The organism is Corynebacterium sp. NML140438, assembly GCF_001875725.1.
In the GTDB taxonomy this organism is placed as follows: Bacteria; Actinomycetota; Actinomycetes; order Mycobacteriales; family Mycobacteriaceae; genus Corynebacterium.
On sequence record NZ_MLCQ01000018.1, the window covers coordinates 1 to 115,343 of the forward strand.

Consider the following 115,343-nt stretch of genomic DNA (forward strand, 5'->3'; position numbering starts at 1 on the left):
AACAGGACGCCCAGCCCTCTACGACAACGCTATCGACACCGACTACACCCACTCAATCGGCATTCAAAAAGGCCAAATCTAACCCCCGCGACACGCCGAGCCAGACACACATTTTGACCCTTAACCCGGCGAAAAGGCCAACCTCCACTGGCCTAAACACAAAACCGGTGCCTCGGAAAAATAAAAACCAAGGCACCGGTTTGTCCACCATGTCGCGACTGAGTTGTCAACTATGTCGCGACTGAGGACATTGTGTCCCCGACAGGATTCGAACCTGCGACCTTCGGTACCGGAAACCGATGCTCTCATCCGCTGAGCTACGGAGACGCATTGCCTGTGAGCAAGCAATGAGGCAATCTTAGCACCAGATATGCCTGGCACATAACTGGCCTAAGGCTGCGGAAAGTAGCTGCTACTGGGCTTCCCAGTAGCCTGGTGCATCAGTGCGATCGGCCTTGCCGGTGCGCAGGTAGTTGATGACGGTGGCGTCGACAACTTTATTGCCGGTGCCGAAGTGTGCGTGGCCAGGGCCGTGAATCGTGACCACCTGGGTTCCCATTCTGCGGGCGAGTTGCCCGTGGCCTGGGTACGGCGTTTGAGGATCGCGGGTGGCGGACAGCTGCAATGGGCGGGTCTTTAATGCCGCCCCGTTGAGTGGCGCTATTCCGGTGACTGCGCCGGCGCCGTTGCAGTACCACCCTGAGCCGCGTGAAGCGTTGAAGAAAGTAAACGGGTCTCCCGTGATCTGTGACCACGCAAACGAGGGGAGTAGCGTCGGGTCGCCGGGTACGACGTTCTCATTGCACCACTGAGCAGCCTGCAGCTGCTCGACCGCCATCATCTGATCCACCGCCTGCTGGATCTCTTCTTTGGACGGCTGCTTCGATTCCTCGGCGGTGAGGGTGCCATTTGTGGACCTTGCCAGGTAGTCCCACATCTTTGGGGTCGGCAGCATTGCGCGGGTCTCCTGCAGGAGCGGGGACTTGGCTTGCACAGCACCCGGGTTCAACATGCGACTGATGACGCCTTCACCTTCGACGCGGGCTTTCCCGACTGCCGTCATGGCGTCCGCGCCAGCCTGTCCGGCGAACTCGAGGCCCGCTGGCAGATCGCCAACGCGTGCCGGTGGAGGAGTGACGGTGGGATTGGTGCCAGCTTGTGCACTGACCTTGCGCGACCAGTATTGGTATGCCTTCAGCGGAGTGTTGCCCATGTGATACTTGGCGTCGCTGAGGGCTACCCAGGCGAAGTATTCGTTGAGCGCTTTCTCGTATGCTGCCTGTTGGTCGGCGGCGATGCCGTTCCAGGAGCGGGTGGGGTCCATGGCGGAGTCAAGCACGACCTTGTCGGTGTGCTGTGGGAACAGTGTTGCGTACACGGAGCCAAGGTAGGTGCCGTAGGAGACACCGAGGATTGAAACCTGCTGGTAGCCCAGGGCGCGGCGAACCTCGTCCCAATCGCGTGCGGTGTTCTCCGTGGTGATGGTTTCGGGGTAGCCGGGCTTACCACCCTGGCAAGCCGAGCGGTTGAAACCACCCGCGTTAAAGAGGCTATCGGCGGTGAGTTTGGCTATCTGGCCAGGATCGTTCACATCGGGAATTGCGCACTCGAGTGCCGTGGAGCCAGGCAGACCGCGGGGTTGCACACCGATGATGTCCCACTCGTTGTTGAGCTCTTTCGGAAACTCGAGGATATTGCCGGCAGCGTAGGCGTAGGCGTCGCCACCTGGGCCACCGGGGTTGGTAAACAGTGCACCACGACGAGCTTGGGTTTTCGCAGGCACGCGTACGAACCCGACTTGGATCTTCGCGCCATTCGGCTGGTTGTAGCGCATTGGGACGTCGACTTGCCCACACTGCGCTGTCGGATCTTTCACTTCTTTCGGGCACTTGGTCCACTGTACAACCGGTGCTGGCTGCGCGGCGGCAGGCGTTGCGACGGCCATGCCAAGCAAACTGAGCGCTGCAATTACTGAAGCTGAGATGCGCACTGCATTCCTTCCGTTCATTGGCGAAAATGACAAACCCTACCGATGCGCTGACCGGTAGGGCAAAGTCGACGGTGTGCTGTTACTTCACAACCATCACGATCAGGTCGCGGGGTCCGTGGACGCCTTCGACACGAACAAGCTCGATATCGGAGGTCGCGGAACCACCAGAAATCATGGTAGCGGGTTTCTCCGGATCGATGCGGGCGATCATTTCGGGCACGCCGTAGACCACCGACTCTGGGCGGACGATCACCACGTGGCGATCGGGGACGAGCGACAGCGCACGGCGTCCGCATAGTTCGCCAGCTTCAAGCACGATCGAGCCGGTCTGAGCTGACGTGACGTGCGAGTCGGTCACCGCGGCACCGATGGGGCCGAGTTCCCGCGGGTCACTTGACGGATCGTCAGGGCGGGCACTCCCGTCGAACTTCTCGAACAGCGCGGCGTCAAGACCTGGGGCGTAGACAATGTCGGTTGCCTCGCGCTTTGCAAGAATGTCGGCGATGTCTGTGGCAAGGGTCTCCTCGGTTGTCTCTACAACCGTCGCCTTGTAATCCAGGAGGCGGTCGATGAGAATCTCACGCAGTTGCTCAGGGGTGTGATCGCTGGTCGTGCGGTACTCGCGCACGGGCTCGACGTGCTCAGGGGTATGCGAAAGCTTTTGTGCAGTGCGGATGCGGTCAAGAATCTCGCGCTTCGCGGTTTCATTTCGGGTGCTTGACATTGTTAGCCATCCTTCCTGACATTCGCGGGGATCCCTTCGCGGCGGGCCTCAGCGAGGAGATCCTTCGCTTCGTCCGTGTTCCACCACTGACGGAACGACTTCTTCGGCGGCACTGCTACGTCGCGGTAGTCGGTCCAGCCAGCAACGAAGCCTGGCATTGAGGAAATCTCACCCTTGAAACCGCCGAGCACGCGACCTAGTGAAACAACATGCATCGCAGCATTCCACAGTGCAGGCTTGCCCCACAGTAGAGAAATAGCGCCGAAGGCAGTGGATTCCAGGAATGGCTTGTGCTCTTTTACCTTCTGGTGACGCAGCTCAAGCAGGATGTCGGTGATCGGGATCTTTACTGGGCAGACTTCATTACAGCGACCGCACAGTGACGAGGCGAATGGGAGCGACGCGTTCGGGTCCTCGGCGGACTCCATGCCGGTCAACTGCGGTGTGATGATGGCGCCGATTGGGCCAGGGTAGGTCGAGCCGTAGGAGTGACCACCAGCGCGCTCGTAGACCGGGCACACATTCAAGCAAGCAGAGCAGCGGATGCACTTCAGTGCTTCGCGGCCAATCTCGTTCGACATCGCGTGGGTACGACCGTTGTCCAGGAGCACGATGTGGAAATTCTGTGGGCCGTCGCCCTCCGTCACGCCTGACCACAGTGAGGTGTACGGGTTCATGCGCTCACCGGTGGAGGAGCGCGGGAGCAGCTGCAAGAACGCACCCAAGTCCTCGAACTTCGGCAGCAGCTTCTCGATGCCCATCACAGAGATCAACGTGTCCGGCAGGGTCAGGCACATGCGGCCGTTGCCTTCGGACTCGACGATGGAGACCGTGCCGGTCTCAGCGATACCGAAGTTGACACCAGAGATAGCCACCTTGGCCTTCATGAACTGCTCGCGGAGGAAAATGCGAGAGGCTTCGGCCAACTCTGCTGGATTGTTCGTCAGCGAGTCGTCGGTGTTGGGCATCTTGTCCACGAAGATGTTTCGGATCTCTTCGCGGTTACGGTGGATCGCTGGTACCAGGATGTGTGACGGGAAGTCTTCGCCGAGCTGCACGATGAGCTCCGCAAGGTCGGTTTCTTGCGCGTGGATGCCGCGCTTTTCCAGCTCCTCGTTGAGCGCGATTTCCTGCGTTGCCATCGACTTAATCTTGACGACTTCGGTCTCGCCAGTCTCCTCGATGAGTGAGGCGATAATGTCGTTGGCTTCCTTGGCATCGCGTGCCCAGTGAACGTGGCCACCGCGAGCAGTGACGTTGCGCTCGAACTCCTCGAGCAGCTCGGGCATGCGGGCCGCCACATCTTGCTTGATGGTGGAGCCAGCGGTTCGAAGTTCTTGCCAGTCGTCGAGCTCGTCGACAACGTTTTGACGCTTTATGCGAATAGCCGTAGTCGCGTAGTTGAGGTTTCGACGCTTCGTAACGTTATCGAGCTCATGGTGCGCAGCCTGTCCGAAGCGCTCCGAGCCACGCAGGTGGTTCGGACCGTGTGCCACTGGGGGCATCGTTGGTTTGCCGAGTGCAACTTTCACAGCATTTTCTCCTTCGAGTACGCGGCGGTCGTAGGCGTCCACGGGTGTTCCTTCGTGGATGCGAGGATCTCTGCAATGTGCAGGGCGCGGATGCCGTTGTGCTGGCGGCTCATGGCACCAGCGATGTTCATCAAGCACGACGAGTCGCCGGCGGTGACAAACTCTGCCTTCGATTCCTTAATGTGGCGCACCTTGTCGGAGACCATCGCAGCGGAAACCTCGGGCAACTTTACTGAGAAAGTACCGCCGAATCCGCAGCACTCTTCGACGTTCGGCAGGTCCACAAGCTCGATGCCTTCGACGGCCTCAAGCAACTTGTATGGGCGGTCGCCGACCTTCAGGAAGCGGCGAGAGTGGCAAGACTCGTGGTAGGTCACCCTGTGTGGGAAGAACGCGCCAAGGTTGGTTACACCAGCGACGTCGACGATGAATTCGGTGAGCTCGTAGGTTTTATTCGCTGCTTGCGTAGCGCCGTCGACAAGTGCTTTGTTGCCGTATCGTTCGGCGAGGCGCACGTGCTGTTCGCGAACTGCGCCGGCGCACGAGCCGGAAGGGGCTACAACATAGTCGATGGAAGGGTCGGCAAACGCATCGGCGTATGTCTGAATGATTGGCACAGCTTGTTCCTGGTAGCCCGTGTTGACGTGCATCTGGCCACAGCAGGTTTGGCCCTCGGGGAAGACTACTTCGTAGCCCAGACGAGAGAGGACAAGTGCTGAAGCCTTGTGCGCGTCAGGGAACAGGGCGTCACCGATACAAGTAGAAAACAGTGCTACTCGCAATGTGGACTCCTTTGATGGTCGTGAACAATACAGATAATGGTAATACGTCTACGGTACAACAGTTGGCGCTAGAAAACTCAGTATGTTGGTTTGCAGGAACACAATCAGGCACACGGCCACCAAAAACGCCACCGAGAAGCCTGCAACTTTCTTAAAGAGTTCGGACTCTTTGCCTTCCATATTCACAGCTGTTGCGGCAATAGCGAGGGACTGCGGCGAAATCATCTTGCCGACGACACCACCGGTCGTATTCGCTGCCAGCATCAGGTCTGGGTTCAGGCCCAACTTATTTGCCGCAGTCACTTGCAGGTTGGCGAAGAGTGCGTTCGCGGAAGTATCGGAGCCAGTAACAGCGACGCCGATCCAGCCAAGGATTGGTGCTGCGAAGGCAAAGACGCCACCCATGTTTGCAAAGAACTCACCGATAGAGACCGTTTGCCCCGAGTAGTTCATCACGTACGCCAATGCGAGTACCAGCATGATTGTGGTTGCGGACCAGCGCATGCGCCAGCAGGTATCGACGAACTCTCGTCCGACCTGGGCCCAGTTGAGCTGGTAGAGACCGTTCCCGTCAAAGATCATGTACGTGATAGCGACGATGAGGCCGGAAATGACAAGGAGCGTGCCTGGGTTATTGATGTAGGCGAAGGTGTAGTCAGTGTTGATCGGCTCGCCGAGCTGGTTGAGGAGCAGGCCACGCTCAATGACGGGCCATGTCAGGCTGATCTTGAAGGAGCTGAGCCACTGCGGGACGGTTGTGCCCAAGTTTGCAATGCCGAAGACGATGACGACGACTGCGTACGGCATCAGTGCCATCCACACACGGGTGCCAGGCAGGTCGGTGGTGTCCTCGTATTCGGGCAGGCCGAGGCGGTCGCGCAGCGCAGCTGTGGTCTTTGGTTTCCAGAAGTGAAGTGCTACGAACGCTGCACCGAGCGCGACGATGCAAGCAACAACATCCGTGAGCTGGAACGCGAAGTGGTTCGACGTCCACCACTGGGCGATACCAAAGCTCAGCCCGATCGTCACTGAAATGGGCGCGGTCTCTTTGATGCCTCGCCAGCCGTCGATAATTGCTGCGATGATGAATGGGACAAAGAATGCGAGTAGCGGAGTCTGGTGCCCAACAATCGCCGCGATGTTCTGCGTCTGTTCAAGAGTGCGGCCACCGACCTCACCCGCTGTGGTGATGGGGATTGCGACGGCGCCGAACGCTACCGGAGCTGTGTTCGCGATCAATACAACTGTCGCTGCTTTGAGCGGCGGGATGCCGAGCGCAAGAATCATCGTTGCAGTAATTGCAACCGGTGCTCCGAATCCCGCGAGCGCTTCGAGTAGGCCACCGAAGCAGAACGCGATGAGCATCGCCTGGACGCGGACGTCACCACTGCCCATCTTGTCGAACACCAGGCGGAGATCCTCAAAGCGCCGGGATGCGACCGTAATTTGGTAGAACCAAATCGCCGTCAAGATGACCCACACGATTGGGAAGAGGCCGAACAGTCCGCCACGCAGCGCAGTGGCGAGCGCCATCTCCGTCGGCATGTTGAAGCCGAAAATGGCGACTGCAATAGCGGCGATCAGGGCTACCGCGCCGGACGTGTGCGCGCGGGCCTTGACTGCGAGCAGCATGAAGAAAAAGGTGATGAGGGGGAGCGCGGAGACCAATGCCGAAAGCCCGAGGCTACCCCCGACAGCATCGGTAACGATTTGAAACTTGTCCACTGAGACACTCCTTGGAGTCAGAGGGCTGCACAAAAATACCTCCCCAACGTACTTGAGTGATTTCTGCAATTTAAAAAACTGAAAGTACGCTAGGTCACACAAATGGTTGAGTGCGGTGGAAGCGCGAGCTAGTCGCATTGTTTCGGAAGCTGGCGGGGGTAGCCGACCGAGGGCAGTCGGGCAATCGTGGGGGAATGGACAGAATGTCTGGCGAGTGAATTAGACTGTTTGCCCATGACTCCAGCTGATCTCGCTACAACAATTCATGAAGCAACCGTCAAGGTGCTTTCCGACCACAATCTGGACGCTTCCGTCGTGCCCGACGTGGTGACCGTCGAACGCCCGCGCAACCCAGAGCACGGCGATTATGCCACGAACATTGCACTGCAGGTGGCGAAAAAGGCCGGTACGAACCCGCGCGAGCTCGCGCAGTGGCTTGCCGACGCCCTGCTGGAAAACCCCGCGATTGCAGACGCAGACGTCGCCGGCCCCGGCTTTTTGAACCTGCGCCTCGCCACGGACGCACAGGGGCAGCTGGTGGCAGATATTCTCGCAGCCGGAAACACCTTCGGAAACTCCACGCTTCTTGACGACCAGCGCATCAACCTCGAGTTCGTCTCCGCAAACCCAACTGGCCCGATTCACCTCGGCGGCACTCGCTGGGCAGCTGTGGGCGACTCGCTCGGCCGCGTGCTTGAGGCGAGCGGCGCCGAGGTCACGCGGGAGTACTACTTCAACGACCACGGTGGCCAGATCGACCGATTTGCGCGCTCCCTCGTTGCAGCGGCAAAGGGCGAGCCAACCCCGGAGGACGGTTACGGCGGTTCCTACATCAACGACATCGCCAACGACATCGTGGCGCAGCAGCCGAACGCACTCGAAGGCACCCCTGAAGAAGTCCAAGAGACCTTCCGTGCAGCTGGTGTGGAAATGATGTTCGCCCAGATCAAGGAGTCCCTGCACGAATTCGGCGTCGACTTCGACGTATTCTTCCACGAAAACTCGCTGTTTGAGAGCGGGGCCGTCGATAAGGCGATTGCAACGCTGAAAGACAACGGGAACCTGTACGAAAACGAGGGCGCCTGGTGGCTGCGTTCCTCCCAGTTCGGCGACGACAAGGACCGCGTAGTTCTCAAGTCCGATGGCGACGCCGCCTACATCGCCGGCGACATCGCCTACGTAGCCGACAAGTTCGACCGCGGCCACACGCTGGCCATCTACATGCTCGGTGCAGACCACCACGGCTACATCGCGCGTCTTCGCGCCGCGGCGCAGGCCCTCGGCTACGATCCTGAGGCCGTCGAGGTCCTCATTGGGCAGATGGTGAACCTGGTTCGCGACGGTCAGCCAGTCAAGATGTCGAAGCGCGCCGGGACGATCATCACCCTCAACGACCTCGTGGACGCTATTGGCGTCGACGGTGCTCGCTACTCGCTCGTGCGATCTTCGGTGGACTCCACGCTGGATATTGATCTTGATCTGTGGACCAAGCAGTCCTCAGACAACCCGGTGTACTACGTGCAGTACGGCCACGCACGCCTGTGCTCCATCGCGCGCAAGGCGAAGGAAGCGGGTGTGACTGTCGATGGTGCTGACGTTGCACTTCTTGAGCACGAAAAAGAAGGCGACCTTATTCGCACCTTGGGTGAGTTCCCCGAGGTTGTGAGCACCGCTGCGCAACTGCGTGAGCCGCACCGAATCGCGCGCTATGCAGAAGAACTTGCGAGCTCGTTCCACAAGTTTTACGACGCCTGCCAGATCCTTCCGAAGCCTGGCGAGGAGATTGCACCGCTGCACACCGCGCGTTTTGCGTTGGCGATGGCAGCCCGCCAGGTGCTGGCGAATGCACTCGGCATGATCGGCGTGAGCGCGCCGGAACGGATGTAGGAGGAAACCATGAGCGCAGCGTTCGACGCACTTCCCGCACACGTATGGCCGCGTAATGCCAAGCGAGAAGAAGACGGAGTGGTGACGATCGCGGGGGTGCCGCTTCCGGAGATCGCGGAAGAGTTTGGCACGCCTATCATGGTGGTCGACGAGGACGACTTCCGCTCGCGATGCCGCGATATGGCGCGGGCCTTCGGAGACCCTACGCACGTCCATTACGCTTCCAAGGCGTTCTTGACCACGCACATTGCCCGGTGGGTTGACGAGGAAGGCCTGGCGCTCGACGTTGCGAGTGAAAACGAGCTTCGCATCGCCCTTGCTGCCGAGTTCCCTCCGGAGCGGATCACAGTGCACGGCAACAACAAGTCGCGCAGCTTCCTGCAACTGTGCATTGAGTCCGGGGTTGCGCACGTCGTCCTCGATTCGCACCAGGAGCTACGAGAACTCAATGACATTGCAGGCGAGTTGGGTACGACCCAAGAGGTTTTCATCCGCGTGAAACCCGGCGTGGATGCCCACACGCATGAGTTCATCGCGACGAGCCACGAGGACCAGAAGTTCGGCATTTCGTTGGCGTCCGGTTCCGCCTACCAAGCTGCGTGCGCCGCGATCGACGCGGAGCATCTCCACCTGACTGGTCTGCACTGCCACGTCGGCTCCCAGGTCTTTGATGCGGAAGGGTTCAAACTTGCCGCGGAGCGCGTGTTGGCGCTGTACGCACAAATCTGGAGTGAGCGCGGCGTTGCGCTTGAGTTCCTGGACCTTGGTGGCGGGTACGGCATCGCGCAGCTGGAGGAAGAGGCTCCGCTCGATGTTGCTGCTGTGGCGCAAGATCTGTTGGCGGCGGTTGACGACGTTGCCAATGAACTCGGGATTTCGTCGCCGACAGTAGTCGTCGAGCCTGGGCGCGCGATTGCCGGGCCGTCTGCAATTACGTTGTACCGCGCGGGTGTGGTGAAGGATGTAGAGATTTCGTTCACCAAGACGCGTCGTTACATCTCCGTCGATGGCGGCATGAGCGACAACATCCGTCCCGCGCTGTACGACGCCGTCTACGAGGGAAAGTTGGTCAACAGGTTTGCGGAAGGGCAGCCGGTGGAAACGCGCCTCGTGGGGTCGCATTGCGAGTCCGGTGACATCCTCATTGAGGATGCGCAGTGGCCGAACGACATCGTCAGTGGGGACCTTATTGCGCTGCCAGCGACAGGGGCGTATTGCTACCCAATGAGTTCGAACTACAACTCGTTTGGACGTCCGGCAGTGGTCGCCGTCCGTGCTGGAAAAGTCAAGCCGATGGTGCGTAGAGAAACTGTTGAAGACATTCTCTCACGTGAATATTAATAAGACTGTATTCTGTGCAAAACAGACAAAGCGGTACACTGCGCCGTAGGTGAACGTACCCGTATCGAAGCCAGTATCGAAGTAGGAGAGAATCTAGAGATGTCGGTCGAATCCGTAGAGAGTCGTAACGGTAACTACCCTGGTCTTGGGATTGGCCAGCCGGTTGGCGTGGCCATTTTGGGTAAAGGCACCGTGGGCAGCGAGGTGCTGCGCCTCATTCAGGAGTTTTCTGACAATCTTGAGCAGCGTATTGGTGGTCCCCTCGAAGTGCGTGGCGTTGCGGTCTCCAACGTGGAGAAGCACAAGAACGCACCTGAGGTGCAGGGCATCGAACTGACTGATGACGCGCGCTCCCTGATTACGCGCGACGACGTTGACGTTGTCGTGGAGGTCATCGGCGGTATCGACTACCCGCGTGAGCTGGTGCTGACTGCGTTGAAGGCTGGCAAGTCAGTTGTCACTGCGAATAAGGCACTGGTTGCCGCACACGGGTCCGAGCTTGCCGACGCCGCGAACGAAGCAGGCGTCGACCTGTACTACGAGGCCGCGGTCGCGGCAGCGATCCCCGTAGTTGGTATGCTGCGTCGCTCGCTTGCCGGTGACCAGGTCCAGCGCATCTCCGGCATTGTCAACGGTACGACGAACTTTATCCTTGACGCGATGGCGTCGACTGGCGCGACCTATGAGGAGGCACTGGCCGAGGCGACCCGCTTGGGCTACGCCGAAGCTGACCCGACCGCCGATGTTGAGGGTCACGATGCTGCATCCAAGGCCGCGATCCTCGCGTCGATGGGCTTCCACACTCGTGTGACCTTCGACGATGTGTCCTGTGAGGGCATCACGAAGATTACCGCTGAGGACATCGACGCGGCGAAGCAGTCGAACCAGACGATCAAACTGCTGGCTATCTGCGAGCGACTCTACGATGAGGATGGCAAGACCAAGGCTGTCAACGCTCGTGTGCACCCGACACTGATCCCGAACGATCACCCGCTGGCCAGCGTTGATAAGTCGTACAACGCTATTTTCGTTGAGGCTGAGGCCGCTGGTCGCCTGATGTTCTACGGCAACGGCGCCGGTGGCGCACCGACTGCTTCCGCAGTGCTGGGCGACCTGGTCGGTGCGGCCCGCAACAAGGTTCACGGCGGTCGCGCACCAGCCGAAAACCCGTACGCAAACTACCCAGTGGTCGGTTTTGATGAGGTGGCGACACGCTACCACGTGAACATGACAGTCAACGATCGCGTCGGCGTGCTCGCGGAGCTCACCCGCAAGTTCGCAGAGGCCAACGTGTCGCTGTCTGCCGTGCGCCAGGAGGAGTCCGGAGACGAGGCACACCTGATCGTGGTGACGCACAAGGCCCTGGAAAAGGATCTGCGGGACATCGTAGATCGTCTGTCCCAGCACCCGGACGTGCAGCAAGTCAACTCCGTAATCCGCCTGGATGCCTAAGACACACGACCTACAGACAAGGAGCACATCATGGCGACAGACATCGAAGTAGGACTGAAGGCGACTGTGACGGTTCCAGGGTCGTCGGCGAACCTCGGCCCGGGCTTCGACACGTTGGGCCTCGCTCTCTCTATCTACGACACCGTCGAGGTTGAGGTCATCGAATCCGGTCTTGAGGTGGAAATTTTCGGCGAGGGCGCCGATGATTTGCCACGCGATGGTTCTCACCTGGTGGTCAAGGCGATTCGCTCAGGCCTGAAGGCCGCTGACGTTTCTGTGCCGGGCCTTCGCGTGGTGTGCACGAACAACATTCCGCAGTCTCGCGGGCTTGGTTCGTCGGCGTCTGCCGCGGTTGCGGGCGTCGTGGCGGCGAATACGCTTGCGGGCAACCCGCTGTCCACCGATGAAGTTGTTCAGCTTTCATCGGCGTTCGAGGGACACCCCGACAACGCTGCTGCTTCGGTGCTTGGTGGGGCAGTCGTATCCTGGACCGAGATCCCGGTGGATGGGGTGTCGCACCCGGTCTATCGCGCCGTCGCGGTCCCGGTTGATCCTTCGATTCGTGCGGTAGCACTTGTGCCGAATTTCCACGCCTCGACGAATGCGGTACGCCAGGTGTTGCCGAGCCACGTTACACATACGGATGCGCGCTTCAACGTGTCGCGTACTGCGGTGATGACTGTGGCAATCCAGTCTCACCCCGAGCTGCTGTGGGAAGGCACGCGTGACCGCCTTCACCAGCCGTACCGTGCTGACGTGCTGCCGGTGACCGCTGAGTGGGTGAACCGCCTGCGCAACCGCGGGTATGCCGCTTTCGTGTCTGGCGCGGGCCCGACGGCGTTGGTCCTTACCACGACCGATGTCGATGAAGCTTTGCTTGACGACGCCCGCGAGGCCGGACTACGCGTGATCGAACTCGAGGTTGCAGGGCCGGTGCGTGGCGAGCTGACCCGCGCTTAACTGAGGGGGCGGAACTGTTCGACGCCCCCGCGCAGGCTTGCCGTGCCGGTCACGCCGCGCGCATCGAGCGCCGCAACCGCTTGCGCCGAACGCGCACCACGGGCGCAGACCACGATGGTCCCTGGTGCGGCCTCGGGTGGGGTGTAGCCATCGATAATGGTGCCGAGGGGCACGTTGAGAGCGCCGTCGAGGTGGAAGTCTGCGAACTCTTCGGGTTCGCGGACGTCGAGAATCGTGGCGCCTTCAGGAATGGTGGTGACCTCCGCGGGCCCCTGTGGGGGCGCGCTCGTGCGCACTCGTTCGGTGACTTCGGGGTCGGCGACTAGTGGCACGTACTCCCACATACCTGAAAGAGAGTCGTAGTAGCCGAGCTGTCCAATCAGCGGCGAGCCGAGCCCAGTGATGAGCTTGATGGTCTCCATCGCCATCGCTGACCCTACGACGCCTACGAGCGGGCCAACCACTCCTGCCTGGGAGCACGACGGCACGCTGCCGGGCGCTGGCGGGGCGGGGAAGAGATCTTCGTAGATGGGCCCATGGCCTGCCCAAAATACTGTGAGCTGTGCTTCGAATTCCAGGATGGAAGCCCACACGTGCGGCACACCCAGGCGGGCGGCGGCGTGCGATGCGATGTGGCGTGTCTGGAAGTTGTCGGTTCCGTCGACGATGACGTCGGCCTCGCTGAGCAGCTCTAGAGCGTTGTCCCACGTAAGACGTTCCGTTACGGTGCGCACGGTGACGGTTGGGTTGAGCGCCAGCATCTGTGTTTTCGCCGAATCCGTCTTCGCGGTGCCGATGGCGTCGGTAGTGTGGATGACCTGGCGGTGCAAGTTGGACAGGTCCACTCGGTCGTCGTCGATGATGGTGATCGTGCCAACGCCGGCCCCGGCTAGGTACAACAAGGTGGGCGAGCCTAAGCCGCCTGCGCCGAGGACGACGACGTGGGCGTCGAGAAGTTTGTGTTGCTTCTTATCGCCGATGAGTGTTGTTTGTCGCAGGTAGCGCTCATCGAGCGTCATCGATACCCACCCACTGCGTCGCACCATCCGACATCGACTGTTCTTTCCAGATTGGGACCTGAGACTTCACCCTGTCGGTGACCTCCTCACAGGCAGCGAAAGCCTCGGAGCGGTGCGCCCCGGCGACGAGGACCAGAAACGCCATTTCGCCGATTGGGACGGGGCCTACCCGGTGCGCAGCCCAGATCCTCACCGGATGATGCTTCGCGATGTCCTCAACGATGGCGCGGAGCTCATCTTGGGCGCTGGGGTGGGACTCGTACGTCAGTGAGCGCACAGCCTGGCCGCCGTCGTGGTCGCGGACAACGCCCTCGAAGCGGACGAGTGCGCCCATCGAGCGCGTCATCGTGGCAGTGGAAGCGTCCGCCGCGAAGTGCTCGAGGGGAGTCTCAGTGATGAGGGCGTCGATAACTGTGTTGACCTGCTCCGCCACGAACTGAGGGTCCGGAGTCGGTGTTGGTTGCGAATTAGTGCTCATGTGATCCTTCTATGAGTGCGGTGATGTGGCCCAGCAGGGGGGCGAGTACGGCGCACCCGTCTTTCACCCCGCCGCGTGAACCCGGAAGCGTCATGACAAACGTGCGTCCCGCCACGCCGGCAACAGCCCGCGATAACACGGCTGTGGCGACCTGTTGCTGGCCGTGCGTCCAGAATGCGTGCACGATGCCCGGCAGCTGCCGATCTAACAGAGGCTTCACGATATCAACCGTTTGGTCATCCGGCGTAATACCGGTGCCTCCTGAGGTCAGCAAGACCGATGGGGACGCTGCGAGCGCCTCGTGCACGGCGTCTGCAAGATCTGCGTCGGCGACGACGGTCGCGTCGGGGGTATCAAAGCCTGCCTCTCGTAGGAACGAGACGGCGATCGGCCCGGACTTGTCCTCGTAGACACCGGCGGCTGCACGCGTAGAAGCCACGATGACCCGCGCGCTGCGATGATTCGTATCCATAGTCACTCAACCTACATCGGATACACAGTGACCGGTGTTCCTGCAGGTATGGTTGCTGACGCGGGAACACGGATCAGGCATGTTGCTGTCGCCCCTTGTGTCAGTAAATGGGAGCTCGTTCCGCGGAACGGATGAGCACGGCCATTGCGTATCTCTCCGCGCAGGTACTGATCCTTGCCGGGGATACCAGTAACCTCCGTGTCGACGGCTATCCGCAGCGGCGGCTCCGAGCGGCCCAACACCGGTGCGACATACAGGACGAAAGAAACGATGGTGGAAATCGGGTTGCCTGGCAGGCTCAGCACCGGGACACCTTGGAACGTCGAAATCCCCTGCGGCCCGCCGGGCTGTTGAGCCACGTGGCCGTACCAGCCATCGGTAAACACCTGCCGGATGACCTCAAACTTGCCGTGGCTGATCCCACCCGAAGTCACAATCGCATCGGGCTGGTGCGCCTCGATCGCCGCTGCAACCTCCTGCTCGAGCCGTTTCGGGTCATCATTGGTCAATAGACGTGCTGCCACGTCGATGCCGTGGCGAGCCGCGAGCACCTCAAGCATCGGCCCGTTTGAATCCGGGATCGTGGCGGGGCCTGCGCCCTGGTCATGTGGGGTCACCTCTGCGCCACCAGTTATTACCAGGATACGGGCAGTGCGTTCTACCTCAACGGTATCGATTCCCTGGCCGATCGCAGCGCCAACGAGCGCAGGCGTCACGATGTCGCCCCGGCGCGCAATACAAGCCCCGGGCTGCACATCGCTGCCTGCCAGACGCATGAACTGACCACGCTCGGTTGCGGGTACTCGCACCATCTCGCCTGTGGCACCAAACGTCGGCGGGGTACAGCGCTCCACTGGGACAACCGCTGCTGTGCCACGTGGCAGCTTAGCGCCGGTCATGATCGGCGCCACGACATCTTGAAGTCCCTTCGGATACAGCTCGTCGGGATCTGCGCCGGCGGCGATCGTGGGCCCGATCAGCGCCGTATGCGCCTCAGTTTTGGGCAGGGCGTAGCCGTCCATCTGCGAATTATCAAAGGACGGCTGCTCGCGGACAGCAACAACGTCCGCGCCGAGCACGCGCTGCTGTTTGCCAGCCTCAACGATGTTGATGCGCTCCGACGGACGATGCCCAATCGTTCGCTGTACCTCGCGAAGGTGTTCCTCAGTACTTCGTGTCATGCCGCTTACTCTACGCGCCACGCGCAGTTCGCTAGCATGGGCAACATGCAAATTCACTACTTTGCCGCAGCACGAGCGGCCACAGGCGTCGCACAGGAAGAAGTTGGGAACTTTGCCACGCTCCAGGAACTTCTTGACGACGCCGCTTCGCGCCACCACGGCACCACCGACGCCGGTCAAACCCTCGCAGACATCCTGACGCGCTGCAGCTTCCTGATCGACGGAAAACGCGCCCAGCAGACTGACTCACTCGAGTCCGCTGAGCGCGTCGATGTGCTGCCACCATTCGCCGGGGGCTAGTCCGTCGGTTTCGGGTGGATCGCGATGTCTTGCGTTTTGACGTAGCACGTCACAGACGCTCCGGGCTCAATGCCTGCATCGAGCGCCTCTTGTCTCTCGACTGGAAGTGCAACTACCGCACCGTGGACATCAAGCTCCACGGTCAGTCCGCCTGCGGTACTGACATCGACCGTGGCCACGGTGGCACGCAGCGCGTTGTATTCCTCGGGTACAGCTGCTGGAGGCACGTGCAGTGAGACGGCTTGTGGTGCAAAGACCACAACGGCGTCGTCGCGCTGCTCGCACTGCTCTGAGGCTATGCCCGTGAGCTCACCAATGGTTGTCTCCACGAGCGCAGCGGAACCTTGGTGAGCGGCGCCCACCATATGCGCAGGGATCCAGTTCACGCTCGCGGGTAGCCAGTTCACGCCGGCGAGGCGGGCAGAGAACTGCGTAGCCGGGACCTTGAGCTCTTCAGCCGTCGAACGCAGGCTGATCACGTTGCCGCGGTCCATTACTGCGACGTATTCCGCGAGGTTGGCGACATCCAACGGGTTGTGCGTAATCACGATTGTGGTGCGGTCGTGCGCGGTGGCCCGCAGCACCTGTCGCCAGTGATGTGCCGAATTCACGTCGATGGCGGCGAGTGGCTCGTCAAGGATCAGCACGCGAGGGCGCGGGGCGAGCGCGCGCACAAGTGAGACTTGTGAGGCCTGGCCGCCGGATAAGGCGCGTACGGGGACGTCTGCAAGGTCGCGTAGTCCAGCTGATGTCAGCAGTTCAAGCGCACGCTGTTTGCTGCCCGTGACCATCGCAACAGCTTTCAGCGGCGTTGATGTTGGGGGCAGACCGGGGTTCTGGGTCAACAGGACAACGCCGCGCTTATGTGCAGGTACGAGTTTGCCCGACGCCGTACCCGCGTCAACCACCTGTTCACCGATGGTGGTTCGCAGTCCTCCGAGGCGCCCGGCGATCCTACCAGCCAGTGTGGTCTTGCCTGATCCGTTCATCCCGATGAGCGCCGTGGTGGCGTTGGCAGGAAACGTTGTATCCCCGATAGTGACTGGTACACCGCCGTCTTCCGGGCTAGTGAGCGTCCGGAGACGCTGTGTATCTACGTCGTGTGTAGCGCGCGAGATTTCGCGGGAGCGTGAGCGGGACAGGAAGACGGTTGGCAGCGTTGATGCAGCGAGTGTCAGGACAGCCAGCGCAATCAAAAGGGCCGAAAGACCGTACGCCACATCTTGGTCTACCTCGCGGGCGATGTAGATGCCCAACGGCATTGTGCGTGTTGTACCCGGCATCGAACCTGCAAAGGTGAGCGTCGTTCCGAACTCGCCGAGCGAGCGCGCAAATGCTAACCCGGCAGCAGAGGTCAGTGAGTGCGCGATTGCCGGCAAGATGATCTTGCGAGTAATTGCGGACGGGCTCAAGCCCACGCCTGCGGCGGAGTATGTAATCTCCGGATCGAGTTGCCGCAGAGCTGCGTCAAGTGTGATGACAACGAACGGCAGCGCAATGAAGACATGTGCAGCGACCACTCCAGGAAACGCGAACGCGAACTGGATATGCAAGGCGTCCAGAATTGGTGCTGCCAGGCCTCGCCTGCCGAGGAACGCGCTGAGCGCAAGGCCGCCGACGACTGGGGGCATCGCCAGCGGCAGCAGCACAAGGACGCGTGCAAACCTGGCACCACGCCTCAAGTGTTGCATCCAAAGCGCAAGTGGGGTGCCCAGCAGCAGCGTTATGACACAGGCGAGGACGGCTGAGTGTAACGTGACTCGAAGCAGCTGCTGTGTCGAGGCCGAAGCAAGGATCTCACCGAGCTTGTCCCACGGCACGCGTACACCTAGCGCCAGGATCGGCAACACAATGATGGCGAGTGCAAAAAGCGCCAGGACCCACACCAACATTGGTGTCTGGCGTGGGGCCTGACGAAGCGTTGACTGCTGCATGAGTACGGACTCTACCCGGTGGTTACTACTGGGAGGCAGGGGTGAAACCGTACTTCTCCCACACGACGGCCATCTCTGGGCTTGCAAGCAGCTCAAAGAGCTTTTGCGCTGCAGCTTCGTCGGTGGTGTTGGTAGTAACGGCAGCGACGAGGGAGTTCGGTTTCTCTTCAGCGTGTGGGACGTTCAGGACCTCGACACTGTCGCCGGCTGCCGCAGCATCAGTGCGGTAAACGAAGCCAGCGTCGGCCTCTCCGGAGACCACCTTGCCCAGGGTGTCGGAGACGCTGTGCTCAAGAGATACAGGAGTGATGGTGAGATTGTTCGCTGCGATAAGCTCGTTGGTCACGGAGCCACATGGGACCTGTGCATCACAAACAACCAGGTTCACGCCCGCTTCTTGGATATCCTCGACGCTCTTGATGCCTGCTGGGTTGCCTTTCGGCACCACGAGCACCATCGAGTTCGTCGCTACGACTTTCGGATCCTTTGCGACGCCCGCTTCGACAGCCTTGTCCATATTCTTCTGGTCAGCCGTGATCAGCACATCACCGGGTGCGCCCTCCTTTAGTTGCTGCACCAGGTCAGAGGATCCGGCGTTGACGAACTCGAGGTTGCTCTCCGACATTTCCGAAAGGTCGTCGTTGAGCACGCGTGTGGAGGCTGCGCCCATAACGATGAGGTCGCTGGTTGCCTCGGCGACCGGGGCCTTTGCAGTCGCGCTCTCGGTATCTGTAGCACCGCCGCAGGCGGTCAGACCGGTCGTAGCCAGAGCAACAACGAACAATGAGGCAAGGCGAGACGAACGCATGAAAAATCCTTCGAATAGTGGATTGAATATGAATATAAATTATCTTAAAAAAGGGGTAGATACGAAGAATGCCCCCGGAAGAAGAGCTCCGGGGGCAGCACTGGCGAGCGGGTGGAAGCGCTAGTGCTTCAACTGACGCCCGTTCGAGCGGATCGGTTCCCACTGCGCTTCCGAGCGGCGGCCCTGGACCTCTTGGCCACGCGAGCGGTAGACCACGTACGGCCTGGTGGAGTAGCCCACCGGGGCCGAGAACGCGTGGACAAGGCGTGTGAAAGGCCAGCAGGCGATCAACGTGAAGCCAGCCAGTACGTGGACCTTAAACTGCCACGGTGCCTGGACCATTAAGTCGGGCATCGGGTTAAAGATCAACAGTTGGCGTAGCCACGGCGAGATCGTTTCACGGTAGTCATAGCCGCCGGGCACCCCGAACACCTGCGTCGAGACAGTCGCGATAAAGCCAGAGCAGATTGCGATTGTGAGGAACACATACATGAACTTGTCGGAGGTGGCCGTCGATAAGAACACCGAACGGTTGACCACACGACGGTAGAGCAAGCCAAGCAGCCCCAACACCACGGCGATGCCAGCGATGGTACCTGGAATCGTTGCGATGAGATGGTAGGCGTGATCGCTGATGCCCATGCCGCGGGTCCACGACTTCGGAATCGCCAGGCCCATCAAGTGGCCAATGACCACGAAGACCATGCCCCAGTGGAACAGTGGCGAGGAGAGTCGCAACAACTTCGACTCGTAGATTTGTGACGAGTGGGTAGTCCAGCCCATTTGGTCATAGCGCCAGCGCCAAATAATGCCGATGACAAACGCGGCGATGGCCAACCAGGGAAAGGCCACCCACAGGAATTCTTCAATACCAGTCATAGTGAGTTCAGTCCTTTAATTGTGGTTGGGAGAAGCCGTTGGAAACGGCAGGGGAGTAGTTTCAATACCGACCATCTCCGCAGGAGGGCCCTGGCGAATCAGGTTGATGTAGCGAGCAATTGTTTCCTCGCTGATGGTTGGGAGCAGCATGCACACAGCTGTGAGCAAGTGAGCGTACGGGCTACCCAGTCCGACCAGAGCATGACGCAGCACCTCAAGTCCGTCGCGGTGCGAGGCAATCATCTCCAACGCGTGCTGCTGAGAGTCCGCGTCAGCGAGCGCAAGCGCCTCCAGGACCACGCAAAGGTGGTCGGGGAGTTCCTCGGAGATCTCCTCCATTCCCAGGCCAGCCAACTGTTGGCGAAATGCCAAGATGGCGGCACCGCGCTGGCGGGTATCGCCCACTGAGTAGTAGGAGAGGTGCAGCGCGCAGCGACGACGCTGATCAAAGGTTTCAACGTAATGCTCCTGGAGCGGCAACAAGCCGAGGCCCCGTGCCCTGCCAATGAACTCCGCGATTTCCGCAGCAACAGGGGCTGGAAGCAGCCCGAGCTGATCTTCGACGGTCTCCGCCGTGGAGAAGAACTCCTCCTCCGGGTAACGCAACATGAGGCTGAGCGCCATCGCTGCGATCTGGCGCTGCTGTGTATCGCACGCCACCGGTGTCACGAGCTCCTCGGGCACAACCCCGATTTGGGTCCGGGTGCTCATTACTGCTCACCCTCGCGTCGCGCGATGTTGCCGTCAGCACTCGGGCCTTCCTCAACCGGGTTCGGCGCCGGAGTGGAGGCCTCTGGTGCAGCAGGGCGGTAGTTCTCGCTTGCGGTCTTCGGCTCGCGAGTCTTCAACGCGGTGGGGAACATCGCGTCAGGACGGTCGCCGGTCCACGACATCAGGGACACCTTGCCAGGCTGAGCGTTGTCGGCCTCTTCGTGGCAGGCACTCGGCGCGCCCATACCGAGGTTGGCCATGAGATCGCCACTGGCTGGATCGACGCCACCAAACGGATCCAGCGAGGACACACCACGCGGGGTCTCCGGTGAGGTGGTCGGAATGACGTAGCGGTCGTCATACTTGGCAATCGCCAGCAGACGGTACATCGCCTCCAGGTCCTTGCCTGTCATGCCGACGGCACCTGGAATCGCCTCGTTCGTAGGCTGGCCCAGGTTGATGTCGCGCATGTAGGAACGCATCGCGGCGAGGCGGCGGAGTGAAAGCTCCACGGGGACGGTATCGCCAGCGGTGAACAGACCAGCCTGGTACTCCAGCGGGATACGCATATTTGAAATTGCGCTGAGCAACACCTTGTGGTCCTCGCCGTCGGCGCCAGTCTTCGTCACCTGATCAACGATCGGCGACAGCGACGGGATGTACCACACCATCGGCAGCGTGCGGAACTCCGGGTGCAGTGGCAGCGCCACACCGTAGGTGAAGATCAGGTCATAGATCGGTGAGTTCTGCGCAGCCTCGATCCAGGAGTGAGGAATACCCTCTTCGGTTGCCGCGCGGACGACCTCAGGGTCATGGGGATCGAGGAAGAGCGACTTCTGCGCCTCAAAGAGGTCTTTCTCATCGGGTGTCGACGCCGCCTCTGCAACACGGTCCGCGTCGTAGAGCAGGACGCCAAGGTAACGCAGACGCCCCACACATGTCTCCGAGCACACGGTTGGCTGGCCGACCTCAATGCGCGGGTAGCACAGCGTACATTTTTCGGCCTTGCCCGTCTTGTGGTTGAAGTACACCTTCTTGTACGGGCAGCCAGAGACGCACATGCGCCAGCCGCGGCAGCTGTCCTGGTCAACAAGGACGATCCCGTCCTCAGTGCGCTTGTACATCGCGCCTGACGGGCAGGAAGACACACACGTTGGGTTCAGGCAGTGTTCACAGATGCGCGGGAGGTAGAACATGAAGGACTCTTCAATTTCCTTCTTGACCTGCAGGTTCATCTTCTCCAGGACTTGGTCGTCGTCCATGGTTGCCGTCGAACCACCAAGGTTGTCATCCCAGTTCGAAGACCAGGAGATCGTGTCGATCGGCTTGCCAGTGATCTGCGACTTCGGACGCGCAGTTGGCTGCGTCTTCTGCCCAGCCGGGGCGCTAATGAGCTTCTCGTACTCATAGGTCCACGGCTCGTAGTAGTCCTCGATCGTCGGCATGTTCGGGTTGTGGAAAATAGTGGCCAGACGCTTGATACGCCCACCCTGGCGTGGCTTGAGCTTGCCGCTGCCGTCAAGCTTCCAGCCGCCCTTCCACTTGTCCTGGTCCTCCCACGAGCGCGGGTAGCCCACGCCGGGACGGGTTTCAACGTTGTTGAACCAGATGTACTCCGTGCCTTCACGGTTGGTCCATGCCTGCTTACAGGTCACCGAACACGTATGGCATCCGATGCACTTATCCAGGTTCATGACCATGGCAATTTGCGCCATTACTCGCATTAGTACTGCACCTCCTGGGAGCGACGACGGATGCGGGTAACTTCGTCGCGGTTGTTGCCGGTTGGGCCAATGTAGTTGAATCCGTAAGTCAAGTGACCGTAGCCACCAGCCACATGCAGTGGCTTAATGGTGATGCGGGTCAGCGAGTTGTGCGTGCCGCCACGTCGGCCGGAGCGCTCATTCAGCGGCGTGCCCACTGTGCGTTCCTGCGCGTGGTTCATGATGACCGTCCCCTCCGGAATACGGTGGGTGACCACAGCACGCGCCGAGACAACGCCGTTGCGGTTGTAGAGCTCAACCCACTCATTGTCCTTGACACCGATCTTCTGTGCATCCGTGTCAGACATCCACACAACCTGCCCACCGCGGGAGATGGAGAGGACGTGGAGGTTGTCGAAGTACTGGGAGTGGATCGACCACTTGTTGTGTGGGGTGAGGTAGCGCACCGTGATCTCCGGGTTGCCGTCCTCACCCTTGAGGACCTCGCCTGGGCGAGTCTCGCCGTTGAGACGCATGCGGTCAAGCGGTGGCTTGAACACAGGAAGCTGCTCGCCGTAGTCGATGAACCAGTCGTGGTCGATGAAGTAGTGCATACGACCGGAGAGCGTGTTCCAAGGCTTATCCATCGCCAGGTTCAGGGAGAACGCGGTGTAGCGGCGTCCATCACGCTTGTCGCCGGACCACTCAGGAGAGGTAATGACCTCTTGTGGGCGTTCCTTAACTTTGTCCCAGACGATCTGGGCGTCCTCGGTGCCTTCCCAGAACTCGCTTGTGTCCGAGCCGAGCATCTTGCCCAGATTCTCGAAGCCGTTGCGCGCAACCTCACCGTTGGACACACCCGAAAGGTGAAGGATCGCCTGTGCTGCCTTCACGGCGGAGTTCAGTGCAGGCCGGTCACCCGCAGAGGCAGTTTCAGCGACGCCGTTCATGCCGAAGAGCTCACCAACCTGCTTTTCGACGTTAAACGGCGTGCCGTGTACATTCGTGCCAGCCTTCTCGGTCAGTGGGCCGAAAGACATCCACTTCTCGAAGATCTTGGTGTAATCACGCTCAACTGGAACCAACTTTGCCATCGTTTGGCCCGGAACCATGCCGACTTCCTTGACATCGGGCACCACGCCGTTTGCCATGTTCGGGTTGATCTCATCCGGAGCGTCGTGAGAGATAGGCGCAGTGACGACGTCCGTCTGCACTCCCAGCCACTTGCCGGCCATGCGGGAAACAGCGTCGGACATATCGCGGAAGATCTCCCAGTCGCTTCGAGCCTCCCACGGCGGGTTGATCGCAGCGTTAAAGGTGTGGATGAACGGGTGCATGTCCGTCGTGGACAAGTCGTTCTTCTCGTACCAGGTAGCCGCAGGGAAGACGATGTCTGACACCAGGGTGGTTGAGGTGTTACGGAAGTCCGTAGTCATCATCAGATCGAGCTTGCCCATCGGTGCCTCTTCGCGCCAGCGAATCGACTTCGGGCGCTCACCCTCGGCCAGCTCCTCCGCGGAGACATCCGAATCAACGCCCAACATGTGGCGCAGGAAGTACTCGGTGCCCTTCGCCGACGATCCCATCAGGTTCGTGCGCCAGTTCAGCAGGATGCGAGGCCAGTTCTCCGGGGCATCCGGATCCTCAGCAGCGAACTCCATCTGACCCGACTCGAGCTGGTCGACGATGTAGTCCTTCACATCCATGCCCGCCTCCTTGGCTTGCTCAGCGAGCAGCAGTGGGTTGCGGTTGAACTGCGGGTACGACGGCATCCAACCACGCTTCATGGCCTCGACCAGCGTCTCCGACAAGAACTTATCTTCCGACGCACCCTTACGCGCCAGAGGCGAGGCCATCCTTGAGGCCTTCGAGTTGTCGTAGCGCCACTGGGAGGTAGTCAGGTAGTAGAACCCGGTGGTGATCATGTGACGCGGTGGACGGTTCCAGTCATTTGCGAACGCGTACTGACTCCAGCCCGACTGCGGACGCAGCTTCTCTTGGCCCACGTAGTGCGCCCAACCACCACCGTTGACACCCTGGGTGCCACACATAGAAGTCAGTGCGAGGAAGGTGCGATAGATGGAATCCGCGTGGACGTAGTGGTTCACGCCTGCGCCCATGATGATTTGGGAGCGGCCCTTCGAGTCCAGTGCGTTCTGCGCAAACTCGGTGGCGATGCGTTCGATCTGCGCAACTGGAACATTGGATAGCTCCTCGGCCCAAGCAGGGGTGCCGACCTCGGAGGCGTCGTTAAAGTCAGCCGGCCAGGAGCCTGGCAGCTGCAGCGTCGGGCGGTTCACGCCGTAGTGCGCAAGCATGATGTCGTACACGGTGGTGACGGTGCGGCCAGCAATCTCACGGACTGGGACACCGCGACGGTATACGCCAGCGCCGATAGGACCATCCGAGTCCAATGCCTCACGCGAAGCATCCATGTCGAAGCGTGGGAAGCACACCTCGGCGGTGCCGTAGGAGTTGGTATCCGCCATGGACATCACCGGGTTGGCGTTGTCATGGCGCAGGTTCCACTTGCCGGGTTCGGTCTTGTAGTGGTCCGCGATGGTGCCACCTGGGTCGACAACAGTGCCGTCTGCTTCAATGTTGAGCAGGCGGTACTGGGCGTTATCGCTGTTGGCCAGGGCGGCGTCATCAAGCTTGTCTGCGGTGAGGAACTTTCCTGGAGCGAACGTGCCGTCCTCGAGCTGATCAAGCTCCACCAGGAACGGTGCATCCGTGTACTTGAGCATGTAGTCCATGAAGTACTGCGGCTGCTGCGTAACGTGGAACTTGCTCAAAATGACGTGGCCCATCGCGAAGGCGAGGGCGCCATCGGTGCCCGGCGACATGCGCATCCATTCGTCGGCGAACTTCGTTGCATCGTTGTAGTCAGGGGAGACCACGACAATCTTGGTGCCCTTGTAGCGCACCTCAGTCATGAAGTGGGAGTCCGGGGTACGGGTCACCGGGATGTTGGAGCCCCACATCATCAGGTAAGAGGAGTTGAACCAGTCGCCGGATTCCGGCACATCCGTCTGGTCGCCGAACGTCTGCGGGGAGGCAGGCGGGAGGTCCGCATACCAGTCGTAGAAGGACAGCATCGCACCGCCGATGAGCCCCAAGAAACGGGTACCGGCAGAGTAGGAGACCTGGCTCATCGCAGGAATCACTGTGAAGCCAGCGATGCGGTCTGGGCCCCACTGCTTGATGGTGTACACGTGCGCTGCTGCCGCGATTTCGACGGCCTCTTCGTAGGCCACGCGCACCAAACCGCCCTTGCCACGGGCGCCGACGTATGCGCGGCGCTTGACCGGGTCTTCCTGGATCGCACGCCAGGCAAGTACTGGATCGCCGTCGTGCTGCTTCTTTTCGTGGCGGTACATCTCCAGTAGCGCGCTGCGCACATACGGGTAGCGGATACGCGTCGGTGAGTAGGTGTACCAGGAAAATGAAGCGCCACGCGGGCATCCGCGAGGTTCGTACTCTGGGAAGTCAGGGCCAGTGGTGGGGTAGTCGACAGCCTGGGACTCCCAGGTGATGACGCCATCTTTGACGTAGACCTTCCAGGAACAGGAACCTGTGCAGTTCACACCGTGCGTGGAGCGCACCATCTTGTCGAAAGACCAACGGTTGCGGTAAAACACGTCAGCTTGGCGGCCGCCCTCGAGGAAAATCTGCTGGCCGGAAGGCGTGACGTCGCCTTTGCGAACGAACCCACCAAGTTTAAACAGCGGGTTGGACTGTGTCGCATCAGTCATGGTTCACAATCTCCTTGAATGAAAGTGAGAAAACGGGGTCGTGAATGAAATGGCTGTTAGCCAGGGAACGGTGCGTTCGGGCGGGCGTAGTAGATCCATGCGAGTGTCGTAGCGAAGGTGAAGAAAACTACGCAGCCCCAGAAGAACGTGGGCGCACTCATCAGCGTGAGCAGCACACCAACGATGAACGGCCCGAATGCTCCGATCGCGCCGGTAAACCCGATAACACCGCCTGCCTGGCGCTTCGGCAGAATCATTGGCATCTGCTTGAAAGTGCCAGCGTTGCCGATGCCAGCGAAGACAGACATGGCCAGCATGGTGTAGAAGAACGGTGCCGCGGCGTCACCACCACGGGCAAGGAAAATTGCGGCAATTGCAGTGGTGACCGTCATGCCAACACCAGCAACGAACGTCCAGATTGCACCGCCGTACTTGTCGCACAGTGGGCCCCACAGAGCGCGAACCAGGGCCCCGAGCAGGGCGTACATGAATGCCCAACCGAGCAGCTTCGTCGCGTTGTCGCCGAAGGAGTTCTTCATCAACAGTGCGAGCTGAGCGCCGAATCCGGCGATGGCGCCGAACGTCATCACGTAAATGATGGTGAGGATCCAAGTGTTCTTGTTTCCGAAAATATCGATCTGCTGGCGGAAGTTTGCCTTCACCGGAACGTCCTTCAGCATCAGCCAGGACACGATGACCATGATGATGACCCAAGGGACGAAGAAGGCCGGAACGTTATGCACGTTGATCGCGGTACCTGAACCATCCGAAGCCTCGATCGTGCCGATCATCGTGGTGCCGATGAGCCAAGGTGTCAGCAACAGCACGAACGACATGCCGAGGTTGCCCAGGCCTGCCTGGAGGCCGAGCGCCGTACCGGACTTTGCCTTCGGGAAGAAGTACCCCGTCGACGGCATAAAGCCTGAGAAGATACCGCTGCCGATACCTGTCATAAAGGACAGGATCATGAGCGTCGCGAATGAAGTCTCAGGACTCTGGACCGCAAAATACCAGCCGACCAGTGGGATGAGGAAGAGTGCTGTCGAAAGCGTAATGAGCTTTCGGGTACCAAGAACTGGTGGCAAGAACATCCAAATCAGGCGGAAGATACCAGCCGCCAGTCCTGGGACTGCAGTAAGCCAGTAAAGCTGTGCAGCAGTGAGGTCGAACCCGATCTCATTGAGGCGCGGCGCGACCGCCGCAACGATGTACCAGGTGACGAACCCGAAGAACATCGAAATTGTGGTGATCCAAAGTGTGCGCCATGCGATTCCGGCGTCCCACTTTTCTGGATCTTCAGTGTCCCAACCGGTGAGTACCCGTTGGGAGGTGTCGAGCTTGGACATGTGGTGAAATCCTCTTCAAAAAATGCGATAAAGGTCTATGTGCTCCGGGTGAATAAAAATGTCAGAAAAACCCGCAACTACTTTTAAGAATAGTTGCAGTGAACTGCTACTATCAACTTATCCACGAGAAAAGTCGTGCATAATTACGCAACACGCATGTGTCCTAATTCAAGGATTTGTACATATGCCGGTGTTTGCCCAGGGAAGGAACACTTCATGGAAAAAACAACGGACCCTACAGCGGTAATAATCGTCGTTTCGGACCGAGTTTTCGGCGGCGAGCGAAAGGATAAAGCTTCCCCCGCCGCTATCCAGCTGCTCACCGAAGCTGGATTTCAGGTCGCACCTCCCGTAGTCATTCCAGAGGGTGACAAAGCGCTCAGGGGCGCAATGGCACAGGCGGTGAAGGGCGGGAACTCGCTCATCCTCACCTGTGGTGGTACCGGACTGGGGCCCCGAAACCTCACCCCTGAAGTAAGCGAAGAGTTCATCTCCACACGGCTCCACGGCATCGAAACCCAAGTACTGATCGACGGGCTGGAGCATTCACCGCGCGCCGGACTTTGCCGAGGCCTCATTGGTCTCACTTCCCGGGAGCCTGGTGCAAGCCTCATCGTCAACGCCCCGAGTTCGCACGGTGGCGTGCGAGACACCCTCGGTGTCATCCTTGCGCTGTGGCCGAGTCTGACAGAGTGGGTTCGCTAACCAGACGCTACTCGGTAGCGGGAAACTCGACGTCCCCAAGCTCGTCGAGTTCCAACCGCGTATCGTAGTCGCGCTCAGCGCCAGTGCCCTGGACTCGTACTATGTGCTCAACCGCGTCGAAGAGGCGCTTCGCGGGAATGTCGCGTGAGCCCGCAGCGTCGAGTGCTGCTACCAAGGAGGCTCGGTTCCACACCGCGCACAGTGGTTGCAGATAGCCGTCAACCGCTTCAATGACCGCGACGTCCGCGCCGTCACGGACGGGCTGCGCGAGGACCGGGACCAGTTCAGGGGAGCGCGGTGCGTCGACGGAGACGACGGCGACGAAGGGTGCGTCGATACGCGAGAGCCCCGCAGCAATCCCCGCGACGGGACCCCCAAACGGCGGATCCTCACTTATGGTGGCCACTCCGAGCGGCTGTGGGCTCACCACGATGCGCGGTACCTCATCGGGGATGAGCGAGCACACCGCATCAACGAGGCGGGTGCCGTTCACTTTCACCTGGGCTTTATCGGCGCCCATTCGTGTCGAGCGCCCCCCAGCGAGCACAACGACGCCGACATCCTCCCACTCGTCTCGCACGCTATGCCTCGGGGAGTTCGCGCGACCAGTCTCCGGAGCGGCCACCGGACTTCGCGACGATCCCGATCCGGCGTACAAATGCGGAACGGTCAACACCCTTGACCATGTCCACGATGGCAAGCGCCGCGACGCTGACAGCAGTGAGTGCTTCCATTTCGACGCCCGTCCGGTCCGCGGTGCGCACCGTGGCCTCGATAAATACGTGGTCATCGCGCAGCTCGACGTCGACAACGCAGCCGTGCACTCCAATCGTGTGCGCAAGTGGGAGGAGGTCTGGCACGCGCTTCGCAGCTGAAATACCTGCGACTCGGGCCACCGCCAACACGTCGCCCTTCGGCACAGTGCCTTCGCGCAACGCCTGCATCACCTCAGGCGAGCAAGCGACCTCGCCTTGCGCAGTCGCGTTTCGGACGGTTGGCTTCTTTTCCGTGACGTCGACCATGTAAGCCTGGCCAGCAGCGTCGAGATGAGTGAATTCCATGTTGAGTCTTTCTATTCCTAAAACAGCATCACTGGGACACGCGCAGGGGCGTCGGTTCCGGGGGCAAGGACAGCGATTCCATCGACCGCAGGCAAGGAAGCGACGAATCCAGAGCCTCCATGCCCTCCGGCGAACGCTTCAGCGCGGACCGCTCCGCGTTCGGCGCGAAGGCACACAGGCACAAAGACATGCCGCTCAGCACGCGGGGCAGGGAAGTGCGTATCGACGTCCGCCATCACCGTAGCGCGTTCGTCCACGGTGCAGCGTGTGTTGTCTCCAGCGCTCGCGCGCAGCAGCGGGATCGCGTACAACGCGCACGAGACAAACGCGGCAACAGGGTTGCCTGGTAGGCAGATGAACGCAGCGCCAGACCAACGGCCCACGCCTTGCGGGCTTCCGGGGCGCTGGGCCACGTGCCCGAACCACATGTCTGGATCGGATTCCGTGATGGCGCGGACCACGTCGTACGCGCCCGCGCTGACGCCGCCTGTGGTGACCACGATGTCCGCTTGCTCCGCGGCCCGCTGTAGCAGGGCTTCGGTCGAGTCCGTGTCGTCGTCAGCGTGCATCGTGATCACATTGGCGTAGCCGCTTTCGCGCAGCAGTGTTGCCACCATTGGCAGGTTTGAATCTGGAATCTGCGCACCGTGAATGTCGCCCGGCCAAGCGACGAGCTCGTCGCCGGTAGAGACCACAGTGACAGTCGGGCGCTCGAACACATCCACTGTGCGCACTCCTGTTGCGACGAGTGCGGCGAGCGTACCTGCATCAATCCGGGTCCCTTTGCGAGCAACCACGTCACCGATACCAACATTCTCACCCGCGTGACGAATGTGGGATCGCCCAAGGTCTGCGGTATGAATTTGCACTTCGTTGGGCAGCGGATGAGGACCTCGGGGGATGTTTGTCTGCTCGACCGGAACGATATGGAGGCCTTCTTGCGGAGGCACCGGTGCGCCGGTCATGATGCGGACCGCGTGGCCGGGTGGGCAGTTGATCGCCTCATGTCCGGCGGGAATTTCACCAGCTACAGGCAGCACCCAAGGCCCCTCGCCGCAAAGGTCCGTCTCGTGAGCTACGAAGCCGTCGACCGCCGAGTTTGAAAAAGGCGGAACCGGAAACCTCGCGACTACATCTGCTGCAAGTACCTGGCCTGCGCAGTCGCTTAATGGCACGTCGCGTTGGATGCGGGGGCGCGCCATCGCTAAGACGCGCGTCAGATGATCATCGATAGAAGGAAGAGTACCCATTAGTTGCTAACCACCAATTTCGCTCATGAGGCGCTCCGGTTGCAGGAAGCCCTCGTCATCAATGCCGTGTCCGGGTTTCTTCAGCCACATCGCCTTGGACCAGAGGTCTGCCAACTCCGCATCGGAAGCGCCAGCTCGCATGACATCTCGAAGTGAGACCTCGTCAGCCGCCTTTGAAAACAGGCACGACCGGATGGAGCCGTCGGTTGTCAGACGGGTTCGGTCACACGCCCCGCAGAAGGGGTGCGTCACCGATGCAATAATCCCAAGCTTGCCTTTGTGGGTGCCGTCGGAGATATCCCACAATGCAGCAGGGGCGGAACCCCGTGGCTCCACAGCAGGCGAAAGGGTGAAATCTTCGCGGAGCCGCTCAACCAAATCATGGGCGGTGACCATGTCGGCTCGCTTCCACTGCTCGCGAGGGCCAAGTGGCATTTGCTCAATGAAGCGCAACTGCAGTCCGCGCTCTAGCGCGAAGCGCACAAGATCCGTGACACCGTCTTTGTTCACGCCAGGCATGACCACGGCGTTTACCTTTACCGGGTGGAGGCCAACCTCCACCGCGGCGTCGATGCCTGCGAAGACATCGTCAATCCGATCACGCCGTGTGAGTTGCGCGTAGAGCTCCCGATCCGTCGTATCAAGAGAAACGTTGACGCGGTCGAGGCCGGCGTCGACAAGCGATTGCGCGCGATGGGCAAGGCCTAGCGCATTCGTGGTTACTGCCGTTGAAGGAGCAACTCCTTCATCGGTCCGCATTGCCTTTGTCTCGCTGATGATGTGCTCAAGCGAGCGGCGTAAGAGAGGCTCACCCCCTGTGAAACGGACCTGCCGAATGCCCAGCCGCTCTACCGCGAGCCGGATCAGGCGGATCGTCTCTTCATCCGTCAGCGCCTCTTCCGTCGGCATCCACTCGAGGCCCTCCGCCGGCATGCAGTATGTACAGCGCAGGTTGCAGCGGTCGGTGAGACTGACCCTGAGGTCTCGCGCCGTGCGCCCAAAACGATCGTCGAGCGTGCGCGGCGCAGGCTGCTCGCCAGGGTCCAGGCTGGCGTTTGGCGCGAGAGGTCCGTCGGAGTCAGCGCGGGGCGCTAACGGCGACGCAAGCGGAAGATGAATGGGCATAGTGCTGTCAATAATAAGTAGGAAACGTGCAAGGTCAAGAATTAGTAGCGGAAAACCCGTATTTATTGTTCGGGCTCTTGCCTCTTTCTTCCACGGTTGCCCGGTCCGGGTAAGGCAATGATTTCGTAGTCGCCATTGGCCAGGTGCTTCCGCAGGTCCTTCTTGTCGAACTTGCCCACCGATGTTTTGTCAATGACATCGACGAACGTCCAATACTCAGGGGCCATCCACGTTGGCAACACATCGGCCAGACTCTTGCGCAGCTGCGCAGCTGTCTCAGCGGTGCGGGGAATATCGTCCAGCAGCACGGTAATCGCCAGCGGACGCTCGCCCCACTGCCGGTCGGGGAATCCAATCACCGCGCACTCGATGACATCCTCTGCTTCCATGATGAGGTTTTCTACCTGCGCGGAGTAAATCCATTCGCCGCCAGAGCGGATGACGTCGCGGGCACGGTCGTACAAGGTCATATACCCATCGGCGGTGACGGTGCCCACATCTCCCGTGCGCAGCCAACCATCTGTAGTGAAGTGGTGGCGGGCATCGTTAATCTCCTTGCCACGGAACGTCGAGGCGAGCTCACCCTTTTCCTGGGTCGGCGAGTGGTAGTAGCCGCTTGCAACCAAGTTGCCGCGCACTTGAATCTCGCCCTGTGAAAGATCTGTCGACGCCATCACCTCGCCATCGTTGACCACCCGGTACTCAAGCCACGGCACAAAACGTCCCTGCGACACCCGGTACGCCTGGCGCGCTTCGCCCGATGCGCCGGACGGTGGGCGCGCCACCGTGCCCACCGTCGACGTTTCCGTCATGCCCCAAACGTGGATGACGTCGACGCCGTAGCGCTCTTCCCACACCTTGATCAACGCTGGCGGAGCAGGGGAGCCGCCGACAAAAATCTCCTGCAAACTCATACGCTCTGGCGGCGTATGCAGGTAATGCACCATCAGCTGGATCCACAGGGTAGGCACTCCATGCGCCACGCGCGGATGCGTTGAGGCAATGATTGTTGCAAGCGTCGGAGCGGAAACATCAGCGCCGGGCAGCACCAACGGAGCACCAGTTAAAAACGCTGCGAATGGCACGCCCCAGCTCAACACGTGATAAATGGGGATGCAACACAGAAACGATTCGCCGTGCGTAATCGCCAGGGAGTCGGTAGAACGAAGCGTCATCGCCTCTAACCAGAGGGAGCGATGCGAGTAGGCCACGCCCTTCGGGGCCCCTGTTGTCGCAGTGGAATACACGAGCGCGGCGGCGGTATTCTCAGGCTGCTCCGGCCACAGGTAGCGGGTAGATTGGCCGTCGAGAAGTTGCTCGTAGCTGTGCACTTGAGCTGTGCCCATTGACAGCCCTAGTATGTCCTCGCCGAGCAACGCACCCGTAAAAACGACGTGCTCTACCAACGGGCAGAGCTCCATGACCCGAGAAAGCTTCTCTGCCAGACGAGGATCCGCCACGATCACCTTCGCCTCCGAGTGGTTTACCACATACGCGATTTGATCTGGCATCAGCTGTATATTCAGTGGGGTAAAGACGGCGCCTTTTGCGGCGGTACCGAACATCACCTCAATATGCTCGGAGCAGTTGAACATGAATGTTGCCACGCGCTGGTCGGCGTCAATACCAAGCAGGATCTCGGCTGCGTTGGCAAAAGCGCTGGCTCGCGCGCCAATGTCCGCGAACGTGCATTCTTCAGCACCCGTGAGGCCCCACGTCGTACACTTCGTCGAAGCGTGGGCGGTACGCCCATACTCCAAAATGCGACCGACGGAAAACGGCACTTCCTGCATGGTTGAAAGCATGGCACCACTTTAGCGTGAATCGCACACCTACAGCCCAAACATGGGTTACAATACTGGGCGGATCACGCGCGTCGCACAAGGTTGGTCGCGCACCCAGTCTCACCGATCCGCTTCCTCCTTTTTGCAATCTACGTGCAGTGGCGTAGTTTTATTACATGGTTTTCACTGACCATGGGGGAGCGCGCAGGCAGTTCAGTTACTGCTAATGAACTTGCAGCGCACAGTGAACGTAACGACACAATGCACACGAAAGCTTCGAATCAGTGTTCACTCTCTTTGCTGGCGAAGTGACGAAAGGACATCCGTGACAGATACGGGAAACGCAGCAGGAACCGACCTTCAGGCACTGAAGATTCCTGAACTGCGCAAACTTGCCGCCGAAAAAGGACTTAAAGGTGTCTCCGGTCTACGAAAGGGCGAGCTCATCCAGGCCATTACGACCGGTACGGTCCCTGGTAAGACCCCTGCGAAGGCTGCAGAAGAGGAATCGCACAGCGACAACCGCCGTCGCGCAACTCGCAAGGCTGCTGACCCCGCTGAAAACAGTGAGGCAAAGGGTGATAAGTCGGGCGACGAAGAAAAGGCGAACGAGCAGCAGTCCGGGCAGCACGAGGGGCGCTACGAGTCCAGGTCTGCAGCACGCCGCGCTCGTCGGAACCGCGCAAAACACAACCACGAGGCCCACGAGCCCCATGAGTCTGACGCGGAGCAGAAGCGTTCGAATGAAGAGAAGAACGACAAGCACGATAACGACTCGTCCGTTGAGAAGTCTGACAACAACAATGACAGCAATGGCAACGGTGGCCGTGGCCGTAACCAGCGCAACGACCGTGGAGGTCGCAACAACCGTGACCACGACGAAGACGGAGGGGGGCGTCGTGGCCGCCGCGGTCGTCGTGGACGCCGCGGTAGGGACAACAACCGTGACCAGCAGGACAACCAGAACATTCCACCAGAGGAGCTGCAGGAAGTAGCAGGTATTGTCGATGTCATCGACAACAACGCTGCGTTCATCCGCACCACTGGTTATCGCCAGAGCAGCGCAGACGTGTATGTGAACAATCGCCTCGTTCGGGCGAACGGTTTGCGTTCTGGTGACGCGGTGATCGGCCAGGTTCGCGCGAATGGGCAGGGGCACCAGCATGGCTCTGGCCGTAACCGCCAGCGCTACAACCAGCTGGTTCGTGTTGATTCCGTCAACGGTATGACGCCGGAGGACGCGAAGCAGCGCAAGCAGTTCCACAAGTTGACTCCGCTGTACCCAAACAAGCGCCTGCGCCTGGAGACGGAGCCAAATATCCTGACCACTCGTGTCATCGACCTGGTCATGCCGATCGGTAAGGGACAGCGCGCGTTGATCGTCTCGCCTCCAAAGGCTGGTAAGACGACGATCTTGCAGAACATTGCGAACGCCATCGCGAAGAACAACCCAGAGTGCTACCTGATGGTCGTCCTCGTTGACGAGCGTCCCGAGGAAGTCACGGACATGCAGCGCAGCGTGAAGGGAGAAGTTATCGCCTCGACCTTCGACCGTCCGCCATCAGAGCACACCGCTGTTGCGGAGCTCGCCATTGAACGGGCAAAGCGCCTCGTGGAGATGGGACAGGACGTCGTCGTTCTCCTCGACTCCATTACGCGTTTAGGCCGTGCGTATAACAACTCCTCACCAGCGTCTGGTCGCATCCTGTCCGGTGGTGTTGACTCCAACGCGCTGTACCCGCCGAAGCGCTTCCTAGGCGCCGCCCGCAATATCGAAGAGGGCGGCTCGCTCACAATCATCGCCACGGCGATGGTGGAGACCGGTTCCGCTGGTGACACCGTGATCTTCGAGGAATTCAAGGGCACTGGTAACGCCGAGCTGAAACTTGACCGCAAGATCGCGGAGCGCAGAGTCTTCCCAGCTGTCGACGTCAACCCATCCGGCACCCGCAAGGATGAACTGCTAATGGGGCCGGACGAGGCACGTGTCATGCACAAGCTTCGCCGCATCCTGTCGGCGCTTGACCCGCAGCAATCCATTGACATGCTGATCAAGCAGCTGAAGAAGACGAAGAGCAACGGCGAGTTCCTGATGGGCGTCGCCAACTCGGCACCAATGGTGGCTGACCAAGACGCAGAGGAGTACATCTAATGGCTGGCGAAGTTTCGCTTGTCGACGACTACGTCGCCGAATACGAGGGCATCCAGGCTCAGATGGGTGACCCGGACATCGCGGGTGACCAAGAGAGGTTCCGGAAACTCTCGAAGCGCTACGCTGAACTACAGCCAATTATCAAGGTCAATGACGCGCTGAACCAGGCGCGTGAGGACCATGAGGCTGCAGCGGAGATGGCGTACGAAGACAAAGAGTTCGCCGAAGAAGCTGAGCGTCTTGCGAAGGAAATCGTCGCGCTTGAGGAAGAGCTCGCGGACTTGCTCGCGCCACGCGACGAGCACGACGGTGATGACATCATTATGGAGCTCAAAGCTGGCGCTGGCGGAGAAGAGGCGGCACTGTTCGCTGGGGACCTCGCCCGCATGTACCAAAAGTACTGCGAGAAACACGGCTTGACCTGGGAAGTGCTTGACCTTTCCGAGTCCGATCTTGGCGGTGTGAAAGACATGACTGTCGCAGTGAAGGCGAAGACACCGTCTCGCGATGGTGCGTGGTCCAAGTTGAAGTTCGAGGGCGGCGTGCACCGCGTGCAGCGTGTGCCGGTCACCGAGTCACAGGGCCGCATTCAGACATCTGCTGCGGGTGTCTATGTGTTCCCGGAGCCGGACGAAGTGGCGTCGGTAAACATCGATGAGAAAGACATCCGCGTCGATGTCTACCGGTCCTCCGGTAAGGGAGGCCAGGGCGTGAACACCACTGACTCCGCAGTGCGCATTACGCACCTGCCGACGAACATCGTGGTGACCTGCCAGAACGAGCGCTCGCAGATTCAGAACCGCGCCCGCGCAATGCAGGTGTTGCAAGCCCGCCTCGACCAGCTCGAGCGCGAGAAGGCCGAAGCAGAAGCCGCCGAGGGGCGCGCGTCGCAGGTGCGCACCATGGACCGCTCCGAGCGTATTCGGACCTACAACTGGCCCGAGAATCGTATCTCGGATCACCGCATCAACTACAAGGCGAACAACCTTGACACGGTGCTTGATGGCAACATGGACGATCTGATTACAGCGCTTCAGACGCACGAGCGGCAGGAACGACTTGAAGCCGAGTAAACACCCCGCTCAACAGGTCATCGCCCGTGGCGCGCAGAAGCTTGCGGCCGCGGGCGTTGCCACGCCAACAGTCGACGCGAGACTCATCGCAGCCTGGCTACTCGACGAAACCCCGATGAACGTGCTGTTCCTTGACGTCGACCAGGAATTTGAAGCGGCGTTTGAGGCAGCGATTCAGCGACGTGCATCGCGCGAACCCCTCCAACACATCGTTGGGTCCGCACCGTTTGGTCCTCTCACGCTGCGTGTCGGCCCGGGCGTGTTTATCCCGCGTCCAGAGACCGAAGTTCTCGCCGACTGGGCTGTACAAACGTTGCGAACGTCCCACTTTGCGCAGCCCCCTACGGTCGTGGACTTGGGGACTGGCTCGGGCGCACTTGCGCTGTATATCGCTCACGCTCTACCGCAGGCGCGAGTGATCGCAGTAGAACGGTCCGAGACCGCGCGTGAATACGCGCAGTGCAACAACGAAGCGGTGGGGGCGAACGTTCAGATCATCGCCGGTGACATGACAGACCCGAACCTGCTCCCGGAATTGCGTGGCCGCGTGGATATGGTCGTGAGTAATCCGCCCTACGTGCCGAATACCGACGGGTTGGACCCGGAAGTCTACGTCGACCCTGCTGAGGCTGTCTTCTCTGGAGATGACGGTATGGATGCGATCCGTGGGCTCGTGCCGGTAGCTGCCACCCTTCTTAAGCCCGGGGGAGTGTTTGCGGTCGAGCACGACGACGCAACCTCTGATCTGACCGTCGACGTCGTAGCAGCAAGTGGCGTATTTGCAAGCATTGAACGGCTACCGGACCTCACCGGAAAACACCGCTTTGTCTGCGCGCGGAAACAGAGCGAGTAAGCTAGTCCGGTACTGAACAAAGAAGACGAGGAGCATTATGGCGAGCAGGGTTTTCCAGTGCCTCGAGCCAGAAGAACGCGAACAAGGACTGCAAGCGGCCGAAGCAGCGGTAAAAGAGGGGCGTTGTATCGTTCTTCCTACTGACACCGTCTACGGCATCGGGGCGGACGCATTCAACAACCAAGCGGTGGCTACACTATTGGCAACGAAACGCCGTGGCCCGGATATGCCAGTGCCAGTCTTGGTTGGTTCCTGGACGACTATCCAGGGGCTTGTGCGAGAGTTCACCGATACGGCGAAGACGCTCGTCGAAGCATTTTGGCCCGGTGGCCTATCAATCGTCGTCCCTGAGGCGCCGAGCCTGCCATGGAACCTTGGGGATACCCGTGGCACTGTGTTGCTTCGGATGCCAAATCAACCCTTGGCACTTGAGCTGTTGCAGCGCACCGGGCCGATGGCGGTTTCGTCGGCGAACCTCACCGGCAACCCGCCCGCCCTGAACGCGGCTGCAGCGCGCCAACAGTTTGGTGACGCCGTGGGCGTGTACCTCGAGGGCGGCCCTGCGGAAGTAGGCACCCCGTCAACGATTATCGATGTCTCCGGCCCCAGCCCCGTCATCTTGCGTGAGGGAGCGATCAGTGCCGAGCGCATTGCTCAAGTCCTTAAGCTTGACCCAGAGCAATTGCGGAGGAAATAGATGGGCGGTGCCGGAGTCCCACTGCGTGAACTGGGCTTGGTGCTGCTTGTCGCTGCAGCGATTACCTACCTACTGACTGGTGCAGTTCGCACCGCACTCATTCGCACAGGCAGGGTAGCGGAGATCCGCAAACGCGACGTGCATACCCAGCCGACACCGTCCGTCGGTGGCCTGGCTATGTTCACAGGACTTGTCTGCGCCCTCTTTCTCGCCCAACAGCTTCCGGCCCTCACACGTGGCTTTGCCCCAGTCACACCGGAAATGACGGCGGTGTTCGCTGGTGCGAGTGGCATTGTCATCCTCGGAATTGTCGACGACCTCTACGAACTCGGGGCCGTCGTTAAGCTCTGTGGGCAACTCGTAGTCGCCGGTCTCATGAGTTTTCTCGGGCTCGTATTTACGGTCTTCTATGTGCCGTTCGGGGAGGGGACCACGCTGATCCTCGACCAGGTGCAGGGCATGTTGCTTTCCGCTTTCTTCACTGTGTTAATCATCAATGCTGTGAACTTCGTTGATGGCATCGACGGGCTCGCCGCTGGCCTTGGCATGATCGCTGGGGGAGCGATTCTCCTCTTCTCCCTGACTGTGCTTCACGACCAAGGGGGTGCCGTTTCGGCTTACCCACCGGCAATTATCTGTTCTGTGCTGGTTGGCATATGCGCGGGGTTCTTGCCGCATAACTTCGAACCAGCCCGGATTTTTATGGGAGACTCCGGCTCGATGCTCATTGGACTGCTGCTGGCCGCGGCGTCGACGTCAGCGTCGGGAAAGATCAACATGTCGCTCTACGGCGCAGCGGACATGGTGGCATTAGTCAGCCCAATTATTGTTGTGCTGGCGGCCATTGCACTGCCTTTGCTTGATTTCATGTGGGCCGTGATTCGGCGAGTCATTCGTGGCCAGCGCCCGTGGGAGGCAGATGCTGGACACATCCACCACCGGCTGCTTCGGCTCGGCCATACACACCGGCGCACTGTTTTGGTCCTCTATATGTGGATTTCCGCAGTAGCGCTCGGCGCGGTGAGCTTTTCGATCGTCCCCACCCGATTTGCCGTCGCATTCACTGTCCTGTCGCTGGCGATCGCTTTTGTCGCGACGCTCATCCCGTGGTTGAAGGGCAAGATTGGCCCTGCAACTGTGTAGGATGTCCAAACGTGGATACTCCAAAGAACCCGGCGACAGCGAACCTCGAAGTCTCAGATACTGCACAGTACCAAGATCAGCGACGACCATTACTGCGCGCGTTGCGTTTCGGAACTATCGCGCTAGTGGCTCTGCTTATCGTCTCGCTCATGGGATGGGGTGCAGTAAGCGGTGCGCCAGGGCTGTGGGCCGCACTCATGGGGGTCGGTATTGGTGGAGGCTTCGTGCTTTTGACCGCAATCAGCGTGCTGGTGACGTCGAATTCCACTCCGACTGCGACCATGGCCGTGGTACTCGGCGGCTGGCTTATCAAGATGGTCGTCATTGTCCTTATTTTGCTCGCGCTTCGGGATGCGACGTTTTATGATTCGACGGCGTTTGGCGTTACAACGATTGCAGCGTTGGTTGTAGCGCTCGGAGCGGAAGCGATGGGAGTCCTGAGCGTTCGTACGGCGTATATTCAGCAGTCGTAAATATGCGGACATTTTCGTCGCTACCCCTGGCCTTGGGGTGGCGACGTTTCTTTATGCCGAAATGCGGGGGTGGTATTCCCGAATTAGCGGATGTGTACCCCTTTTTGGAACGGGTGTGGGGGAAGTAACAAACGCGACGAAAACGCCAGTACCAGCCACATTTACTAGCGTGAATGTCCAAAATCTTCAGAAGAAGCTTTGCAGGACCCCCTAAAGAGTAAAAATACGCTGTGACCTGTTAAAGTATCGAGCGGGTTAGTTAAGGTCTGCTGCTTCCTCATTTTTCGCTGGAAGAAGCACGAAAAGACATCCCCTGTCCCGTGGTAGAAGATGTGCGACGGAGTCCGCCGCGGAGACAGCTTGTTGGAGACGTCCATCGCACCGCACATCCTGTGCGGCCCGAGAACGGGAGAGAACGCTGAGCGTTACAACTTTGGCCATGAAGGGTACATTCCACGCACCCCAATTGGGTCCAGAATTTTTCCCGGGGCACACGTTCGACCAGTTCATTGGTGAAGACTTTGCCAATGGCTGGTTTGCGTTGGACCGTATCATGCTCGTCCGCCTGTTCATGGCGGCAGTATTGGTGGTCCTCTTTGTTATTGCTTTTAGGAAGCCCAAGCTGGTTCCTAAGGGTCTGCAGAACATTGGCGAGTTGGGTGTGGACTTCGTCCGTATCCACATCGCCGAAGACACGTTGGGGAAGAAGGAAGGTCGGCGCTTCCTGCCGGTCATCGCGACAATCTTCTTCACGATCCTGTTCATGAATGTCGCCACGATCATCCCTGGCCTCAACATCTCGCCAAACGCACGTATCGGTATGCCGATTGTGCTGGCTGTTGTCGCCTACATTGCGATGATCTACGCGGGCGTGCAGCGCTACGGCGTTGCCTTCTTCAAGCACTCGACCGTGATTCCTGGGTTGCCGTTCTTCTTGCACTTCCTTGTTGTGCCGATCGAGTTCTTCTCGACGTTTATTCTGCGTCCGGTCACGCTGGCGCTTCGTCTTATGGCGAACTTCCTGGCTGGCCACATCATTCTCGTACTGCTGTACTCTGCTACGAACTTCTTCTTCTGGCAGATCTCGGCCTGGACGAGCGTGTCAGGGCTGACCCTGATCGCGGCGTTGCTGTTCACCCTGTATGAGTTGATCATTATCTTCCTGCAGGCGTACATCTTCGCTCTGTTGACTGCGGTGTACATCGAACTGTCGCTGCATGCAGACGCGCACTAACAAAGCGCAACCTACTGGTCAAACTGAATAAACCCCATATAATTTGTCACTCGTTTGCCTGCGTGAGGTATTGCAGGCAAACACCAAGAAAGGGAACGACTTTCACATGAACGACATCATTCTTGCTCAGGCAGCGGCCGCTACCGAATACACCGGTCTCGGCACCATCGGCTATGGCCTCGCAACCATCGGCCCTGGCATCGGCATTGGCATGCTGGTCGGTAAGACCGTTGAAGGCATGGCACGTCAGCCAGAGATGGCTGGCCAGCTGCGTACCACCATGTTCCTGGGTATCGCCTTCGTTGAGGCACTTGCCCTGATTGGCCTCGTTGCAGGCTTCCTGTTCTAAAAAGAACTCACGAATTCCACGTACACTTTTTAGATCAGGAGCAACCAATGACTAACGTCAACGATATTTTCGTGTTGGCAGAGGGAGAGACGTTTCCGCTTGAGACGGAGCCGTCGATTCTCTTGCCTGCCATGTACGACGTGGTTTGGTCGGCTGTTGTCTTCGTCATCGTATTCTTGCTCTTCTGGAAGTATGTTATTCCGAAGTTCCAGGAAGTGCTGGCGGAGCGCGAAGACCGAATCAAGGGTGGCATTGAGCGTGCTCAGGTTGCCCAGGCCGAAGCTAAGGCTGCTCTAGAAAAGAACAACGCTGAACTCGCTGAGGCACGCGCCGAAGCCGCTGAGATTCGTGAAGCTGCCCGAGCAAAGGGCAAGGAAATCCAGGCTGAGCTTCGTGAGCGCGCTGAAGAGGAGTCTCGTCGAATTGTTGAAGCCGGCGAAAAGCAGCTTCTGGCTTCCCGCGAGCAGGTCGTCGCTGAACTGCGTAACGAGATGGGCCAGAACTCCATCAATCTTGCAGAGCGCCTGCTGGGCACCGAGCTGTCGGATGACACCCGCCGCTCGAACACAATTGATGCTTTCCTCGCCGAACTCGACAACGTTTCTACGAGGAAGTAGGCGAAATGAAGGCAGCTAGTCGCGAAGCACAAACAAAAGTTTCTGAGCAGCTTGATCAGCTGATTCAAGGGGCAGGGGACACCGTCGCTGTTGCATTGCAACTTGGCACGGAACTATTCCTGACTGTGGATCAGCTTGATGCCGAGCGCGCACTGCGCATCGCTGTCGCTGATAACTCGCTTGATGCCTCGCAGCGTCGCGGGATCATCAACGATGTTTTCGGTGCCAAGGTCGCAGAACCCACGGCACAGATCCTTGCTGCAGCAGCTTCCGAGGAGTGGTCAAATCCGCGTGAATTCCGCGCGGGGTTGATCAACTTGGGTCGCCGCGCACTGATGAAGGGCGCTGAGGCCCAGGGACAGTTGGACCAGGTCGAAAACGAGCTGTACCAACTCTCCACCTTGCTTGAGAAGGAGCGAAAGCTGACTCAGCTTCTCTCCGACCGCACCGCTACAGCCGTACAGAAGCGCGGCCTGCTGGCGAACGTCATTTATGGCAAGGTCACCACTGTTACTGAAGCGCTAGCTTTGCAGGTCATTGGCCGTCCAGAACACCATCCGGTAGACGATCTTGCAGCTCTTGCAGCTGACGTCGCCGCGTTGCGTGGGAAGGCCGTGGCACGTGTGGTCACCGCACAAGCGCTCTCTGATGCGCAGCGCGATGCACTGGCACAGAAACTTGAGAATATTTACGGTCGTGAGATGGCAATCCATTCTGAGGTTGACCCCAGCCTCCTCGGTGGACTGACCATCCGAGTCGGCGATGAACTGATCGACGGGTCTACGCGCGGCAAGCTGAACCGCATGCGCACCGACCTCCTCGCCAACGCGACCCTTTAGTAAGAGATAATGCTGGAACAAACTACCGAGAGCAGGAAGAACATGGCGGAGCTGACGATCTCCTCCGATGAGATCCGTAGCGCGATAGCGAACTACACCTCGAGCTACTCCGCGGAGGCCTCCCGTGAGGAGGTCGGCGTGGTGACTTCGGCTGCAGATGGTATTGCCCAGGTTTCCGGGCTGCCAGGATGCATGACGAATGAGCTGCTCGAGTTTCCGAACGGCGTCATCGGCGTCGCACAGAACCTTGAGACCGATTCGATCGGTGTCGTGGTTCTGGGTAATTTCGAGACCCTCACCGAGGGCGACCAAGTAAAGCGGACAGGCGAAGTTCTGTCCATCCCGGTTGGGGAGGAATTCCTCGGCCGCGTTATTAACCCACTGGGTCAGCCAATCGACGGCCTTGGCCCAATTGAATCCAACGAAGAGCGCGCACTTGAGCTTCAGGCTGCAGGCGTCCTCGACCGCCAGCCGGTTGAGGAGCCAATGCAGACCGGTATCAAGGCTATCGACGCAATGACCCCAATCGGTCGTGGTCAGCGTCAGCTTGTCATTGGTGACCGTAAGACTGGTAAGACCGCAGTCTGCATCGACACGATCCTGAACCAGAAGCACTTCTGGGAGACCGGCGATCCGTCGAAGCAGGTTCGTTGCATCTATGTCGCTGTGGGCCAGAAGGGCTCCACGATTGCCGGTGTCCGTGCAACCCTCGAGCAGCACGGTGCGCTTGAGTACACCACCATCGTGGCTGCACCTGCATCCGACTCCGCAGGTTTCAAGTGGCTCGCACCGTTCTCCGGTGCGGCGCTAGGCCAGCACTGGATGTACCAGGGCAAGCACGTGCTGGTGATTTACGATGACCTGACCAAGCAGGCAGAGGCATACCGTGCGATCTCGCTGCTGCTGCGTCGTCCACCAGGCCGCGAGGCATACCCAGGTGACGTGTTCTACCTGCACTCCCGCCTGTTGGAGCGCGCTGCGAAGCTGAACGACGAGCTGGGTGCTGGTTCCTTGACCGCACTGCCGATCATTGAGACCAAGGCGAACGACGTGGGTGCGTTCATTCCTACCAACGTTATTTCGATTACTGACGGCCAGGTCTTCCTCCAGTCCGACCTCTTCAACCAGGGTGTTCGTCCAGCTATTGACGTGGGTATCTCCGTGTCCCGTGTCGGTGGCGCAGCGCAGACCAAGGGCATGAAGAAGGTTGCGGGTAACCTGCGTCTCGACCTTGCTGCATATCGTGACCTGGAGGCGTTCGCAGCGTTCGCTTCCGATCTGGATGCAGCTTCGAAGCACCAGCTCGAGCGCGGTCAGCGTCTGGTTGAGCTCCTCAAGCAGTCGGAGAATGCTCCGCAGCCTGTCGAGTTCCAGATCGTGTCTATCTGGCTTGCAAACGAAGGCGCCTTTGACGTCGTTCCCGTCGAAGATGTACGCCGCTACGAGTTCGAGCTGCAGGAGCACATTCGCTCCGTCGCTCCGGAGGTCTACGAACAGATCGCTGGTGGCGCTGCGCTCGACGATACGAGCAAGCAGACGCTGCTGCGCGTCAATGATGACTTCGCTCGCTCGTTCCAGTCCTCCACTGGTGAGCACATTGTGCGCGAACCAGAGGCAGACGCACTGGACAAGCGCGAGGTCAAGAAAAATACCCTTAACGTCGGCCGTTCCAAGAAGTAATTCTTGAAACAAGACGTAAACGTCTACATATAGGAAGGGAGGAGAGTAACCCATGGCAACACTTCGCGAACTACGCGACCGAATTAGGTCCGTAAACTCCACGAAGAAGATCACCAAAGCCCAGGAACTGATCGCAACATCGCAGATCACCAAGGCACAGCAGCGCGTCGAGGCGGCGAAGCCGTACGCAGACGAGCTGAAAGACGTCATGGAACGCCTCGCAGCTGCGAGCTCCCTCGACCACCCCATGCTCCGTGAGCGTGAGAATGGTCGGGTCGCAGCAGTCCTCGTGGTCACATCAGACCGCGGTATGGCCGGCGGGTATAACCACAACGTATTGAAGAAGGCAGCTGAACTTGAGCGCATGCTCGAGGAAGCTGGCTACGAAGTCGTTCGTTACATCACGGGCGGTAAGGGTGTAACCCACTACCGTTTCCGCGACATGGACGTTGAAGGTTCCTGGACCGGTTGGTCCCAGAAGCCTTCTTGGGAAGCGACCCACGACGTTCGTCGTCACCTGATTGACGGCTTCATGGCGAGCTCCGAAGGTACCGCAAAGTGGCGCGAGGGCCTGCATGGCCCAGAGGGCCAGGCGGTTCGTGGCTTTGACCAGGTACACGTGGTGTACACAGAATTTGTGTCGATGCTGACACAAGAAGCCAGGGTGCACCAGTTGCTACCAATCGAGCCGGTGCTTGAAGATTACGAGTATGAGCAGGAAGACATGCTCACCTCAAGTGGGGATGTCCAGCCGGACATGGAGTTTGAACCAGACGCGGACACGCTGATGGACGAGCTGCTTCCGGCTTACGTTTCCCGCTCGTTGTACTCGATTTTCTTGGAGGCATCCGCAGCGGAGTCCGCTTCACGCCGTACAGCGATGAAGAACGCTACGGACAACGCCACCGAATTGGCGAACAACTTGTCCCGTGAGGCTAACCAAGCCCGTCAGGCAAAAATTACCCAGGAAATCACCGAGATTATCGGCGGCGCTGGCGCGCTGTCTGGTAGTGGAGAAAGTGACTAAATCATGACTACTGCTCACTCTTACGACGAGCTCGGCGAGGAGCCAACGGGTCAGGCTCAGAATGAGTCCGATTTCGCTCAGAACCCAGCAGGGTCTGAGAATGGCCGCGTCGTGCGCGTCATCGGCGCAGTCGTCGACGTGGAGTTCCCGCGTGGCGAGCTGCCCGCTCTGTACAACGCACTTGAGGTCGACATCGACCTCGGTGAGATGTCTCGCACCATCGTGCTCGAGGTTGCCCAGTTCCTTGGCGACAGCCTCGTCCGCACAATCGCTATGGCACCGACCGACGGTTTGGTTCGTGGCGCACAGGTACGTGACTCCGGCAACCCAATTTCCGTTCCGGTTGGCGACCAGGTCAAGGGCCACGTGTTCAACGCACTCGGCCAGTGCCTGGACGACCCATCGGTCGGCGTTGGTGGCGAGCGCTGGGGGATCCACCGCGAGCCACCAGCGTTCAAAGACTTGGAAGGTAAGACCGAGATCCTTGAAACCGGCATTAAGGTCATTGACCTGCTCACCCCATACGTGAAGGGTGGCAAGATTGGCCTCTTCGGCGGTGCTGGTGTTGGTAAGACCGTTCTCATCCAGGAGATGATTACTCGTATCGCACGCGAGTTCTCTGGTACCTCCGTGTTCGCCGGCGTCGGCGAGCGCACCCGTGAGGGTACCGACCTCTTCCTCGAGATGGAGGACATGGGTGTTCTGCCAGATACAGCCCTAGTCTTCGGCCAGATGGATGAGCCACCAGGGGTTCGTATGCGTGTCGCGCTGTCCGGCCTGACTATGGCGGAGTACTTCCGCGATGTTCAGAACCAGGACGTGCTGCTGTTCATCGATAACATCTTCCGTTTCACCCAGGCTGGTTCTGAGGTATCGACCCTGCTGGGCCGTATGCCTTCCGCCGTGGGTTACCAGCCAACGCTGGCAGATGAGATGGGTGTCCTTCAGGAGCGCATTACCTCGACCAAGGGCCGTTCGATTACGTCGCTGCAGGCCGTGTACGTGCCAGCCGACGACTACACCGACCCGGCTCCAGCGACGACCTTCGCTCACCTGGATGCGACGACTGAGCTTTCGCGTTCCATTGCTTCCAAGGGTATTTACCCAGCAGTGGACCCGCTGACCTCCACGTCGCGTATCCTTGAGCCAGGCATCGTTGGTGAGCGTCACTACGAGGTTGCTCAGCGAGTGATCGGTATTCTGCAGAAGAACAAGGAACTGCAGGACATCATCGCAATTCTCGGTATGGACGAGCTTTCTGAAGAGGATAAGGTCACGGTTATGCGTGCTCGTAAGATCGAGCGCTTCCTGGGCCAGAACTTCTTCGTTGCAAAGAAGTTCACCGGCGAAGAGGGCTCCTACGTTCCGCTCGAGGAGACCATCGACGCATTCGAGAAGCTGTGTGACGGCGAATTCGATGCATACCCAGAGCAGGCATTCAACGGCCTGGGTGGCTTGGATGACGTAGAGGCTGCCTACAAGAAGCTGCAAGGCTAGGAGGCAATAATGGCTGAACTTACCGCTCAATTGGTCTCAGTAGACCGTATGCTCTGGAAAGGTCCAGCGAGCATCGTGACCGCTCAGACCACCGAAGGTGAGATCGGCATTCTGCCTGGCCACGAGCCGCTCCTTGGCCAGCTCAAGGACAACGGTGTCGTGACCATCCGCCCTATCGACGGCGAGCGAATTGTCGCAGCCGTCCAGGGTGGGTTCCTTTCCGTGCAAGGTGACAAGGTGACCATTCTTGCGGATTACGCCATCTTCGCTCACGAAGTGAATCGTGACGCGGCACAGGCTGAGCTTCAAAACATCGATGACGCGCTTGTGAAGTCTCGCGCAGAGGCTGAGCTTGCTGCTGTCCGTCGCAGTGAATCTCGCTAACGCGGTCACCGCGTAGGAGGAAGGTAGAGCGCCACGCTCAACCGTGTGAAACCCCGCTGCTTATGCAGTGGGGTTTTCCTTTTATCTTCTGCTTGCGCTGCACGTGTTGGAGGCTAGAATGAAGCGCATATCCTAGTACTGTCTTTCAAGCGAAGCAGAGGTGCAACGTGATCGTTTTACTGTACGTGGCCTTATGCTTCGTGATTTTTGTCATCACCGTCTGCGTATGGCGCTTCTTGATGTTCCGTAATTCGGGAGCGATTGGGCTGTTTCGCCTGCTTCCCGCAACTGGGGTCCACGGCTGGCGTCATGGGGTGCTGATCTATCACGGGGAAGAGCTTCGCTTTTACAAACTGCGGTCGTTGTCATTCCAGTACGACATGTGCATCGAGCGGACACAGACGAGTTTCGAGGGAATGCGAGCGCTCACGCAAGAAGAACAATCGTTTATGCCGGGAATTAAGGAAGCGGTGCTGCTTCATGGTCATGAGGGGGACATCGAATTTGCGGGCCAGAAGCATGCACAGATGGCGTTGATTTCTTGGATTGAATCTGCTCCCGATGAGCGACAGGAGAAAGTCGACTACGAGGCGTTGCGTCGCCGTGTGCTGCGTGACCGTGGCCGCGATCCTCGTCTTTAGCGGGAGGATTCTGCACAGTTCTGATCGAGCTGTAGCCTTGTATCCATGCGTCTTGTCATTGCTCGCTGTTCAGTAGATTATGTTGGTCGCCTCGATGCGCATTTGCCGTCTGCGCTTCGCCTCATTTTGATGAAGGCTGATGGATCTGTTTCCATCCATGCAGACGACCGTGCGTACAAGCCTTTGAATTGGATGACGCCTCCGTGCACGATCCGTGAGCAGTCCGTCGTGGATATCGATGGGGAAGACACGGGTGACGAGTTGTGGATCGTTGAGAACCCCAAGGGCGAGCAGCTTCGTATCACGGTTGAGGAGATCGTCGCTGACACTAGCGTGGAGCTGGGGGAAGATCCTGGCTTGGTGAAGGACGGTGTGGAGTCGCATCTGCAGGAGCTGTTGGCTGAGCACATTTCCACGCTGGGGGAAGGCTACACGTTGGTGCGTCGTGAATACCCGACTGCGATTGGTCCGGTCGACCTGTTGGCGAAAGATGCAGATGGCAAGACTGTAGCTGTTGAGGTAAAACGCCGTGGTGGAATTGATGGTGTCGAACAGCTTACCCGGTATGTGGAACTGCTGAACCGTGATAGCGTCCTTCGTCCAGTACAGGGTGTGTTCGCTGCGCAGGAGATTAAGCCACAGGCCCGCACACTCGCGGAAGATCGTGGTTTTCGCTGCATCGTGCTGGACTATGACGACCTGCGCGGAATCGAATCTGACGAGCTTCGTTTGTTTTAGGGAGCGATGCAATAGTGCCGCGAAGAAACCGGCGTCACAACATCCAGCCGAGCTATATACTCCCGCGCGATGGGTCCACCTTTATTGGCACCCAGGAAATGGAAGGCCCGCAGTGGGCGCATGGTGAGATTTACAAAGTGCGACAGATCGGCTCTTCCGCAGCTCGGAAGTTCTACGTGTGCCCGGGGTGTAATCAGAACATCCCTCCGGGAGTAGCGCATGTCGTTGCGTGGCCGAAGGAAGTGGGACGCGGCGCGGATGATCGCCGACACTGGCATAAACATTGTTGGTCGAAGCGGTAGGGTATGAGGCATGATTGCAGCATTTTCAGTAGCACCAGCCGTCACTGATACACCGAACGCGGAGATGTCGCAGGCCGTGGCCCGCGCCGTGAAAGTAGTTCGCGAATCGGGACTACCAAACGAGACGACAGCCATGTTCACCACCATTGAGGGTGAATGGGACGAAGTGATGGACGTAATTAAGCGTGCGACGCAGGCAGTGGAGGAAGTATCTCCGCGTGTTTCGCTGGTGATTAAGGCGGATATCCGTCGTGGGTTCACAGATATGCTCCACCAGAAGATGGAGTCCTTGAACAAGCATCTCGAGGAGAACTAAGACGTGACAGGACCACAATTTACGGCAGGGGCCGTTGATTTAGCTCAGGTAGCGAAGCAGGCGGAGGCTCGCGCGGAAATGCAGCGTGACGGGTTTGTGCCTGTGTTTACAGTCACCGAGGCTGACCTGGAAGCGAAGGTACTGCAGCGTTCGATGCAGGTGCCGGTCGTTGTTCATGTCGGTAGCGCACGCTCGGCCGATTCGGAGTCGTTGCGCGCGACGCTGACCGAGCTCGCTACAGGGCAGCGGGGTTTCGCGTACGCATATGTTGATGCGGATGCTACTCCGCAGATTGCGCAGGCGTTCGGCGTACGAATGGTTCCAACCACGCTTGCGCTTGCAGCTGGGCGTCCGTTGACGAGTTTCGAGGGGGATCAGTCGGAGGAAGAGCTCAAGCCCTGGCTCGAGGCGCTCGTGAGCAGTGTTGGTAAGCAGCTGCAAGGATTAGATGATGAACCAGTGGAGGACGCAGCACCAGCAGAGGATCCACGCCTGGAAGAGGCAGCTCGAGCGATGCAAGCTGGCGACTTCGATCAGGCCACGGCGATCTACGATGCGATGTTGAGCGAGGATCCAGGCAATAAGGAGGTTGCGCAGGCGAAGGCGACGGTGGCCGTCGTGAAGCGGCTTGACCCTGCGAACCTGGCGGTTGATCCGATTGCTGATGCTGCGGAGCACCCTGATGATGTAGCGAAGCAGTTGGTAGCTGCTGATGCTGAGCTCGTATCTGGTGCGCCGGAGAAGGCGTTTGATCGACTGTTGTGCTTAGTCAAGCAGTCACCGGAGGCGAAAGAGCGACTGCTCGAGCTCTTCGGGCTTTTCGACGCCAGCGATCCGCGAGTATTGTCCGCTCGTACGAAGCTTGCGAGTGCACTGTTCTAACGAAACATGCAAAAGCCCGGACTTGCAGGAACTTCTGAGGCCCGGGCTTTGTTGATTTAGCGGCGAACCTTGTACAGCTGTGCGCTCATCGCTGGGACGTGCAGCTCGATCGAGTGCGGGAATCGATCCCACTCGACGTCGTCGCTATGCACGGTGTGTGGCAGGTCGTTGTTAGCGCCACCGTAGACACCTGCGTCCGTGTTGATGAGTAGTTCCCACTCACCGTCGACTGGTAGGCCGATCCGGTAGTGCGGCTGCGAAGAACCGGACATGTTGATGACGGCCAACACAGGGTTGCCCTCGGTGTCCCAACGCAGGTAGGCGAGAATGTTGTGTTGTGAGTCGTCGCCCTTGACCCACTGGAATCCGCCCGGAACATTGTCCTGCGCGTACAGCGCTGGAGTGTTGACGTAGACCCGGTTCAGGTCGCGAACCAGCTGCTGGATGCCTCGGTGGTACTCGTGGCCCCAGCCGTCGGAAATGTTGTCCCAGTTGATCGAGTTTGCCTCGTCCCACTCGGTCGTCTGACCCCAGTCGCAGCCCATGAAGAGCAGCTGCTTGCCGGGGTGGGAGAACATGTAGCCGAAGAGGGTGCGAAGGCCTGCGGCCTTGTTCCAGTCATCGCCAGGCATGCGCTGCCAGAGCGAGCCTTTGCCGTGGACTACTTCGTCGTGGCTAAACGGCAGGACATACTGCTCGGAAAACGCGTACACCAGGGAGAACGTGATCTCGTTGTGGTGATACGAGCGGTGAATCGGATCGAGGGAGAAGTACTCCAACGTGTCGTTCATCCAGCCCATGTTCCACTTCAGTGAGAAGCCGAGGCCATCGTGTTCCGTCAGCGCGGTCACGCCCGGCCAGGCAGTGGATTCCTCCGCGATGGTGACGATACCTGGGTGGTTGCGGTGAACCGTCGCGTTCATTTCTTGCAGGAATTGGACGGCGTCCCAGTTTTCGCGTCCGCCGAACTGGTTGGGGAGCCACTCGCCAGGCTGGCGGGAGTAGTCCAGGTAGAGCATCGATGCGACGGCGTCGACGCGGAGGCCGTCGATGTGGAACTCTTCACACCAGTACAGGGCGTTCGCGACGAGGAAGTTGCGAACTTCGTTGCGTCCGAAGTCGAAAACGTAGGTGCCCCAGTCTTTTTGTTCGCCGCGGCGCCAATCTGGGTGCTCGTAGAGTGCGGTGCCGTCGAAGCGGGCGAGCGCCCAGTCATCCTTCGGGAAGTGGGCTGGCACCCAGTCGACGATGACCCCGATGCCCGCTGCGTGTAGGTCGTTGACGAGGGCGCGGAAGTCATCCGGGGTTCCCCAGCGGGCGGTTGGGGCATAATAGCCGGTGACCTGGTAGCCCCAGGAACCACCAAACGGGTGCTCAGCGACGGGGAGGAACTCGACGTGGGTGAAGCCGTTTTCCACGAGGTAGGGGACGAGCTCGTCGCGCATCGTCTGGAAGGTGGCGTCCTTCTTCCAGGAGCCCACGTGGCATTCGTACACGCTCATCGGCGAGTTTGTCGGGTCGCCTTCTCGACGCTGTTGCTCCCACTCCTCGTCGGTCCACACGAACTTGGATGGGGCCGCAACCACGGAGACTGTTTCCGGCGGGGTAAGCGTTTGCTTCGCCAGTGGGTCGGCTTTGTCGATACGGCGGCCGTCGGACGTTTGTACCGCAAACTTGTACGTGGTTCCGGCTTCGATGCCGGGGATGAAGATTTCCCACACACCGGTCGAACCAAGGACGCGCATCGGGTACTGGTTTGGATTCCACGCACAGAAGTCGCCTACGACGGCGACACCTTGTGCGTTTGGAGCCCATACAGCGAAGGAGGTACCAGTGACGGTACCGAGTGTCGTCTCGTAGGTACGGACGTTGGCGCCGAGTACCTCCCAGAGACGCTCGTGGCGCCCCTCACTGATCAGGTGGAGGTCGAGCGTTCCGAGCGTAGGAAGGAAGTGGTACGCATCGGCCACAGTGACCGGATCACCTTCGGGATAGTGCACCCTGAATCGGTAGTCAGGCGCGGTTGCGTCCGTCAATCCAATGACCCAGATGTCGTCACCGATGGGCTGCATCGGACGGATTTCATCGTGGATGAGCAGCTCGACATTTGTCGCACCGAGGAAGCGGGCACGAATCACCGAACCTTCGGGCGCTGCGTGCCATCCGTAGAAATCGTGCGGAGCATGGTGTTTGCACTCGAGGAGGCGGTGCCGGTCGTGTGCCGGGATCAGCAGTGCTGAGTTGACTGTGTTTGCAGACATAATGTTCTTTCTAGCGTCTGTTACGTCGCGGTTGTTATGGGCGGTAGTCGTGGTCTGAAATTTGTCGGAATGCGAGTGCCTCTCGCTTGTGAGGTGCAACATCAGGCAGCTTGAGAATGTGAGCAACGTTGACTTCAGGAGCGAGGCGCACGTAGTTTTCTGGGCCCCAGTCGTAGTATGCGTCCGTCACCAGATCATGGACCGCAAACTGCGCACCGTAGTCGAGGCCAACTGCCGGCGCGTCGAGATACAGGGTTCCTTCCTGTGCGTTCCACGGGTCCAGGTTGACGACGACGAGCACCGCGTTTCCAGAGATGGCATCGACCTTCGAATACGCGATGATCTGGTCATTATCTACGTGGTGGAAGCGAATTTGGCGGAGCTGCTGCAAGGCAGGTTGGGCCTTGCGGAAGCGGTTGAGGGAAGTGATGTAAGGCTCAAGGGACTGGCCGTTATCAAGGGCAGCCTGGAAGTCGCGTGGGCGAAGCTCGTACTTTTCGGAGTGGTTGTACTCTTCGCTGCCTTCGGCGACAGCTTCGCCCTCGAAGAGTTCGAAGCCGGAATAGACGCCCCACAGCGGGCTCATGGTGGCCGCGAGCGTGGCACGGATCGCGAACGCAGCGGGTCCGCCGTACTGCAGTGATGCGTGCAATATGTCAGGCGTATTGACGAAGAGGTTCGGGCGGGAGACATCTGCGACGCCGACCATGTGCTCGGCGAAATCGATGAGATCACCCTTGGAGACCTTCCAGGTGAAGTGGGTGTAGGACTGGGAGAACCCTGCCTTGGACAGTCCGTACATCACCGGCGGGCGGGTAAATGCTTCGGCGAGGAAGATCACGTCTGGGTTCGTTTCATGGACACGGTTGATGAGCCAGTGCCAGAAGTTCACGGGCTTCGTGTGGGGGTTGTCCACACGGAATGTGCGGATACCGAGACCTACCCAGTACATGACAACCCGGTAGATCTCCTCGTAGACCTTCTCAGGGTTGTTATCAAAGTTGATCGGGTAGATGTCCTGGTACTTCTTCGGAGGGTTTTCGGCGTACGCAATGGTGCCGTCTTCCAAAATAGTGAAGAAGTCTGGGTGCTCGGTTGCCCACGGGTGATCAGGCGCAGCTTGCAGCGCAAGATCAAGTGCAACTTCCAGGCCGAGTTTGTCCGCGTGCTCGAGCATCGCACAGAATTCTTTTTCCCCACCGAGTTGTGGGTGGAAGGCGTCGTGGCCGCCATCGCGGGAGCCGATTGCCCACGGAGAACCGACATCGCCGTCTTCAGCGACAAGCGTGTTGTCCTTTCCCTTGCGGTTGATTTCGCCGATTGGGTGGATAGGCGGGAAGTAGACGGTGTCAAAGCCCATCGCGGCGACACGATCGAGCGCCTTCGCGGTCGTAGCCCAGGTACCATGCACCGGGTTGCCTTCTTCATCCCAGCCGCCGGTCGAGCGAGGGAAGAGTTCGTACCACGAGTTCACGAGCGCATCGCGCCGCTCTACGTAAATGTCGCAAATAGGACCGTGGGTGACGAGCTCACGAAGTGGAAACGCGTTGAGCACCTCCAGCACTTCATCCGACAAACCGGCAAGAATGCGTTCTCTCAAGGGAAGCGCAGGGTTGCCGAGGGCAGTAGCAGCGCGCTCCAGGACCTCCCGGTCTGGTGCAGGAGTTTGGGCGATGGCTGCTTCGAAAAGGTGAATACCGTGGGCAATGTCATTGGCCATCTCCTCGGTCGTCTGGCCAGCTTCGAGCTTCTTCGACACAGCATTACGCCACGTCGCCATGACGTCGCTCCATGCATCAACGCGGTATCGCCACAGCCCCTGGGAATCAGGGACAAACACCGCGTGGGTGTAATCCGGGCGGTACGGTTCCTGCTGCATATGAATGGAGTATTGTTCTCCGTTTGGATCCGTAATTACGAGGCTTGCGGCAATAGCGTCGTGGCCTTCCCTCCACACCACGGCAGAGACCGGTACCACTTCACCTACCACCGCCTTCGCCGGAAGAGTTCGCCCTGAAATTTGAGGGCGAACGTCGTCGATACCAAAGCGTGCAACCATGTCGTTTTATCCTCACATGTAGCCGATGGAAGTCGGACACACCTATAGGTGTGCTCTTTCTTCTCTCAGACTAGCTAACTCTTATGGGAAATACCGACATAAGGGTTCGCTTTCATCCGTGGCGATTCTCATACAACGATATGGTTACATAGAGAGCTCAGCCGCTCGTATTGCTCACCACGTAGACGCCGAAGTAGAAAGAAGCCAGAATGGTAGCCGTGAACGAACCAACCACTGACCCAGATCTGCTCATCGACTTCCGAGGAGTCGAGTTTATTCGTGGAGGTAACACGCTTGTTGGCCCCGTCGACTGGCAAGTAGAACTCGACGAGCGCTGGGTCATCGTCGGGCCAAATGGCGCCGGCAAGACCACCCTGATTCGCATGGCTGCAGCCCAAGAGTTTCCATCGCGCGGTGTCGCGTTCGTCCTGGGGGAGCGCATCGGTAAGACCGATATGCGTGACCTGCGCGCTGCAATCGGGCTGACGTCTTCTGCGATTGCGTCCATGATCCCGGCAAGTGAAAAAGTCGGCGACATCGTCGTCTCCGCGGGCTACGCCGTCGTTGGTCGTTGGCGGGAGAAATATGAGGACGTCGACTATGAGCAAGCACTCGATGTTCTCGAACAGGTCGGGGCGATGCACCTCATCGACCGTACGTGGGGCACCCTGTCTGACGGTGAGAAGAAGCGCGTCCTCATCGCCCGAGCAGTCATGATTGACCCAGAGCTCCTCATCATGGACGAACCTGCGGCAGGCATGGACCTTGGCGGACGCGAAGACCTCATCGCGTACCTCGGCGACCTCGCGCTCGACCCTGACGCGCCAGCGATGGTGATGATCACGCACCACCTGGAGGAGATTCCGTATGGGTTTACGCACGCCATGCTGCTCGACGAAGGGACCGTGATCGCCCAAGGGCTTATTGAAGACGTACTTACCAGCGAAAATGTCTCTCAAGCGTATCATCAGCCCATTGAAGTGCAGCACGACGACGGTCGGTTCTATGCTCGTCGTGCACGAAGCGCACGAAGTGGTGCGCATCGCGCATAACACCACGCGAGGAGGTGGAGCACCGTGTACCGTAAAACCGGCGCATTTTCCGTCAACGCAACAGACGCCGTCGACGCCACAGAAACCAGTGGGTTCAACGGAGCACGCCTTTCTGCCACCGTCATCCTCGTCCGAGACACCTCCGATGGCATCAAAATATGGATGCAAGAACGCGTCATGAGCATGAAGAACTACCCAGGCATGACGGTGTTTCCCGGAGGCGGCGTCGATAGCCGAGACTTCCCACCTCGTGCCTGGAACGACGGCGACCTGTGGATCGGTAAGTCCGCGGTCTCCGTCGCACGCACACTTGGCGTGACGAAATACAAAGCACACGCCCTACTCTTCGCCGCCGTTCGGGAACTCTTCGAGGAAACCGGAACGCTCCTGGCAGTCGACGACGAAGGCACCCTCCTCAGCGACGCACGGCCCTTCCACGACCAGCGACTCAAACTCGTCTCACACGAAATATCCCTCACCGATATGCTGCAGGAAAACGATCTCAACGTCTGCAGCGACCTCCTCATCCCATTCGCACGATGGGTGGGCTGCTCACACCGGGGAAACTGGTTCGACACCTTTAGCTTCCTCGCTCAAGCGCCCACCGGCCAAGAACCAGACGCAGAAACCGGCGAAGCGGACGACGCCAACTGGTTCTCTCCTGAACTGCTTATGGAAGGATGGCGTGCCGGGCTTGTCCGGTTCGTGCCTTCAACCTGGGGTCAACTCCAAATGCTGTGCTCCTGTGACACGTTCGAAGACGCAGTCAAACTCGCGCGCGACGCTGACCTACGGCCAATTATCGGCGACCCTGCAGAAGACCCCCGCTACTACGAGTTCTTCCACGAGCACCCAGTCGAGAGGATCGGGACACCAAAATGAGCTTCACCCTGGACGAGGTTACGTTTCTGCGGGACAACCTCCAAAGAATTTTGGCACTTGGCCCGGACCTTGAACTCACGCCAAACACCTTGATGCGTGACAGGAAAGTACTGGAGAAAGAATTCGGCGGCCACGCTCGGGGCGTCACAGAATTGCTCACCGCGCAGCGCAACGCGCACGGGAAAATGCCAAACCACTGGCTCACCGACAGCGATGCCGCGCAACAAGCGACACCGCAACTCGTCGCCGAATACAGGGCACAGCTCATCGCCGACATAGGGGCGACAACGGTCCACGACGTGACCTGCTCGGTTGGAAGCGAAGGGGCGTCGATAAGAAAGAAAGAACTTGCCTGGATCGGCTCTGACCTTGACCGCGTACGGCTCGCGATGGCACAAGCAAACCTTTCCGACGCACACGTGCTCCTCTGCCAGGCCGACGCCCTTCGGCCAGTCAGTCGCGCCGACGTCATCGTCGCTGATCCGGCACGACGCGCTAACGGTCGGCGCATCACCGACCCGGCAAAACTCCTACCGCCACTGCCAGACCTCGTGGAGGCCCACCGCGGTCGAGAGCTCGCAGTAAAGTGCGCACCCGGCATCGACTACAGCGAATGGGGCGGGCTTGTCAGCGTCGCCTCCGTTGACGGCGGAGTCAAAGAAACCTGCCTCTACACAGACGGCTTCGGCACGAGCATCAGAGAAGCCGTAGTACTGCGTACGGACGGAACACACGAGCGGGTGCGCTCGGACGAGCCCGACGACATCAGCGTCGCAGAACCCGGCACCTGGATGATCGAGCCGGATGGAGCAATCATTCGCGCCGGGCTTGTTCGCCATTGGGCACATAGGCACAAGCTGTGGATGGTGGATCCACACATTGCATTTCTCACTGGTGAGGAACTCCCTCCCGGCTCAAGCGGCTTTCGGCTTGTAGAGGCAGTTCCGTTCAAACGGCTCAAGGCAGCGCTGAATAAATATCAAGCAGGGGCGCTTGAGATCCTCGTACGGGGTGTTGATGTCAACCCAGACCAGCTACGAAAGAAGCTGAAGCTCAAAGGTCGCCACCAGATGGCCGTGCTCATCGCTCGTACTGGCACCAGCCCGACTGCATACATTTGTGAAGCAAGGGAGCATCACCGCGTAGGGTAGTGCGCATGAAGTATCTCGATCACGCGGCAACTACTCCCATGCGCCAGGTGGCTATCGATGCCTGGGTGAAACACGCAGGTGCTCTGAACCCCGGCGCACAGCATGCGGCGGGGCGCCAAGCCCACGCGGTGCTCGCCGATGCGAGGGAACAGGTCGCGGAGCTACTTGGGGCGGACCCAGTCGAGGTAATTTTTACCGGCTCCGGTACGGAGGCCGATAATATCGCGGTCCGAGGGCTCTACGATGCCATGCGTGGCAAGCAAGGGGACAGGGTGGTGTGCTCGCCAGTTGAGCACTCGGCGGTACTCGAGACAGTCAAATCGCTTGGAGCGGAGCACGTGGATTGGCTTCCAGTAGGTGACGACGGCCACCTCGCGGACCTCGGAGCGCTCGACTCCCCGGCGGCTGTCGCAGCCGTGATGTGGGCGAACAATGAGACCGGTGCGCTCCAGCCTGTTGAGGAAGTCGTGCGCAGAGCTGCGCTTCAGAACACGCCCGTCCACGTCGATGCTGTGCAGGCCGTCGGCAAAGTCCCCGTTCATTTCCATGAGCTTGGCGCAACAACGTTGGCGGCAAGCGCACATAAGTTTGGTGGTCCACGCGGGACCGGACTTTTGCTGGCGAAACGCTCGCCGGCGCCAACGGCATCAATACACGGTGGTGGCCAAGAACGTGGGTTGCGGCCGGGGACGGTCGATGTCGCTTCCGCTGCGGCGACTGCTGCGGCGTTGGCGGAAGCCTGTGCTGAGATGGAACGCGAGCGCGCACACGTCAAGCAGCTTCGCGACGCGCTCATCGTTGGCGTACGGCGGGAGGTTCCGGATGTTGTCGTCACCACCCAGGAACCAGCAGTGGAAGGGCATGCTCACTTCATGTTCCGCGGTGCGCACGGGGACGCAATGCTCATGCTGCTCGACACGCTTGGCATTGCTGTTTCGACTGGATCGACGTGTGCTAGCGGTGTGACACGGATGAGCCACGTCCTCGAAGCGATGGGCGTAGAAGAAGAACTTGGCTTGGGCGCGCTGCGGATCTCGCTGGGCCGAACAAACACGCAAGAGGATATCGATTACTTTGTCCAACAGATCGCAGACGTTGTTGCGAAGGCCCGCGCAGCAGGGAACATGTAAGTTTTTCGCTGCGTGTTGGCGTTGAGTGTCGGGCCCGGACCAGTACAAGCATCATGCTGGTTCGGGTCTTTCATACTTTCGACCCAACCCAACGGGGGTAAAACGCGGGGGTAGTAACTGTTCAACGATCACGAAAAGGTCTGCCTTGCACACCGATAGGCCCCAAGTTTGGCAACACCCGACCGGGAAAGGTTTTGGGTATCAAAACGGGGTGCATTAATAGCCCCTTGGATACGTGTCGAATGACACGTGTCGTGCCTGGTAAGCCCGATTTGCTTAGCTTTCTCTTATCTCAACTTGCGCTAGGTCGCATATTATGCGGTACGGTTGATTGTTGAACACCCGTCGACAGGTGTCGGTGGGGTTGTTGAACATGTTTGGTTCCCCAGGCTGGTTCCTGAGTGTTTTTTAAGCTATGTGTGCAGGTTGTGGGGCTGGATGTGTTGAACAATCCGGGTTTTCCGGTGGTGTTTTTGCCTGTTTTGTTGGGTGGGTTCGGGCTGATTGGTCATGTATAGTTGCAGTGCATAAACTTGGGGTCAGAACAACGAAGGGTTTCGTGGTACACCAGCCGGTGTGGCGCGGTAGAGGATTGAAGGATTGTGACAACGATGATGAACAGCATTGCGCGGAAGGTGTGTGTAGCAGCGTGTGTGTTGGCTGTTGTGGCTAATGGTGCACAGGTTGCTCACGCGGAGATGGCTGTTGCTGACTCGTCGGTTACAGTCACCGCTGACGGGCCGGGTGCGGTCTTTCACAACTCGGTAACGCAGCCGGGTCGTATTTCGACGTTGAAGTTTACGGATGCTCGCTCTGTTGCTGGCAGCCAGGAGTCCTCACTGTATGTGGACTTGCGTGCCGATGGTGCGCTTGTGGATTTAGAGTCTGGCGTGACGGTGGATACGCACCGTGATGGTGCAACCCAGGTTGTTATCTACCGTGGTGAAGATCAGAGTGCTGGTGTGTCGGTCGAGCGTGAGTTCCGTTTTGCGGGCAATCGTGTTGATGTCATTGTGCGGGTGACCAACATGAAGGATTCTTCGGCGTTTGTGCAGGCGGATCTGACCAACCAGATTAACTCCCAGGTTGCCCTTTCCGGTTCCTATGTGGATGGGAAGTTTGTTGTTGCGCCGAAACAGCTTGGTTATGAGACTGCGGTTGCCTTTGATGATGCGACCTCGTCTGGTGTCGCCGATGCGTTCCAGCGCACTACGGCTGCTGGTGAGGTCGGGTTTGTGGACCCGGCAGGGGCCAGCTTCCAGCGTGGTCGTTGGTTTGAGCGCATTGATGCTGGTGCCAGTCTGACTGCCACCATGCATATGGAGGTTGCAACCCAGGACAGTGCTGTTGATTCTGATGGTGACGGTCTGCCGGATGTCTGGGAGCGTGAAGGGGTTACCTTACATGACGGTACGGTGATGCCGCTTGAGCAGTGGGGTGCTGATCCTGATCGTCCGGATTTGTTCCTGCAGCTTAATTGGATGAATTCGCAGTGGCAGCAGGCCGGGTGCGATAAGGCGGGTGCGGATGCTGATGTGTGTGCGCAGCTGTCGACGGCAAGCTACCGGCCAAGTCGCGATATTTTGCAGCAGTTGGTGGACCGCTTCGATCAGTACGGGGTCAACCTGCACATTGATGCGGGTGATACGTACACCAACATTGTCAATTACCCGACTCGTCACGGTGGGCAGACTGAAGCCTATGCGCCGTACTACTTTGAGGGCACGGTGCCTGGTATGAAGCTGGTCGAGAATATTGACACGATGCTGGGTGCTCGTGCGGCAGTCTTCCGCGTTGGTGTTATTGGCGATCAGATGCAGCGTGGCCACTGGGGTACCGGTTTGGCTTTGGTTGCGGATAACTCGTTTTATGTTGCCAAGCATGAGCGTATGCGCAGCGATGATCAGCTGCGTAACACGATCATGCACGAGCTGGGGCATACCTTGGGGTTGAATCATAATGGTTCGATGAAGTTCGCCAACGAGGTTCCACAGTCGGATTACCTGCCGAACTACTACTCGGTGATGAACTACCTCTACCAGTTCACCCACTTTAACTACTCGGATGAAGAAGCCGTCTCTGGTGGCCCACTGCCAGAGGTATGCAACCAGCCAGGCATGGACTGCTACAAAGGTGACTACCGTGTGCCAGCCGACTGGGACAACTTGATGATTAACACCGGCAAGATTGGTAAGGATTACAACTCCACGATCGGTGCTGACAAGGTCGCAGTTGATGCAAACGCACTTGCCGCGCAGCAGGAAGCGATGCAGGCTGCGGAAGAAGCCCAGGGCAGCGCGAAGGTTGCTGTTGCTGGTTCCCCTCAGCTTCGTCGTGGGGAGAACATGGTGAGCGTGAAGGTGCAAAATCCTGGGTTGGATGCAGCCCGGATGCGCCTTGAGGTGATCTACCCGTCGGGTAAGGCCGAGCAGGTTGTCACGGTTGCAGGCCAGTCTGCAACTACGGTGGAGTTGCCGGTGACGGTGGGTGTGGTGAAAACGTCGTCGTTGCCGTTGGATGTGCGTGTGGTCAATGAGGATGGCTCCCAGGCGTTTGCTGGCCGGTTTGATGTTGCCGCGGTTATGGATGCTGATGTTGATGGTGATGCGATGGCTGGTGCGCCTCGTAAGCCGCAGCACAATGCGCAGGCTGCGCCGACAACGAGTGTGAAGGCTGGTAAGCATGAGTCTTCGCAGTTGACCACGCAGCGTCCAGCACCGAAGGTTGCTGAGCCGACTGCTGGTGAGGTAAATATCGCGGCGATTGTTGCTCCGATTGTGGTACTGCTGCTGTTAATTGGTGGTGGTGTTGCTGCTGCGATGGCTGGTGGTCTGCACTTCTAGCAAAGGGTAGTGGGCCGTGGGGCTTGTGATACCGGGAGTGTTCCTGGTGGCACAGGCCCCTTTTTTGTTGTTGTGTGGGGTTTAGGATAGTTCCCCGAAGATCAGTGAAACCGGGAACAATTTTCGTAGACACCCGTCGCGACTTGGAGAAACGCCGGTGCTGGTCGACCGGAACCGGCCCCAGACGCAAAATGGTTCCCGGGCGTGGGAACTATTTTCTAGTGGCGCGCGGGGCATCAGCAGGTGGCGCACCAGAATCCGGGCTTTGAAGCCGGAATGCGGTGCCCAGCCAACACGCGGCTTTGTGAAATAAAGATACCCGTTGGGCTGGGTATGTCGTATGTGAATAATGTGATTAGTGTGCACTAAAGTGTCGCGTATGTATCTAGTCCCTAAACTTCGCGCTGCAACCGCGGCATTCGTCGCCGCGACGCTTGCTCTCGCACTGACTGTTGTTGCGCCTCAGTCTTTGAATACACATGCGGATGCTCAATCAATCCCTGGTCTGATCTCCGGTGTTGACGTGGCTGATCACCAGCGCCCTGGTGGAACGCCTATCAACTGGAAGATGGCCGGTACGGTTGGCGGTCAGCACTTTGCTTTTGTGAAAGCCACTGAGGGCACCACGTACAAGAACTCGTTCTACGAGGAAGACGTCAAGGCGGCCGCAGACGCCGGTCTGAAAGTGGGCGCGTACCACTACGCACGTCCTGCGATGGACCCGATCGCGCAGGCGAGGCACTTCGCGGATGTAATTAACGCCGGCCCGGCACAACAGTTGCCGCCGGTGCTTGATCTGGAGGTTGATGAGGGCCTTGGCCCAACGCAGCTGGCTGCGTGGACACAGATCTTCCTTGCTGAGCTGGAGCGGGCTACCGGTAAGCGTCCGATGCTCTACACGTATCGCTATTTCTGGTACGAGCGGATGAACAACACCAATGCGTTTACAAGCTATCCGCTGTGGCTTGCCGCATACCAGAACCAACCACCACGCCCAGTTGGCGGTTGGGACAAGCTGACGTTCTGGCAGCGTAGCGACTCGGGCCGTGTCGCAGGTATTCCGGCGACTGTTGATATGAACCTGTTTAACGGCACTGGTGCTCAGTTCGGTGGCTTTGCGGCTGGTAACTTGCGCTCTGCAGGTGGTGTCCTCGAGACGTTCCAGGCGCCGGACTCCGATCAGCTTGAGGTCCTTGAACAGAACAGCACGGCCCTTGTCGTTGCGATTCTTGCGTTGGCGGCCGGCGCGTTGGGTGCGTCCCAAGTTGCATCAGAAGCAGCAAAGTTTGGGTTCGACATCAAGGACGCTGACAATATCGCGGGTCTTGTTCAGCGGTTGGCTTCCCAGGGAGAGCTGCCAGTGGAAGATCTACGCAACATGATGATCGGCGACTACCAGGTCGGCGACTTGCTGATCCTGCTGGATAACGCGGCGCACTAGGCGTCGGTTGGCGCGTCGTAGCGAGGGCTCGTAGCAAGGCTGCGGGCCCATTTTTCATGCTTGAACTGCGCAGGAACGGCGCCTTTGAGCAGCTCGCGAGTCAACGACGGGCTCGCCTCGATTGGAGTGTTTGCGCCGATAAGGACGATGTTGCCGTAGCGGCGACCTTTCAGCATTGGCGGGTCCGCGATTGCGGCAACATGAGGCCAGACCTCGAGCATGCCAGCCAGTTCCTCCTTCGCTTCTTTGAGGTCCGCATGGCTGCCGCAGTTTGCCACATACATTCCTGACGGGCTCAGTGATTTCCGCGCCTGCTCGAAGAATTCCACTGTGGTCAGGTTGCGGGGCGTGATCGCTGAGGAGAAGACATCCCGGATGATGATGTCGCGCGTGTTTGGTTTGAAGCTGTCTGTGACTTCGCGGGCGTCGCCTACTCGTATTTTTACGATTGGCGAACGGGGGATATCGAAAAGTTCGCGGGCGAGTTCGGCAAGTGACATGTCGATTTCTACGACCGTATTGCGTGAGCCTTTCCACTTGGACGCGAAGTAGCGGGGCAGTGTGCAGGCTGCCCCGCCCAGGTGTGTCAGGCGCGGTTTGGGCCAGCGGGGGACGTCGATAAGCTGTTGGTCGTTGAGGAAATCAGCGATCCACCTCATATATTCGAAATCCAGTCGTTCCGGATCACCGGGGACAATGTGGGAGCTGGGCACCCCGTTGACGAGGAGAACCATGGAGCCGTCCGGCTCGTGGAGCACCTCCGCGACGCCGGTATCGATTTCGTGGAATTCACTCTTTGCTGCCATGGACAGTGAGAGTACCTTACGCCTTTACGTCGACACGGCGCAGGTATACGACGGATGCAAGCCACGCTACTGCGGTGAGCAGCAGGGTGCTCGTGAGGACACTGAATATCGTGCTCCATTCGAATGCACTCGAGCCAGCGACTGCGGTACCACCCATCCACAGCGTCGTGGACACACCGATGGGTGGAAGTAAAAACTGTGTTGCCGTAGCCCTGGCAGCGATAGCGCCGAAAGCAACGATGCTGGAGAACACACCGAGGGCGACCGGCATAGCAAAGTTTCGAATCACCATGGAAGCGAAACTCTGCCACGCGGCAACCGCGACCGCAGGAACCACAGTGAGCAGCGCCGACGCGAGCAACTCCAGCGGTGGCATTCCTGAAAGGCCACTGACCCAACCGCCGACCATGCTGGTGACGATGAAGATGCACTGCATAAGTGCCGTCATGGCGACGATCACACCAAGCTTTGCTGTGACCAGGCTTGCCACCGACCGTGACGACGTAAGCAGCGTGTTCCAATTTCCACCGCGGTGTTCCACGCGCCACGCTGCGGAAGCGAGAATCGAAATGCCCGCGACCATGAAGATCATCCCGTAAAACAGCGTCGTTTGGGACCAATAGCTGGCCCACCCAGCATCTAGTGTCTCAGCGTTGGCGGCGTAGTTACCAGCACCGAAGACGACGGAGATGAGAGGAATAGCGATGGGAACTACGGCGACATGGGTGCGTCGAAGTTTAGAAAACTCGTTGGAAAGCATGTCCATGGTTAGATTTCCTTCCTGTTGAGCCACCTCGTGGCTGCCACAAACCCAGTCGCAAGCAGGACGATGTAGATGCACCACGCCGCCCATCCAGGCTGTGTAGGGACGATGCCTTCGTCTGTGAACGTGTAGGGAAGCAGCACAGCAAAGTAGCCAAAGGGGTTCAGCACGGCGAGCCATGCAGGGGAGAGCAGCGAGGCGATGCCGAAGAAGCCACCTGCCACGCCGAGAGAGAGCACGCCGATTTGAGATTCAGTGATCGCAGCGAGTAGCAGCATGGTGCTTGCGATGGCCAGGCTGCTAATTATCGCGGTGGCGCCGTATACGGCCCAAGCTGTGGCAGTGCTTGTGCTCGGTAGTGGTGCTCCGAGCAGTACCGGTAGCGCGATACATACTCCGAACTCCAGCAGTTTGAGCACGACGACGAGGGGTGCCACTACTCGCAACTTACTGCGCAGCAGGGAGCCCTTGCGGACGCCAGCAACCGCGTTGAGCAGCCACCCGCCACTTGCATGCTCGCTATCTACTGCACGGCTGGCGATGAGCGCCATCTGCAGTGGGGTAAGAAAAGCGAGCGGCATTGCTACCGCAACCAACTGGCCAGCCCACGCGATGGCTGGGTCTGTGACGAAGGAGTCGACCTGTCCGGCAGAAAACAGGTTCATCGATGCGAACAACACGATGCCGAGGGACAGCGCCGCGCCCAGCCATAGGATATGTGTGCGGCGCAGTTTTAAAAGCTCGAGGTTCATGCGCTGAGCCCCCTACGTCCCGTCATCCCGATAAAGATTTCCTCTAAGCTGCGACGTTTGCGCAGGACCTGGTGGATCGGAACCCCGCGGCGTACAAGCTGCGCGCATGCGGCAGCCACAGCATCATCGCTGAGCCCGGATACCTCCACGCCGCCGGAAACGATGCGTGGGCCCATATCGTGGAGAACCTCGGCGGCAACGGTTGCCGCTGGGGTTTGGACGTAGACGTCGGGTAGGTGGGCGTCGAAAAGCTGCTGTTGCGAGCCTTGGAAAACGAGATTGCCTTGGTTGATAATGCTGAAGCTGGTGGCCATCTTTTCGATTTCAGACAGCAGGTGGCTCGAGACAAGGACTGTGCGCCCTTCGTCGCGTGCGAGGCTAATGATGAGCTCGCGGATTTCTTCGATACCGGCTGGGTCGAGGCCGTTGGTCGGCTCGTCCAGAACGAGTAGCTGCGGGTCGCGTACGAGTGCGAACGCGATGCCGAGGCGCTGCTTCATACCGAGCGAATAGTGCTTGACCTGCTTGTTCATGTGCTTTTCCAGGCGAACAAGCCGTACCGCGCGTTTTGCGTTCGCCGGGTCAGCCCTGAATAGCCGCGTCACAATCTGCATGTTTTCCGCACCGGTGAGGTGCGGGTAGGCCGCTGGCGACTCGATGAGCGAGCCGATACTGGAAAGGACCTCGGCACGCGTGGCGCGGGTCATCGGCTGCCCCAATACCGTGATTTCACCGGCGGTCGGGGTGACCAGGCCGAGCAGCATCTTCATTGTGGTTGATTTACCAGAGCCGTTCGGGCCAAGCAGCCCGTGTACAGCGCCCTGGGGGATTTCAAGCGCGAGGTTATTGACGACAGTGTGCGTACCGTACGTCTTTGTGAGACCCCGTGTAGTAATGATCGGTGAGTTCATGGTGTCTACTATCGCCAAGCGTCCTCACGAAAACGTCGGAGCTGGGTACCATCTTCCGCGTCATACTGGGGGATGATCGAGAGGATGATTCAGGAGATGGTGACGCCTATTCGTCGAGCAGATCGGAACGGCTGACAAGACCCGTGCGGTAGGCGAACAGTACCGCGTGTACGCGGTCGCGCGACTGCGTCTTAGACAAGATGCGCCCGACATGCGTCTTCACTGTCGGCATGGAGATAAACATGCGCTCAGCGATCTCCGTGTTTGACCAGCCCCGTCCAATCGCGACGAGTACTTCACGTTCTCGAGTGGTGAGCTCGTCAAGAGCAATGCGGTCGGCACTCGAGAGCGACGTTTCGACGTCGGTGCGCGCGGTTAGTTGGGCGCGGTTGGAAAACCGAGCCACGATCCGCTTAGTGGCGCGTGGAGAGATCACGGCGTCTCCGGCAGCGACGGTACGGATGGCGTCGAGAAGTACTTCGGGTTGGGCGTCCTTGAGCAAGAATCCGCTCGCCCCGGCTTTCAGCGCATTGACGACGTAGTCTTCGTCATCAAACGTGGTGAGGATGACCACTTTAGCCTCCGGAAAACGGCGGACGAACTCTGCCGTGGCGGAGATGCCGTCGAGGATGGGCATTTGCACGTCCATCAAGACCACGTCGACCGGGTGGGACGCGTGCTGCTCGAGTGCCTCCGCTCCGTTCGAAGCAAGCCAAACTACTTGTAAATCCGTCTGGGAGTCGATCACTCGCCGGATACCGTGGAGGAAGAGGACCTGGTCGTCGATGATACCTATGTGAATTGGGGTCATGTGCGCTCCATCGTGCCCGGGTACTGGCTTCCGTCGGAATGTTGGTGAGCGTAAGGAATCTTCACTTGCGTGACCCACTGTGCTCCTCCGTCGCTGCTGGGCACAGGTTCAGCTTGCAAAGTAGCGCCGATAAGAGCGGCGCGTTCGCGCATCCCACGCAGGCCGTGGCCATGAACGGGGACTGTCGCAGTGTCGTCGAAGCTATTGGTTACGCGGATTGCCACATGATTTTCATCCCACGCAACATCGAGCGAAGCACTGCCGTCGCCGTGTTTCAGTGCATTCGTAAGAGCTTCCTGCACCACACGTCGGGCTGCGAGGGAAGTGGCAAGTGGTAGCTGCTCTGGAGGGGTACCGCGTACTGTGTATTTGATATCAAGCCCACCGAGTTGACTGGTGTGAACCAGCTCATCGAAATCGAGTGAAACTGGTGAGGGCTCGACAGGCCGCGACTCGGGCGCACGAAGTAACGCGACCACCTCGCGCATTTGCCCCAGTGACTTCCGCCCGACCTCTCCAATTACCCGGAGCGCCTCCTCACTGTCTCCGCCGTAGCGCCCACCATCCGCCTGCGCGACAATAACAGTCAATGAATGGGTGACTACATCGTGAATCTCGCGGGCGAGGAATGCGCGTTGCGCAGACATGGCATGTTCAAGTTCGATCCGCTGTTGTTGCAGCGCCTGCTCGAGTTCACGTGCTGCCGCTTCTTCGGTTCGTCTGCGCAGCTCTCCGAAGAGTCCTGCTGCTACGAGCAGCGTGGTGCTCCACGCGAGGTAGGGGAGCTGCTGTGCAAACGGCATGCTTCGCAATACTGGTGAGACGAAGGATAGTGCGACAAGGTCACCAACGACGAGCGAAGCGGCAGCGAGGTCGCGGAGGAAAGGGCGTACGTTTCGTCGGATGATGTAGGCCGTGAACACTCCAACGACGATCACGGCGACGGTGAGCTCGGTGCTGAACGCGTGCATGCCTAACAACGCAAATGCGGTCAGCACAGTCATCGTAGGCCACTGCCAGCGAGCAAACGGAGCGATAAGTGCCCACACAAGAAGCGGCACAACTCCCCACAAAGAACCCGTAGCGTTGAGGACGCCGGGCAATGCACCCACGCCGAGTACAAGTGCGATGCCAGCGTCTCGCATACGCAACGGTGCTTGAGAAGTCGTGGGTGGCATACCATCAACCTAACCGACCTCGCGCGGACAAGCGTCATGCCACGGTATGATTCGCCGGGCGCTTTCCTTCTCCTTCTCCTCGCGGGTACACTTCCGCCACATGCGAGTTTTAGTGGCGATGAGTGGAGGCGTGGACAGCTCGGTGGCCGCAGCACGCCTTGTCCAGGCTGGCCGCGACGTTGTGGGAGTGCATCTGGCGCTCTCGCAGGACCCGCAGGCCACTAGAGAGTCAGCGCGCGGGTGTTGCTCCCTTGAGGATTCTGCAGATGCTCGCCGCGTATGTGACAAGCTCGGTATCCCGTTCTATGTGTGGGACTTCTCCGATCGTTTTAAGGCCGAGGTTATTGATAATTTCGTGTGGTCGTACGAACACGGAGAGACCCCGAACCCATGCCTGCGATGCAACGAGAAAATCAAGTTTGCAGCTTTGCTTGAGCGCGCTATCGCGCTTGGATTCGATGCCATCGCAACTGGCCATTACGCGATTATCGACGACGACGGAAACCTACGGCGCTCTGTCGACCCGCTGAAAGACCAGTCGTATGTGCTGGGGGTGCTGACCCGCGACGAACTCGACAAGTGCATCTTCCCGATCGGGGACACAGAAAAGCCGCAAATCCGCGAAGAGGCGGCAGCGTTCGGTTTTTCGACTGCGCAGAAGCCGGACTCCTACGACATCTGCTTCATCCCTGACGGCAACACCCAGGCGTTTTTAGGTAGATCGATTGGCATGCGTCCCGGAATCGTTCGGGATCAGGACGGCACCGAGCTCAAAGAACACGACGGCGCATTCCAGTACACCATCGGGCAGCGCCGCGGACTCAACCTTCGAGTGCCAGCGCAGGACGGACAGCCACGATACGTCACGGATGTCGATGCCACCACGGGCACGGTTACTGTCGGTCCGCGCGAGGCGCTCAAGGTATGGCAAATCGACGCCGACCGCGTGAAAGTACTGCACCCGGCGATGCAGGGAGAGTTTGCGGCCAACGTCCAGATCCGCGCGCACGGCGGGGTCGTGGCCTGCCGAGCGCGCGTTGAGGGCGACAGCATGCACCTCGAGCTCGAGACGCCTCTCGAGGGCGTCGCACGAGGACAGGCTGCTGTGCTGTACCTGCCTGACCCTGACGGACTTGGCGATGTTGTCCTGGGGTCCGGCACGATCTGCGGGACGTCGAGCGTGCAACCATGACGGCCTTTGGACTGGGGGAGTTGCCCGGCACGGACCTGGTAGCTGCCGCGGACGTCGTACTTTCCGAGTCGCCACTGCCTCACATCCCGCAGTTGCCAGGGCGAGGGATCGGGAGTGATCTGATTGGGCGAACGGCCGCGCTGCTCGACATTCCCATTGATCGAGGCCCACGCGGGTGGCGCGTCGGCACGCAGCACCGTGCGGTGCGCGACCAGATGAACCGCGACCTCGACGTACTGGAGTCCCTGTGGGCAGGCAAGCTCGATAGGGTCAAAGTCCAGGTAGTCGGGCCATGGACGCTTGCTGCCGAAATCGAGATGAGCAACGGCCACCGCATGATCACGGACTCCGGCGCGCTGCGGGATGTGACCGAGGCGCTTGCACAGGCTATCCGTGATCATAGAGAGGATGTGGAGCGTCGCTTAGCGCCGACGGTGCTGCAAATCGACGAGCCCAGCCTCGACGCCGTGATGCACGGCACACTGCGCGGCGCAACCGAGGCCGAGCGCATTCCAGCGTACCCGGAACCCGAGGAGCGCCTCGCGAGCTTCGGTGAGTACCTGTTGCACGCACCCGTCATGATCGATGTGCCGTGGCAGACTGTTGACCTTGCGGCCCTGCAAACGACGGGCGAGAAGGACCACTTTGCACAATTGCTCGATCGTGGGAGCCGCTTCGCACTCGCGCCGATGCAACCGCGGGACGTGTGGAACGTACTCGACGAACTCCAAACTGATCCTGATACATGCAGCTTCGACGTGTGGGCCCGGCCCGCGGACACGCTGCTACAGGCCGCTGAAAATTATCGAGAAGCCGCTGAAATGGCGGAAGGGTTGCGTTAGCTCGCATCCCCTATCATCGGCCATGACGTGGTGAAATTGGAAACGTCACGTCCCTTTGACTCGAAGAACTCCCGCAACTCCGTTTGGAGTTTGTAATACTCCACCGCCTGAAACTCCATCAGCTCGTCCGTGCTCATCTGGGCGAGTTCGGGGTACGTTGAGCGGACTTGCTTCCAAGCGAGGCGAGCCGCGGCTGTTGCGTCCGCCGTCGCGTCATGGGCATTGTCGAGCTTTACTCCGTACAGCTCACAGAGCGCGCCGAGGTTGCGCTTGCCCTTCCTGTAGCGATCTTTTGCCCTGTCGATAACGAGGGGATCGAACACAGGGCCAGTCACCGTGAAATCTCCGGTGAGCTGGCGAAGGACAGAAAGGTCATACGGCGCGTTAAAGACGATGAGGGTGAGGCCGTCGTCCCAACCGCGCTTAATCATGTCGACTGTTTCCTGCAGGACCTCGTCGTGCGGGCGGCCGTGCTCCCGTGCGTATTCCGTGGTGATGCCATGGACCGCAGCGGCCTCAGCGGGAATTTCGACTCCGGGGTCGGCGAGGGCCTCGTGTGCGTTGGCCTGAGCACCGTCGATGGTGACGAGCGCGGACGTCACAATGCGCGCAGTGCGCGGGTTGACAGAGGTTGTCTCGAGGTCGAAAGACATCATGCGGGATGCGTCGAAGAAAGCCATGCTCCTTACCTTACTAACCGTGTCGGACGGAGGCGCTAGACTTGCACGTTATGAACGAAAATATGAACGAATTGCCTGCTAATGACGTTGAAGTGCGTCGACTCTGGGACGACATCGCTGGCCAAGTGCGCCACCACCGGGACCTGTATTACAACAGCCAACCCGTCATTAGCGATGCCGAGTTTGATGATCTTTTCCAGCGCTTGGTCAAGCTTGAAGAAGAGCACCCTGAGTTGGCAGTACCAGACTCACCAACCATGCAGGTTGGTGCTCCGACAGACGGCCCATTCGCTGATGTCGAGCACCTCGAGCGGATGATGAGCTTGGATAACGTGTTTTCGGAAGCCGAGTTGCGGGACTGGTTGGCAAAAACGCCGGGCCCGTACCTTACAGAGTTGAAGATTGACGGGTTGTCGATTGACCTCGTGTATGAAAACGGTGTGCTGGTCCGAGCAGCTACGCGCGGCGACGGACGCGTTGGCGAGGATATTACGGCGAATGCAAAGGTCATCGAGGACATACCGCACCAGCTAGAGGGAGAGGCCCCCGCGCTGGTGGAGGTTCGGGGCGAGGTTTTCATTCGACCCGAGGACTTCCCAGATTTGAACGCGGCGCGCATTGAAGAGGGCGGAAAACCGTTCGCAAATCCGCGTAACGCGGCAGCGGGAGGTCTGCGCCAAAAAGATCCTGAGGATGTGAAGAAGCGCAAGCTCCGCATGATTTGCCACGGCATCGGAGCACGAGAAGGGTTTGCCCCGGTGACCCAGCACGAAGCCTACGAACAAATTGCTGCGTGGGGGTTGCCAGTGTCCGAATACACGAAGTGTGCAGTGACCGCTGACGATGTGGTGGAGGCTGTCCGATATTGGGAGCAGCACCGCCACGACGCTATTCACGAGATGGATGGCCTCGTTGTGAAAGTCGATGAGGTGGAAGAACAGCGTCAGCTCGGGGCGACGTCGCGGGCGCCACGGTGGGCAATTGCCTACAAGTATCCGCCGGAAGAAGTCACGACGAAGCTGCTTGACATCGAGGTCTCCGTTGGACGAACAGGCCGCGTTACGCCGTACGCGGTGATGGAGCCCGTGTTCGTGTCAGGAACCACTGTTTCCATGGCGACGCTCCACAACCCAACTGAGGTTCGCCGCAAGGGTGTGCTGATTGGCGACACAGTCGTGGTACGAAAAGCCGGCGAGATTATCCCCGAGGTTCTGGGACCCGTCGCAGACCTTCGCACCGGGGAAGAGCACGAGTTCGTGTTTCCCGCGGAGTGCCCGAGCTGCGGGGCCACGTTGGCACCCGCGAAGGAGGGCGATGCTGACTGGCGTTGCCCGAATACTCGTTCATGCCCTGCACAGCTGGCGCAACGTCTGAAGTATCTTGCCGGCCGTGGAGCCTTTGATATCGAGGCGCTGGGTGAAAAAGGCGCGCAGGACATGATCGACACCGGCGTCATCCAGGACGAAGGCGATCTTTTTGACCTCACTGAAGAGGATCTGAAGAAGTCGCAGGTGTATACAACCAAGAAGGGTGCCGTGAATGCTTCGGGCAGGAAACTGCTAGAAAACCTTGCCACGGCGAAGCACGCCGATTTTTGGCGGGTCCTCGTCGCGCTTTCTATCCGGCACGTCGGCCCGACCGCAGCAAGAGCACTCGCCTCGCGTTACGGCAGCATGGAAGCACTTATCGACGCCCCACTGGACGATCTCGCGCAAACAGATGGAGTGGGCGATATCATTGCGGAATCATTTCAGGAGTGGTTCCGCGTTGACTGGCACCGCGACATCGTCGAAAAGTGGACTGCAGCGGGCGTGACGATGGAGATTGATTCCGACGACGTTGCTCCGCAAACCCTCGAAGGGATCACCGTGGTTGTCACGGGCACGCTGGAAGGATACTCACGAGACAGCGCGAAGGAGGCGATCGTCTCGCGTGGAGGAAGGGCCTCGGGGTCTGTGTCAAAGAAGACCAACTATGTGGTTGTAGGGGAAAATGCCGGGTCTAAAGAACAAAAGGCGCGCGACCTCGGCCTCAGGATATTAAGTGAGGACGAGTTCACACGCCTGCTTGAACAGGGGCCAGAAGGGGTGGAGAACTAGGACAAAATGGAGCCGATGATGGTTCCCAGGTCTCCGATTTGCGCCACCTCTGATGCGAGGAAGTCGGGTCCACCGATACGCCCGACGACGAGGATGTAGCCAGAGGTGCCGAGTGGAGTGATGGCAAGCGCAGTGTCGAGCTGCCACCACGATTCAGGCGTCCATGTGTCGTTGTCTTGGACCAGCACCCGCGCATGTTCGAGGGGAGGCATGACGGGGTGGGACTGGTCATCTTCGGGTGCAGCTTGGGATGCGCACAAACGCTGAAGCCCTGCTGGGGTGTATTGCAGCACGACTGCCCATGACGAGGTCATGGCTTGTGGGATCATGGCCGTGAGTTCGTCGAGTGCTTGTTTTGGCTTCTTTCCAAGCTCAGCAATCTTAGCCAGCATCCTGATGTGGCCGCTGCGGTCGACGCGTCCATCGAAGGGACGGATTGAGTCCACTTCGACGCCGTCGATGGCGGAAGCGGCGGTGATTAATGCGTCGACCATCGTTCCGGTTGGCAGGCTGACAACAATGTCGTCAGTGACGGTGCCACTCGGATCAGTTTCGACAATATCGACGGATTGAATATTTGCGTCGATGATGCCGAAGGCTTCTGCGAGTTCGCCAAGGCTGCCGGGTAGGTCGGGCAAGGTCACTCGTACGAGGTAAGACATATGCTCTGTTATAGCATCGGAAGCCGTCTCAATGCTGTCAATTGTATGAATATATGCATCTAATCGTAAAAAGTAGCGAAAACGTTGTGCTTCAGGGTGTGGTGTCGCCTAGTGCGATGTGGTTTCTGGGGATAACGTAGAATGAACACGTTTTAGTGGCTAACCTACGGTAAAGATTGGACTTCACATTGGCTGAGATTTCACGTGATGAGGTCTCCCGCATCGCACGCCTTGCGCGTATCGCGTTGCAGGAGGATGAGCTTGACCAGATTGCCCAGCAGCTCGACACCATCGTTGATGCTGTTTCGAAGGTGCAACAGGTCGACACTGATGGGGTAGAGCCGATGAGCCACCCCCATTCGATTGACGCTGGCATGAGGCCGGACGTCGAGAAGAAGACGTTGACGCAGGCACAGGCCCTTGACCAGGCCCCTGAGGTTGACGAAGAGCGCTTCGTAGTTCCACAGATTCTTGGAGAAAGTGAGTAGGCATGACTGAGTACACGCTCCCAACTGAAGGTATTGTGTCGCTTCCGGCTCACGTGCTTGCCCAGAAGATTCAGTCCGGTGAATTGACGTCGCGTGAGGTTACTCAGGCGTTCCTCGACCGTATTGCGGAGACCGACGAGAAGCTCGGGGCTTTCCTCCATGTTGGCGCTGAGGAGGCGCTTGCTGCAGCTGATGCTGTTGACGCCCAGGTAGCTGCGGGTGAGCCTCCAGCTTCGAAGCTCGCCGGCGTGCCGTTGGCATTGAAGGATTTGTTGGTCACTACCGACGCGCCGACTACCGCGGCATCGAAGATGCTGGAGGGGTACCGCAGCCCGTACGACGCCACTGTTGTGCGCAAGCTCCGCGAAGCTGGAATCCCTATTTTGGGCAAGACAAACCTCGACGAGTTTGCGATGGGGTCCTCTACAGAGAACTCTGCGTACCAGGTCACCCGCAACCCGCACGACCTTGAGCGCGTTCCGGGTGGCTCCGGTGGCGGTACGGCTGCGGCACTCGCGTCTGGCCAGGCTCCATTGGGTATTGGAACCGATACTGGCGGGTCCATCCGCCAGCCTGCGTCGTTGACGGGGACTGTTGGCGTGAAGCCCACGTACGGCGGGGTTTCTCGCTACGGTGTAATCGCCTGCGCATCTTCGCTGGATCAGGTTGGGCCGTGCGCGAATAACGTCCTCGACACGGCGTTGCTACATGAGATTATTGGTGGCCACGACGAATTCGATGCCACGAGTGTAGATACTCCGGTGCAGGAGCTTGCAGCCGCCGCCGAGCAGGGCGCTTCGGGGGATCTGTCTGGCGTGAAGATTGGTCGAGTGAAGCAGTTCGCGCGGCCGGGCACCCAGGCAGGGGTTACTGAGCGTATCGACGCCGCCTTCGCACAGCTTGAGCGCCAGGGTGCAGAAATCGTGGAGGTTGACTGCCCGAGCTTCGACGACGTCATGGGGGCCTACTACATCATTCAGATGTCGGAGGTCTCGTCGAACCTCGCGCGGTTCGACGGTATGCGCTACGGCCTTCGCACGGGTGACGACGGGAAGCACTCTGCAGAGGAGGTCATGGCTTCGTCGCGCGGTGATGGGTTCGGCCCAGAGGTGAAGCGTCGTATCATTCTCGGTACGTATGCCCTGTCTGTTGGCTACTACGACGCGTACTACCTGCAGGCGCAGCGTGTCCGTACGCTCATTGCGGAGGATTTTCGCCGAGCGTTCGAGAAAGTCGATGTCATCGCTGGCCCAGCGGTGCCTCAGACGGCGTTTAAGATCGGGGAGAAGGTCGACGACCCGTTGGCGATGTACAACTTCGACCTTTTCACCTTGCCGCTGAACTTGGCCGGTTTGCCAGGCATGAGTGTTCCTGCCGGGACCGCGAGCGACACCGGTCTGCCGGTTGGCTTGCAGCTCATTGCGCCTGCGTTCGAGGATGAGCGCCTGTACCGCGTCGGTGCGGCGTTTGAGGCTGGGCGTTAGGCGTTTAGCTCTCTTGGACCCCGTGGCCTTGTGCCGCGGGGTTTCGTCATTTTGATAACACCTTAGCGGCCTTATCGGGCAAACTATACCGAAATGAGAGCATCAATTTAGTCGCCGTGACCTGCGGTTATCGAAATTTTATCCCATGCGACTAAGCCCTTTTGCCTTCGAGGCGCTAGGGTTGTGTGTATGCGACTTGCCACTCTTACCTCCGGCGGCGACTGCCCAGGGCTGAACGCCGTCATTCGCGGAATCGTCCGAACCGCCAGCGCGGAATATGGCTCGACAGTAGTCGGGTACCTCGATGGCTGGGTCGGACTGATGGAAGACCGCAGGATTGACCTCTACGACGACGCCTTTATTGACTCGATTTTGCTGCGTGGCGGCACAATCTTGGGCACTGGTCGTCTGCACCCCGACAAGTTCAAGGCCGGGATTGACACCATTAAGGCCAACATGGCAGATGCCGGCGTCGACGCGTTGATCGCAATCGGCGGCGAAGGCACGCTCAAGGGCGCAAAGTGGTTGTCCGATAACGGTATCCCAGTTGTTGGTGTGCCGAAGACGATCGATAACGATGTTGCAGCGACGGACTACACGTTCGGCTTTGATACTGCTGTATCGGTCGCTACCGATGCGATTGACCGCCTGCACACGACTGCGGAATCGCACAACCGCATCCTGATCGTTGAAGTGATGGGGCGACATGTGGGCTGGATTGCACTCCACGCAGGCATGGCTGGTGGTGCACACTACACGGTCATTCCTGAAGACCCATTTGATATCGATGATATTTGCAAGGCGATGGAACGTCGCTTCCAGATGGGTGAAAAGTACGGCATCATCGTCGTCGCCGAAGGTGCAATTCCGAAGGAAGGCACGATGGACGCCGGCCTCGGCGAGGAAGATGAATTCGGCCACAAGACGTTCAACGGGATGGGCCAGATTATCGCCGATGAGATCAAGCGTCGCCTTGGGTATGACGTCCGCACCACGGTGCTCGGCCACATCCAGCGCGGTGGTACTCCGACGGCTTATGACCGTGTGCTTGCGACCCGCTATGGTGTGCACGCGGCACGCGCCGCGCACGAGGGAAACTTTGATTCCTGTGTCGCACTCCATGGTGAAGACATTGACTTGGTGCCGCTTGAGTCTGCAGTGGCGCGCTTGAAGACGGTGCCGGATCATCGTTACAAGACCGCGCGCAGCATGTTTGGGTAAAAATAATTTCTTTGGGTGAAGCGCCCGTGCCAGTGCAAAAGTTTTGTGGAAACTGGCGCGGGCGCTTCCTTAGTAGGTTTATAGTACTACCTATGAGTGTTTCGGTAGTTGAGAAAAAGGAACCGTCTAACGGGAATACGCAGGAGCGTGCCGCGTATTTCGCAACGCTTGGCTTTCCCGTATTAGTGCTGATCGGCTTTGCGTTTGGTGCTGCGGCTCCGGGCATTGTCGCCCCGATTTCCGGTTGGACCACGTGGCTCCTTGGTATCGTCATGTTCGGTATGGGCCTGACACTGCGCCCCGTTGACTTTCGCCTGGTGTTCTCCCGCCCGCTTCCGGTGTTGATTGGTGTAGTCGCGCAGTTCGTCATCATGCCTGCGATCGCGGTTGCTATCATCGCGGTGCTCGGTCTGCCGTCTGAGATCGCGGCTGGTGTGATTCTGGTTGGGTGTGCCCCGGGAGGTACCTCCTCGAACGTTGTCAGCTACCTTTCCCGCGGCGACGTCGCCCTGTCGGTCACGATGACCTCCGTCTCGACGCTGCTGGCACCAATCATGACTCCGCTGTTGACGCTCTGGCTTGCCGGGCAGCACATGCCGGTCAGTGCGGCAGCGATGGCCCTCTCGATCGTCAAGATGGTGATCGTGCCGATCGTGTTGGGGCTTGTTGTACGTCTCGTGCTTCCCCGGCTAGTCGATGCCATCTTGCCTGCTCTGCCGTGGGTGTCCGTCATCGCGATCTCGATGATCGTAGCGATAGTGGTGCAGGGATCGCGCGAGAAGCTCGCCGAGGCAGGCCTGTTGGTTTTGCTGTGCGTGGCGCTCCATAACATTTTGGGCTACTTGCTTGGCTACCTCACCGGAAAGGCGACGCGTCAGCCAGAGACGGCCGCGCGGACGATGGCTGTCGAAGTTGGCATGCAGAATTCTGGTCTGGCAGCTACTCTCGCGGCACAGTACATGAACCCAGTCGCTGCGTTGCCCGCGGCAGTGTTTTCTGTGTGGCATAACCTGTCCGGCGCGATGTTTGCGTTCATCTGCCGCTCGGCGGACCAGCGGAAACGTGCTAATGGCGCGCCAAGCGACACGGAAAACTAAGAGAGCACTACACTAGAGCACTATGACTGCGTACGACCTGATGGATTACGACGAAGTACTGGAAAAATTCGACCCCGTGATGGGGTTGGAGGTGCACGTCGAGTTAGCGACTGAGACCAAGATGTTCTCGACATCTTCAGCCCACTTCGGTGCGGCGCCCAACACCAACGTCGACCCGGTGTCGCTCGGGTTGCCTGGCGCGTTGCCCGTCGTGAATGCCAAGGGTGTTGAGTGGGCCATCAAGATTGGCCTTGCGCTGAACTGCAAGATTGCGGAAAGCTCCCGATTTGCTCGTAAGAACTACTTCTACCCGGATCAGCCGAAGAACTACCAGATCTCGCAGTACGACGAGCCGATTGCATACGACGGGTACCTTGATGTCCTGCTCGACGACGGCACTGAGTACCGCGTCGAAATCGAGCGCGCGCACATGGAAGAGGACACCGGCAAGCTGACGCACTTGGGGTCTGCTTCCGGTCGAATTACTGGCGCGACGGCCTCCTTGGTGGATTGCAACCGCGCTGGCGTCCCGCTCATCGAGATTGTGACGAAGCCGATTATCGGTGCGGGGGAGCGCGCTCCTGAGGTTGCTCGTGCATATGTTGGGGCGCTTCGTGAGCTTGTGAAGGCATTGGGGGTTTCTGATGCGCGTATGGACCAAGGCTCCATGCGTTGTGACGCCAACGTCTCACTCCGCCCGATCGGACAAGAGAAGTTCGGTACCCGCACGGAGACGAAGAATATTAACTCGCTGAAGTCTGTAGAGCAGGCTGTGCGCTTCGAGATGATGCGCCAAGCACAAGCTCTTGTGAATGGCGAAGAAATCGTGCAGGAGACCCGCCACTACCAGGAGAAGGACGGCTCGACTTCGAAGGGGCGTCCAAAAGAAGAAGCATCCGAGTACCGCTACTTCAACGATCCTGACCTGCCTCCGGTGATTGCGAAGCCCGAGTGGGTCGAAGAGATCCGTAAGACCCTCCCGGAGCTCCCGTGGGTGCGCCGAGCTCGTATCCAGGAGGAGTGGCAGCTGCCTGAAAAGGAGTTCCGCGACCTGGTGAATGCTGGCGCGTTGGATCTGGTTGTGGATACGGTCGAGGAAGGCACCACTCCTGACGAGGCACGTGCGTGGTGGGTGTCGTACATCCAGAGCAAGGCGAACGAGCTCGGCAAGGATCTCGACGCGGTTGGTGTTACTCCGAAGGATGTTGCCCGCGTGGTTGCACTGGTGAAGGAAGGCAAGCTGACCACCAAGCTGGGCCGCCAGGCCATCGACGGTGTGATCGCTGGTGAAGGCCATGTCGACGAAGTTGTCGCGGCACGCGGTCTCGAGGTTGTTCGTGATGACGGGGCCATCGAGAAGGCCGTCGATGACGCGTTGGCTGCGAACCCGGACATCGTCGAGAAGTACCGTGCCGGCAACAAGAAGGTCACCGGCGCGATCGTTGGGGCGGTCATGAAGGCGACCCAGGGCAAGGCCGACCCGGGGCAGGTGAACCAGCTGATCGCGAAGAAGTTGTCGTAAGCTTCAGCGCACGAAGCAGCCCCCGCACCGTGATTGAATCGGTGCGGGGGCTGCTTTGTGTGTTGGAACGAGCCGTGGTTACTTGTCCTTCGATGCCTCGTCGACATCCTTGTCGGTGACGGCGGGGAAGGTACCAGTCTCGTACATCTCTGAGTAGGCTTCCCAGTCGATTGGGTCGTCGTGGGAGTCGGCGTCGCCTGGTGCGCCTTCGTACTCTTCAGACTCTGGGTCGAGGGCTGGCGCGTCGTCGAGTGAAAATTCGTTTTCGGGGTCCGCATGTAGGTCGGCAGCGACCTCTTCCTGGACGGACTGCCAGAGGTGAGTGTCGCCGACGTGGGATTCGGTGACCAGGTCTTCGACCTCCTCGCGCTCCTTGGCGGTCAGTTCGCTCTCAGCAGGGTCAAGGGCGGTCTCTGCGAGCTCGGCAAGGCGTTCGCGACGCTTCGTCTCAGCCGCGATGCGCCCGCGGTCCTTGAACCACGAGATAATCATCACCGCGGAGAGCACCAGCCCAAGGTAACCGACAACAGGGTAGACCCAGCCGACGAGGGCAGAGAAACCGATGAACGACAGCGCGAAGCCGATTCCGACCACAACGAAGTAAATGAGGCGGAACTTTTCCTGGCGACCGTGGGCCAGGCGCCGTGCCATGGCGTAGAACATGCCCACTGCGGTGTTATAGATCATCAGGTAGATCAACAGCGAAACCACGAAGCCGACCGTGGGGTGCATGTTGTCGAACACCATCAGCAGCGGGAAGTCAGCGCCGAACACGCCTTCCATATTCATGAAGATGATGAAGTTGAGGATGACAAGCAGCGCAGCGAAGATGAATCCGCCCAGCAGACCGCCGATGCCTGCCTCGCGTGGGTTCAACTGCGAACCGGCAATGACGAGGATCATCGACACAGCCATGATGATGCAGAGTGTCGCGTAGTTGACTGCGGAGAGGAACCAGTTGTTGCCAACGCCCGTCGCTGGAGCGTTTTGCATGGACAGCTCGTTGATCTGGCTGATGTTATCCGGCATGTTGACCAGTGTGATCATCAGTGCAGCAATCACCGCAACGATCAGAAACGGTGTGATGATGGAGATAACGTTGGTGAGTTTGTCGACGTCGAGGAACCCCGACAGGATCAGCAGCACGGTCATAATAGCCGCGCCTACCCAGGTTGGAAGTCCGAACTGTTGGTCGAGGTTCGATCCGGCGCCAGCGACCATCACGAAACCGATTGCAAAGAGGGTGAACATCGTGGCGATGTCCATAAACTTTGAGACAATCGGTTTCGATACGTTGTTAAACACAGCGCTGTGATCATCTGCGAGGTAGAAAGAACCGAGCTGGAACAGCGTCGATCCGACGATCACGATGATGATACCTGCCAGGATCGAGCCGACCAGGCCCCAATACCCGTAGGCGAGGAAGTACTGAATCACTTCTTGGCCGGAGGCGAAGCCGGCTCCGACGAGCAGCCCCACGAATGCGAGCGCCACTCGGATAGATTTACGCATAAAAATGTGTCCCTAGTAAAAATGTAGAAGTCAATAAAAACTTGCGGTGGCTTCTTGTCGACCGCCACCGAACGGGGGTTGATGGTATCAAAGGCATTTGTGCAGCGCACACCGTAAAAGGGTCAGGGGGGTAGCGTTAATGTAGCTGGATGCGAAGTTTATCGACGTCCAGCCTTGACATGCGGGGAGGAGCGTCCTCAGGTAAACCGCCAGGTAATGCGGTGGATGTTGGCGGAATGGTCGGGCGACGGTGGCTGTGGAATGCGGGGAGAGGGATTGGATACCGATGAGCGTAAGGTGTGCTTAAAAGCGTTATAAAACTGTTACCTTTTCTTGGGGTCCGGACTTAATGGTCTGGGCCAGCTTTTGCCACGATTTTTTTCATGATGTGGTTGAGCTGGTCCGCTTCGTCGGGCGTGATGGAGTCAAATACGAGCTCGCGGAGCTTCTGGAGGTAACCAGGCGTGGACCGCACGATGAACTCAACCCCGTCCTCGGTCAGCGTCGCGATGTTGGTTCGACGGTCTGCAGAGTCCTGGCTGCGTGCCACGAGGCCGCGAGTTTCAAGACGTGCGACGATGTGTGAGAGGCGAGAAGCTGACATCTGCGTCGCTTTCGCAAGTTGGCTCATTGTGATCCTCTGGTCATCGGCTTGTGCGATCTCTACCAGGGCGAGGTAATCAGAAAGATTCATGCTTTCATTGGCTTTCAGTGCCTCGTCGAGGCGGGCGGGGATCCACGAGATCATCGCCCACATGGTGAGCCAAATTTCAGTGTCATGTTCATCAAGCCAGCTGAATCGATGCATGTGATGAGATGTTAGTGAATACAACAGTTTTCAACCTAATTGGCTGTGACGCATTCGCTTGCGGGGGTGTGTAGAGGGGGAACTGCATCTTTTCGCTCAAGAAGTTTGATGGCGCGCCGGTTCACAGCCTCGGAATTGGGCAGAATTGTTCTAGATTGCTAGGCATGACTGAGAAAAACTTGCGAGATGCTACGCCCGAGGATTTTGGTGGTCTCGATGGCGTTCCCGACTTTCAGGGATCGGCTGGAGATGACTCGACGAAAGGAATCTACTCGATGACGGGGAAGGCCGCCCCGACCGAGGTGTTTCCGAACGCTGACGCTCCAGGCAGCTTCGGCGCCGCTCCCGTGACAGAAACCGTCATCACAAGCAACGTGGTTGACCCAGCGCCCACTACCTACGCGGACGCGGATCTGGCAGCTGATTCCGCTCAAGAGGAGGAGGCTAAGGTCGTGCAGGCAAAGCGTGGCACGCTTGATTTTGGTCTGCTGCTCGTACGCTTGACGGTTGGGCTAATTCTCATTCTGCAGTCGATCGCAGTGTTCTTCCGTCTCGGTAACTCTGCTGGAATCGGCGGCTTGGAATCGGAGTTTGCTGCGCAGGGCTACGCGTTTACTGACGGCCTGGCAATTGTCCTGCCAACGCTCCAGCTCGCAGCAGGTGTGTTCCTGCTGTTGGGACTGTTGGCGCCGGTGGCGGCAATGGTGGGGATTGCCGTTACTGGCTTTGCAGTCATCCACAGCATCGTCGTGAGCGGCGTTGGTGTGAACGTGTTTGAGTGGGAGCCCGTAACTGTCTTGGCTGCGGTATTGTTCGGAGTGGTGATCGCGCTGCAGTTCACTGGCCCTGGCTTGTACGGTGTCGACGCAACCCGCTCGTGGGCACGCCGACCACTGGCAAGTTCCTGGGTCTTCGCGATCCTCGGATTGGCAGCGGCGGGCGCCCTGTGGTGGTTCGGCACCGGGGTGAACCCACTGGCCTAACCACCACTACTCGTTAATCGAGTTGGCGAACGGCGCCCTTATCGGCGGATGTCGCCATCTTGGCGTACACCTTGAGAGCCTTCGACACTTCGCGGACACGATTCGGTGTCCACGGGTGTTCGGAGGCTTCCATTGCTTCACGGCGCTTTTCCAAGACTGCCTCGTCAACGTCGAGGGTGAGCTCGCGCCGCGAGACCGAAATCGAGATGGTATCACCGTTTTCGATCAGTCCGATGAGCCCACCGTGGGCAGCCTCAGGCGAAATATGCCCGATAGACAGGCCTGACGTGCCGCCGGAGAAGCGACCGTCGGTGATCAGCGCACACTTGGTGCCCAGTCCAGCGCCCTTCAGGAATGACGTTGGGTGGAGCATCTCCTGCATACCAGGACCACCCGCAGGGCCTTCGTAACGAATGACGACGACTTCACCCTCGAGCACTTCGTGGGCGAGAATCATCGATACTGCCTGTTCCTGCGAATCCACGACTCGCGCTGGCCCCGAGAACTCCCAGAGGCCCTCTTCGACGCCCGCAGTCTTGAGGATTGCGCCGTCCGGGGCAAGGTTGCCACGCAGGACGACCAATCCGCCATCGGAAGTAAACGGGTGATCGACATCGTGGATCACACCGCGAACCGCATCGGTATCCAGACTCGGCCAGCGCGCGGATTGCGAGCACGCGTGCGTGGTTCGTGTACCGCCAGGTGCGGCGTGGAACAGTTCGATGGCTTCGTCGCACGCTCCGGTGCCGCGGATGTCCCATTCGTTGAGCCACTCGTCGAGGGAGGCGTAGACGATTGAGTGGACGTCTTCGTGCAACAGGCCACCGCGGTGGAGTTCGCCCAGGATAGCGGGGATACCCCCGGCGCGGTGCACGTCTTCAACGTGGGCAGTGCCGTTGGGTGCGACTTTAGAGAGGCATGGGATGCGGTGGGAGAGGTCGTCGATATCTGTGAGTGAGAAGTCGACTTCACCTTCCTGCGCGGCGGCCAGGATGTGCAGGATCGTGTTGGTCGACCCGCCCATGGCCATGTCGAGGGACATCGCGTTGCGGAACGCGTGCACGGTTGCGATCTCGCGCGGGAGCACGGAGGTGTCGCCGTTTCCGTAGTAGCGGTTGCACAGGTCAACGATGGTAGCGCCGGCTTTCTCGAAGAGTTCACGCCGTGCGGTGTGCGTCGCCAGGGTGGTGCCGTTGCCAGGCAGCGAAAGCCCGAGGGCTTCGGTGAGGCAGTTCATGGAGTTTGCGGTGAACATGCCGGAGCATGATCCGCAGGTGGGGCAAGCGCCTTCGACGATGGCGTCGAGTTCGCTGTCGGAGACGGCCTCGTTCGCGGAGAGTGCGATGGCGTCAACAAGGTCGGAGGCTGGCTTTTCGACGCCACCAACGTTGATCGGCTTACCCGACTCCATTGGGCCGCCGGAGACAAAGACCGTCGGGATGTTCAGGCGCAGGGATGCGTTGAGCATGCCCGGTGTGATTTTATCGCAGTTGGAAATGCACACCATGGCGTCGACGGTGTGGGCGTTGACCATGTACTCCACTGAATCCGCGATGATTTCACGACTGGGCAGGGAGTAGAGCATGCCGGAATGCCCCATGGCGATGCCGTCGTCGACGGCGATAGTGTTGAATTCCTTTGGCACACCCCTGGCGGCACGTACGGCTTCCGCCACGATTTCTCCGACCTCTTTGAGGTGCACGTGGCCCGGCACGAACTGCGTATATGAGTTGACAATGGCCACGATCGGCTTGCCGAACTCATTTTCTTCCGTACCGGTTGCTCGCCATAGCGCGCGGGCGCCTGCAGCTTGCCGGCCAATGGTGGTGACTCGTGAGCGAAGAGGGATCACGGCTTACTCCTTTGTTCGTGGCGCGGGCTCGGGCCGCGGCCCGAGCAGATCGGGGTGTGCCTTGACATATTCGTCGTAGGCTTCTCGCGACATTAGTACTTTATTGCCGTCTTTGTTGATGATTTCGTATTTTCCGTCGGCGGCTTCTTGCGCTTGTGTAATCACGTCCGTGATACGGCCGCGGGATGCCTCGGCGAGTTCCGGCAGCATATTAAAGGTCACACCAGGCATTGCGTATGATTTTCCGTCCTGGGTTGTGGCCTTCGCCCGAGCCCCCTGAAATGCAATCCCCGACAAATCTGACCACGCGATGGTGACGTTCGGTTTCACTACGTACCGCAGTGCGATGCCCTGTTCGCTGATTGTGGTTGAGGCAGTGAAAATCCAGAGCAGCCACGCGAGCGGAATGAGCAGCAGCCAACCCAGAATGAGCGGGGCCCAGGAAATACCGATCAGTGCGATGCCTGTCATCAGGACAAGCGCGATGACGTGTTGTTTGCTGGGGCGAAAAGTGGTGGACGAGTCAGTCATGCACGTTATGCTAGCCAATCCTCTTACTGCTGCGGGAGTTGCTCCTTATCGACGTCCGCTTCGCCCGTAACCGTTTCCTCCGTCACCGTTGGCGTCGCCGTTGGTGTGGCGTGCTCGTGCGTGGTGGTTTCCGACGTCCATTCAGATGATTCGCTTGTAGTGGTTGTGGTTGTAGGTGTGGCCGATTCGGTGGTCTCGGTGAACATCGGTTCGGTGGTGCTGGTGTCGAGCACGGGGCTTTCCTCATGGGGCGCCGGGGTAGGTGTGCTCGAGGTTATCGTCGGACGGGCAGGCGGCGCCCAGACACCGGAGTTTGCGTTACTTTCCTCCGCAGGCTGCAGCATGAGACCACGAACAATGAGCAAAACGGCGAACCCTGCAAGGAGAAAAGCCGTGGAGAGCCGCATGATGCCACGGAATACGCGTGTTGGCTCCGGCATATCTTCATCAGCGTCGTTTGAATCGTCGATGGCGGCCGGATCCGGGATCGGAGTGGCTGCGGGCAGTGCTTGCGGCTGTGTGGAAGCGGCGGGTATCCGCTCGGTGGTCGGTTGAGCGTTGAAGTGCTTCGTCGGCTGCTCCAGACTTTGCACGAGCGCGCCCTCGAATGTGGTCGCAGCGCCGTACTCGTTCCAGAATTCGTCGAGGATTGCCATGCGAATCGCGCGCTCGACCATCCACTGCATGAGTGGTTGGGTCCGAACCATCACGCGCATATCAATGGTCCATGAGCTTCCGACTGTGGCCGGGGCATTGACCGCTATTGCAGGCTGTACCACGACGTCGTCGATGGTGGCGTCGGCAATGTCGGGTTGGGCAAGCGCCCGCTGCACCGCGGTTTGGGTTCTTTGCAGCGCGTCTTCCGCAGACGTTGACCCCAGGAGGGGAACTGGAATGACGACGACCGCGCTTGACCAGTAGTTGGATTGGTTGATGCAGATTCTTGCTGTCGAATTCGGGATAGAGATAGTCGATTGCTCAATGGTGCGGATCTGGGTAGCACGCATGGTGATCTGGATGACATCGCCGGAAACATCGATGCCGTTGCCCTGGAACGCGACATAGTCGCCGACGCCGAACTGCTTTTCAGTGAGGATGAAAAACCCCGCAAGGAAATCCGCGATGATGTTCTGCGCACCAAAACCGATTGCTGCTGAAACGACCGTTGCGGGGATTGCGGCACCCGCGAGCGAGAATCCGAGTTGTTGGAGCGCGAAGACGAAAATCAAGAAGTAGGCAATCATCTGGGCGATGTAGACGCCTACGCCCACGATGGCTAAGCGACTTTTCGCCTCATCGGTTTCGCCGGACTCCTTGACTTGCCGCTCAGCGTGACGGTTCAAGAAACGTCCAGCTCGCGGTACTAAAAATGCGAGTGTGAGCAGGAGCGCGAGATTGATTCCTGTCTCAGCGAACCAGCGCCAAATCTGTTCGGCAATGTATGACAACGGCATAATTTTTGAATAATAATCCGAATCCCTCACATTTCGCTGTGGAATGTGTATGATTCAACTCATGATCATTTCGCGCGTACTAGTCATTCTTATTCCGCCCGGCGCTTGCCGTAGCGGACTGCTTGCCTAGACAGTCGCGAACTCAAGCGCCCTCGACAGCCACACGGCTTGGTCGGGGGCTTTTGTTTTAGATCTGATTCGATGGTTGTTGTTAAAGAAACACTAAGGAGCTCGACATCGTGGTTGCTTCACACAAGCCCCCGACGAATGCATCGACGCAGCCTGGTGATGAGCGCACCGCGCCGCTCATCACCGGAGCCGACGCTGTCGTTCGCAGTCTTGAGGAGCTAGGTACCGAGATTGTCTTTGGCCTCCCCGGTGGCGCGGTGCTTCCTCTCTACGACGCACTCTTCGCAGCTGAGAAGCTGCGACATGTGCTGGTTCGCCATGAGCAAGGTGCAGGCCACGCCGCAGAAGGGTACGCGGTTGCTTCCGGAAAGGTAGGCGTGTGCATCGCCACTTCCGGGCCGGGGGCCACAAACCTTGTCACGCCGATCGGTGACGCATACCTGGACTCAGTTCCGATTGTCGCCATCACAGGGCAGGTAGGTTCGTCGATGATTGGAACGGATGCGTTCCAGGAGGCGGATATTCGTGGCATCACCATGCCTATTACGAAACACAACATCATGGTCACGGACGTCAATGAGATTCCGAGCGTGCTTGCAACTGCGTTCCACATCGCGTCCAGTGGCCGCCCGGGGCCGGTGCTCGTGGACATCCCGAAGGATATCCAGGCGCAGCTCATGGAGTTCTCATGGCCGCCGAAACTGTTGGAAACCGGATACGTTCCGGCCGATGAGCCTCTCAACGAGCAGGTGGTGAAGGCTGCGGAGAGGATCTCGCAAGCGAAACGACCGGTGCTGTATATCGGTGGTGGCGTCGTTAAGTCGGCGGCGAATAAGGAACTGCTTGAGCTTGTGGAAGCGACGGGCATCCCGGTGGTGACCACATTGATGGCGCTGGGTGCCTTCCCGCAGGACCATCCATGCTACATGGGTATGCCGGGTATGCACGGCACTGTGCCAGCTGTGGGTGCGTTGCAAGAAGCCGACCTCTTGATTGCGATCGGTACACGCTTCGACGATCGCGTGACCGGCGATGTTGATACCTTCGCACCACATGCGGACACGATCCATGCGGATATCGATCCTGCTGAGATCGGGAAGATCCGTCCGGTTGATGTGCCAATCGTTGGTGATGCGAAGAAGGTGCTTGCCCACCTGACGGCGGCGTTTACTGGCTCGCCGAATGTTCCTGCTCCAAAAATGGATGCCTGGTTGGAACGGCTCCAGAATCTCCAGGAGCGGTTCCCGCGTGGCTACGATAAGCAGGACGACGGGAAGCTTTCCCCGCAGTTCGTGATTGAGACGTTGTCGAAGACCGTCGGTAAGGACGCCATTTACGTGTCAGGCGTTGGTCAGCATCAGATGTGGTCCGCACAGTTCCTAGACTTCGATAAGCCTCGTCATTGGCTGAGCTCTGGTGGCGCGGGAACCATGGGCTACGCGGTGCCTGCAGCAGTGGGCGCGAAGGCCGCGATGCCGGACAAGGAAGTCTGGGCCGTTGATGGCGATGGCTGTTTCCAGATGACAAATCAGGAAATTACCACCGCAGCGATGGAAGGGCTGCCGATCAAGGTTTGCCTGATTAACAACGGCAACCTTGGGATGGTCCGTCAGTGGCAAACGCTGTTTTATGAAGGTAACTACTCGCACACCAAGCTCGGCGGGGAAGATGCCTACGTCCCTGACTTCGTGAAGCTTTCTGAGTCGCTCGGAGCGCAAGCTATTCGCGTTACGAAGGAAGAGGACGTCGTCCCCGCGATTGAGTGGGCGCGTGGCATCAACGATCGGCCTGTTGTCGTCGAGTTCATCGTCGGCGAGGACGCGCAGGTGTGGCCGATGGTCGCCGCGGGTGCATCGAACTCGGACATGCAGTACGCACTCGGGATGCGGCCATTCTTCGACATGGAGGAATCGGCGGCCGAGACCCCAGAGGCAATTCATGAAGTGTTGACGACACTCGAAGATGAGACAGAGGGAGCGAACTAAGATGGCACCAGTGCAAACAATTACCCGGCACAGGTTGTCGGTGCTTGTGCAAGATGTCGATGGCATCATCACGCGCGTATCCGCTCTGTTTACGCGCCGTGGCTACAACATGGTCTCACTTGTGTCTGCGAGCACAGAGACGGAAGGTATCAACCGCCTGACCATTGTCGTTGACGCCACTGAGCATTCGGTTGGGCAGATTCAGAAGCAGCTCAACAAGCTCGTCCAAGTGGTGAAAGTCCAGAGGCTTGACGACGACGCCACGGTCGCCCGATCGATGATGCTGGTCAAGGTGAGCGCAGACAACGGCAACAGGCCCCAGGTCGTGGATGCCGCCAATATTTTCCGCGCTCGCGTCGTCGACGTCTCACCCGAATCCCTCGTGATTGAGGCGACGGGTACGCCGGCGAAGCTCCGGGCACTGCTCGACGTGCTTGAGCCGTTCGGAATTCGCGAACTGGCGAGTTCCGGTGACGTCGCGCTTTCACGCGGCGCCGAAACAATGGCATCGCAATCCTAAGTGCGACGCCACCAACTCCGATATATTTCTCCATACCCATACAGAAAGGTGAGCCGACCAATGGCTATTGAAGTGTTTTACCACCAGGATGCAGACCTGTCCATCATCCAGGGAAAGAAGGTTGCAGTAATCGGCTACGGATCGCAAGGTCACGCGCACGCGCAGAACCTGCGTGAGTCCGGCGTCGAGGTTGTCATCGGCCTGCGTGAAGGCTCGAAGAGCGCAGAGAAGGCGAAGGAAGCCGGGTTCGAGGTTAAGAGCAACGCTGACGCTACCGCATGGGCGGACGTCATCATGCTGCTGGCTCCGGATACCTCCCAGGCGGAGATCTTCCGCAACGATATTGAGCCAAACCTGAAGGCTGGCAACGCGCTGTTCTTCGGCCACGGCCTGAACATCCACTTTGATCTGATTCAGCCGGCAGATGACATCATCGTCGGCATGGTTGCGCCGAAGGGACCAGGGCACCTGGTTCGTCGCACCTTTATTGAAGGCAAGGGCGTCCCCTGCCTGATCGCCGTCGATCAGGATCCTGAGGGCAACGGTCGCGACCTGGCGCTCTCGTACGCTGCTGCAATCGGCGGTGCACGCGCCGGTGTCATCCCAACGACCTTCGAGGCGGAGACCGTCACCGACCTGTTCGGCGAGCAGGCGGTGCTGTGCGGTGGTCTGGAGGACCTCATCATGACTGGGTTCGACGTGCTGGTTGAGGCTGGCTACGAGCCAGAAATGGCGTACTTCGAGTGCTTGCATGAGATGAAGCTGATCGTGGACCTGATCTACGAAGGTGGAATCGCGAACATGAATTACTCCATCTCTGACACCGCTGAATTTGGCGGCTACCTGTCAGGGCCACGCCTCATCGACGAGAGCGTCAAGGAGCGCATGCGCGACGTGTTGCGTGATATCCAGGACGGCACCTTTACCAAGCGCCTTGTTGAAAACGTGAAGCACGGCAACAAGGAGCTGGAGGATCTGCGTGCCAAGGCCTCCTCGCACCCAATCGAGAAGACTGGTGCGGAGCTGCGCTCGATGATGAGCTGGGTACAGAACCCACTCAACGAGACCGCTTAAGATCCCGTAGATGAAAAAACTGGGAGGGACCTGCAGAAGGTTCCTCCCAGTTTTTCGGTTCTGGGTTATTGCGCCGGTGTTGCCTCGGACTCAGGCGATTCACTGATGATGTCGTTGAGATTTACTGTCGTAGTGATTTCTTCCTGCGCCGTCGGCTCTGCGCCCTCCGAGCTTGGCGGAGTTGCAGGCTCAACCGTTTCCGTGGTGTCTTCGGTCATCGTGGTGGTGACGTCAACGGTTTCGGTCGCCGTAACACTCGGGGTGGTGTTGTTGAATTCTTCTTCAGTCTGGCCACCTTCGAACAGCGACCAGAGCAGCCAGGCGAGAATGAGGAAAACAACGATACCGAGGAGCCATTTCCACCAGCTACCGTTGCTTGGTGTTGGCTCGGATGGGGCAGGGAGGTGGCGTCGCTCCTCCGGAATCTCGAGTGGGGGATTGTTCGGGGTTTCGTGCGGTTGCTGAGTCACGTGATTCCTTTCTTTTTCGTCAAGGCTAGCAAATAATGTTTTGGTTGCTTCCGATGCTGTCCGCTTGGCCGATATTCAAACGTGAACTAGAATCACGGCATGTTGCATAGCCACGAACACGCCCACGCCCACGATCACGACCATGATCATGTAGGCGATGCGCCGTTACACGCCCTGCTGATTGCGTTGGGAGTTACCAGTGTAGTTTTCTTCGCGGAGCTCATTGGAGGCTGGCTTACCGGCTCGATGGCGCTGATGGCAGACGCTATGCACATGCTGTCGGACGCAGCGGGACTGATCATCGCGGTGATCGCTGTGGTGATAGGTAAGCGTGCTGCTTCTGTCAATGCCACCTACGGTTACCGTCGTGTTGAAGTGCTTGCGGCTGCGGTAAACGCGCTGACGGTGCTGCTTATTTCTATCTGGATCGTGGTGCAAGCAATTCGGCGTATCTCCACGCCTACTGAAATCGACACGGGCCCGATGATGGTTATCGCCGTGATAGGCCTTGTGGCGAACGCAATTTCAGCTTGGGTGCTGCATAGTCAGCGAGAAAACTCCGTCAACGTCGAGGGGGCGTTTTTACACGTGTTGGTGGATATGCTTGGTTCGGTGGCGGTGCTCGTTGCTGGTGCGGTAATTGCGTTGACGGGCAGCCAGCTGCCGGATGTTATTGCTTCCTTCCTCATTGCGGCGTTGGTGTTGCCGCGCGCGTGGTCGCTGCTACGCCACTCACTGCAGGTGCTGCTGGAGCAGGTCCCTCCTGGGTTCGATGTGGAGAGTGTCGAACCAGCACTGCGTGCTATCGATGGCGTGGTGGATATCCACGATTTGCACTTGTGGTCGCTTGATGGGGTGTCCGTCCTAGCGACTGTCCATGTGGTGAAGCACCCTGGGCAGAAAGCATCACGCATACTTGACAGTGCACAAAAAGTGCTGCGTGAGCTGGGTATTGAGCATTCCACGATCCAGGTTGAACTGCCCGAGCATCGCGGCCACGAGAATGTTTGTTAATTCTGTTCTAAAGTATGACTTATGGGTTTTACTACACCAAGCTATTCACTCAAGGACCTCTTCGCGCGAGCTGAGCGTGGAGAGCTTCAGCTTCCCGATTTTCAGCGCGAATACATCTGGGACGTCGACCGCATTCGTACCCTGGTCACCTCGGTCTTGCGCGGCTATCCAATCGGTTCGTTCCTCGCATTGGACACCCGTGGTACGCCGATGCGCTTCCGTCCACGCCCGCTCGAAGGACTTGAGCTCAGCGTCAGGGAACCACACCCAGGGTTGTTGCTTCTCGACGGCCAGCAGCGCCTGACATCGCTGTACCACGCCTTTAAGGGCGACGGCATTGTCCCGACAGTAGACTTCCTCGGTCGCCGCATTCACCGTCGGTTCTTTGTGGATGTGCGTACTGCTGTTTCTGCCGACCCAATGCCGGTAGAGGCGGTCTTCGCTGTCGACGAAGAAGGCCAAATTCGTTCGCACTTCGGCCCAGATATTCCGGAAGGTATTCGGAGCCGTGAAGACATGCTGAAGCACGGGGTCGTGCCTGTGTCGCTGCTGCTCTGGAAAGAGGGCAATGATTTGCTGCTCGACATGGCAGCCGATGCCGAAGACCACGAAATGCGCGCAGCAGTCAAGCAGTTCCTGAACGAAGTTATGCGCTGGATGCCGGCTTACGACGTTCCAGTGATCCGCATTGACCGGGAAACCTCGCAGATCGGCGTTGGGCAAATTTTTGCACACGCGAACTCCGCTGGTGTTCAGATGGACGTCTTCGAGCTGTTGACGGCCATGTTCGCCACGCAGGATCCAGATTTCCTGCTTGCTGAGCATTGGCGGGGCGTCGAAAAGCAGTTGCGCGAGTACCCAGCCTTGGATGACATCGGGCGCATCGAGTTCCTCCGTGCAATGTCGCTCCTGTTGACCAGCCGTCATGGGCATGCAGTCGGTCACCGCGGCGATATTCTGAACCTCTCGCTCAACGACTATCGCCAGCATGCGCAGGAAATGGCGGATGCGTTCAAGGCAGCGGCCGAGTTTATGGCTGAGCGCTGCATCTTGAGCGTGGACCAGGTTCCGTACACCTCCCAGATCGTTCCACTGGCTACTATCTTGGCGCGTCTGGCGGAGCACCCACAGTGGGACCACAGCCAGGAGTCGAAGGACCGTCTCAACCGCTGGTACTGGTCGGGTGTCTTCGGCGAGCTCTACGGCGCGCACGCCCCGACTATCCGTGCGGGTCTTGACGTTACCGAGGTCACCCCGTGGGTGTTGCAGGAGACCGACGCGACGCCGCGTACGGTGTCGGACGCGACGTTTGCGGAATCTCGTCTGCTTACCGCGACAGAGGAAAGCGGTGTCTACCGTGGTTTGTACGCATTGTTGATGGCGCGTGGTGCCCTCGACTGGAGGACGGGGAAGCCGTTCAACCGTGAGACGTTCGCGGAGCTTCAGCCATACTTCAACACCGTGTTCCCGCCTGCGTTCTGTGACGATATCGGCGCCGACCCAGTTGTGGCGCAGTCAGTACTGAACCGCACGCCGATGGGCAAGCGCACGGACGTGCTTATTGAGGATAATCAGCCGAAGCGCTACATTCCGCGACTGCAGTCGAAGTCGCTGATGGATGACGACGAGTTTGATGAAGTCCTCGAAGGCCACGAGATGACGCCGATCTACCTGCTGAATTCGCAGTGGACGGAGTTCTTGGCAGACCGTCGTGAGCGCTTCGTTGGCATCGTTGAGTATGCACTGGATAAAGCAGTGATCCGCGATATCGATGGCAAACTAGAGTCTGAGGTTGACTTCTCCGAAGAACTCGAGTCTGAAGCAGAGCCTGTCCCAGTTTCCGAGGAACCTGAGGTTGAAGAGCCCGAGGTAGAGCAGGAAGAGCCGGAAGGCGAAGAGGATTAACTACGGACGAGTAAAGCAGCGTTGCCTCGCAGTATTGTGCGCGGCGACGCTGCTTGCTGCTTGCTCGCCAGAGCAACAACTGGGGCCGCTGGGGGAGGCCCGGAAGGTGAATCAATCGCGCCACGTGTCCGCGATGTTTGAGCAGCATCCGGTGGTGTTAGCGGATCGCACTGGCATTGCATCGCTGCAGCATTTCTTCCGTGCTTCGGAAACACTGGTGGTGTCGGACACGTCGGTGGAAGCGCAGCTGCGAGCCGCCTCGATTGCTGTTGTGGCACACGCCCCGATGCTGGTCTACGACCCAGATCGTCATAATGAGATCCTGCAGGAAACCGAGCGCTTGCACACTTACACGGTGCTCACGGTCGGAGACGTGCCGCTGGCGCAAACCACTGGACGGATGCGTGTGTACCGCGACCCGGGTGGGCGGGGTGCTTTGGGGCCGATGACATCGCTCATGTTTGAGGAACGGTTGATTTCTTCGCCAGGGTCTGCTGCGCGGGAGGTGGCGAAGTTGCGCTCGCGCGAGCCTACATGGCTGCGTGCAGCGTGGGCAGACCCCGTGGTCATGAAGGGGGCCCAGGCAAAACCGTTCCCGATTCTCTCGCGGAGGGATGCTGATATGGCACCGCTCGTTGTGGCGACGTCGAATACTTCGATTGCGGCGATTGCGAATGCTCGCAGTTTCGGGGCCAAGGTCGTTGTTGTGGATGAGCCGGACCCGAGGGCATCCTTTGATACGCTGTTCGCCCTTGCTGGGCTTGCGAATGGTCCGCTCGTCGCACTTGGCACGGATTTCGGGACTAGCGACGAGTTATCGCGCAGGATTTCCCAAGCGGAAGAAAAGTATGAAGCTAACCGCAGGACAACCCGTAGTTGACCGATTAAGGTGTTCGGGGTACCCACACTATTTGATTCTCAGGAGACCCCATTCTTATGTCGAAACCTGTTGTCCTCATCGCCGATAAACTCTCCCAGTCAACCGTTGACGCACTTGGCGAGGCGGTGGAAGTCCAATGGGTAGATGGCCCAAACCGTGAGGCGCTGCTAGCGGCAGTCCCCTCCGCGGACGCGCTCCTTGTCCGCTCTGCAACGACGGTTGATCGTGAGGTGATCGAAGCAGGTACAAACCTCAAGATCATCGGCCGCGCTGGCGTCGGTCTTGACAACGTTGATATTCCGGCGGCGACCGAGCACGGCGTGATGGTTGCGAACGCCCCAACCTCGAATATTCACTCAGCCTGTGAGCATGCAATCGCACTGTTACTTTCTACCGCCCGCCAGATTCCAGCAGCTGATGCCACGTTGCGTAATGGTGAGTGGAAGCGCTCAGCGTTTAAGGGCACCGAGATCTTCGGCAAGACCGTTGGCATTGTCGGCTTCGGCCACATTGGCCAGCTGTTCGCACACCGTCTGTCTGCGTTCGAAACCACCATCGTCGCATACGATCCTTACGCGAACCCTGCGCGAGCAGCGCAGATGGGTGTCGAGCTCGTAGAGCTTGAGGAGTTGATGGCTCGTGCAGATTTTGTGACGATCCACTTGCCGAAGACGAAAGAAACCGCAGGCATGTTCAATGCGGAGCTGCTTTCGAAGTCGAAGCCGGGGCAAATCATTGTCAATGCGGCACGCGGCGGGCTCGTGGATGAGCAGGCGCTTGCCGACGCCATCAAGTCGGGCCACATCCGTGGTGCTGGTTTTGACGTATATGCAACCGAACCTTGCACGGATTCGCCGTTGTTCGAGCTTGAGGAGGTTGTCGTAACGCCGCACTTGGGTGCGTCTACCGCGGAAGCGCAGGACCGCGCGGGCACTGATGTTGCGGATTCTGTGTTGAAGGCACTTGCCGGCGAGTTCGTCGCCGATGCAGTCAACGTTGCTGGTGGCAATGCCGGCGAGGAGGTCGCTCGGTGGCTCGAGTTGGCGCGCAAGCTTGGCTTGCTGGCTGGCAAGCTGCTGGAGGAAGCGCCTGTTTCGTTAAAGATCACGGCACGTGGCGAGCTGTCTACGGAGGACGTCAGCCTGCTAGGGCTGTCCGCAGTGCGAGGATTGTTCTCCGGGATCGTGGATGAGCAGGTGACGTTCGTGAACGCTCCTGCTATCGCTGAGGCTCGCGGGTTGAGCTACACGGTAGAGACAGAAACTGAGGCGCTGACGCACCGTAGCGCTCTCGAGGTGCAGGCCATCGGTGCTGAGGGGCAGACTGCTACTGTGACCGGCGCGCTGACCAGCTTGGAGGGCGTCGAGAAGATTGTCCGCATCAATGGCCGCGGTGTCGACATGCGTGCGGAAGGCCGCAACCTGTTCTTCCGCTACACCGACGTGCCTGGTGCGCTGGGTAAGGTCGGCTCGCAGCTCGGCGCACACGACATCAACATTGATGCAGCGGCACTGACCCGCACCACGAAGGGTGATGGCGCGGTGCTGATTCTCCGTGTAGATAAGGAAGTCCCAGAGCAGCTCGAAGAGCAGATTGCGCAGTCTATCGACGCCACTTCGATCCAGCTCGATTTGGATTCCTAAAGGAGGTTCCGTCACGGGCGGACAGTGTTACACTAAGCGCACTGTCCGTCTGGTGAGAAAGGAATCCCAAAAATGAAGGTTGCTGTTATTGGCGGGGACGGCATCGGCCCCGAAGTGATGGCAGAGGGGCTCAAAGTCCTGAATGCTGTCCGCTCTGACGTCGAGACCACAGAGTTTGATCTTGGTGCGCGTCGATACTTGCGCAACGGCGAGCTGCTTACCGACGGCGACCTCGAGGCGTTGTGTGAACACGACGCGATTCTGCTTGGTGCAATCGGGGATCCTCGTAAAGTTCCCGCCGGGGTGCTCGAACGTGGGCTGCTGTTGCCACTGCGCTTCAAGCTGGATCACTACGTCAACCTGCGCCCGTCGCGCCTGTATCAGAGCGTGACCTCGCCGCTCGCACAGCCGGGCGATATTGATTTCGTTGTTGTTCGTGAGGGGACCGAAGGCCTCTACGCCGGTAATGGCGGGACTCTGCGTGCGGGCACCGAGCACGAGGTTGCATCCGAGGTCTCCCAAAACACCTACTACGGCGTTGCACGTGTCGTGCGGTATGCATTCGAACTCGCACAGCAGCGCCGCAAGAAGCTCACACTGGTGCACAAAACGAACGTCCTGGTCAATGCGGGCGGTTTGTGGCAGCGAGTCTTCGACGAGGTCGCTCAGGAGTTTCCGGACGTCACCACGAATTACCACCACATCGACGCGGCGACTATTTACATGGTCAGCGACCCGGCGCAGTACGACGTCATCGTGACGGATAACCTGTTCGGCGACATCCTTACTGACCTGGCGGGGGCGGTTGCAGGCGGTGTTGGCCTCGCATCTTCCGGCAACATTAACGCGGCAAAAGTCACGCCATCGATGTTTGAGCCTGTCCATGGTTCCGCGCCGGATATTGCGGGCAAAGGGATCGCAGATCCGTGCGCGATGATTCTTTCCGTCGCGATGATGCTGCGCTTCCTCGGGGATGAGGGGAACGCCGAGAAGATTGAAGTGGCCGTTGAGAAGGAAGTAGCAAGCCGCGATGGCGCACCTATTGTGACAATGGAGGTCGGCGACCGGATTGCCGCCGCGCTGAAGTAACCACGTAGGGTTGAGGCCAGATTCAAACAGAACCTCCGTGTAGGAAAGGCGGGAGACATTGAAGACGGCTTCAACCCGGCATCGTGTAAGTAGTGTCCTGGCTGCCCTCGGCGTCGCAATCGCGAGCTTGAGCGCGTGCTCATCCGGTGATGCCAGAAACGGGGCTCAGGACGCACAAGCCTTAGAGATGTCCGGTGCGGAGGTTGTGCAGGACCCCGACGGCACGGGTGTGGAAGTTTCCAAGCGGTTGTATCCCGCTTCGGAGGCTGTCGTCGTCGCCGACAAAGCCAGAGAGTCGCAGCTGATAGGCGCTGCAATTGCGCTGGAACGTGGCGTCCCACTGTTGGTGCGTTGGCCGGGCGCGGAAGAGGCTGTTGACGCGGAAATTGAACGCCTCGGGGCTACAGAGATCATCACACCATCGCGGTCTGCGGGCGTGGAGCCGCTAGAAGTCGGAAGCCCAGAGCGCGATATTGCTGCGGTTGCGGCCTCGCAGCTGCAGCAACCTGCAGCCCTCACGCTTCCGCCGATCTTGGTGACGGAGGAGACATCGCTCGGCGCGGCGGTGTCTGCGCGGGCGGCGGGTGCGAACCTCGAGGTTTTGCAGTTTCCGGATCCGCGAGTGAGTTCGGACTCGATGCGCACGGTCCTCGAGCAAGATACGATCGCGCTTGGGCGTCAGTGGGGCAGCACCGATGCCTACCGGGAAAAGATCACGCTTGCGACGCACGGTGAACTTCCCGGTGGCGGTGGTCTGGTCTTCCCAGGTCGCCGTATGATCGCGCTGTACGGGCACCCATCGGGTCCAGCCCTCGGCGTCATGGGCGAGCAGCCGCCAGCGGAGGCGGCGCAGCTTGCAAAGGAGTACGCGCAGAAGTATCAACCGTTGGACGGCGAACCGGTCATTCCGGCATTCGAGATCATTGTCACGGTGGCTTCTCAATCGCCAGGCGTGGATGGGGATTACTCCAACGAGACGGCGATTGAAGACCTCGTACCGTACATTGACGCGATTACAGAGGCCGGTGGATACGCGGTGCTCGACCTTCAGCCCGGCCAAGGGGATTTCCTCCACCAAGCTCGACTCTATGAGGAACTCCTGCTTCGGCCCAATGTGGGGTTAGCCCTTGATGCAGAGTGGAAGTTGAACCCCGGCGAGCAGCCGCTGTCCCGAATCGGCTCGGCAACCTCTGGGGAGATTAACGCGGTCGCCGACTGGCTCGCGAACATGGTCCGGGAACATAAACTGCCCCAGAAGTTGCTGATTCTGCATCAATTCCGTCTGGACATGTACCCGGACCGAGAGAACATCCGCACCGATCAGCCAGAACTGGCTTGGGTGCTTCATGCGGATGGGCACGGCGTACCTGAGCAGAAGTTCGAGACGTGGAACGTACTGCGTCAAGGGCTGAGCCCTGATTTCTTTATGGCTTGGAAGAACTTTATCGACGAAGACACGCCAACCTTCAGCCCTGAGCAGACATATACCGACGTACAGCCAAGGCCGTGGTTCGTCAGCTACCAATGACGTGGCGTGCGGCCGTCGGGGTTGTATGCTCGTCCCTATGCGTTTTGGACGAATTGCTACACCCGAAGGCATGACCTTCGCTGTTATTGATGAAGCTGCAACGACCGCGCGTGCGATTGCAGGCACGCCGTTTACCGATCCCGAGTTCACCGGGAAAGAGTGGAAGCTTGAAGATGTGCGGCTGCTTGCGCCGACGCTGCCGTCGAAAATCGTGGCAGTCGGCCGTAACTACGCAGACCACGTGAAGGAAGTCTTCCAGCAAACGGCGGATGATCTGCCGCCAACTATCTTCATCAAGCCGCCGACAGCCGTTGTTGGACCGGGCGCGCCGATCCGTATCCCTGAGTTTGCCACCCGCGTCGAGTTCGAGGGAGAGCTCGCTCTTGTGATTGGTGTGCCGTGCAAGAATGTGAAGGCGGATCAGTGGAAATCGGTGGTGCGGGGCGTCACCATCATGAATGATGTCAGTTCTCGCGATTTGCAGTTCTCGGATGGACAGTGGGCGCGGGCGAAAGGCATGGATACCTTTGCTCCTCTCGGTCCATGGATTGAGACTGATCTTGAGCGCTTCGACTTTGACTCGCTGGCTATCAAGGCGCACCTCACGCACGACGGGGAAACCGCGACGAAGCAGGATTCCAACTCAAACCAGATGATTAAGTCGATTGGCGAGATTGTGGAGTGGGTCAGTGAGTCGTTCACGTTGTTGCCGGGCGACGTTATCTCTACCGGATCGCCTGCGGGAACCGCTGAAATGGTGCCAGGCGACGTCATCGAAGTCGAGATCCCCGGCATCGGCTCGTTGGCTAACCCGGTTGCTCGCGCCTAGCCTGGGCTAGAGGCCGAGCGCGCGCATGATCGTGCGCAGCTTGGCCGTAGTCTCGTCGAGCTCCTCCTGAGGGATAGAGCTCGCAACGAGGCCACCACCGGCCCACGCCCGTGCTTGAGTTCCGGTGGCGTTGACTTCGGCACAGCGGATCGCGACCATGTACTCGCCGTCGCCGTTGCTGTCGGTGTAGCCGACAGTGCCCGCGTAGAACCCGCGGTCGGTCTCTGCGGTGGTGATGAGCGCCCCCGCCGCAGCGGGTGGTGTTCCGCATACAGCGGGGGTCGGGTAGAGGCGAAGCGCTAGGTCGAGTGCGGTTGGCGCCGGATCCTTCAGCACCCCGCGAATTGGAGTGGCGAGGTGCCACATCTCTGACGTCTTATCCAGCCGGGGCCCATCCGGGATCTCGAGCTGCGAGCACAATGGCGTCAAGATTTCGCGGATGTGCTCGACCACGTATGCGTGCTCGTCGCGGTCCTTGGCAGAGTTGTAGAGAGCCTGGCCATTCGCCTCATCTGCTGCTGGATCGTGCGGAACGCGAGCGGCCGAGCCTGCTAAGGGATACGAACTTACGATGTTGCCTTTGCGCCGTACCAGGACTTCAGGCGACGAGCCGACGAAGAAGTGCCCGACGCGCCCACTTGGTGTGAGGTCCGCGATGAACCCATCACGGGTGTAGGAAAGGTCGATGAGTCTCGCAGCGACGAGACGAGGGTCGACGGGAGGATCAAACTCGATGTCAACTGCGCGGGCGAGGACCACCTTGTCCAGCATGGAACTCTGGATTGTGGAGACCGCCGCTTCAACTCTTCGAAGGTGCTCTTCCGGGGTGGGGTCGACGTCGATAAGCGACGCGTGGAGCTGCGCACCAGGGCCGACCCGGTAATACGGGTGAGGCTCAAGGGTGCCAGGTTCACGCACAATGGATTCCGGAACTGTCAGCGCCGCAGGCGTATCTTTGTCGAAGGGGAGCGCACCAACCACCATTTCGACGTCGCCGGACTCGAGGGCGTCGATAGCTTTCCATGCATCTGAAAACGTTTGATGAGCACCTTGGGTGCGCACCGACCCGGTGCTTCGGGAAAGCAAGAAGTCAGGTGCGGTGGAAGGGCGGGCTGAACACATGTGGTCCTATTTTACTAGGTGCAGCCGCGAGGTCCGTATTAAGGCCTGCCATATGCGACTTGATGGTGCAAGGGCGCTACGATTAGGCGCATGAATAAACCAGCAACGATGCGAGTCCGATTTTGTCCGTCCCCAACAGGTACACCACATGTAGGCATGGTGCGTACGGCCCTGTTCAACTGGGCGCAGGCACGGCACAGTGGCGGCACGTTGATCTTCCGGATCGAAGATACCGACGCAGCCCGCGACACCGAGGAGTCCTACCAGGCGATCATTGACTCCTTGAAGTGGTTGGGCCTGAGCTGGGATGAGGGTGTCCTTGTCGGTGGCCCGCATGAGCCGTACCGTCAGTCGCAGCGCATGGATATCTACAAAGAGATCCTGGACAAGCTGATCGAGGCTGGCGAGGTCTACCCGGCCTACTCCACGAACGAAGAGGTGCAGGAGCGTCACAGGGCCGCAGGGCGTGACCCACAGCTTGGCTACGACAACTTTGACCGCGACCTGACCGACGAACAGATTGCTGCGTTCGAAGCTGAGGGGCGCAAGCCCGTGTGGCGTCTGCGTATGCCGGACAAAGACTGGACCTGGAACGACCTGGTGCGTGGTGAGGTGACCTTTAAGTCGCAGACACAGCCGGACTACGTGGTTGCTCGCTCGAACGGCGCGCCGCTGTACACGTTGGTCAACCCGGTTGATGATGCTCTGATGCAGGTGACGCACGTCCTGCGTGGCGAGGACTTGCTATCCTCCACACCACGCCAGCTTGCTCTCTACGAGGCTCTTCAGCGCATTGGTGTCACCGACTTCACGCCAGAGTTCGCACACCTGCCGTTCGTGATGGGACAGGGCAACAAGAAGCTTTCCAAGCGCGACCCGGAGTCGAACCTGTTCAACCACCGCGACAATGGCATCATCCCTGAGGGCATGATTAATTACCTCGCACTGCTGGGCTGGTCATTGTCCTCCGATGAAGACATCTTTAGTGTTGATCAGCTTGTCGAGGCGTTTGATGTTTCTGATGTGCTTGGTAACCCCGCACGCTTCGACCAGAAGAAGTTGGAAGCGATTAACGCTGACCACATCCGCTTGCTCGAACCGAAAGACTTTGAACAGCGTCTGCGCGACTATCTGACCGAGTTCACAGACTTCCCAGCTGACTACCCGGCCGACAAGTTCGCGCTCGCAGCGGAGCTCGTCCAGACCCGCATCAAGGTGCTGTCGGATGCGTATGGACTGCTGAAATTCCTTGTTACTCCGGACGCGGATCTTGTACTCAACGAGAAAGCGGCGAAGAAGAACCTCAAGGACACTGCTGTCGAGCCTCTCGACGCCGGCATCGCAGCACTCGACGCCGTCGCTGAAGAAGACTGGACCACTGAGTCTATTGAGAAGGCTCTGCACACCGCACTGATCGAAGAGCTGGAGTTGAAGCCACGCGTCGCTTTTGGCGCACTCCGTGTCGGCATTTCCGGCGAGCAAGTATCCCCACCGCTTTTCGAGTCGATGGAGCTGCTGGGGAAGGAGTCCACGATGGCGCGCTTGCGTGCAGCGCGTGAAGTGACCCCGTACACCGCGCCTGAGGCTTAAAGCACAGTCGAATAGGAAGAGGTATCGCATAGTTTGCGATACCTCTTTTTCTGCCCTGACCTGGCGATTTGTGCCGTATTGGGCTTTATGGTTATAGTAGTCATCGTTGTTCAGAGCGAGCAAGGCAAAACGAAAGAAATAGTTTAGTCTTGTAAGTGAAGAAAAACAATGGCCTATGGTGTAATTGGCAACACAACGGTTTCTGGTACCGTCATTCTTGGTTCGAGTCCAGGTAGGCCAGCTACAGAACTTCGGTTCTGTGTCCTAATGCCCCGTTCGTCTAGCGGCCTAGGACGTCGCCCTCTCACGGCGGTAACACGGGTTCAAATCCCGTACGGGGTACAAGTAACAGCCAGTGCACTGCACTGGCTGTTTTGCTTTGTTCCCCAGATCCGGACCTCAGCATGGTTGGTACAGTATTTTCCTATGCGGATCCCTATGCGAATGCGCTGTGTCCTAGCAGCCTCGGTGGTGTTACTGGTGGTCCAGGCGCAGCTAGTGCCAGTTGAGGCGGAGGCCAGCTCGGCCCGCAACAACCCGCTGTCGTCGATCTTCACCGGCGAGCCTTCGCGGTCAGGGTCAAGTGCGCTCGATGCAGCAAGCGTATTGTTGGCGGCACTCAGCCTGAGTTCCGCGGTGCCATTACTTGCCATTCCTGCAGCGGTGTTGGTTGCGTTAGGCAGGGGAGAGCTTGGTTCATCGATGTACCAGCTGTATCCGGGAAGCTCCACTGGGTCGTCGAGGGGCGATGAATCAGCAACGTTTCCGGAGCGTGATGTGCTGCCCGCTGAGCTGCGGACTATGCGCCATATTGAAGGGGATTTGTGGGAACTCACGGTGTGGTCGCCGTCGATGCAGCGGGAGGTGGTGAACGATGTGTTGTTGCCGAGCGGTACCGCTCCTCGACCAACGTTCTACCTCATGATGGGAGCCGATGGCGCCGCGGGTGGCTACAGCTGGGCTAATTCCTCGGACTATCAAGCGTTCTTCGCTGGCAAGCACGTCAATGTCATTACACCGAAGGGGTCGGTGTCCTCCATGCAAGCCGATTGGTATCGAGAGGACCCGGCTACAGGTACCAACAAGTGGCTCACCTACATGAGTCGTGAGTTACCTCCACTTATCGACGCCCACTTCCACGGCAACGGCCACGACGCTATTGCCGGCATCTCGATGTCTGGCGGCCCCGCGCTGGACATCGCCGCGAATGCTCCGGATCGGTTCGTGGCGGCCGCGTCCTACTCGGGCTGCCCGGCGACGACTGGCGTGCTCGGCGGTATTTATACCTCGTCAGGGGTGACAATGAACAAGGGGAACCCGGTCAACATGTGGGGGACGTCGTCGAGCAGGGCGTGCCCGGCGCCCCCATGGTGATCGAAGCAACGTCTATGCGTGCTCGAAGTATTTCGCTGAGACAGCGCAGCAGCAGGGCCTCGACGTAACGTGGCATGAAATTGTCGAGGGGGCACATACGTGGGGAGTTTTCGAGCACAGGCTGCGAGCGTCATGGCGAACCATCGAAGGGGCGTTGCGGGAAAGTGGCGCGTGGCCTGCAGATTTGGAGAGTTTATAGGGTGGCGTTTATTGTTAACGGGTCGCAAAAGCGAGCACGCCCCGTTCGTCTAGCGGCCTAGGACGTCGCCCTCTCACGGCGGTAACACGGGTTCAAATCCCGTACGGGGTACAAATGGCAGTCAGTGCAAGCACTGGCTGCTTTTTCTTTTTCAGTGTTTCAAAGGCATGCAGTTTACACGCTATGTGATTCGCGTACCATCGGAGGCCAAACCCAAAGATGAAAGGAACGTGAACATAGAATGAGAAAAACACAGTATGCTGTGTTCGCTGCTATGAGCGCCAGCGTTTTAGTGCTGACAGGCTGCTCTGAAGCGGGGACGGATGCGCCGTCGTCTTCAACTGAGGCCGCTGCAACGAGTGAGGTCCATTGGGGGTACGAAGGAGACGGTGCTCCAGAGCACTGGGGCGAGCTTTCGGCCGAATTCGAGGCCTGTGGAAATGGCAAGGAGCAAAGCCCAATCAACTTGAGTGACGCTACCCCTGAGGACTTGGCAGACATAGAGTTTGCATATGCTGCCAGCACGGGTGAAGTCCTGAATAACGGACACACGTTGCAGTACACACCGTCGACAATGCAGAAGGTAACTCTCGACGGTGAGGATCTGGAGCTCGCGCAGCTGCACATGCACACTCCTGCAGAGCACGAGGTCGATGGTAAGCAGCTTCCTGGCGAGATCCACTTTGTGCACAAGAATGCGGCAGGTGGCATTACAGTCCTTGGAATTCTGCTTGAGGAAGGCGCACCGAACGAGCTAGTGCAGTATCTGCTTGATAATGCGCCAGAGAACGTGGATACCTCACATATTTCTCAAGAGGAAATCAACATTGCAGACGCTCTTCCAGCATCACATGAGTACATCACGTATGGAGGCTCTTTGACGACGCCACCTTGCTCTGAAAACGTTCGCTGGATCGTAATGACGCAGCCGGTAACTGCCTCAGCTGAGCAACTGCAAGCATTCGAATCGCTGATCGGCAAGAATGCTCGTCCTGTTCAGGACCAAAATGGCCGTGAGCTCACGTTGGACGCCACGAGCTAACAAAGCAGTGATAGGGAGTACGCTGGTCACGTGCTGATAACAGTGTTGCTCTCCATCACGTTCGCGTGCGGGCTGATTATTGCAGCCCTGCACGTGTTGAACCGCCAATTCATCGCCCCGGTGTATGACGTGTGGTTGAACTTGGCGGCGTTCGGTGCGGCGACGACGTCGAACACATTGTTGCACCAGCCGCTACCAGCGTTCCTGTCCGGCTGCGCTGTGGCCGCCTGGGTGTATCTCGGCGTGCGAACGGTGAAGGCGAAGCGTGCGGGCCTCGTTGCAGGTGGACAGCGGCGCCAGCGATTGGAGACTACCGCAGCGCCTCGGTGAGCTGTTGAGCAGCCTCGTGGAGTTCGGAGCCCCACTTTTGGATCGGGGTGGGAACGAGGCGCTCGGCAGGCCCTGAAACGGAAAGTACAGCGATGACTGATCCGTCCGGGTTAGTGATGGGCGCGGATAGGCTCGCGAGACCAACTTCACGTTCCGCGATCGATTCGGCGAGGCCGGTTTCGCGAATCTTTTTGAGGTCTTCGGCGGGGAACGGGGAGGCGTCGATAAGAGAGTGGGCGGCGAATACTCGAGCGGCAGAACCCGCAGTGAGCGAGAGCTGCGAGCCTACGGGAACTGTGTAGGTGAGGCCGCTCTCGGGCTTTTCTGCCGCGATGCAGGTTCGGGTATCGCCGCTGAGCTTGTAGAGCTGCACCGACTCGCCGGTGGACTCCACCAAGCTGCGCATGATTGGTGCAGCTGCAGAGAGCAAACGGGGGGAGGAGTGCCCCGAGAAGTGGGAGAGGGCTCGGCCGATTGTCCACTGGCCGTCCTCAGTCCGGGCGAGCACGTTGTGGACCTCGAGCGCGGTGGCGATACGGTGTGTTGTTGCGCGGGGCAGGCCGGTTGCTTCGCTGAGCTCGGCGAGGGTTTTGTCGCCACCTGCGACCGCTCGTACGATTGAAATCGAGCGATCGAGCACTTTAATACCAGAGTCTTCGCTATACTGTCTCACGTCATGGATTCTACCATCTCACTCGGTGGGAGGTTGTTGCGACTGTTGAGGAGGAGCAAGATGAGCCAAAAGCCATTAACGCTGGCGGAAAAAGTGTGGCGTGACCACGTGGTCACCCATGGAGAAAACGGTCAGCCTGACCTTCTCTACATCGATTTTCAACTCCTGCACGAGGTGACGTCGCCACAGGCGTTCGATGGTTTGCGTCTCAACGGGCGTCGCATGCGCCACCCAGAGCTGCACCTTGCCACCGAAGACCACAACGTGCCAACCACAGGCATTGTTTCTGGCAAGCTGACAGAAATTAGCGATCCGACTTCCCGCACGCAGGTCTCGACCCTGCGGAAGAACTGCGAAGAGTTCGGCGTGGTGCTGCATGAGATGGGCGACGAGGAGCAGGGCATCGTCCACACGGTCGGTCCACAGCTGGGCATTAGCCAGCCCGGCATGACGATTGTGTGCGGCGACTCGCATACGTCGACACATGGTGCGTTTGGTTCGATCGCGATGGGTATTGGTACCTCTGAGGTAGAGCACGTTATGGCGACCCAGACGCTGCCGTTGGCTCCGTTTAGGACGATGGCGATTGAGGTCAGTGGAACGCTACAACCTGGTGTGAGTGCGAAGGACTTGATCCTGGCGATCATCGCCAAGATTGGTACCGGCGGCGGCCAGGGACACATCATCGAATACCGTGGTGAAGCTATCCGGAAGCTGTCCATGGAAGCACGCATGACCATCTGCAACATGTCGATCGAGGCAGGCGCCCGCGCCGGCATGGTGGCTCCCGACGAGACAACATTTGAGTACGTCAAGGGACGTCCATACGCGCCGAAGGGAAAGGACTGGGACGACGCGGTGGCGTACTGGAAGACGCTGCCAACCGATCCAGGTGCGGAGTTCGACACTGTCGTAGAGATCGACGCCTCCACGCTGACTCCGTTCGTTACCTGGGGTACCAACCCTGGCCAAGGGTTGCCGTTGAGCGCCTCCGTTCCTGACCCCGAGGAGTTTGGCGACGACAGTGCGAAGCAGGCTGCGCAAAAGGCATTGCAGTACATGGATCTAACGCCTGGTACGCCACTGCGCGACATCAGCATCGATACCGTGTTCCTGGGTTCGTGCACGAACGCGCGCATCGAGGACCTGCGCGCCGCTGCGGAGGTCGTCCGTGGCCGCACAATTGCGGAGGGCACGCGTATGTTGGTGGTCCCGTCCTCTGCCAAGGTCAAGCAGCAGGCGGAGGAAGAAGGCCTGCACACGATCTTTGAAGAGTTCGGCGCGGAGTGGCGCACCGCAGGTTGCTCGATGTGCCTGGGTATGAACCCCGATCAACTTGCCCCTGGAGAGCGCAGCGCGTCGACGTCGAACCGAAACTTCGAAGGCCGCCAAGGACCTGGGGGCAGGACCCACCTTGTATCGCCTGCGGTGGCTGCTGCGACCGCGGTCCTCGGCCACCTCGCCGCCCCCGCAGACATCCCATCAACCGCCAACGCACAGTAGTCAGGAGCTGACCAACGATCATGGAAAAATTCACATCCCACAGTGGCGTCGCAGTTCCATTGACGCGATCGAATGTGGACACCGACCAAATCATTCCCGCCCGCTACCTCAAGCGCGTGACCCGCACGGGGTTCGAGGACGGCTTGTTTTCCAATTGGCGCACCAACGAACCCGACTTCGTGTTGAACAACGAGGCCTTCAAGGATGGATCGGTGTTGTTCGCCGGGCCTGACTTCGGCACCGGTTCCTCCCGCGAGCACGCAGTGTGGGCGCTGCAGGACTACGGGTTCCGGGCAGTGTTTTGCCCACGGTTCGCTGATATCTTCCGTGGCAACGCCGGGAAGGCAGGCCTGTTGGCCGGCATCATGTCGGAATCGGACATCGAGCTGATCTGGAAGCAGCTTGAACAGGCACCAGGCACCGTCGCTACTGTTTCACTGCCGGAGCGCACCGTCACCGTCGGGGAGAACACCTACTCCTTCGACGTTGACGACTACACGCGTTGGCGTCTGAGCGAAGGCCTCGACGATATCGGGCTGACGCTGCGAAACGAGCAGGCCATCGAGGACTACGAACAGCAGCGTCGCCCGTTTTATCCGGCTACTTTTCCTCGCTAGGAGGGGTGCCGAGGCGCTCAAGGGCCGAAGGCGCGAACGTCGACAAGAAGTCGCGGACTGACGTCGTGATGCCGTGGATAGCGGAGGAGACGTGGTCCGCGAACTGCTGGTCACTGTAGTCCCAGAAACCCGGCATGACATAGGCAACGCCCAGAGCGGAGACGTTGCGCTTCTCATCTTTCATAACGACGAGAGACGGGAATGCGTGGGCGTTGTTGTAATCCTCGCACCAGGTCAGGACTTCGTCGAAACGGCTCACATCGACGTCGTCGACGGAGACTGTGGAAACGAAGTGGAGACTGGAGTCGACGAGCTTCATCTCGAAGCCGATACCGGTAAACGCCGTGATGAGAGAGTTGTACTGCGTAGGCTCCCGATACTCCCAACCTCGCTCGTCAAACAGCTTGCGAAGACGATCAAGACTTAAAGGCTGTAGCTGCTGCATTTACTGCTCCTTCTCCTGCTTGTAAGGGTGCTTGTCCTTGATGTGCGCAAAGTTTTCGTCGAGCGCCTCCACCGCATAGTGCATGACCGAGAAGTAAAACTGCAGCATCGACTGAAGTTGCTCGTCGCTGAAGCCATCAGAGGAGAAAAACGGCGCCTCGAACAGGGCAACGAGCCCGCCGTCTTCGCGCTTGATCGGGTGTGCACGCAGGAGAGGCAGTGAGCGATTCAGCTCGTTGATGCTCAGTCGAAGATTCTGCTTATCCGCATTCATTTTCGCCGTCCCGAGCCACTGGCTCGTGATCTTGAAGCCAATCTCCTGCACTTCGAAAAAGCACATGATTGATGGGAACGCAGTCCGGGTCAGACCATCTTCAGAACTGCGGAAGTACTGCAGTTCCAGCGCGTCGAGCGCCGCTTCGATTCGTTCTTGAGTAACTGGCTGCAACTGGGCAGTCCTTTCTTTGTAGGCGAAGTGGGCTTAGAGCACCGGGAGTGGCGATGGCATGTAGTCCGCGCCGATGAGTTGCCCTTCGTTAAAGGACAGTACCCACACGGATGCTTTCTTTGCCAAGATTGGGGACTCGATTGGCAGACGGCCATCGGCTGCAAGGGAGGCGATCATTTCAGGGATCACCCCGCCTTGCGCACATATGACGTGGGTGCCTCCCTGCTTGATGACGCTCTCAAACGCTGCTTGAGCGGTCTCCGGGTTCTCCTGCCACGCAATTTCGCCGAAGGCGGCGTCGACAACTACTTCCTCATCGAGTGCTTTCGCCAGGGGTGCAAGCGTTTGCTGGCAGCGCAGCGGCTCAGCGCAGTAGAGCGACTCAGGGGAGAAGGCATTGAGTAGCGGAACAAGCGCCTTCGCTTGGCGTTTCCCCTTCTTGTCGAGTGGCCGTCGACTATCGTCGTGCTTCCAGGCTTCCTTGTAGTTCGCACGGGCATGGCGCACATACAGGATTCGGGTATCCGCAGGGGTAGCGAAGCGTTTCGCGGCCTTGAGCAAGACTTGGCGGTCAAGCTCGTAGCTCATGAGATCCCTCGCGTCCTCGATGTTGAGCCAACGGATCTCATCGACCTCATTGTTCGGGGTGAACTCGCCACCGACAACCTTGCCGGTCCAGTAATACACAACCTTCGTGGTGTTCTTGACGGGATATACCGTCTTGCCAATCAGCTTGCCCAAGCGGATTTCGTAACCGGTTTCCTCCTGAATCTCACGCACTGCGGTCGTGATGAGGAACTCGCCTGGATCTACTTTGCCTTTCGCAAGAGACCAGTCGTCGTAGTGCGGGCGGTGAATGCACGCGACCTCAATCGTTTCGGGGTGCTCGAGATCACCTCGCCACAAAACAGCACCAGCTGCAAGCGTGGTTTTCTTGAACTCACGTCCCGGGTGCCGGGGAATTTCCTGGTGGCGTCCGGTGATAAACATTTCACCAAACCGGTCTTTGTGTTGTTCATGGAGCTTCGTTGAACGTGACATGCCCTCCAATTTTACGCACTTTGCGGATTCTCGCTGCAGCGACAGGTCAGCGGCACGGTGGTAGATAATCGGAGCGCAATAGTGCTAGCGTGAAACGGTTCATGCAGACAGGAATGGCGGTGGCACAAGTGGTAAACGTAGCGGTGATGGGCGCAGGTTCCTGGGGGACAACCTTGGCTAAAGTGTTCGCTGATGCCGGGAATATGGTGCAGCTGTGGGCTCGCAGGGACGAGCTGGCGAAGACCATGCAAGAAACTCGTGAGAACCCCGATTACCTGCCTGGCATTACGCTGCCAGATGGTATCTTTGCCACTTCTGATGCTGAAGCTGCGCTGGAGGCGGCAGATATCGCAATTTTTGCGGTACCGAGCCAGACCATGCGCCAGAACCTGGAAGTCTGGGCTCCGATGCTGCGCTCTGACACCACCTTGCTCTCGATCTCGAAAGGTATTGAGACCGGCACGTATATGCGTATGTCGGAAATTATCGCTGAGGTCACCGGTGCCGACGAGAGTCGGACTGCTGTGCTGAGCGGGCCGAACCTTTCCCGCGAGATTGCTGAGGAGCAGCCGGCGGCGACTGTCATCGCTTGCAGTGATATTAACCGTGCGAAGCTTGTCCAGGCTGCGTGCGCCACGTCGTACCTGCGCCCTTATACCAACACTGATGTGGTTGGCTGCGAAATTGGCGGTGCGACGAAGAACGTCATCGCGCTCGCCTGCGGTATGGCGTCCGGGCAGGGACTGGGAGAAAACACCCTGGCGACGCTCATCACGAGAGGGTTGGCTGAAAGTACGCGCCTGGGCCAGGAGTTAGGCGCCGACGCCCGCACCTTCGCAGGCCTTGCAGGGATGGGCGACTTGGTTGCAACGTGCTCTTCGCCACTGTCGCGCAACCGTACGTTTGGCTCTGCACTTGGCAAGGGTGCCACGATTGAGGAGGCGAAAGCAGCGACGAAGGGTCAGGTCGCCGAGGGCGTCATTTCCTCGCGGAGCATTTTCCAGCTTGCGCAGCGCCATGGTGTGGACATGCCACTGACTCAGGCCGTATTCGCCGTGTGCCACCAGGGCGTGACGGTTGAGGAGACGATTGCCGCGTTGATGGGTCGGTCGAAAAAGTCGGAGTAGTCACCGGGTAGTGTGGCAGCTGTGATTCGTATTGCAGTAGTTTACGGTGGACGCTCCACCGAGCATTCAATTTCTTGTATTTCTGCGGGCTCCATCATCTCTCACCTCGACCCCGAGGTGTACGAGGTGTTTCCCGTAGGTATTCGCCGGGACGGCACATGGGTGCGCGGGGACATCGACCCTGTAGGTGGTGAAGCGCTCCCCGAGGTTCGCGGTGGGGCAGAGATCGCGCTGAGCATTAGCCCTTCGCGCCGCGGCGAGTTTACCGACGTCGCTACCGGCGAGGTGCTCGCGCAGGTCGACGTTGTGTTCCCAGTCCTGCACGGCCAATTCGGAGAAGACGGCACCATTCAAGGTCTGTTTGAGCTTTCAGGGATCCCGTATGTGGGCCCTGGAGTCTTGGCCTCTGCATGTGGCATGGACAAGGAGTACACCAAGAAGCTCGTGGCTCTCGCAGGGATTGCCGTGAGCCAGGAGGTAATTGTCCGCGGTGGCGCAACGCTGAGCAGTGAGGACAAACAACGCCTTGGTTTGCCAGTGTTTGTGAAGCCAGCGAATGGCGGGTCCTCGATTGGGGTGTCGAAGGTGACATCGTGGGACGACTTCGACGCTGCGCTGCAGCAAGCATACGAGTGTGACTCGAAAGTGATCATCGAATCGGAGCAGGTGGGTGACGAGGTCGAAGTCGGCGTGTTGGAGTTTCCCGACGGCCGCATCGAGGCCTCCGTTCCGGCAAAGCTTAACGGGACCGATACTTCAGCGGAAGGCTTCTACGGCTTCGAGACGAAGTACCTAGAAGAGGGAGTCACCGCAACGATCCCCGCGCCATACGACGCCCATGTGATCGAATCCTTGCAGGAACAGGCGATTCAGACGTTTAAGGCTCTGAGCTGCAAGGGGCTGGCCCGCGTGGACTTTTTCGTCACGGATCAGGGCCCGGTGCTCAACGAGATCAACACCATGCCTGGATTTACTGCAATCTCGATGTACCCACAGGTCTGGAACGCAAGCGGCGTGAACTACCCAAACCTGCTTGACACCTTGGTCCGCACCGCATTGCAGTCAGCAAACAAGCCGACAGTTTAACGCTAACGTTCGGCGACGTGCTCCTCGATAAGCTCGGTCAGCGTTGTGATGACATCGTTGCCCTCACCCGAGGGCACAAACGCCGCAACGTTGACCACCCTCCCGAGCGCGTACCACGTCGATGACGTGGTCCCTGTAGCAGTGATGGTGTCCTCGAACCACGGAATCCCGTTAATCTGCTGCAGCGTAGCCCCAGCTGCGTAATGCTCTGGGTCATCCACACCGCACCGCAGCACAATCGGCTCATGGCCAAGTCGTGTCCAGACGGCCGTCTCCGGGGATACCACTTCGTTTTCAGGCAGCTTTGCGTACCCTTCAGCGAGCGTTTCAGGAAGTGCGGCAAGCAACCCCGCGCAGGCATTACCCTCCGCGGCCTGCGTGGCCGTATGCAGCTCAGACAACGGCGCAGGATGGCGAGGAAGATCACGCTGCGGCAGCGCACTCACGTCAATCTCGTCGACCGGCGTTTCCGCCCTGCCCAGCCCTTCCGCATCGGTGGTCACCGCGACAGCGGGCCACCGGTCTGCGCTAAACCAGGTCACCATAGTTGAACCTGGGGTGGCGTCGTCAATTCTGATCCACTCTGCACCGTTGTGGGAGGACACCGGGGTGTACTCGGTGTACTGCAGCGGCATTTCCACGCCGCAACGCAACGTGACGCGCCGGGTTGACGAGGACTGCCACGCGGCAGCACCTGCCGGAGCCGGGGCGGCGAGCTCCGCGCGCTCATGCCCAAGCACCTTGTCAGGAAGGCTGTCCACGAGCGCAGTGCACTCGGGCGAATCTGCCTCGGGGGAGGGCAGCTCAGTCATCGCGACAGGCTGCAGCGCCACCTGTTGGAAAAAGTACCGAGCACCCACAATGACGCCCAAAACAAGCGCCACTGCGAGGCCCAAACTGATGTAGACCGCTGTACGGTTAATCTGTGAATCATGCAACGCGCCAGAGGAATCATTCATGGCGTACAAGTTTACTGAAAGGCACACTTTGGTGAGTAACGTCGGTTTTCCCACACACGGCCCGACGCTGCGGGAGGTAGGCGAGCAAGCAACGATTGACGCCATTGTTGGAGCCTCGCCGTCACCGCTCAATGGTGATGACGCAGCCGTGCTTGAGTCACACACACCGAATAGCCGTGCGGTCGTGGCAACAGACATGCTCATCGAGGGCCAGCACTTTCGCTTTTCGACGACCACCCCCGCCCTGTTGGGGCGTAAAGCCATCGTGCAAAACTTCGCCGATATCGAAGCAATGGGTGCGCGCCCCGTCGCTGCGTTGCTCGCACTCTCCGCACCTCCGGAAACCCCACTTGCTGTAGTCAGCGAGCTCGCACGCGGCATCCATACTGAACTTGACCGCTATTCCAGCCAACTTGTTGGCGGGGACATCACGAGCGGAAAACAATTCACTGTCTCGATCACCGCGCTCGGTTCACTAGGCGGAAGCCTGCCTCCGCTGCGGCTCAGCCAGGCTCGCCCGGGACAGCGGGTCATCGCGCATGGACAGATCGGACACTCCGCGGCAGGCCTTGCCCTCCTGGAATCAGGGCGAGACATCCCGGAAGAATTCGCAGACATCGTCGAAGCGCACCGCTGCCCACAACTGACCCCTGGACGTGGCGTGGTCGCACGCGCAGCAGGAGCGACAGCCATGACAGACAACTCCGACGGGCTACTACACGACCTGGGTGCAATCGCCCGCGCCTCCCAAGTGGGAGTCAACATCTCCCGTGCTGCCGTCGCACCAAGCGAACAGCTGCGCAAAGTCGGAGACTTCCTGGGCATAGACCCGTGGGACTGGGTACTCAACGGGGGAGAAGACCACACCCTGCTGGGGACAATCGACGGGTCCGCACCCGTGGGGTATCGTTCGATCGGTACCGTCACACGCAAAGTCGGTGTGGAGATCGACGGCGTCGCACACACCGCACGCCATGAATGGGAGCCTTTTTCATGAATCTACCCGTCCACCCTTCCTGGCAGGCACCACTGGCCGAAGTAGAACCCGCCATCCACGCGATGGGAGACTTCCTACGAAGCGAACCCGCATACCTACCTGCCGGCAAGGATATTCTGCGCGCATTTTCGACCCCGTTTGAGGACGTCCGCGTGCTCATACTGGGCCAAGACCCATACCCAACACCAGGCCACCCGATGGGGCTTTCTTTCTCAACGCAGCCAGGCGTCAAACCACCACGGTCACTGGTCAACATCTACCAGGAACTCAACGACGACCTCGGCATACTCCCGCGTCCCGACGGAGACCTCACCTCCTGGCAACGCAACGGAGTCATGCTCCTCAACAGAGTGCTGACGGTACGCCCCGGCGCGCCGGGCTCGCATCGAGGGAAGGGATGGGAAGCCGTCACTGCCCATGCGATTGCGCAGCTCGCGCAGCGCGGTACCCCACTCGTTGCAATCCTATGGGGGAGAGACGCACAGACTGCGAAGCAGTTTCTCGGGAATACGCCGACAATTGAATCTCCGCACCCTTCTCCATTGTCGGCGCGCCGCGGATTCTTCGGATCACGCCCGTTTAGCCGGGCCAACCAAGCGCTCGTCTCCCAGGGTGCTTCGCCTGTGGACTGGGCACTGTAGACTGTCTGACCATGGAAACAGCAACTGCACTCGACGGCCCACGTCTTTTGTCTTGGGCTCGCCGGGCAGCGGCAGAACTGGAACGTCGCCGGCACGAGATCAACCAGCTCAACGTGTTCCCTGTGCCCGATGCTGACACTGGTTCAAACATGGCGCAGACGATGGCGGCGGCAGTCGAAGAGGCGTCGAAAAATTCTGGTGCGCAGTCCATGCAGGAGGTTGCAGAGGCGCTCGCTGTGGGAGCAATCCACGGCGCACGCGGAAACTCCGGTGTTGTACTTTCCCAAGTGATCCGGGGCGTTGCGCAAACCGCTGATGAGGAAACGCGGAGCGGACAGTTCATCGCGAACGCGCTCGCGCAGGCTGTACAGTTCGTCGACCGCGCAATCGCAGAACCCGTGGAGGGCACCGTCATCACTGTGCTCCGGGCAGCGTCGACTGCGGCGACACAGGCGCTCCACGAGGACGGGGGAGAAGCATCTGCTTTGAGCATTGCCGAAGCAGCCACAGAAGCAGCGCAAACCGCGCTCGCCCGCACCCCCTCACAACTGGAAGCGCTCCGGCAAGCAGATGTTGTCGACGCAGGAGGAACCGGGTTGGTGATCCTCCTGGAATCGCTTGTATACGAACTGAACGGGCAACCGTACGAGGCAGCACAATCAGTTGCACACGTGCACTCGCATGGGAGTGGCAAAGCAAACCTAGAAGTGATGTTCTTCTTCGAAGGCGACCTCGATGTCCTCGAGCATGAGCTGAGTACGATGGGTGACTGCCTGGTGATCGCACGCAATGATGAGCGCAGCGGCAAAGTGCATA

103 protein-coding genes, 4 tRNA genes and 1 pseudogene (1 of these 108 running past the window's edge) are annotated in these 115,343 nt (G+C 59.2%); 64 read left to right on the forward strand and 44 right to left on the reverse strand.

Going from position 1 to position 115,343, the window contains the following annotated elements:
• Window positions 1-253: 253 nt before the first annotated feature.
• The 6 genes from BJP08_RS05225 to BJP08_RS05250 form a co-directional block, all read right to left on the reverse strand.
• Window positions 254-327, reverse strand: a tRNA-Arg gene (locus tag BJP08_RS05225).
• 85 nt (window positions 328-412) lie between these two features.
• Window positions 413-1,990 carry an alpha/beta fold hydrolase gene (locus BJP08_RS05230; protein WP_369816398.1) on the reverse strand — a complete coding sequence of 526 codons (1,578 nt, stop codon included), beginning with the start codon at window positions 1,988-1,990 and terminating at the stop codon, window positions 413-415.
• Window positions 1,991-2,069: 79 nt separating this feature from the next.
• Entirely contained in the window at window positions 2,070-2,714 is a 645-nt protein-coding gene (locus tag BJP08_RS05235; protein ID WP_071568620.1) for an LUD domain-containing protein, read from the reverse strand.
• Between the two features lie 2 nt (window positions 2,715-2,716).
• Window positions 2,717-4,246, reverse strand: a complete 1,530-nt coding sequence (locus BJP08_RS05240) for a lactate utilization protein B (protein ID WP_071568753.1) — start codon at window positions 4,244-4,246, stop codon at window positions 2,717-2,719.
• Window positions 4,243-5,028, reverse strand: coding sequence for a (Fe-S)-binding protein (locus tag BJP08_RS05245; protein ID WP_071568621.1), 786 nt, complete (start codon window positions 5,026-5,028; stop codon window positions 4,243-4,245). Before BJP08_RS05245 ends, BJP08_RS05240 begins: the two co-directional genes overlap by 4 nt.
• Before the next feature lie 48 nt (window positions 5,029-5,076).
• On the reverse strand, window positions 5,077-6,753 hold the full coding sequence (locus tag BJP08_RS05250; protein ID WP_071568622.1) for an L-lactate permease: 1,677 nt from the start codon (window positions 6,751-6,753) through the stop codon (window positions 5,077-5,079).
• Window positions 6,754-6,987: 234 nt separating this feature from the next.
• On the opposite strand from BJP08_RS05250, the gene argS reads away from it, so the two are divergent.
• The 4 genes from argS (at window position 6,988) to thrB (ending at window position 12,393) form a co-directional block, all read left to right on the forward strand.
• Complete coding sequence (gene argS / locus BJP08_RS05255) at window positions 6,988-8,640, forward strand: arginine--tRNA ligase (RefSeq protein ID WP_071568623.1); 1,653 nt, start codon at window positions 6,988-6,990, stop codon at window positions 8,638-8,640.
• A gap of 9 nt (window positions 8,641-8,649) precedes the next feature.
• A complete protein-coding gene (gene lysA, locus BJP08_RS05260; RefSeq protein ID WP_071568624.1) occupies window positions 8,650-9,981 on the forward strand; it encodes a diaminopimelate decarboxylase in 1,332 nt (443 codons plus the stop codon).
• 99 nt (window positions 9,982-10,080) lie between these two features.
• Window positions 10,081-11,433, forward strand: coding sequence for a homoserine dehydrogenase (locus tag BJP08_RS05265; RefSeq protein ID WP_071568625.1), 1,353 nt, complete (start codon window positions 10,081-10,083; stop codon window positions 11,431-11,433).
• A gap of 30 nt (window positions 11,434-11,463) precedes the next feature.
• Window positions 11,464-12,393: a homoserine kinase gene (thrB, locus tag BJP08_RS05270; RefSeq protein WP_071568626.1), complete on the forward strand. Its 930-nt coding sequence runs from the start codon at window positions 11,464-11,466 to the stop codon at window positions 12,391-12,393.
• Here thrB and BJP08_RS05275 read toward each other — a convergent pair.
• From BJP08_RS05275 to BJP08_RS05290, 4 genes are read right to left on the reverse strand one after another with little or no spacing between them, the layout of a single operon-like run.
• Window positions 12,390-13,412, reverse strand: coding sequence for a ThiF family adenylyltransferase (locus BJP08_RS05275; RefSeq protein ID WP_083428424.1), 1,023 nt, complete (start codon window positions 13,410-13,412; stop codon window positions 12,390-12,392). The genes thrB and BJP08_RS05275 overlap by 4 nt on opposite strands.
• Window positions 13,399-13,890, reverse strand: coding sequence for a molybdenum cofactor biosynthesis protein MoaE (locus BJP08_RS05280; RefSeq protein WP_071568628.1), 492 nt, complete (start codon window positions 13,888-13,890; stop codon window positions 13,399-13,401). Before BJP08_RS05280 ends, BJP08_RS05275 begins: the two co-directional genes overlap by 14 nt.
• On the reverse strand, window positions 13,880-14,362 hold the full coding sequence (locus BJP08_RS05285) for a MogA/MoaB family molybdenum cofactor biosynthesis protein (RefSeq protein WP_071568629.1): 483 nt from the start codon (window positions 14,360-14,362) through the stop codon (window positions 13,880-13,882). The genes BJP08_RS05280 and BJP08_RS05285 overlap by 11 nt, the downstream gene beginning before the upstream one ends.
• An 11-nt stretch (window positions 14,363-14,373) precedes the next feature.
• Entirely contained in the window at window positions 14,374-15,543 is a 1,170-nt protein-coding gene (locus tag BJP08_RS05290) for a molybdopterin molybdotransferase MoeA (protein WP_071568630.1), read from the reverse strand.
• 45 nt (window positions 15,544-15,588) lie between these two features.
• On the opposite strand from BJP08_RS05290, the gene BJP08_RS05295 reads away from it, so the two are divergent.
• On the forward strand, window positions 15,589-15,843 hold the full coding sequence (locus tag BJP08_RS05295) for a MoaD/ThiS family protein (protein WP_177221715.1): 255 nt from the start codon (window positions 15,589-15,591) through the stop codon (window positions 15,841-15,843).
• Here the strand turns inward: BJP08_RS05295 and BJP08_RS05300 are convergent.
• The 7 genes and pseudogenes from BJP08_RS05300 to BJP08_RS05330 all read right to left on the reverse strand — a co-directional run bounded on the left by BJP08_RS05300 (window position 15,840) and on the right by BJP08_RS05330 (window position 26,979).
• Entirely contained in the window at window positions 15,840-17,777 is a 1,938-nt protein-coding gene (locus BJP08_RS05300) for an ATP-binding cassette domain-containing protein (RefSeq protein ID WP_071568632.1), read from the reverse strand. The two genes, BJP08_RS05295 and BJP08_RS05300, sit on opposite strands and share 4 nt — an antisense overlap.
• A 25-nt stretch (window positions 17,778-17,802) precedes the next feature.
• On the reverse strand, window positions 17,803-18,585 hold the full coding sequence (gene modA, locus BJP08_RS05305; RefSeq protein WP_071568633.1) for a molybdate ABC transporter substrate-binding protein: 783 nt from the start codon (window positions 18,583-18,585) through the stop codon (window positions 17,803-17,805).
• Between the two features lie 120 nt (window positions 18,586-18,705).
• Window positions 18,706-19,464, reverse strand: coding sequence for a respiratory nitrate reductase subunit gamma (narI, locus tag BJP08_RS05310; protein WP_071568634.1), 759 nt, complete (start codon window positions 19,462-19,464; stop codon window positions 18,706-18,708).
• Between the two features lie 15 nt (window positions 19,465-19,479).
• Entirely contained in the window at window positions 19,480-20,175 is a 696-nt protein-coding gene (gene narJ, locus BJP08_RS05315) for a nitrate reductase molybdenum cofactor assembly chaperone (protein ID WP_071568635.1), read from the reverse strand.
• Between the two features lie 143 nt (window positions 20,176-20,318).
• Window positions 20,319-21,899, reverse strand: a pseudogene (gene narH / locus BJP08_RS05320) (nitrate reductase subunit beta); the annotation flags it as partial.
• On the reverse strand, window positions 21,899-25,633 hold the full coding sequence (locus tag BJP08_RS05325) for a nitrate reductase subunit alpha (RefSeq protein ID WP_071568636.1): 3,735 nt from the start codon (window positions 25,631-25,633) through the stop codon (window positions 21,899-21,901). The pseudogene narH and the gene BJP08_RS05325, both read right to left, overlap by 1 nt.
• Window positions 25,634-25,689: 56 nt before the next feature.
• The gene (locus tag BJP08_RS05330; RefSeq protein ID WP_071568637.1) at window positions 25,690-26,979 is read right to left on the reverse strand and encodes an MFS transporter; all 1,290 of its coding nucleotides are present in this window, start codon (window positions 26,977-26,979) and stop codon (window positions 25,690-25,692) included.
• Between the two features lie 216 nt (window positions 26,980-27,195).
• Here BJP08_RS05330 and BJP08_RS05335 point away from each other — a divergent pair, with 216 nt between their 5' ends.
• Window positions 27,196-27,684, forward strand: a complete 489-nt coding sequence (locus tag BJP08_RS05335) for a molybdopterin-binding protein (protein WP_071568638.1) — start codon at window positions 27,196-27,198, stop codon at window positions 27,682-27,684.
• A 7-nt stretch (window positions 27,685-27,691) separates the two neighbouring features.
• Here the strand turns inward: BJP08_RS05335 and BJP08_RS05340 are convergent, their stop codons facing one another.
• The 5 genes from BJP08_RS05340 to BJP08_RS05360 all read right to left on the reverse strand — a co-directional run bounded on the left by BJP08_RS05340 (window position 27,692) and on the right by BJP08_RS05360 (window position 32,925).
• Complete coding sequence (locus BJP08_RS05340; RefSeq protein ID WP_071568639.1) at window positions 27,692-28,264, reverse strand: molybdenum cofactor guanylyltransferase; 573 nt, start codon at window positions 28,262-28,264, stop codon at window positions 27,692-27,694.
• A 1-nt stretch (window position 28,265) separates the two neighbouring features.
• On the reverse strand, window positions 28,266-28,745 hold the full coding sequence (moaC, locus tag BJP08_RS05345; RefSeq protein ID WP_071568640.1) for a cyclic pyranopterin monophosphate synthase MoaC: 480 nt from the start codon (window positions 28,743-28,745) through the stop codon (window positions 28,266-28,268).
• 17 nt (window positions 28,746-28,762) lie between these two features.
• Complete coding sequence (locus tag BJP08_RS05350; protein WP_071568641.1) at window positions 28,763-29,995, reverse strand: molybdopterin molybdotransferase MoeA; 1,233 nt, start codon at window positions 29,993-29,995, stop codon at window positions 28,763-28,765.
• 6 nt (window positions 29,996-30,001) lie between these two features.
• Window positions 30,002-31,120, reverse strand: coding sequence for a GTP 3',8-cyclase MoaA (gene moaA / locus BJP08_RS05355; RefSeq protein WP_071568642.1), 1,119 nt, complete (start codon window positions 31,118-31,120; stop codon window positions 30,002-30,004).
• Window positions 31,121-31,182: 62 nt separating this feature from the next.
• On the reverse strand, window positions 31,183-32,925 hold the full coding sequence (locus BJP08_RS05360; protein ID WP_071568643.1) for a long-chain fatty-acid--CoA ligase: 1,743 nt from the start codon (window positions 32,923-32,925) through the stop codon (window positions 31,183-31,185).
• A gap of 304 nt (window positions 32,926-33,229) precedes the next feature.
• Here BJP08_RS05360 and rho point away from each other — a divergent pair, with 304 nt between their 5' ends.
• The 19 genes from rho (at window position 33,230) to BJP08_RS05455 (ending at window position 49,801) form a co-directional block, all read left to right on the forward strand.
• Window positions 33,230-35,056 (forward strand): transcription termination factor Rho, encoded by a 1,827-nt coding sequence (rho, locus tag BJP08_RS05365; RefSeq protein ID WP_083428426.1) that lies wholly within the window; start codon window positions 33,230-33,232, stop codon window positions 35,054-35,056.
• Complete coding sequence (gene prfA, locus BJP08_RS05370) at window positions 35,056-36,129, forward strand: peptide chain release factor 1 (protein WP_071568644.1); 1,074 nt, start codon at window positions 35,056-35,058, stop codon at window positions 36,127-36,129. Before rho ends, prfA begins: the two co-directional genes overlap by 1 nt.
• A complete protein-coding gene (gene prmC, locus BJP08_RS05375; RefSeq protein WP_177221716.1) occupies window positions 36,116-36,982 on the forward strand; it encodes a peptide chain release factor N(5)-glutamine methyltransferase in 867 nt (288 codons plus the stop codon). Before prfA ends, prmC begins: the two co-directional genes overlap by 14 nt.
• A gap of 37 nt (window positions 36,983-37,019) precedes the next feature.
• Entirely contained in the window at window positions 37,020-37,679 is a 660-nt protein-coding gene (locus tag BJP08_RS05380) for an L-threonylcarbamoyladenylate synthase (protein ID WP_071568645.1), read from the forward strand.
• Window positions 37,680-38,822, forward strand: a complete 1,143-nt coding sequence (locus BJP08_RS05385; RefSeq protein WP_071568646.1) for an MraY family glycosyltransferase — start codon at window positions 37,680-37,682, stop codon at window positions 38,820-38,822. It begins immediately after the preceding gene.
• A gap of 11 nt (window positions 38,823-38,833) precedes the next feature.
• Window positions 38,834-39,295: a hypothetical protein gene (locus BJP08_RS05390; RefSeq protein WP_071568647.1), complete on the forward strand. Its 462-nt coding sequence runs from the start codon at window positions 38,834-38,836 to the stop codon at window positions 39,293-39,295.
• 439 nt (window positions 39,296-39,734) lie between these two features.
• Window positions 39,735-40,529 (forward strand): F0F1 ATP synthase subunit A, encoded by a 795-nt coding sequence (gene atpB / locus BJP08_RS05395; RefSeq protein WP_071568648.1) that lies wholly within the window; start codon window positions 39,735-39,737, stop codon window positions 40,527-40,529.
• A 106-nt stretch (window positions 40,530-40,635) separates the two neighbouring features.
• The gene (locus BJP08_RS05400) at window positions 40,636-40,878 is read left to right on the forward strand and encodes an ATP synthase F0 subunit C (RefSeq protein WP_070362616.1); all 243 of its coding nucleotides are present in this window, start codon (window positions 40,636-40,638) and stop codon (window positions 40,876-40,878) included.
• Window positions 40,879-40,925: 47 nt separating this feature from the next.
• The gene (locus BJP08_RS05405; protein WP_071568649.1) at window positions 40,926-41,495 is read left to right on the forward strand and encodes a F0F1 ATP synthase subunit B; all 570 of its coding nucleotides are present in this window, start codon (window positions 40,926-40,928) and stop codon (window positions 41,493-41,495) included.
• Between the two features lie 5 nt (window positions 41,496-41,500).
• The gene (locus BJP08_RS05410) at window positions 41,501-42,334 is read left to right on the forward strand and encodes a F0F1 ATP synthase subunit delta (protein ID WP_071568650.1); all 834 of its coding nucleotides are present in this window, start codon (window positions 41,501-41,503) and stop codon (window positions 42,332-42,334) included.
• Between the two features lie 9 nt (window positions 42,335-42,343).
• Window positions 42,344-44,014, forward strand: a complete 1,671-nt coding sequence (atpA, locus tag BJP08_RS05415; RefSeq protein ID WP_071568651.1) for a F0F1 ATP synthase subunit alpha — start codon at window positions 42,344-42,346, stop codon at window positions 44,012-44,014.
• 52 nt (window positions 44,015-44,066) lie between these two features.
• Window positions 44,067-45,041 carry a F0F1 ATP synthase subunit gamma gene (locus BJP08_RS05420; RefSeq protein WP_071568652.1) on the forward strand — a complete coding sequence of 325 codons (975 nt, stop codon included), beginning with the start codon at window positions 44,067-44,069 and terminating at the stop codon, window positions 45,039-45,041.
• Window positions 45,042-45,044: 3 nt separating this feature from the next.
• Window positions 45,045-46,538, forward strand: coding sequence for a F0F1 ATP synthase subunit beta (gene atpD / locus BJP08_RS05425; RefSeq protein WP_071568653.1), 1,494 nt, complete (start codon window positions 45,045-45,047; stop codon window positions 46,536-46,538).
• Window positions 46,539-46,547: 9 nt separating this feature from the next.
• The gene (locus BJP08_RS05430) at window positions 46,548-46,922 is read left to right on the forward strand and encodes a F0F1 ATP synthase subunit epsilon (protein ID WP_071568654.1); all 375 of its coding nucleotides are present in this window, start codon (window positions 46,548-46,550) and stop codon (window positions 46,920-46,922) included.
• Between the two features lie 167 nt (window positions 46,923-47,089).
• Window positions 47,090-47,563 (forward strand): DUF2550 domain-containing protein, encoded by a 474-nt coding sequence (locus BJP08_RS05435; RefSeq protein ID WP_071568655.1) that lies wholly within the window; start codon window positions 47,090-47,092, stop codon window positions 47,561-47,563.
• A 45-nt stretch (window positions 47,564-47,608) separates the two neighbouring features.
• Window positions 47,609-48,301: an endonuclease NucS gene (gene nucS, locus BJP08_RS05440; protein WP_071568656.1), complete on the forward strand. Its 693-nt coding sequence runs from the start codon at window positions 47,609-47,611 to the stop codon at window positions 48,299-48,301.
• Between the two features lie 14 nt (window positions 48,302-48,315).
• On the forward strand, window positions 48,316-48,603 hold the full coding sequence (locus tag BJP08_RS11865; protein WP_071568657.1) for a hypothetical protein: 288 nt from the start codon (window positions 48,316-48,318) through the stop codon (window positions 48,601-48,603).
• A gap of 10 nt (window positions 48,604-48,613) precedes the next feature.
• On the forward strand, window positions 48,614-48,919 hold the full coding sequence (locus BJP08_RS05450) for an MTH1187 family thiamine-binding protein (RefSeq protein WP_071568658.1): 306 nt from the start codon (window positions 48,614-48,616) through the stop codon (window positions 48,917-48,919).
• Window positions 48,920-48,922: 3 nt separating this feature from the next.
• On the forward strand, window positions 48,923-49,801 hold the full coding sequence (locus BJP08_RS05455) for a tetratricopeptide repeat protein (protein WP_071568659.1): 879 nt from the start codon (window positions 48,923-48,925) through the stop codon (window positions 49,799-49,801).
• 56 nt (window positions 49,802-49,857) lie between these two features.
• Here BJP08_RS05455 and glgB read toward each other — a convergent pair whose 3' ends face one another.
• Window positions 49,858-52,062, reverse strand: coding sequence for a 1,4-alpha-glucan branching protein GlgB (glgB, locus tag BJP08_RS05460; RefSeq protein WP_177221717.1), 2,205 nt, complete (start codon window positions 52,060-52,062; stop codon window positions 49,858-49,860).
• 34 nt (window positions 52,063-52,096) lie between these two features.
• Window positions 52,097-54,121: a maltotransferase domain-containing protein gene (locus tag BJP08_RS05465; protein WP_071568661.1), complete on the reverse strand. Its 2,025-nt coding sequence runs from the start codon at window positions 54,119-54,121 to the stop codon at window positions 52,097-52,099.
• A gap of 218 nt (window positions 54,122-54,339) precedes the next feature.
• On the opposite strand from BJP08_RS05465, the gene BJP08_RS05470 reads away from it, so the two are divergent.
• The 6 genes from BJP08_RS05470 (at window position 54,340) to BJP08_RS05495 (ending at window position 62,620) form a co-directional block, all read left to right on the forward strand.
• Window positions 54,340-55,173, forward strand: coding sequence for an ABC transporter ATP-binding protein (locus BJP08_RS05470; protein ID WP_255364770.1), 834 nt, complete (start codon window positions 54,340-54,342; stop codon window positions 55,171-55,173).
• Window positions 55,174-55,197: 24 nt separating this feature from the next.
• Complete coding sequence (locus BJP08_RS05475) at window positions 55,198-56,055, forward strand: NUDIX domain-containing protein (protein ID WP_071568663.1); 858 nt, start codon at window positions 55,198-55,200, stop codon at window positions 56,053-56,055.
• Complete coding sequence (locus BJP08_RS05480) at window positions 56,052-57,206, forward strand: SAM-dependent methyltransferase (protein ID WP_071568664.1); 1,155 nt, start codon at window positions 56,052-56,054, stop codon at window positions 57,204-57,206. Before BJP08_RS05475 ends, BJP08_RS05480 begins: the two co-directional genes overlap by 4 nt.
• Window positions 57,207-57,211: 5 nt before the next feature.
• Window positions 57,212-58,336, forward strand: coding sequence for a cysteine desulfurase family protein (locus BJP08_RS05485; protein ID WP_071568756.1), 1,125 nt, complete (start codon window positions 57,212-57,214; stop codon window positions 58,334-58,336).
• A 611-nt stretch (window positions 58,337-58,947) separates the two neighbouring features.
• Window positions 58,948-61,179 (forward strand): hypothetical protein, encoded by a 2,232-nt coding sequence (locus BJP08_RS05490; RefSeq protein WP_071568665.1) that lies wholly within the window; start codon window positions 58,948-58,950, stop codon window positions 61,177-61,179.
• A gap of 379 nt (window positions 61,180-61,558) precedes the next feature.
• On the forward strand, window positions 61,559-62,620 hold the full coding sequence (locus tag BJP08_RS05495) for a glycoside hydrolase family 25 protein (RefSeq protein ID WP_071568666.1): 1,062 nt from the start codon (window positions 61,559-61,561) through the stop codon (window positions 62,618-62,620).
• Here BJP08_RS05495 and BJP08_RS05500 read toward each other — a convergent pair.
• From BJP08_RS05500 to BJP08_RS05525, 6 genes are all read right to left on the reverse strand, one after another.
• Window positions 62,617-63,426 (reverse strand): spermidine synthase, encoded by an 810-nt coding sequence (locus BJP08_RS05500; RefSeq protein WP_071568667.1) that lies wholly within the window; start codon window positions 63,424-63,426, stop codon window positions 62,617-62,619. The genes BJP08_RS05495 and BJP08_RS05500 overlap by 4 nt on opposite strands.
• A 16-nt stretch (window positions 63,427-63,442) precedes the next feature.
• The gene (locus tag BJP08_RS05505) at window positions 63,443-64,192 is read right to left on the reverse strand and encodes an ABC transporter permease (RefSeq protein WP_177221718.1); all 750 of its coding nucleotides are present in this window, start codon (window positions 64,190-64,192) and stop codon (window positions 63,443-63,445) included.
• 2 nt (window positions 64,193-64,194) lie between these two features.
• Window positions 64,195-64,941 (reverse strand): ABC transporter permease, encoded by a 747-nt coding sequence (locus BJP08_RS05510; protein WP_071568668.1) that lies wholly within the window; start codon window positions 64,939-64,941, stop codon window positions 64,195-64,197.
• Window positions 64,938-65,852, reverse strand: coding sequence for an ABC transporter ATP-binding protein (locus tag BJP08_RS05515; RefSeq protein ID WP_071568669.1), 915 nt, complete (start codon window positions 65,850-65,852; stop codon window positions 64,938-64,940). Before BJP08_RS05515 ends, BJP08_RS05510 begins: the two co-directional genes overlap by 4 nt.
• Before the next feature lie 106 nt (window positions 65,853-65,958).
• On the reverse strand, window positions 65,959-66,663 hold the full coding sequence (locus tag BJP08_RS05520) for a response regulator transcription factor (RefSeq protein ID WP_071568670.1): 705 nt from the start codon (window positions 66,661-66,663) through the stop codon (window positions 65,959-65,961).
• The gene (locus BJP08_RS05525; protein WP_083428428.1) at window positions 66,660-67,841 is read right to left on the reverse strand and encodes a sensor histidine kinase; all 1,182 of its coding nucleotides are present in this window, start codon (window positions 67,839-67,841) and stop codon (window positions 66,660-66,662) included. The genes BJP08_RS05520 and BJP08_RS05525 overlap by 4 nt, the downstream gene beginning before the upstream one ends.
• Window positions 67,842-67,941: 100 nt before the next feature.
• Between BJP08_RS05525 and mnmA the strand changes: the two genes are divergently transcribed.
• Together mnmA and BJP08_RS05535 are read left to right on the forward strand one after the other, a co-directional pair.
• Window positions 67,942-69,033, forward strand: coding sequence for a tRNA 2-thiouridine(34) synthase MnmA (gene mnmA, locus BJP08_RS05530; protein ID WP_083428429.1), 1,092 nt, complete (start codon window positions 67,942-67,944; stop codon window positions 69,031-69,033).
• Window positions 69,030-69,875, forward strand: a complete 846-nt coding sequence (locus BJP08_RS05535) for a methionine synthase (RefSeq protein WP_071568673.1) — start codon at window positions 69,030-69,032, stop codon at window positions 69,873-69,875. The genes mnmA and BJP08_RS05535 overlap by 4 nt, the downstream gene beginning before the upstream one ends.
• Here BJP08_RS05535 and BJP08_RS05540 read toward each other — a convergent pair.
• Entirely contained in the window at window positions 69,872-70,555 is a 684-nt protein-coding gene (locus BJP08_RS05540) for a 3'-5' exonuclease (protein WP_071568674.1), read from the reverse strand. The genes BJP08_RS05535 and BJP08_RS05540 overlap by 4 nt on opposite strands.
• 50 nt (window positions 70,556-70,605) lie before the next feature.
• Between BJP08_RS05540 and ligA the strand changes: the two genes are divergently transcribed.
• Window positions 70,606-72,654 carry an NAD-dependent DNA ligase LigA gene (gene ligA / locus BJP08_RS05545; protein WP_369816401.1) on the forward strand — a complete coding sequence of 683 codons (2,049 nt, stop codon included), beginning with the start codon at window positions 70,606-70,608 and terminating at the stop codon, window positions 72,652-72,654.
• Here ligA and BJP08_RS05550 read toward each other — a convergent pair.
• Complete coding sequence (locus BJP08_RS05550; protein WP_071568675.1) at window positions 72,651-73,316, reverse strand: amino acid-binding ACT domain protein; 666 nt, start codon at window positions 73,314-73,316, stop codon at window positions 72,651-72,653. The genes ligA and BJP08_RS05550 overlap by 4 nt on opposite strands.
• Window positions 73,317-73,504: 188 nt before the next feature.
• Here BJP08_RS05550 and gatC point away from each other — a divergent pair, with 188 nt between their 5' ends.
• The 5 genes from gatC (at window position 73,505) to gatB (ending at window position 79,128) form a co-directional block, all read left to right on the forward strand.
• Window positions 73,505-73,804: an Asp-tRNA(Asn)/Glu-tRNA(Gln) amidotransferase subunit GatC gene (gene gatC / locus BJP08_RS05555; RefSeq protein ID WP_070362590.1), complete on the forward strand. Its 300-nt coding sequence runs from the start codon at window positions 73,505-73,507 to the stop codon at window positions 73,802-73,804.
• Between the two features lie 2 nt (window positions 73,805-73,806).
• Entirely contained in the window at window positions 73,807-75,288 is a 1,482-nt protein-coding gene (gene gatA / locus BJP08_RS05560; RefSeq protein ID WP_071568676.1) for an Asp-tRNA(Asn)/Glu-tRNA(Gln) amidotransferase subunit GatA, read from the forward strand.
• 189 nt (window positions 75,289-75,477) lie between these two features.
• Entirely contained in the window at window positions 75,478-76,509 is a 1,032-nt protein-coding gene (locus tag BJP08_RS05565) for a 6-phosphofructokinase (protein WP_071568677.1), read from the forward strand.
• 92 nt (window positions 76,510-76,601) lie between these two features.
• Window positions 76,602-77,606 carry a bile acid:sodium symporter family protein gene (locus BJP08_RS05570; RefSeq protein ID WP_071568678.1) on the forward strand — a complete coding sequence of 335 codons (1,005 nt, stop codon included), beginning with the start codon at window positions 76,602-76,604 and terminating at the stop codon, window positions 77,604-77,606.
• Window positions 77,607-77,628: 22 nt separating this feature from the next.
• Window positions 77,629-79,128 carry an Asp-tRNA(Asn)/Glu-tRNA(Gln) amidotransferase subunit GatB gene (gatB, locus tag BJP08_RS05575; protein WP_071568679.1) on the forward strand — a complete coding sequence of 500 codons (1,500 nt, stop codon included), beginning with the start codon at window positions 77,629-77,631 and terminating at the stop codon, window positions 79,126-79,128.
• A 78-nt stretch (window positions 79,129-79,206) separates the two neighbouring features.
• Here the strand turns inward: gatB and BJP08_RS05580 are convergent, their stop codons facing one another.
• Together BJP08_RS05580 and BJP08_RS05585 are read right to left on the reverse strand one after the other, a co-directional pair.
• Window positions 79,207-80,640, reverse strand: coding sequence for a hypothetical protein (locus BJP08_RS05580; RefSeq protein WP_071568680.1), 1,434 nt, complete (start codon window positions 80,638-80,640; stop codon window positions 79,207-79,209).
• Between the two features lie 346 nt (window positions 80,641-80,986).
• Complete coding sequence (locus BJP08_RS05585; protein ID WP_071568681.1) at window positions 80,987-81,448, reverse strand: MarR family winged helix-turn-helix transcriptional regulator; 462 nt, start codon at window positions 81,446-81,448, stop codon at window positions 80,987-80,989.
• Window positions 81,449-81,612: 164 nt separating this feature from the next.
• Here BJP08_RS05585 and BJP08_RS05590 point away from each other — a divergent pair, with 164 nt between their 5' ends.
• Window positions 81,613-82,431, forward strand: coding sequence for a DoxX family protein (locus BJP08_RS05590; protein ID WP_071568682.1), 819 nt, complete (start codon window positions 81,613-81,615; stop codon window positions 82,429-82,431).
• 13 nt (window positions 82,432-82,444) lie between these two features.
• Here the strand turns inward: BJP08_RS05590 and ilvD are convergent, their stop codons facing one another.
• Genes ilvD through BJP08_RS05605 form a run of 3 tightly spaced genes read right to left on the reverse strand, consistent with a single transcriptional unit; the run spans window position 82,445 to window position 86,268 of the window.
• Window positions 82,445-84,283: a dihydroxy-acid dehydratase gene (ilvD, locus tag BJP08_RS05595; protein WP_071568683.1), complete on the reverse strand. Its 1,839-nt coding sequence runs from the start codon at window positions 84,281-84,283 to the stop codon at window positions 82,445-82,447.
• Window positions 84,284-84,286: 3 nt separating this feature from the next.
• A complete protein-coding gene (locus BJP08_RS05600; RefSeq protein ID WP_071568684.1) occupies window positions 84,287-84,814 on the reverse strand; it encodes a PH domain-containing protein in 528 nt (175 codons plus the stop codon).
• Window positions 84,815-84,837: 23 nt separating this feature from the next.
• Window positions 84,838-86,268, reverse strand: a complete 1,431-nt coding sequence (locus BJP08_RS05605) for a mechanosensitive ion channel family protein (protein ID WP_071568685.1) — start codon at window positions 86,266-86,268, stop codon at window positions 84,838-84,840.
• Between the two features lie 239 nt (window positions 86,269-86,507).
• Here BJP08_RS05605 and BJP08_RS05610 point away from each other — a divergent pair, with 239 nt between their 5' ends.
• Genes BJP08_RS05610 through ilvC form a run of 3 tightly spaced genes read left to right on the forward strand, consistent with a single transcriptional unit; the run spans window position 86,508 to window position 89,976 of the window.
• The gene (locus BJP08_RS05610; RefSeq protein WP_071568686.1) at window positions 86,508-88,382 is read left to right on the forward strand and encodes an acetolactate synthase large subunit; all 1,875 of its coding nucleotides are present in this window, start codon (window positions 86,508-86,510) and stop codon (window positions 88,380-88,382) included.
• Window position 88,383: 1 nt separating this feature from the next.
• Window positions 88,384-88,902: an acetolactate synthase small subunit gene (gene ilvN, locus BJP08_RS05615; protein WP_071568687.1), complete on the forward strand. Its 519-nt coding sequence runs from the start codon at window positions 88,384-88,386 to the stop codon at window positions 88,900-88,902.
• Between the two features lie 60 nt (window positions 88,903-88,962).
• Window positions 88,963-89,976, forward strand: coding sequence for a ketol-acid reductoisomerase (gene ilvC, locus BJP08_RS05620; protein WP_071568688.1), 1,014 nt, complete (start codon window positions 88,963-88,965; stop codon window positions 89,974-89,976).
• 65 nt (window positions 89,977-90,041) lie between these two features.
• On the opposite strand, the gene BJP08_RS05625 is transcribed toward ilvC, so the two are convergent.
• Window positions 90,042-90,446, reverse strand: coding sequence for a hypothetical protein (locus BJP08_RS05625; RefSeq protein ID WP_071568689.1), 405 nt, complete (start codon window positions 90,444-90,446; stop codon window positions 90,042-90,044).
• Between the two features lie 99 nt (window positions 90,447-90,545).
• Here BJP08_RS05625 and BJP08_RS05630 point away from each other — a divergent pair, with 99 nt between their 5' ends.
• The 7 genes from BJP08_RS05630 (at window position 90,546) to BJP08_RS05660 (ending at window position 99,334) form a co-directional block, all read left to right on the forward strand.
• On the forward strand, window positions 90,546-91,460 hold the full coding sequence (locus tag BJP08_RS05630; protein WP_071568690.1) for a cation diffusion facilitator family transporter: 915 nt from the start codon (window positions 90,546-90,548) through the stop codon (window positions 91,458-91,460).
• 21 nt (window positions 91,461-91,481) lie between these two features.
• Entirely contained in the window at window positions 91,482-93,365 is a 1,884-nt protein-coding gene (locus BJP08_RS05635) for a DUF262 domain-containing protein (protein WP_071568691.1), read from the forward strand.
• A gap of 106 nt (window positions 93,366-93,471) precedes the next feature.
• Entirely contained in the window at window positions 93,472-94,245 is a 774-nt protein-coding gene (locus BJP08_RS05640; protein WP_255364773.1) for a hypothetical protein, read from the forward strand.
• A 56-nt stretch (window positions 94,246-94,301) separates the two neighbouring features.
• Complete coding sequence (gene serA, locus BJP08_RS05645; protein WP_071568693.1) at window positions 94,302-95,888, forward strand: phosphoglycerate dehydrogenase; 1,587 nt, start codon at window positions 94,302-94,304, stop codon at window positions 95,886-95,888.
• 72 nt (window positions 95,889-95,960) lie between these two features.
• On the forward strand, window positions 95,961-96,977 hold the full coding sequence (locus tag BJP08_RS05650) for a 3-isopropylmalate dehydrogenase (RefSeq protein WP_071568694.1): 1,017 nt from the start codon (window positions 95,961-95,963) through the stop codon (window positions 96,975-96,977).
• Between the two features lie 58 nt (window positions 96,978-97,035).
• Window positions 97,036-98,505, forward strand: coding sequence for a cell wall-binding repeat-containing protein (locus tag BJP08_RS05655; RefSeq protein ID WP_369816403.1), 1,470 nt, complete (start codon window positions 97,036-97,038; stop codon window positions 98,503-98,505).
• Window positions 98,506-98,542: 37 nt separating this feature from the next.
• Window positions 98,543-99,334: a fumarylacetoacetate hydrolase family protein gene (locus BJP08_RS05660; protein ID WP_071568760.1), complete on the forward strand. Its 792-nt coding sequence runs from the start codon at window positions 98,543-98,545 to the stop codon at window positions 99,332-99,334.
• Between the two features lie 6 nt (window positions 99,335-99,340).
• Here BJP08_RS05660 and BJP08_RS05665 read toward each other — a convergent pair whose 3' ends face one another.
• Complete coding sequence (locus BJP08_RS05665) at window positions 99,341-100,456, reverse strand: isochorismate synthase MenF (protein ID WP_071568695.1); 1,116 nt, start codon at window positions 100,454-100,456, stop codon at window positions 99,341-99,343.
• Between the two features lie 90 nt (window positions 100,457-100,546).
• Here BJP08_RS05665 and gltX point away from each other — a divergent pair, with 90 nt between their 5' ends.
• The 7 genes from gltX (at window position 100,547) to BJP08_RS05700 (ending at window position 104,991) form a co-directional block, all read left to right on the forward strand.
• The gene (gltX, locus tag BJP08_RS05670; RefSeq protein ID WP_071568696.1) at window positions 100,547-102,046 is read left to right on the forward strand and encodes a glutamate--tRNA ligase; all 1,500 of its coding nucleotides are present in this window, start codon (window positions 100,547-100,549) and stop codon (window positions 102,044-102,046) included.
• A 169-nt stretch (window positions 102,047-102,215) separates the two neighbouring features.
• Window positions 102,216-102,287 (forward strand) — tRNA-Gln (locus BJP08_RS05675).
• Window positions 102,288-102,315: 28 nt separating this feature from the next.
• Window positions 102,316-102,388 (forward strand) — tRNA-Glu (locus BJP08_RS05680).
• Between the two features lie 84 nt (window positions 102,389-102,472).
• The gene (locus BJP08_RS05685; RefSeq protein WP_255364774.1) at window positions 102,473-103,420 is read left to right on the forward strand and encodes an alpha/beta hydrolase family protein; all 948 of its coding nucleotides are present in this window, start codon (window positions 102,473-102,475) and stop codon (window positions 103,418-103,420) included.
• 237 nt (window positions 103,421-103,657) lie between these two features.
• Window positions 103,658-103,730: transfer RNA gene (locus BJP08_RS05690), tRNA-Glu, on the forward strand.
• Between the two features lie 163 nt (window positions 103,731-103,893).
• Window positions 103,894-104,661, forward strand: a complete 768-nt coding sequence (locus BJP08_RS05695) for a carbonic anhydrase (protein WP_071568761.1) — start codon at window positions 103,894-103,896, stop codon at window positions 104,659-104,661.
• Between the two features lie 30 nt (window positions 104,662-104,691).
• A complete protein-coding gene (locus BJP08_RS05700) occupies window positions 104,692-104,991 on the forward strand; it encodes a hypothetical protein (protein ID WP_071568698.1) in 300 nt (99 codons plus the stop codon).
• Here BJP08_RS05700 and BJP08_RS05705 read toward each other — a convergent pair.
• Entirely contained in the window at window positions 104,972-105,664 is a 693-nt protein-coding gene (locus BJP08_RS05705; protein ID WP_071568699.1) for an IclR family transcriptional regulator, read from the reverse strand. The two genes, BJP08_RS05700 and BJP08_RS05705, sit on opposite strands and share 20 nt — an antisense overlap.
• Window positions 105,665-105,724: 60 nt before the next feature.
• Between BJP08_RS05705 and leuC the strand changes: the two genes are divergently transcribed.
• Window positions 105,725-107,167, forward strand: coding sequence for a 3-isopropylmalate dehydratase large subunit (leuC, locus tag BJP08_RS05710; protein WP_071568700.1), 1,443 nt, complete (start codon window positions 105,725-105,727; stop codon window positions 107,165-107,167).
• Between the two features lie 20 nt (window positions 107,168-107,187).
• Window positions 107,188-107,784 carry a 3-isopropylmalate dehydratase small subunit gene (leuD, locus tag BJP08_RS05715; protein WP_071568701.1) on the forward strand — a complete coding sequence of 199 codons (597 nt, stop codon included), beginning with the start codon at window positions 107,188-107,190 and terminating at the stop codon, window positions 107,782-107,784.
• Here leuD and BJP08_RS05720 read toward each other — a convergent pair.
• The 3 genes from BJP08_RS05720 to BJP08_RS05730 are packed head-to-tail and all read right to left on the reverse strand — an operon-like array spanning window position 107,768 to window position 109,717.
• Window positions 107,768-108,229: a hypothetical protein gene (locus BJP08_RS05720; RefSeq protein WP_071568702.1), complete on the reverse strand. Its 462-nt coding sequence runs from the start codon at window positions 108,227-108,229 to the stop codon at window positions 107,768-107,770. The genes leuD and BJP08_RS05720 overlap by 17 nt on opposite strands.
• Window positions 108,230-108,676 (reverse strand): YbjN domain-containing protein, encoded by a 447-nt coding sequence (locus BJP08_RS05725; protein WP_071567155.1) that lies wholly within the window; start codon window positions 108,674-108,676, stop codon window positions 108,230-108,232.
• Window positions 108,677-108,709: 33 nt separating this feature from the next.
• Entirely contained in the window at window positions 108,710-109,717 is a 1,008-nt protein-coding gene (locus BJP08_RS05730) for an NUDIX hydrolase (protein ID WP_071568703.1), read from the reverse strand.
• Between the two features lie 113 nt (window positions 109,718-109,830).
• Here BJP08_RS05730 and BJP08_RS05735 point away from each other — a divergent pair, with 113 nt between their 5' ends.
• Both BJP08_RS05735 and BJP08_RS05740 read left to right on the forward strand, forming a co-directional pair.
• A complete protein-coding gene (locus BJP08_RS05735; RefSeq protein WP_071568704.1) occupies window positions 109,831-110,844 on the forward strand; it encodes an NAD(P)H-dependent glycerol-3-phosphate dehydrogenase in 1,014 nt (337 codons plus the stop codon).
• Window positions 110,845-110,856: 12 nt separating this feature from the next.
• Window positions 110,857-111,930 (forward strand): D-alanine--D-alanine ligase family protein, encoded by a 1,074-nt coding sequence (locus BJP08_RS05740; protein ID WP_071568705.1) that lies wholly within the window; start codon window positions 110,857-110,859, stop codon window positions 111,928-111,930.
• A 2-nt stretch (window positions 111,931-111,932) separates the two neighbouring features.
• Here BJP08_RS05740 and BJP08_RS05745 read toward each other — a convergent pair whose 3' ends face one another.
• Window positions 111,933-112,889: a DUF3515 domain-containing protein gene (locus tag BJP08_RS05745; protein ID WP_071568706.1), complete on the reverse strand. Its 957-nt coding sequence runs from the start codon at window positions 112,887-112,889 to the stop codon at window positions 111,933-111,935.
• A gap of 31 nt (window positions 112,890-112,920) precedes the next feature.
• Between BJP08_RS05745 and BJP08_RS05750 the strand changes: the two genes are divergently transcribed.
• The 3 genes in view from BJP08_RS05750 to BJP08_RS05760 are tightly spaced (at most 11 nt apart) and all read left to right on the forward strand, a layout consistent with a single transcriptional unit that may run on beyond the window.
• Window positions 112,921-113,886: a thiamine-phosphate kinase gene (locus BJP08_RS05750; protein WP_083428442.1), complete on the forward strand. Its 966-nt coding sequence runs from the start codon at window positions 112,921-112,923 to the stop codon at window positions 113,884-113,886.
• Window positions 113,883-114,527, forward strand: a complete 645-nt coding sequence (locus BJP08_RS05755; RefSeq protein ID WP_071568708.1) for a uracil-DNA glycosylase — start codon at window positions 113,883-113,885, stop codon at window positions 114,525-114,527. Before BJP08_RS05750 ends, BJP08_RS05755 begins: the two co-directional genes overlap by 4 nt.
• 11 nt (window positions 114,528-114,538) lie before the next feature.
• Window positions 114,539-115,343: the 5' portion of a DAK2 domain-containing protein gene (locus tag BJP08_RS05760; protein WP_071568709.1), read on the forward strand. It continues 746 nt past the right edge of the window; the window shows 805 of its 1,551 coding nt (coding positions 1-805); its start codon is at window positions 114,539-114,541; the stop codon falls past the right edge of the window.

What these genes read in the sequence shown, in the direction of transcription:
- BJP08_RS05485 (WP_071568756.1), top strand. Translation starts at nt 57,212, where the DNA reads ATGAAGTATCTCGATCACGCGGCAACTACTCCCATGCGCCAGGTGGCT.
- BJP08_RS05465 (WP_071568661.1), bottom strand. Translation starts at nt 54,121, where the DNA reads ATGGTTGCACGCTTTGGTATCGACGACGTTCGCCCTCAAATTTCAGGG.
- argS (WP_071568623.1), top strand. Translation starts at nt 6,988, where the DNA reads ATGACTCCAGCTGATCTCGCTACAACAATTCATGAAGCAACCGTCAAG.
- BJP08_RS05325 (WP_071568636.1), bottom strand. Translation starts at nt 25,633, where the DNA reads ATGACTGATGCGACACAGTCCAACCCGCTGTTTAAACTTGGTGGGTTC.
- BJP08_RS05385 (WP_071568646.1), top strand. Translation starts at nt 37,680, where the DNA reads ATGGGCGGTGCCGGAGTCCCACTGCGTGAACTGGGCTTGGTGCTGCTT.
- BJP08_RS05635 (WP_071568691.1), top strand. Translation starts at nt 91,482, where the DNA reads ATGGGTTTTACTACACCAAGCTATTCACTCAAGGACCTCTTCGCGCGA.
- gltX (WP_071568696.1), top strand. Translation starts at nt 100,547, where the DNA reads ATGAATAAACCAGCAACGATGCGAGTCCGATTTTGTCCGTCCCCAACA.
- BJP08_RS05735 (WP_071568704.1), top strand. Translation starts at nt 109,831, where the DNA reads ATGGCGGTGGCACAAGTGGTAAACGTAGCGGTGATGGGCGCAGGTTCC.
- BJP08_RS05605 (WP_071568685.1), bottom strand. Translation starts at nt 86,268, where the DNA reads ATGCCGTTGTCATACATTGCCGAACAGATTTGGCGCTGGTTCGCTGAG.
- BJP08_RS05300 (WP_071568632.1), bottom strand. Translation starts at nt 17,777, where the DNA reads ATGCAGCAGTCAACGCTTCGTCAGGCCCCACGCCAGACACCAATGTTG.
- BJP08_RS05695 (WP_071568761.1), top strand. Translation starts at nt 103,894, where the DNA reads ATGAGCGCCAGCGTTTTAGTGCTGACAGGCTGCTCTGAAGCGGGGACG.
- leuD (WP_071568701.1), top strand. Translation starts at nt 107,188, where the DNA reads ATGGAAAAATTCACATCCCACAGTGGCGTCGCAGTTCCATTGACGCGA.
- BJP08_RS05510 (WP_071568668.1), bottom strand. Translation starts at nt 64,941, where the DNA reads ATGAACCTCGAGCTTTTAAAACTGCGCCGCACACATATCCTATGGCTG.
- BJP08_RS05235 (WP_071568620.1), bottom strand. Translation starts at nt 2,714, where the DNA reads ATGTCAAGCACCCGAAATGAAACCGCGAAGCGCGAGATTCTTGACCGC.
- BJP08_RS05665 (WP_071568695.1), bottom strand. Translation starts at nt 100,456, where the DNA reads ATGTGTTCAGCCCGCCCTTCCACCGCACCTGACTTCTTGCTTTCCCGA.
- BJP08_RS05410 (WP_071568650.1), top strand. Translation starts at nt 41,501, where the DNA reads ATGAAGGCAGCTAGTCGCGAAGCACAAACAAAAGTTTCTGAGCAGCTT.
- BJP08_RS05745 (WP_071568706.1), bottom strand. Translation starts at nt 112,889, where the DNA reads ATGAATGATTCCTCTGGCGCGTTGCATGATTCACAGATTAACCGTACA.
- BJP08_RS05380 (WP_071568645.1), top strand. Translation starts at nt 37,020, where the DNA reads ATGGCGAGCAGGGTTTTCCAGTGCCTCGAGCCAGAAGAACGCGAACAA.
- BJP08_RS05515 (WP_071568669.1), bottom strand. Translation starts at nt 65,852, where the DNA reads ATGAACTCACCGATCATTACTACACGGGGTCTCACAAAGACGTACGGT.
- serA (WP_071568693.1), top strand. Translation starts at nt 94,302, where the DNA reads ATGTCGAAACCTGTTGTCCTCATCGCCGATAAACTCTCCCAGTCAACC.
- BJP08_RS05660 (WP_071568760.1), top strand. Translation starts at nt 98,543, where the DNA reads ATGCGTTTTGGACGAATTGCTACACCCGAAGGCATGACCTTCGCTGTT.
- prfA (WP_071568644.1), top strand. Translation starts at nt 35,056, where the DNA reads ATGGCTGGCGAAGTTTCGCTTGTCGACGACTACGTCGCCGAATACGAG.
- BJP08_RS05565 (WP_071568677.1), top strand. Translation starts at nt 75,478, where the DNA reads ATGCGACTTGCCACTCTTACCTCCGGCGGCGACTGCCCAGGGCTGAAC.
- narJ (WP_071568635.1), bottom strand. Translation starts at nt 20,175, where the DNA reads ATGAGCACCCGGACCCAAATCGGGGTTGTGCCCGAGGAGCTCGTGACA.
- BJP08_RS05400 (WP_070362616.1), top strand. Translation starts at nt 40,636, where the DNA reads ATGAACGACATCATTCTTGCTCAGGCAGCGGCCGCTACCGAATACACC.
- BJP08_RS05495 (WP_071568666.1), top strand. Translation starts at nt 61,559, where the DNA reads ATGTATCTAGTCCCTAAACTTCGCGCTGCAACCGCGGCATTCGTCGCC.
- BJP08_RS05360 (WP_071568643.1), bottom strand. Translation starts at nt 32,925, where the DNA reads ATGCTTTCAACCATGCAGGAAGTGCCGTTTTCCGTCGGTCGCATTTTG.
- thrB (WP_071568626.1), top strand. Translation starts at nt 11,464, where the DNA reads ATGGCGACAGACATCGAAGTAGGACTGAAGGCGACTGTGACGGTTCCA.
- BJP08_RS05490 (WP_071568665.1), top strand. Translation starts at nt 58,948, where the DNA reads ATGATGAACAGCATTGCGCGGAAGGTGTGTGTAGCAGCGTGTGTGTTG.
- BJP08_RS05550 (WP_071568675.1), bottom strand. Translation starts at nt 73,316, where the DNA reads ATGTCTTACCTCGTACGAGTGACCTTGCCCGACCTACCCGGCAGCCTT.
- BJP08_RS05720 (WP_071568702.1), bottom strand. Translation starts at nt 108,229, where the DNA reads ATGCAGCAGCTACAGCCTTTAAGTCTTGATCGTCTTCGCAAGCTGTTT.
- BJP08_RS05280 (WP_071568628.1), bottom strand. Translation starts at nt 13,890, where the DNA reads ATGAGCACTAATTCGCAACCAACACCGACTCCGGACCCTCAGTTCGTG.
- moaC (WP_071568640.1), bottom strand. Translation starts at nt 28,745, where the DNA reads ATGGAATTCACTCATCTCGACGCTGCTGGCCAGGCTTACATGGTCGAC.
- BJP08_RS05350 (WP_071568641.1), bottom strand. Translation starts at nt 29,995, where the DNA reads ATGGGTACTCTTCCTTCTATCGATGATCATCTGACGCGCGTCTTAGCG.
- BJP08_RS05275 (WP_083428424.1), bottom strand. Translation starts at nt 13,412, where the DNA reads ATGACGCTCGATGAGCGCTACCTGCGACAAACAACACTCATCGGCGAT.
- atpA (WP_071568651.1), top strand. Translation starts at nt 42,344, where the DNA reads ATGCTGGAACAAACTACCGAGAGCAGGAAGAACATGGCGGAGCTGACG.
- BJP08_RS05265 (WP_071568625.1), top strand. Translation starts at nt 10,081, where the DNA reads ATGTCGGTCGAATCCGTAGAGAGTCGTAACGGTAACTACCCTGGTCTT.
- ilvN (WP_071568687.1), top strand. Translation starts at nt 88,384, where the DNA reads ATGGCACCAGTGCAAACAATTACCCGGCACAGGTTGTCGGTGCTTGTG.
- BJP08_RS05525 (WP_083428428.1), bottom strand. Translation starts at nt 67,841, where the DNA reads ATGCCACCCACGACTTCTCAAGCACCGTTGCGTATGCGAGACGCTGGC.
- BJP08_RS05520 (WP_071568670.1), bottom strand. Translation starts at nt 66,663, where the DNA reads ATGACCCCAATTCACATAGGTATCATCGACGACCAGGTCCTCTTCCTC.
- BJP08_RS05600 (WP_071568684.1), bottom strand. Translation starts at nt 84,814, where the DNA reads ATGACTGACTCGTCCACCACTTTTCGCCCCAGCAAACAACACGTCATC.
- gatB (WP_071568679.1), top strand. Translation starts at nt 77,629, where the DNA reads ATGACTGCGTACGACCTGATGGATTACGACGAAGTACTGGAAAAATTC.
- BJP08_RS05450 (WP_071568658.1), top strand. Translation starts at nt 48,614, where the DNA reads ATGATTGCAGCATTTTCAGTAGCACCAGCCGTCACTGATACACCGAAC.
- BJP08_RS05290 (WP_071568630.1), bottom strand. Translation starts at nt 15,543, where the DNA reads ATGACACGAAGTACTGAGGAACACCTTCGCGAGGTACAGCGAACGATT.
- BJP08_RS05480 (WP_071568664.1), top strand. Translation starts at nt 56,052, where the DNA reads ATGAGCTTCACCCTGGACGAGGTTACGTTTCTGCGGGACAACCTCCAA.
- BJP08_RS05420 (WP_071568652.1), top strand. Translation starts at nt 44,067, where the DNA reads ATGGCAACACTTCGCGAACTACGCGACCGAATTAGGTCCGTAAACTCC.
- modA (WP_071568633.1), bottom strand. Translation starts at nt 18,585, where the DNA reads ATGCGTTCGTCTCGCCTTGCCTCATTGTTCGTTGTTGCTCTGGCTACG.
- BJP08_RS05285 (WP_071568629.1), bottom strand. Translation starts at nt 14,362, where the DNA reads ATGGATACGAATCATCGCAGCGCGCGGGTCATCGTGGCTTCTACGCGT.
- atpD (WP_071568653.1), top strand. Translation starts at nt 45,045, where the DNA reads ATGACTACTGCTCACTCTTACGACGAGCTCGGCGAGGAGCCAACGGGT.
- BJP08_RS05505 (WP_177221718.1), bottom strand. Translation starts at nt 64,192, where the DNA reads ATGGACATGCTTTCCAACGAGTTTTCTAAACTTCGACGCACCCATGTC.
- BJP08_RS05535 (WP_071568673.1), top strand. Translation starts at nt 69,030, where the DNA reads ATGACGGCCTTTGGACTGGGGGAGTTGCCCGGCACGGACCTGGTAGCT.
- BJP08_RS05335 (WP_071568638.1), top strand. Translation starts at nt 27,196, where the DNA reads ATGGAAAAAACAACGGACCCTACAGCGGTAATAATCGTCGTTTCGGAC.
- atpB (WP_071568648.1), top strand. Translation starts at nt 39,735, where the DNA reads ATGAAGGGTACATTCCACGCACCCCAATTGGGTCCAGAATTTTTCCCG.
- BJP08_RS05295 (WP_177221715.1), top strand. Translation starts at nt 15,589, where the DNA reads ATGCAAATTCACTACTTTGCCGCAGCACGAGCGGCCACAGGCGTCGCA.
- BJP08_RS05730 (WP_071568703.1), bottom strand. Translation starts at nt 109,717, where the DNA reads ATGTCACGTTCAACGAAGCTCCATGAACAACACAAAGACCGGTTTGGT.
- nucS (WP_071568656.1), top strand. Translation starts at nt 47,609, where the DNA reads ATGCGTCTTGTCATTGCTCGCTGTTCAGTAGATTATGTTGGTCGCCTC.
- BJP08_RS05330 (WP_071568637.1), bottom strand. Translation starts at nt 26,979, where the DNA reads ATGTCCAAGCTCGACACCTCCCAACGGGTACTCACCGGTTGGGACACT.
- BJP08_RS05590 (WP_071568682.1), top strand. Translation starts at nt 81,613, where the DNA reads ATGACTGAGAAAAACTTGCGAGATGCTACGCCCGAGGATTTTGGTGGT.
- glgB (WP_177221717.1), bottom strand. Translation starts at nt 52,062, where the DNA reads ATGTCTGCAAACACAGTCAACTCAGCACTGCTGATCCCGGCACACGAC.
- narI (WP_071568634.1), bottom strand. Translation starts at nt 19,464, where the DNA reads ATGACTGGTATTGAAGAATTCCTGTGGGTGGCCTTTCCCTGGTTGGCC.
- BJP08_RS05500 (WP_071568667.1), bottom strand. Translation starts at nt 63,426, where the DNA reads ATGGCAGCAAAGAGTGAATTCCACGAAATCGATACCGGCGTCGCGGAG.
- moaA (WP_071568642.1), bottom strand. Translation starts at nt 31,120, where the DNA reads ATGCCCATTCATCTTCCGCTTGCGTCGCCGTTAGCGCCCCGCGCTGAC.
- gatA (WP_071568676.1), top strand. Translation starts at nt 73,807, where the DNA reads ATGACTGAGTACACGCTCCCAACTGAAGGTATTGTGTCGCTTCCGGCT.
- BJP08_RS05630 (WP_071568690.1), top strand. Translation starts at nt 90,546, where the DNA reads ATGTTGCATAGCCACGAACACGCCCACGCCCACGATCACGACCATGAT.
- ilvC (WP_071568688.1), top strand. Translation starts at nt 88,963, where the DNA reads ATGGCTATTGAAGTGTTTTACCACCAGGATGCAGACCTGTCCATCATC.
- BJP08_RS05580 (WP_071568680.1), bottom strand. Translation starts at nt 80,640, where the DNA reads ATGCGTAAATCTATCCGAGTGGCGCTCGCATTCGTGGGGCTGCTCGTC.
- ligA (WP_369816401.1), top strand. Translation starts at nt 70,606, where the DNA reads ATGAACGAAAATATGAACGAATTGCCTGCTAATGACGTTGAAGTGCGT.
- BJP08_RS05650 (WP_071568694.1), top strand. Translation starts at nt 95,961, where the DNA reads ATGAAGGTTGCTGTTATTGGCGGGGACGGCATCGGCCCCGAAGTGATG.
- BJP08_RS05540 (WP_071568674.1), bottom strand. Translation starts at nt 70,555, where the DNA reads ATGGCTTTCTTCGACGCATCCCGCATGATGTCTTTCGACCTCGAGACA.
- lysA (WP_071568624.1), top strand. Translation starts at nt 8,650, where the DNA reads ATGAGCGCAGCGTTCGACGCACTTCCCGCACACGTATGGCCGCGTAAT.
- BJP08_RS05430 (WP_071568654.1), top strand. Translation starts at nt 46,548, where the DNA reads ATGGCTGAACTTACCGCTCAATTGGTCTCAGTAGACCGTATGCTCTGG.
- leuC (WP_071568700.1), top strand. Translation starts at nt 105,725, where the DNA reads ATGAGCCAAAAGCCATTAACGCTGGCGGAAAAAGTGTGGCGTGACCAC.
- BJP08_RS05685 (WP_255364774.1), top strand. Translation starts at nt 102,473, where the DNA reads ATGCGGATCCCTATGCGAATGCGCTGTGTCCTAGCAGCCTCGGTGGTG.
- BJP08_RS05405 (WP_071568649.1), top strand. Translation starts at nt 40,926, where the DNA reads ATGACTAACGTCAACGATATTTTCGTGTTGGCAGAGGGAGAGACGTTT.
- BJP08_RS05585 (WP_071568681.1), bottom strand. Translation starts at nt 81,448, where the DNA reads ATGCATCGATTCAGCTGGCTTGATGAACATGACACTGAAATTTGGCTC.
- BJP08_RS05755 (WP_071568708.1), top strand. Translation starts at nt 113,883, where the DNA reads ATGAATCTACCCGTCCACCCTTCCTGGCAGGCACCACTGGCCGAAGTA.
- BJP08_RS05570 (WP_071568678.1), top strand. Translation starts at nt 76,602, where the DNA reads ATGAGTGTTTCGGTAGTTGAGAAAAAGGAACCGTCTAACGGGAATACG.
- mnmA (WP_083428429.1), top strand. Translation starts at nt 67,942, where the DNA reads ATGCGAGTTTTAGTGGCGATGAGTGGAGGCGTGGACAGCTCGGTGGCC.